Source organism: Glutamicibacter sp. 2E12 (assembly GCF_050030965.1).
In the GTDB taxonomy this organism is placed as follows: domain Bacteria; phylum Actinomycetota; class Actinomycetes; order Actinomycetales; family Micrococcaceae; genus Glutamicibacter.
In genome coordinates this window covers 2,500,677-2,614,073 of record NZ_CP188297.1, presented here as the reverse complement: position 1 = coordinate 2,614,073, position 113,397 = coordinate 2,500,677, and the positions used below count along the sequence as shown (strand labels likewise).

103 protein-coding genes, 1 tRNA gene and 2 riboswitches (2 of these 106 running past the window's edge) are annotated in these 113,397 nt (G+C 62.9%); of the genes, 41 read left to right on the top strand and 63 right to left on the bottom strand.

Going from position 1 to position 113,397, the window contains the following annotated elements:
* Both ACP3TE_RS12195 and ACP3TE_RS12190 read right to left on the bottom strand, forming a co-directional pair.
* A protein-coding gene (locus ACP3TE_RS12195; protein WP_133833560.1) for a DEAD/DEAH box helicase crosses the window boundary here: on the bottom strand, positions 1-931 show its 5' portion. It extends 611 nt beyond the left edge of the window; the window shows 931 of its 1,542 coding nt (coding positions 1-931); the start codon lies at positions 929-931; the stop codon falls past the left edge of the window.
* A gap of 305 nt (positions 932-1,236) precedes the next feature.
* Positions 1,237-3,378 carry an MMPL family transporter gene (locus ACP3TE_RS12190; RefSeq protein ID WP_133833559.1) on the bottom strand — a complete coding sequence of 714 codons (2,142 nt, stop codon included), beginning with the start codon at positions 3,376-3,378 and terminating at the stop codon, positions 1,237-1,239.
* 129 nt (positions 3,379-3,507) lie between these two features.
* Between ACP3TE_RS12190 and ACP3TE_RS12185 the strand changes: the two genes are divergently transcribed.
* From ACP3TE_RS12185 to ACP3TE_RS12170, 4 genes are all read left to right on the top strand, one after another.
* Complete coding sequence (locus ACP3TE_RS12185; protein WP_105657005.1) at positions 3,508-4,020, top strand: MarR family winged helix-turn-helix transcriptional regulator; 513 nt, start codon at positions 3,508-3,510, stop codon at positions 4,018-4,020.
* A complete protein-coding gene (locus ACP3TE_RS12180) occupies positions 4,017-4,640 on the top strand; it encodes a LysE family transporter (RefSeq protein ID WP_133833557.1) in 624 nt (207 codons plus the stop codon). The genes ACP3TE_RS12185 and ACP3TE_RS12180 overlap by 4 nt, the downstream gene beginning before the upstream one ends.
* A 139-nt stretch (positions 4,641-4,779) precedes the next feature.
* Positions 4,780-5,289, top strand: a complete 510-nt coding sequence (locus tag ACP3TE_RS12175) for a low molecular weight protein-tyrosine-phosphatase (RefSeq protein ID WP_105657007.1) — start codon at positions 4,780-4,782, stop codon at positions 5,287-5,289.
* Complete coding sequence (locus ACP3TE_RS12170) at positions 5,276-7,285, top strand: chorismate-binding protein (RefSeq protein WP_426733724.1); 2,010 nt, start codon at positions 5,276-5,278, stop codon at positions 7,283-7,285. Before ACP3TE_RS12175 ends, ACP3TE_RS12170 begins: the two co-directional genes overlap by 14 nt.
* A gap of 10 nt (positions 7,286-7,295) precedes the next feature.
* Here ACP3TE_RS12170 and cls read toward each other — a convergent pair whose 3' ends face one another.
* Entirely contained in the window at positions 7,296-8,792 is a 1,497-nt protein-coding gene (cls, locus tag ACP3TE_RS12165; protein ID WP_286134130.1) for a cardiolipin synthase, read from the bottom strand.
* A 166-nt stretch (positions 8,793-8,958) separates the two neighbouring features.
* On the opposite strand from cls, the gene ACP3TE_RS12160 reads away from it, so the two are divergent.
* Positions 8,959-9,834 (top strand): aminodeoxychorismate lyase, encoded by an 876-nt coding sequence (locus ACP3TE_RS12160; RefSeq protein WP_105657010.1) that lies wholly within the window; start codon positions 8,959-8,961, stop codon positions 9,832-9,834.
* Here the strand turns inward: ACP3TE_RS12160 and ACP3TE_RS12155 are convergent.
* Both ACP3TE_RS12155 and ACP3TE_RS12150 read right to left on the bottom strand, forming a co-directional pair.
* The gene (locus ACP3TE_RS12155) at positions 9,831-12,158 is read right to left on the bottom strand and encodes an ATP-binding cassette domain-containing protein (protein WP_332594641.1); all 2,328 of its coding nucleotides are present in this window, start codon (positions 12,156-12,158) and stop codon (positions 9,831-9,833) included. The genes ACP3TE_RS12160 and ACP3TE_RS12155 overlap by 4 nt on opposite strands.
* Positions 12,155-12,763 (bottom strand): ECF transporter S component, encoded by a 609-nt coding sequence (locus tag ACP3TE_RS12150; protein WP_402695829.1) that lies wholly within the window; start codon positions 12,761-12,763, stop codon positions 12,155-12,157. The genes ACP3TE_RS12155 and ACP3TE_RS12150 overlap by 4 nt, the downstream gene beginning before the upstream one ends.
* A gap of 65 nt (positions 12,764-12,828) precedes the next feature.
* Positions 12,829-12,950, bottom strand: a riboswitch (TPP riboswitch).
* A gap of 84 nt (positions 12,951-13,034) precedes the next feature.
* Between ACP3TE_RS12150 and ACP3TE_RS12145 the strand changes: the two genes are divergently transcribed.
* Positions 13,035-13,277, top strand: a complete 243-nt coding sequence (locus tag ACP3TE_RS12145) for a DUF4235 domain-containing protein (protein ID WP_105657090.1) — start codon at positions 13,035-13,037, stop codon at positions 13,275-13,277.
* 56 nt (positions 13,278-13,333) lie between these two features.
* Here the strand turns inward: ACP3TE_RS12145 and mnhG are convergent, their stop codons facing one another.
* Genes mnhG through ACP3TE_RS12115 form a run of 6 tightly spaced genes read right to left on the bottom strand, consistent with a single transcriptional unit; the run spans position 13,334 to position 19,657 of the window.
* Complete coding sequence (gene mnhG / locus ACP3TE_RS12140; protein WP_105657013.1) at positions 13,334-13,738, bottom strand: monovalent cation/H(+) antiporter subunit G; 405 nt, start codon at positions 13,736-13,738, stop codon at positions 13,334-13,336.
* A complete protein-coding gene (locus ACP3TE_RS12135) occupies positions 13,738-14,004 on the bottom strand; it encodes a monovalent cation/H+ antiporter complex subunit F (protein WP_105657014.1) in 267 nt (88 codons plus the stop codon). The genes mnhG and ACP3TE_RS12135 overlap by 1 nt, the downstream gene beginning before the upstream one ends.
* Before the next feature lies 1 nt (position 14,005).
* The gene (locus ACP3TE_RS12130) at positions 14,006-14,635 is read right to left on the bottom strand and encodes a Na+/H+ antiporter subunit E (RefSeq protein ID WP_105657015.1); all 630 of its coding nucleotides are present in this window, start codon (positions 14,633-14,635) and stop codon (positions 14,006-14,008) included.
* An 8-nt stretch (positions 14,636-14,643) separates the two neighbouring features.
* Positions 14,644-16,245, bottom strand: coding sequence for a Na+/H+ antiporter subunit D (locus tag ACP3TE_RS12125; RefSeq protein ID WP_133833554.1), 1,602 nt, complete (start codon positions 16,243-16,245; stop codon positions 14,644-14,646).
* On the bottom strand, positions 16,242-16,691 hold the full coding sequence (locus tag ACP3TE_RS12120) for a Na(+)/H(+) antiporter subunit C (RefSeq protein ID WP_105657017.1): 450 nt from the start codon (positions 16,689-16,691) through the stop codon (positions 16,242-16,244). The genes ACP3TE_RS12125 and ACP3TE_RS12120 overlap by 4 nt, the downstream gene beginning before the upstream one ends.
* Entirely contained in the window at positions 16,688-19,657 is a 2,970-nt protein-coding gene (locus ACP3TE_RS12115; protein ID WP_105657018.1) for a Na+/H+ antiporter subunit A, read from the bottom strand. Before ACP3TE_RS12115 ends, ACP3TE_RS12120 begins: the two co-directional genes overlap by 4 nt.
* A gap of 226 nt (positions 19,658-19,883) precedes the next feature.
* Here ACP3TE_RS12115 and ACP3TE_RS12110 point away from each other — a divergent pair, with 226 nt between their 5' ends.
* The gene (locus tag ACP3TE_RS12110) at positions 19,884-21,206 is read left to right on the top strand and encodes an MFS transporter (RefSeq protein ID WP_105657019.1); all 1,323 of its coding nucleotides are present in this window, start codon (positions 19,884-19,886) and stop codon (positions 21,204-21,206) included.
* 80 nt (positions 21,207-21,286) lie between these two features.
* Here the strand turns inward: ACP3TE_RS12110 and dcd are convergent, their stop codons facing one another.
* Positions 21,287-21,868 carry a dCTP deaminase gene (dcd, locus tag ACP3TE_RS12105; RefSeq protein ID WP_332728373.1) on the bottom strand — a complete coding sequence of 194 codons (582 nt, stop codon included), beginning with the start codon at positions 21,866-21,868 and terminating at the stop codon, positions 21,287-21,289.
* A 189-nt stretch (positions 21,869-22,057) separates the two neighbouring features.
* On the opposite strand from dcd, the gene ACP3TE_RS12100 reads away from it, so the two are divergent.
* Positions 22,058-22,918, top strand: a complete 861-nt coding sequence (locus ACP3TE_RS12100) for a M15 family metallopeptidase (protein WP_426733717.1) — start codon at positions 22,058-22,060, stop codon at positions 22,916-22,918.
* A 400-nt stretch (positions 22,919-23,318) separates the two neighbouring features.
* Here the strand turns inward: ACP3TE_RS12100 and ACP3TE_RS12095 are convergent, their stop codons facing one another.
* The gene (locus ACP3TE_RS12095) at positions 23,319-25,025 is read right to left on the bottom strand and encodes a fumarate hydratase (protein WP_426733715.1); all 1,707 of its coding nucleotides are present in this window, start codon (positions 25,023-25,025) and stop codon (positions 23,319-23,321) included.
* A 111-nt stretch (positions 25,026-25,136) separates the two neighbouring features.
* Between ACP3TE_RS12095 and ACP3TE_RS12090 the strand changes: the two genes are divergently transcribed.
* The 8 genes from ACP3TE_RS12090 (at position 25,137) to ACP3TE_RS12055 (ending at position 31,848) form a co-directional block, all read left to right on the top strand.
* The gene (locus ACP3TE_RS12090; RefSeq protein ID WP_105662527.1) at positions 25,137-25,622 is read left to right on the top strand and encodes an SseB family protein; all 486 of its coding nucleotides are present in this window, start codon (positions 25,137-25,139) and stop codon (positions 25,620-25,622) included.
* Between the two features lie 105 nt (positions 25,623-25,727).
* Positions 25,728-25,798, top strand: a tRNA-Gly gene (locus tag ACP3TE_RS12085).
* Positions 25,799-25,867: 69 nt separating this feature from the next.
* On the top strand, positions 25,868-26,797 hold the full coding sequence (locus tag ACP3TE_RS12080) for an AEC family transporter (protein ID WP_133833550.1): 930 nt from the start codon (positions 25,868-25,870) through the stop codon (positions 26,795-26,797).
* Positions 26,798-26,884: 87 nt separating this feature from the next.
* A complete protein-coding gene (locus tag ACP3TE_RS12075; protein WP_426733712.1) occupies positions 26,885-27,712 on the top strand; it encodes a transporter substrate-binding domain-containing protein in 828 nt (275 codons plus the stop codon).
* A gap of 73 nt (positions 27,713-27,785) precedes the next feature.
* Entirely contained in the window at positions 27,786-28,451 is a 666-nt protein-coding gene (locus tag ACP3TE_RS12070) for an amino acid ABC transporter permease (RefSeq protein ID WP_105657025.1), read from the top strand.
* The gene (locus tag ACP3TE_RS12065; protein ID WP_426733710.1) at positions 28,438-29,205 is read left to right on the top strand and encodes an amino acid ABC transporter ATP-binding protein; all 768 of its coding nucleotides are present in this window, start codon (positions 28,438-28,440) and stop codon (positions 29,203-29,205) included. Before ACP3TE_RS12070 ends, ACP3TE_RS12065 begins: the two co-directional genes overlap by 14 nt.
* 18 nt (positions 29,206-29,223) lie before the next feature.
* Positions 29,224-30,759 (top strand): helicase HerA-like domain-containing protein, encoded by a 1,536-nt coding sequence (locus ACP3TE_RS12060; RefSeq protein WP_332485897.1) that lies wholly within the window; start codon positions 29,224-29,226, stop codon positions 30,757-30,759.
* A 66-nt stretch (positions 30,760-30,825) separates the two neighbouring features.
* Entirely contained in the window at positions 30,826-31,848 is a 1,023-nt protein-coding gene (locus ACP3TE_RS12055) for a hypothetical protein (RefSeq protein ID WP_133833547.1), read from the top strand.
* Here the strand turns inward: ACP3TE_RS12055 and ACP3TE_RS12050 are convergent.
* The 11 genes from ACP3TE_RS12050 to ACP3TE_RS12000 form a co-directional block, all read right to left on the bottom strand.
* Positions 31,845-33,083: an MFS transporter gene (locus tag ACP3TE_RS12050; protein ID WP_105657029.1), complete on the bottom strand. Its 1,239-nt coding sequence runs from the start codon at positions 33,081-33,083 to the stop codon at positions 31,845-31,847. The genes ACP3TE_RS12055 and ACP3TE_RS12050 overlap by 4 nt on opposite strands.
* A 181-nt stretch (positions 33,084-33,264) precedes the next feature.
* A complete protein-coding gene (locus tag ACP3TE_RS12045; protein ID WP_426733707.1) occupies positions 33,265-35,172 on the bottom strand; it encodes an NHL domain-containing thioredoxin family protein in 1,908 nt (635 codons plus the stop codon).
* A 172-nt stretch (positions 35,173-35,344) separates the two neighbouring features.
* Positions 35,345-36,109 (bottom strand): hypothetical protein, encoded by a 765-nt coding sequence (locus ACP3TE_RS12040; protein ID WP_133833544.1) that lies wholly within the window; start codon positions 36,107-36,109, stop codon positions 35,345-35,347.
* Entirely contained in the window at positions 36,102-38,156 is a 2,055-nt protein-coding gene (locus ACP3TE_RS12035; protein WP_105657032.1) for a cytochrome c oxidase assembly protein, read from the bottom strand. Before ACP3TE_RS12035 ends, ACP3TE_RS12040 begins: the two co-directional genes overlap by 8 nt.
* Before the next feature lie 65 nt (positions 38,157-38,221).
* Positions 38,222-39,370, bottom strand: a complete 1,149-nt coding sequence (locus ACP3TE_RS12030) for a Dyp-type peroxidase (RefSeq protein WP_181148812.1) — start codon at positions 39,368-39,370, stop codon at positions 38,222-38,224.
* On the bottom strand, positions 39,357-39,893 hold the full coding sequence (locus ACP3TE_RS12025) for a copper chaperone PCu(A)C (RefSeq protein ID WP_426733704.1): 537 nt from the start codon (positions 39,891-39,893) through the stop codon (positions 39,357-39,359). Before ACP3TE_RS12025 ends, ACP3TE_RS12030 begins: the two co-directional genes overlap by 14 nt.
* Positions 39,894-39,969: 76 nt before the next feature.
* Positions 39,970-40,560, bottom strand: a complete 591-nt coding sequence (locus ACP3TE_RS12020; protein WP_426733702.1) for a copper resistance CopC family protein — start codon at positions 40,558-40,560, stop codon at positions 39,970-39,972.
* Positions 40,561-40,603: 43 nt separating this feature from the next.
* Positions 40,604-41,212 (bottom strand): hypothetical protein, encoded by a 609-nt coding sequence (locus tag ACP3TE_RS12015; protein ID WP_332485890.1) that lies wholly within the window; start codon positions 41,210-41,212, stop codon positions 40,604-40,606.
* Positions 41,213-41,370: 158 nt separating this feature from the next.
* Positions 41,371-41,655: an HU family DNA-binding protein gene (locus ACP3TE_RS12010; protein ID WP_013349906.1), complete on the bottom strand. Its 285-nt coding sequence runs from the start codon at positions 41,653-41,655 to the stop codon at positions 41,371-41,373.
* 275 nt (positions 41,656-41,930) lie between these two features.
* Complete coding sequence (locus tag ACP3TE_RS12005; protein ID WP_013349906.1) at positions 41,931-42,215, bottom strand: HU family DNA-binding protein; 285 nt, start codon at positions 42,213-42,215, stop codon at positions 41,931-41,933.
* Positions 42,216-42,389: 174 nt separating this feature from the next.
* A complete protein-coding gene (locus tag ACP3TE_RS12000) occupies positions 42,390-43,358 on the bottom strand; it encodes an SDR family NAD(P)-dependent oxidoreductase (RefSeq protein WP_105657037.1) in 969 nt (322 codons plus the stop codon).
* Positions 43,359-43,577: 219 nt separating this feature from the next.
* On the opposite strand from ACP3TE_RS12000, the gene ACP3TE_RS11995 reads away from it, so the two are divergent.
* Positions 43,578-44,159, top strand: a complete 582-nt coding sequence (locus ACP3TE_RS11995) for a DUF1992 domain-containing protein (protein ID WP_166650710.1) — start codon at positions 43,578-43,580, stop codon at positions 44,157-44,159.
* A 60-nt stretch (positions 44,160-44,219) separates the two neighbouring features.
* On the opposite strand, the gene rpsN is transcribed toward ACP3TE_RS11995, so the two are convergent.
* The 9 genes from rpsN to ACP3TE_RS11950 all read right to left on the bottom strand — a co-directional run bounded on the left by rpsN (position 44,220) and on the right by ACP3TE_RS11950 (position 50,376).
* A complete protein-coding gene (gene rpsN / locus ACP3TE_RS11990; protein ID WP_013349909.1) occupies positions 44,220-44,525 on the bottom strand; it encodes a 30S ribosomal protein S14 in 306 nt (101 codons plus the stop codon).
* A 3-nt stretch (positions 44,526-44,528) separates the two neighbouring features.
* Entirely contained in the window at positions 44,529-44,699 is a 171-nt protein-coding gene (rpmG, locus tag ACP3TE_RS11985; protein WP_013349910.1) for a 50S ribosomal protein L33, read from the bottom strand.
* A gap of 2 nt (positions 44,700-44,701) precedes the next feature.
* Entirely contained in the window at positions 44,702-44,938 is a 237-nt protein-coding gene (gene rpmB, locus ACP3TE_RS11980) for a 50S ribosomal protein L28 (RefSeq protein WP_013349911.1), read from the bottom strand.
* 327 nt (positions 44,939-45,265) lie between these two features.
* Entirely contained in the window at positions 45,266-45,766 is a 501-nt protein-coding gene (locus ACP3TE_RS11975; RefSeq protein ID WP_105657039.1) for a MarR family winged helix-turn-helix transcriptional regulator, read from the bottom strand.
* Between the two features lie 360 nt (positions 45,767-46,126).
* The gene (locus tag ACP3TE_RS11970) at positions 46,127-46,924 is read right to left on the bottom strand and encodes an ABC transporter permease (RefSeq protein ID WP_105657040.1); all 798 of its coding nucleotides are present in this window, start codon (positions 46,922-46,924) and stop codon (positions 46,127-46,129) included.
* Position 46,925: 1 nt separating this feature from the next.
* On the bottom strand, positions 46,926-47,849 hold the full coding sequence (locus ACP3TE_RS11965; RefSeq protein ID WP_332730597.1) for an ABC transporter permease: 924 nt from the start codon (positions 47,847-47,849) through the stop codon (positions 46,926-46,928).
* Complete coding sequence (locus ACP3TE_RS11960; protein ID WP_426733698.1) at positions 47,846-48,979, bottom strand: ABC transporter ATP-binding protein; 1,134 nt, start codon at positions 48,977-48,979, stop codon at positions 47,846-47,848. Before ACP3TE_RS11960 ends, ACP3TE_RS11965 begins: the two co-directional genes overlap by 4 nt.
* Positions 48,976-49,137, bottom strand: coding sequence for a hypothetical protein (locus ACP3TE_RS11955; RefSeq protein WP_332730595.1), 162 nt, complete (start codon positions 49,135-49,137; stop codon positions 48,976-48,978). Before ACP3TE_RS11955 ends, ACP3TE_RS11960 begins: the two co-directional genes overlap by 4 nt.
* A gap of 15 nt (positions 49,138-49,152) precedes the next feature.
* Positions 49,153-50,376, bottom strand: a complete 1,224-nt coding sequence (locus ACP3TE_RS11950; RefSeq protein WP_332485884.1) for an ABC transporter substrate-binding protein — start codon at positions 50,374-50,376, stop codon at positions 49,153-49,155.
* Positions 50,377-50,586: 210 nt separating this feature from the next.
* Between ACP3TE_RS11950 and ACP3TE_RS11945 the strand changes: the two genes are divergently transcribed.
* The 4 genes from ACP3TE_RS11945 to ACP3TE_RS11930 all read left to right on the top strand — a co-directional run bounded on the left by ACP3TE_RS11945 (position 50,587) and on the right by ACP3TE_RS11930 (position 55,647).
* The gene (locus ACP3TE_RS11945) at positions 50,587-51,054 is read left to right on the top strand and encodes an Lrp/AsnC family transcriptional regulator (protein ID WP_105657044.1); all 468 of its coding nucleotides are present in this window, start codon (positions 50,587-50,589) and stop codon (positions 51,052-51,054) included.
* On the top strand, positions 51,051-52,430 hold the full coding sequence (locus tag ACP3TE_RS11940) for an aspartate aminotransferase family protein (RefSeq protein WP_105657045.1): 1,380 nt from the start codon (positions 51,051-51,053) through the stop codon (positions 52,428-52,430). The genes ACP3TE_RS11945 and ACP3TE_RS11940 overlap by 4 nt, the downstream gene beginning before the upstream one ends.
* A gap of 156 nt (positions 52,431-52,586) precedes the next feature.
* Positions 52,587-53,645, top strand: coding sequence for an ImmA/IrrE family metallo-endopeptidase (locus tag ACP3TE_RS11935; RefSeq protein ID WP_426733695.1), 1,059 nt, complete (start codon positions 52,587-52,589; stop codon positions 53,643-53,645).
* A 79-nt stretch (positions 53,646-53,724) separates the two neighbouring features.
* Positions 53,725-55,647, top strand: a complete 1,923-nt coding sequence (locus ACP3TE_RS11930; RefSeq protein WP_426733693.1) for an acyl-CoA dehydrogenase family protein — start codon at positions 53,725-53,727, stop codon at positions 55,645-55,647.
* On the opposite strand, the gene ACP3TE_RS11925 is transcribed toward ACP3TE_RS11930, so the two are convergent.
* Both ACP3TE_RS11925 and ACP3TE_RS11920 read right to left on the bottom strand, forming a co-directional pair.
* Positions 55,644-57,377, bottom strand: coding sequence for an HNH endonuclease signature motif containing protein (locus tag ACP3TE_RS11925; RefSeq protein ID WP_426733691.1), 1,734 nt, complete (start codon positions 57,375-57,377; stop codon positions 55,644-55,646). The genes ACP3TE_RS11930 and ACP3TE_RS11925 overlap by 4 nt on opposite strands.
* A gap of 61 nt (positions 57,378-57,438) precedes the next feature.
* Entirely contained in the window at positions 57,439-58,965 is a 1,527-nt protein-coding gene (locus ACP3TE_RS11920; protein ID WP_332730592.1) for a PucR family transcriptional regulator, read from the bottom strand.
* A 111-nt stretch (positions 58,966-59,076) separates the two neighbouring features.
* Here ACP3TE_RS11920 and ACP3TE_RS11915 point away from each other — a divergent pair, with 111 nt between their 5' ends.
* From ACP3TE_RS11915 to ACP3TE_RS11890, 6 genes are all read left to right on the top strand, one after another.
* Positions 59,077-60,579: a CoA-acylating methylmalonate-semialdehyde dehydrogenase gene (locus ACP3TE_RS11915; protein WP_426733689.1), complete on the top strand. Its 1,503-nt coding sequence runs from the start codon at positions 59,077-59,079 to the stop codon at positions 60,577-60,579.
* A 5-nt stretch (positions 60,580-60,584) separates the two neighbouring features.
* Positions 60,585-61,964 carry an aspartate aminotransferase family protein gene (locus tag ACP3TE_RS11910; RefSeq protein ID WP_105657050.1) on the top strand — a complete coding sequence of 460 codons (1,380 nt, stop codon included), beginning with the start codon at positions 60,585-60,587 and terminating at the stop codon, positions 61,962-61,964.
* 59 nt (positions 61,965-62,023) lie between these two features.
* Positions 62,024-63,382 carry an FAD-binding oxidoreductase gene (locus tag ACP3TE_RS11905; RefSeq protein ID WP_426733687.1) on the top strand — a complete coding sequence of 453 codons (1,359 nt, stop codon included), beginning with the start codon at positions 62,024-62,026 and terminating at the stop codon, positions 63,380-63,382.
* Positions 63,383-63,420: 38 nt separating this feature from the next.
* On the top strand, positions 63,421-63,858 hold the full coding sequence (locus ACP3TE_RS11900; RefSeq protein WP_133833529.1) for a hypothetical protein: 438 nt from the start codon (positions 63,421-63,423) through the stop codon (positions 63,856-63,858).
* Positions 63,859-63,877: 19 nt separating this feature from the next.
* Complete coding sequence (locus ACP3TE_RS11895) at positions 63,878-64,426, top strand: HtaA domain-containing protein (RefSeq protein WP_105657053.1); 549 nt, start codon at positions 63,878-63,880, stop codon at positions 64,424-64,426.
* 112 nt (positions 64,427-64,538) lie between these two features.
* Positions 64,539-64,994, top strand: coding sequence for a hypothetical protein (locus ACP3TE_RS11890; protein WP_105657054.1), 456 nt, complete (start codon positions 64,539-64,541; stop codon positions 64,992-64,994).
* Between the two features lie 23 nt (positions 64,995-65,017).
* Here the strand turns inward: ACP3TE_RS11890 and ACP3TE_RS11885 are convergent, their stop codons facing one another.
* Positions 65,018-65,833 carry a shikimate 5-dehydrogenase gene (locus ACP3TE_RS11885; protein WP_332485875.1) on the bottom strand — a complete coding sequence of 272 codons (816 nt, stop codon included), beginning with the start codon at positions 65,831-65,833 and terminating at the stop codon, positions 65,018-65,020.
* A 102-nt stretch (positions 65,834-65,935) separates the two neighbouring features.
* Between ACP3TE_RS11885 and arr the strand changes: the two genes are divergently transcribed.
* Entirely contained in the window at positions 65,936-66,346 is a 411-nt protein-coding gene (gene arr, locus ACP3TE_RS11880) for an NAD(+)--rifampin ADP-ribosyltransferase (protein WP_426733684.1), read from the top strand.
* Between the two features lie 81 nt (positions 66,347-66,427).
* Here the strand turns inward: arr and ACP3TE_RS11875 are convergent, their stop codons facing one another.
* The 4 genes from ACP3TE_RS11875 to ACP3TE_RS11860 all read right to left on the bottom strand — a co-directional run bounded on the left by ACP3TE_RS11875 (position 66,428) and on the right by ACP3TE_RS11860 (position 71,031).
* Positions 66,428-67,840, bottom strand: a complete 1,413-nt coding sequence (locus ACP3TE_RS11875; RefSeq protein ID WP_426733682.1) for an aldehyde dehydrogenase family protein — start codon at positions 67,838-67,840, stop codon at positions 66,428-66,430.
* 25 nt (positions 67,841-67,865) lie between these two features.
* On the bottom strand, positions 67,866-69,296 hold the full coding sequence (locus ACP3TE_RS11870; RefSeq protein ID WP_426733680.1) for an APC family permease: 1,431 nt from the start codon (positions 69,294-69,296) through the stop codon (positions 67,866-67,868).
* Positions 69,297-69,409: 113 nt separating this feature from the next.
* Positions 69,410-70,333 (bottom strand): helix-turn-helix domain-containing protein, encoded by a 924-nt coding sequence (locus tag ACP3TE_RS11865; protein ID WP_388025191.1) that lies wholly within the window; start codon positions 70,331-70,333, stop codon positions 69,410-69,412.
* A 104-nt stretch (positions 70,334-70,437) separates the two neighbouring features.
* Complete coding sequence (locus ACP3TE_RS11860) at positions 70,438-71,031, bottom strand: TetR/AcrR family transcriptional regulator (protein WP_388025193.1); 594 nt, start codon at positions 71,029-71,031, stop codon at positions 70,438-70,440.
* 130 nt (positions 71,032-71,161) lie between these two features.
* Here ACP3TE_RS11860 and ACP3TE_RS11855 point away from each other — a divergent pair, with 130 nt between their 5' ends.
* The 5 genes from ACP3TE_RS11855 to ACP3TE_RS11835 all read left to right on the top strand — a co-directional run bounded on the left by ACP3TE_RS11855 (position 71,162) and on the right by ACP3TE_RS11835 (position 77,109).
* A complete protein-coding gene (locus tag ACP3TE_RS11855; RefSeq protein ID WP_388025195.1) occupies positions 71,162-73,084 on the top strand; it encodes a primary-amine oxidase in 1,923 nt (640 codons plus the stop codon).
* Entirely contained in the window at positions 73,068-73,508 is a 441-nt protein-coding gene (locus tag ACP3TE_RS11850) for a hypothetical protein (RefSeq protein WP_105657062.1), read from the top strand. Before ACP3TE_RS11855 ends, ACP3TE_RS11850 begins: the two co-directional genes overlap by 17 nt.
* A gap of 276 nt (positions 73,509-73,784) precedes the next feature.
* Positions 73,785-75,230, top strand: coding sequence for an NAD(P)/FAD-dependent oxidoreductase (locus ACP3TE_RS11845; protein ID WP_133833520.1), 1,446 nt, complete (start codon positions 73,785-73,787; stop codon positions 75,228-75,230).
* Positions 75,230-75,598, top strand: coding sequence for a cupin domain-containing protein (locus ACP3TE_RS11840; RefSeq protein WP_332504728.1), 369 nt, complete (start codon positions 75,230-75,232; stop codon positions 75,596-75,598). The genes ACP3TE_RS11845 and ACP3TE_RS11840 overlap by 1 nt, the downstream gene beginning before the upstream one ends.
* Positions 75,599-75,618: 20 nt before the next feature.
* The gene (locus tag ACP3TE_RS11835) at positions 75,619-77,109 is read left to right on the top strand and encodes a gamma-aminobutyraldehyde dehydrogenase (protein ID WP_426733676.1); all 1,491 of its coding nucleotides are present in this window, start codon (positions 75,619-75,621) and stop codon (positions 77,107-77,109) included.
* 10 nt (positions 77,110-77,119) lie between these two features.
* Here the strand turns inward: ACP3TE_RS11835 and ACP3TE_RS11830 are convergent, their stop codons facing one another.
* The 3 genes from ACP3TE_RS11830 to ACP3TE_RS11820 all read right to left on the bottom strand — a co-directional run bounded on the left by ACP3TE_RS11830 (position 77,120) and on the right by ACP3TE_RS11820 (position 80,686).
* Entirely contained in the window at positions 77,120-78,238 is a 1,119-nt protein-coding gene (locus tag ACP3TE_RS11830) for a CDP-glycerol glycerophosphotransferase family protein (RefSeq protein WP_146112246.1), read from the bottom strand.
* 19 nt (positions 78,239-78,257) lie between these two features.
* On the bottom strand, positions 78,258-79,364 hold the full coding sequence (locus ACP3TE_RS11825) for a metal ABC transporter solute-binding protein, Zn/Mn family (protein ID WP_388025205.1): 1,107 nt from the start codon (positions 79,362-79,364) through the stop codon (positions 78,258-78,260).
* Between the two features lie 68 nt (positions 79,365-79,432).
* On the bottom strand, positions 79,433-80,686 hold the full coding sequence (locus ACP3TE_RS11820) for a YibE/F family protein (RefSeq protein ID WP_105657068.1): 1,254 nt from the start codon (positions 80,684-80,686) through the stop codon (positions 79,433-79,435).
* A 259-nt stretch (positions 80,687-80,945) separates the two neighbouring features.
* On the opposite strand from ACP3TE_RS11820, the gene ACP3TE_RS11815 reads away from it, so the two are divergent.
* Positions 80,946-82,013 carry a CPBP family intramembrane glutamic endopeptidase gene (locus ACP3TE_RS11815; protein WP_426733674.1) on the top strand — a complete coding sequence of 356 codons (1,068 nt, stop codon included), beginning with the start codon at positions 80,946-80,948 and terminating at the stop codon, positions 82,011-82,013.
* Positions 82,014-82,087: 74 nt separating this feature from the next.
* On the opposite strand, the gene ACP3TE_RS11810 is transcribed toward ACP3TE_RS11815, so the two are convergent.
* From ACP3TE_RS11810 to ACP3TE_RS11765, 10 genes are all read right to left on the bottom strand, one after another.
* The gene (locus ACP3TE_RS11810; protein ID WP_426733672.1) at positions 82,088-83,218 is read right to left on the bottom strand and encodes a hypothetical protein; all 1,131 of its coding nucleotides are present in this window, start codon (positions 83,216-83,218) and stop codon (positions 82,088-82,090) included.
* Between the two features lie 140 nt (positions 83,219-83,358).
* Positions 83,359-84,468, bottom strand: coding sequence for an NADH:flavin oxidoreductase/NADH oxidase (locus tag ACP3TE_RS11805; protein ID WP_332485866.1), 1,110 nt, complete (start codon positions 84,466-84,468; stop codon positions 83,359-83,361).
* A gap of 58 nt (positions 84,469-84,526) precedes the next feature.
* Entirely contained in the window at positions 84,527-85,882 is a 1,356-nt protein-coding gene (gene mgtE / locus ACP3TE_RS11800) for a magnesium transporter (RefSeq protein ID WP_426733670.1), read from the bottom strand.
* A 416-nt stretch (positions 85,883-86,298) separates the two neighbouring features.
* The gene (locus ACP3TE_RS11795) at positions 86,299-87,708 is read right to left on the bottom strand and encodes an L-serine ammonia-lyase (protein ID WP_105657073.1); all 1,410 of its coding nucleotides are present in this window, start codon (positions 87,706-87,708) and stop codon (positions 86,299-86,301) included.
* 185 nt (positions 87,709-87,893) lie between these two features.
* A complete protein-coding gene (glyA, locus tag ACP3TE_RS11790) occupies positions 87,894-89,216 on the bottom strand; it encodes a serine hydroxymethyltransferase (RefSeq protein ID WP_426733667.1) in 1,323 nt (440 codons plus the stop codon).
* A complete protein-coding gene (gcvH, locus tag ACP3TE_RS11785) occupies positions 89,216-89,596 on the bottom strand; it encodes a glycine cleavage system protein GcvH (protein WP_105659073.1) in 381 nt (126 codons plus the stop codon). The genes glyA and gcvH overlap by 1 nt, the downstream gene beginning before the upstream one ends.
* A 60-nt stretch (positions 89,597-89,656) precedes the next feature.
* The gene (gene gcvT / locus ACP3TE_RS11780) at positions 89,657-90,784 is read right to left on the bottom strand and encodes a glycine cleavage system aminomethyltransferase GcvT (protein ID WP_426733665.1); all 1,128 of its coding nucleotides are present in this window, start codon (positions 90,782-90,784) and stop codon (positions 89,657-89,659) included.
* A 13-nt stretch (positions 90,785-90,797) separates the two neighbouring features.
* Positions 90,798-93,644, bottom strand: coding sequence for an aminomethyl-transferring glycine dehydrogenase (gcvP, locus tag ACP3TE_RS11775; RefSeq protein WP_133834845.1), 2,847 nt, complete (start codon positions 93,642-93,644; stop codon positions 90,798-90,800).
* Between the two features lie 164 nt (positions 93,645-93,808).
* Positions 93,809-93,906, bottom strand: a riboswitch (glycine riboswitch).
* A 102-nt stretch (positions 93,907-94,008) separates the two neighbouring features.
* Complete coding sequence (locus ACP3TE_RS11770) at positions 94,009-94,785, bottom strand: SGNH/GDSL hydrolase family protein (RefSeq protein WP_426736227.1); 777 nt, start codon at positions 94,783-94,785, stop codon at positions 94,009-94,011.
* Between the two features lie 47 nt (positions 94,786-94,832).
* On the bottom strand, positions 94,833-95,996 hold the full coding sequence (locus ACP3TE_RS11765) for a serine hydrolase domain-containing protein (RefSeq protein ID WP_426733663.1): 1,164 nt from the start codon (positions 95,994-95,996) through the stop codon (positions 94,833-94,835).
* A 274-nt stretch (positions 95,997-96,270) separates the two neighbouring features.
* Here ACP3TE_RS11765 and ACP3TE_RS11760 point away from each other — a divergent pair, with 274 nt between their 5' ends.
* Positions 96,271-97,719, top strand: a complete 1,449-nt coding sequence (locus ACP3TE_RS11760) for an APC family permease (protein ID WP_402695774.1) — start codon at positions 96,271-96,273, stop codon at positions 97,717-97,719.
* Between the two features lie 63 nt (positions 97,720-97,782).
* Here ACP3TE_RS11760 and ACP3TE_RS11755 read toward each other — a convergent pair whose 3' ends face one another.
* A complete protein-coding gene (locus tag ACP3TE_RS11755; RefSeq protein WP_426733661.1) occupies positions 97,783-98,694 on the bottom strand; it encodes an RNase H family protein in 912 nt (303 codons plus the stop codon).
* Positions 98,695-98,811: 117 nt separating this feature from the next.
* Between ACP3TE_RS11755 and ACP3TE_RS11750 the strand changes: the two genes are divergently transcribed.
* Positions 98,812-99,120, top strand: coding sequence for a hypothetical protein (locus tag ACP3TE_RS11750; RefSeq protein WP_388025222.1), 309 nt, complete (start codon positions 98,812-98,814; stop codon positions 99,118-99,120).
* A gap of 69 nt (positions 99,121-99,189) precedes the next feature.
* On the opposite strand, the gene ACP3TE_RS11745 is transcribed toward ACP3TE_RS11750, so the two are convergent.
* A complete protein-coding gene (locus ACP3TE_RS11745) occupies positions 99,190-100,299 on the bottom strand; it encodes a glutathione S-transferase family protein (RefSeq protein ID WP_332595049.1) in 1,110 nt (369 codons plus the stop codon).
* A 124-nt stretch (positions 100,300-100,423) separates the two neighbouring features.
* The gene (locus ACP3TE_RS11740) at positions 100,424-100,999 is read right to left on the bottom strand and encodes an NADPH-dependent FMN reductase (protein WP_332489107.1); all 576 of its coding nucleotides are present in this window, start codon (positions 100,997-100,999) and stop codon (positions 100,424-100,426) included.
* 141 nt (positions 101,000-101,140) lie between these two features.
* Here ACP3TE_RS11740 and ACP3TE_RS11735 point away from each other — a divergent pair, with 141 nt between their 5' ends.
* Entirely contained in the window at positions 101,141-101,626 is a 486-nt protein-coding gene (locus tag ACP3TE_RS11735) for a MarR family winged helix-turn-helix transcriptional regulator (RefSeq protein ID WP_105659082.1), read from the top strand.
* Here ACP3TE_RS11735 and ACP3TE_RS11730 read toward each other — a convergent pair.
* Entirely contained in the window at positions 101,623-103,467 is a 1,845-nt protein-coding gene (locus ACP3TE_RS11730) for an ABC transporter ATP-binding protein (RefSeq protein WP_402695770.1), read from the bottom strand. The genes ACP3TE_RS11735 and ACP3TE_RS11730 overlap by 4 nt on opposite strands.
* Positions 103,468-103,658: 191 nt before the next feature.
* Here ACP3TE_RS11730 and ACP3TE_RS11725 point away from each other — a divergent pair, with 191 nt between their 5' ends.
* Entirely contained in the window at positions 103,659-104,051 is a 393-nt protein-coding gene (locus ACP3TE_RS11725) for a MarR family winged helix-turn-helix transcriptional regulator (RefSeq protein WP_332498785.1), read from the top strand.
* 75 nt (positions 104,052-104,126) lie between these two features.
* Here ACP3TE_RS11725 and ACP3TE_RS11720 read toward each other — a convergent pair whose 3' ends face one another.
* The 3 genes from ACP3TE_RS11720 to ACP3TE_RS11710 are packed head-to-tail and all read right to left on the bottom strand — an operon-like array spanning position 104,127 to position 108,190.
* Positions 104,127-106,034, bottom strand: a complete 1,908-nt coding sequence (locus ACP3TE_RS11720) for an SIP domain-containing protein (RefSeq protein WP_105659085.1) — start codon at positions 106,032-106,034, stop codon at positions 104,127-104,129.
* 3 nt (positions 106,035-106,037) lie between these two features.
* Positions 106,038-107,144 (bottom strand): FecCD family ABC transporter permease, encoded by a 1,107-nt coding sequence (locus ACP3TE_RS11715; RefSeq protein ID WP_286172314.1) that lies wholly within the window; start codon positions 107,142-107,144, stop codon positions 106,038-106,040.
* Positions 107,141-108,190 carry a FecCD family ABC transporter permease gene (locus tag ACP3TE_RS11710; protein ID WP_133834853.1) on the bottom strand — a complete coding sequence of 350 codons (1,050 nt, stop codon included), beginning with the start codon at positions 108,188-108,190 and terminating at the stop codon, positions 107,141-107,143. The genes ACP3TE_RS11715 and ACP3TE_RS11710 overlap by 4 nt, the downstream gene beginning before the upstream one ends.
* A 20-nt stretch (positions 108,191-108,210) precedes the next feature.
* Here ACP3TE_RS11710 and ACP3TE_RS11705 point away from each other — a divergent pair, with 20 nt between their 5' ends.
* Positions 108,211-109,011: an MBL fold metallo-hydrolase gene (locus ACP3TE_RS11705; protein ID WP_133834854.1), complete on the top strand. Its 801-nt coding sequence runs from the start codon at positions 108,211-108,213 to the stop codon at positions 109,009-109,011.
* A 6-nt stretch (positions 109,012-109,017) separates the two neighbouring features.
* Here the strand turns inward: ACP3TE_RS11705 and ACP3TE_RS11700 are convergent, their stop codons facing one another.
* The 3 genes from ACP3TE_RS11700 to ACP3TE_RS11690 form a co-directional block, all read right to left on the bottom strand.
* Positions 109,018-110,076, bottom strand: coding sequence for an ABC transporter substrate-binding protein (locus ACP3TE_RS11700; RefSeq protein ID WP_133834855.1), 1,059 nt, complete (start codon positions 110,074-110,076; stop codon positions 109,018-109,020).
* A gap of 190 nt (positions 110,077-110,266) precedes the next feature.
* Positions 110,267-111,592 carry an FtsX-like permease family protein gene (locus tag ACP3TE_RS11695; protein ID WP_426733657.1) on the bottom strand — a complete coding sequence of 442 codons (1,326 nt, stop codon included), beginning with the start codon at positions 111,590-111,592 and terminating at the stop codon, positions 110,267-110,269.
* Positions 111,589-112,332, bottom strand: coding sequence for an ABC transporter ATP-binding protein (locus ACP3TE_RS11690; protein WP_332489111.1), 744 nt, complete (start codon positions 112,330-112,332; stop codon positions 111,589-111,591). Before ACP3TE_RS11690 ends, ACP3TE_RS11695 begins: the two co-directional genes overlap by 4 nt.
* Positions 112,333-112,464: 132 nt before the next feature.
* Between ACP3TE_RS11690 and ACP3TE_RS11685 the strand changes: the two genes are divergently transcribed.
* The gene (locus ACP3TE_RS11685) at positions 112,465-112,725 is read left to right on the top strand and encodes a glutaredoxin family protein (protein WP_133834858.1); all 261 of its coding nucleotides are present in this window, start codon (positions 112,465-112,467) and stop codon (positions 112,723-112,725) included.
* A 64-nt stretch (positions 112,726-112,789) separates the two neighbouring features.
* Positions 112,790-113,397 carry the 5' portion of a YqaJ viral recombinase family protein gene (locus tag ACP3TE_RS11680; RefSeq protein ID WP_286134416.1) on the top strand. The gene runs 37 nt beyond the window's last position, so 608 of the gene's 645 nt are visible here — the first part of the coding sequence; it begins with the start codon at positions 112,790-112,792; its stop codon lies beyond the right edge, outside the window.

Sequence of the window (113,397 nt, the reverse complement as noted above, 5' to 3'; positions counted from 1 at the left end):
CAACGTGCACGCCACGAGCGGCTACGTCGGTGGCGACAAGAACCTTCGCCTCGCCTGAAGCAAAAGCAGCAAGGTTGCGGTCACGGGCATTCTGCGAGAGGTTACCGTGCAGGTCTACCGCCGGAACGCCAGCCTTGGACAGGGTGAGCGCCATCTTCTTGGCGTGGTGCTTGGTGCGCATGAACATGATGCGACGGGCAGTGCCCTGGGCCAGAACGCGGATCAGGTCCTTCTTATCATCGTTGCCGATGACGAAGACGTGGTGCTCCATGGTGTTCACAGCGGCCTTGGGTGCATCCACCGAGTGAATGGTCGGGTTGCTCAGGTAGCGCTTGACCACCTTGTCCACACCGTTGTCCAAGGTAGCGGAGAACAGCATGTGCTGGATGCCGGTTGGCATGCGGTCCATGATGCGGCGAACTACAGGCAGGAAGCCCATGTCGGCCATGTGGTCGGCTTCATCCAGCACGGAGATTTCCAGCTGGGACAGGTCCACGACCTTCTGCTTGATCAGGTCATCCAGGCGGCCCGGGCAGGCGATGACAATGTCCACGCCCTCGTTCATGGCCTTTTCCTGGCGGCTCTGGGCCACGCCACCGTAGATCACGGTGGTACGCAGGCCTGCGGCCTTTGCCAAGGGGTCAACGGTCTTGGCAATCTGGGTCGCCAGTTCACGGGTTGGAGCCATGATCAGCGCGCGTGGGAAACGGGCCTTGCGGCGCTGTGGGCGATCTGCCAGCCGGGCTACCAGGGGCAGCGAGAAGGCCAAAGTCTTGCCGGAGCCGGTCTGGCCGCGGCCCAGGACGTCGCCGCCGGCCAAGGTCGAAGGCAAGGTGGCTTCCTGGATCGGGAAAGCGGCTTCGATTCCGCTGGCAGCAAGGACCTTCGACAGGTATTCGGGCACGCCGAGGGCGCTAAAAGTTACGGACATATTCAAACTTTCTCTCTGATTCGCACGCCTGCTTCAGGCGTTGGGTTTCGCCGAGCCAGGAGGAAGTCCGCAACATGCAAGGCCAAGGAAGGCCTGCTGCCAAAAGTGGACCGGCGGAGGTTTTCCGGGCGATTCACAGGAGGGAAATCTAAACTGTCGACGCATGCGCCACAGAATTTTCCGGTGACGCACAAGTATCCATACTACAGTGCGAAAGCGGGGCCCGTCTGTGAGCGGCCCCGCTTTGCACTGCTGCCCCGGGAGACGTTCACCACTAGGGCTCCCGGGACAGGCCGCCGCGCTGCCTAATTCAGCTCGAATTCCTTCTTCGCCAATTTCGAGGGCCACCAGACCTTTGGTCCGATTTCTTCGACCAGCGCCGGCACCAGCAGGCTTCGCACGACGAAGGTATCCAAGAGCACCCCGAAGGCCACGATGAAGCCCAACTGGCCCAGGAACATGATTGGCACCACACCCAGTGCGGCGAAGGTAGCGGCAAGCACCACGCCGGCGGAGGTAATCACGCCGCCGGTGACCTTCAAGCCCACCCGCATGCCCTCACGGGTTCCGCGCTTCAAGGATTCCTCGCGCACACGGGTCATCAAGAAGATGTTGTAGTCAACGCCCAGCGCCACCAGGAAGACAAAGCCGAACAGCGGTACGGATGGATCGGCACCCACGTAGCCGAAGACATTGTTGAAGACCAGCGCACTGACACCCATCGCCGTGCCGTAGGACAGTACGGTGGTCAGGATCAGCAGCACCGGAGCCAGAATGGAACGCAGCAGCAACATCAAGATCAGCAAGATGGCCAGGAGGGTAATCGGAATGATCTTGAACAGATCCGCTATGGCCGTCTCATTGGTATCGAGCTGGGTCGCAGTGGTGCCGCCGACCAGCGCGTCGGCGTCGACCGCATGCAGCTGCTCGCGCAGCTCGACCACGGTCTGCTTGGCGGCATCCGAGTCGGCCGCATCGGCCAGCGTCACCGACATCAGGTTGCGGCCTTCGACGCTCATTGGCTCGGCCCCGCGGGCGGCCATGGCCGGTCCGCCGTCTTCAGCCTGCAAGTAGGCCGAATCCACGCCGGTGACATCAAGGGCCTTTTCCAGGGCCGTCTGCGCTTCGGCTTCATCGACAATCACCGTGGCCGGGGATCCCGAGCCGCCAGGGAAGTGCTCGCCCAGGGCGATCTGCCCGTCACGCGACTCCGAACCGCCTACCACCAGCTCGCTCTGCGGCACGCCATGGGCCTTGAGCTGGGTCATGCCCAGCGCTCCCACGGCGAGCACCAGAGCGGTGATGATCCAGATCGGGCGCGGATGGCTGGCAACGAACCGCGCAATGCGGCCCCACAGGCCTTCCTTCTCCTGGCCTTGGGCGTCCACGGCCACCGGCTTGGGCGGGAAGGGCCAGTAAGCGGCCCGTCCCAGCAAGCCGAGCACCGCCGGCAGGAACGTCAACGCGGCAACGATCGAGAAGATGATGCCCGAGGCGCCAATGGGTCCCAGTGCCTTATTGGAGTTCAGATCGGAGAACAGCAGGCACAGCAGGCCCACCGTCACGGTGCCGCCCGAAGCGACAATCGGTTCCAGCGAGCCTTTCCATGCGGAAGCCACGGCCTGCCACTTGTCCTGGCCGGCCATGAGCGCTTCCTTGTGCCTGGCCACGAACAGCAGCGAGTAGTCGGTAGCCGCACCGATGACCAGGATGGACAAGATGCCCTGGGCCTGGCCGTCGAGCCGGATCCAGCCTTCGGATGCCATGAAGTACACCGCGACAATTGCCGCGCACAGCGCGACGACCGAGGTGAGCAGCACCGTGAAGGGAAGCAGGATCGAACGGTAGACCAGCAGCAGGATCACCAGCACAGCTACCAGGGCCACGCCCAGCAGCACGCCGTCGATGCCGCCGAAGGCCTCGACCAGGTCGGCGCTGAAGCCTGCCGGCCCGGTGACATAGGCGGTGGTGCCCTCGGGCTTCTCGGCAGCCAGGAGCGCCCGCAGCTCTTCGACTCCGGTATCGGCCTCCACCTCGCCGGAGACCGGAACGATGAATTCAGCGGCCTTGCCGTCTTCGGAGAGGAAGGGCCCGGTGATCTGCCCGTCCAGATGCGTGAAGTCCTTCAGCGCCTCGCCGATCCCTCCAGCAGTTTCCTTGCTGACCTCGCCATCGCTGGTGAGCAGGACCACCGCTGGGATTGCTTCGGTGGAGCGGAATTTGTTCTGCCATTCCAGGGCTTCGGTTGCTTCGGCGGTGGCCGGGAGGAAGGAGGTCTGGTCGTTGGTCTGGACCTCGGAAAGCTTGCCGAAGGTCGGGCCGCCGATTCCGGCTACACCCAGCCAGAGGATGATCAGCAGGGCGTAGATTCCTGCCCTGATGCCGATACCCTTCTTGTCCAATCGCTTCTTGCCCGATGGCTGGTCGGTTTTCGCTACATGCGCCACTGATCCGTCCTCACTCGTGATTGCTGGCGGTGGATCAAAGGGCGATCCGAATGCCATACTACAAGACTTACTTCCATCGTAGAAATACTTCCCAGGCTATTAAATGCTTTTCCGACTAGGATTGCGCCTATGAGCGCAAGAGAACAGCACAATTTGGTCATGCTCCTGCAGGAATTCGGCCAAGCCTCGGACCGCTACGTTGAGTCCACCGGAGCACTTTACGCAACGCACCGCACGGATATGAATGCGCTGTCAATCATCATGAAATACGAGCAGCGCAGCCTTCTGCCTTCCCCGCGCGACCTGAGCCGCGACCTGCAACTGAGTTCTCCGGCTACCACCGCCATGCTCGACCGCCTGGAAAAACTGGGAATGATCGAGCGCCAGCGCTCGGACCGGGATCGCCGTGTCATCCGCATCGCCATGACACCCAAAGCCCGCGGCAAGGGCATGGAAATGTTCATGCCGCTAGGTGCCAAAATGCGGGAAGTGATCAGCCACTACGACGAACAGCAGCTGCAGGTCATAGCCCGCTTCATGGCAGAAGCCGTCGCCGGCGTGGACAGCGCGCGCGAAGAAGTCGTAACACAGCGGGCAACGAAACCAGCCAAGAGCGCGACGGACACTAGCCTTAAGCAGTGACCCTTTCACTCTGGATATCCCTTCTCAGCGCCTGCATCGTCATCAGCTTCACCCCCGGCGCCGGAGCCATCAACACGATGAGCAATTCGATGCGCCAAGGCTGGCGTGCTTCCATTTGGGGCGTGCTCGGGCAGCAGATCGCCTTGCTGATCCATGTGGTGATCGTTGCCGCCGGAGTCGGTTTGCTCGTGGCCAGCTCGCCGTTGCTGTTCGCCATCATCCGCTACGCAGGCGCTGCCTATCTGGTGTATCTCGGTATCCGCATGCTGCTCTCCAAGCCGGAGGTCGCCTCCGATGGAACCAGCACCGGGCACCGCCTGACCCGCTGGTCCATGCTCAACCGGGGCATCCTGGTCAACCTGCTCAATCCGAAGGCCATCGTCTTCTTCTTGGCTTTCACCCCGCAGTTCATCCGCACCGATCAGCCGCTCCTGGCCCAATACGCCATCTTCATCGGCACGGTCATCGTGGTGGACATCGCGGTGATGTTCTTCTTCTTTGCCGGCACGGCCCGCACCTTCCAGCGCTTCACCGCGACCTACCGCGGCGCCAAGCTGCTGAACATCCTCTTCGGCGTACTGTTCATCCTGGTCGCCGCGCTCCTGCTGCTCATGCACTAGCATTTTCGCCCCGCTCTTGCCGCAGAACTCCTAGCCGTGAACCGATTCCCGGGCCAATTTCCGAATCGTTGCCGATTTGTTGCCGGGAAACGGGCGCGTAGCTATCGATCGAATCGCCTTGTGCCCATAGACTGATGCCATGTTCCGGATAATGATCGTGTGCACGGGAAATATTTGCCGTTCGCCTATGGCCGAGTACATGCTCAAGAATGCGCTCAAGGATGCCGAGGTCTCGCAGGTCGAGGTCATATCGCGAGCCATCACCGATGGTGAAGTCGGCAAGCGCATCGATGAGCGTGCTGCCAGTACTCTGCGCAGCCATGGACTTGATGCATCTGAGCACATTGCCGCCCAGATCGACTCGGACGAAATCGCCAAGATGGATCTCGTACTGGCGATGGACACCGACCACTTCGAGGAACTCGTTCCCGAATTGGCCGAAATCGATCCGAGCGAACGTCCGCAACTGCGGATGTTCCGTTCCTTTGATCCGGGAACCGCGAGCTCCCCGCACGACCAGCAGGGCATCTATGACCCCTGGTACGGTGATGCCGGAGACTTCCGCGAGACCTGGAAACTCATTTCTGCTTCCCTGCCTGCCCTTGTAGATTACGTGCGGAGTAACATCGCCTCTCGTGGAAACCGCTAGACCAACGCTGATTGCCATTGACGGGCGTTCCGGATCCGGCAAAAGCACCTTTGCAACAGACCTAGCGAAATACCTGGAAGCCACCGCCTCCGTAGCTATTTTGCGCCTTGAAGAGCTCTACCACGGTTGGGACGGGCTGCACCGGTCCTTCGATCTCTACCACCGGATCCTGCCTCAGCTCGCAGCAGGCAACACGATCACCTACCCCACCTGGGATTGGGCCGCGGGTGCCCTTGGCGCATCCAAGAACTTCACTCCGGCCGAGGTAGTGATCATCGAAGGCGTAGGAGCGATCCATTCCGACGCCCGAGAATTCCTCGATATCGGGATCTGGCTGGAAGCACCCGAAAGCTTCCGCCGCGATCGGGCGCTGGCACGCGATGGACAGGCCTACCGTCCGTACTGGCAGATGTGGGCCGAACAAGAGGAACGGTACCTGCTGGCCCATCAGCCGCACGCCGCAGCAACCCTGATCATTGATGCCGCTGGCGACCACGACCCCATCGAGATCTGGGCGCGTTCCTGCCGCTACCTGCCGGCCATGATGCGCCAGCTTTGCCTCCGCTCCAACCAGTCCCCCACTGCCCCAACCTTCCGCCAGAGCTACGAGGCGCCAGCCGATACGGCGTCACTCTTCGAGGAACTGGCCCGGTCCCTTCCGCATGCCGCACTACTGGAATCAACAAGCCATAAGCTTAGCGACCCGTTGGGACGCAACCGCTATTCGTTGATCGCGCTTTCGGCGGCAGAACAGCCCCCGGTACTGAGCGCCACCAGCCACGGCACCACCGTCAGCTTGCCCGGAGCGCAAGTACGGCTGGGCGAGGATTTCTTCCGCGCGCTGGCAGGCCTCTGGCCTGCCGGAACCACCGCTAAAGTCGGCTACCCGCTGCCGGCATGGGTGGGGTACCTCGGTTATGAGCTCAAGCGCGAGCTCGGCGCCGCGGATCTGCAGGCAGTGGTTGAACCCGGGCGGGTGCGCCCCGATGCCCAGTTCTTTGCGCCGGATACCGTGGTGGTCATTGACCATCAAGAAGGCCAGATGCATCTGCACAGCATTAGCGAACCGGCAGCAGCGCTGAGCATCCGGTTGGGCAATCCTCCAGAACTGCGCGCCCACCACCCGTTGCCTATCCCGCAGTTCAGCTGCGCGGATACCGAAGCCGGCTACAAGCAGAAGATACGCCAGGCCCAACGCGAGATCTATGAAGGCAACACCTACGAAGTTTGCCTGACTACCGAACTGACGGCCCATGCCGAACTGTTCGATCCGTTCGAGGCCTACTGCCGGATGCGCCGCTCCAGCCCTGCACCGTTTGCCCACTACCTGCGTTTCACTGATCTCCAAATCGCCAGCATTTCACCGGAACGGTTCCTCGCGCTGTCCAAGGACGGGCAGTTGCGGGCCGAGCCGATCAAGGGCACCCGGCCGCGTGGCGAAAATGAAGAATCAGATCTCGCGTTGAAGCATGATCTGGCCACCCATCCCAAGGACCGGGCCGAGAACATCATGATCGTTGACCTGTTGCGCAACGACCTTTCGCACCATGCGGTTCCCGGGTCGGTGAAGGTTGCCCGGCTGTGCGCGGTGGAAACCTACGCGACAGTGCACCAGATGGTCTCCACCATCGACGCCACGCTATCCGCCCCGCAGCTGGCCGCCGAAGCCCTGCGCGAAGCTTTCCCGCCGGGCTCCATGACCGGTGCACCGAAGCTGTCCACGATGAGCATCTTGGATGAGCTCGAAGAGCACCGTGCCCGCGGCCTGTACTCCGGGGCCGTGGGGTATCTGGGTGCTGATGGTGCCGCCGATTTCTCCGTGGTGATCCGAACCCTGGTGTGCGACCGGCTAGCTGACCAGTCATGGCGGTTGAGCCTGGGCCTTGGCGGGGCAATCACCGCTGATTCGGTGCCCGCTGAAGAGTGGGACGAGGTCATCACCAAATCCCGCGGCGTGCTTCAAGCACTGGGCGCCAGTTTCCCGCAAGACACTTAAGCCAACTGAATTATTGCAAGGTGGCCGTCAAGCGAGCCACATTGTCGATCCAGCGTTGCATGCGAGGACGGCGGCGCCACTGCGAGAGGGTGATTTCCGAGGAAATCCCGCGGTAGTGGTTCTGCACCTGGTTAACCGCATCGACCATTTCCTTGCCCAGCAGCATCACGGAAATTTCCATGTTCAGGCTGAATGAGCGCATGTCCATATTCGAGGATCCCACCACGGCCACGTCGTTATCCACGGTGAAGCACTTGGTATGCAGCACCATCGGTGCCGGGTAGCGGTGAATGCGCACGCCGGCTTCCAGCAGCTGCTGGTAGTAGGACTGCTGCGCGTGGTGCACCAGGAACTGGTCGCCCTCTTCGCAAACATACAATTCCACTTCTACTCCGCGCTGGGCGGCAGTGGTGATGGCATAGAGCAGCGAATCGTCGGGAACGAAGTAGGGGCTGGTGATTTCCAGGCGTTCGGAGGCAGAATAGATCAGCGTATTGAACAGCCTGAGGTTGTTCTCGGTACCGTATCCGGGGCCGCTGGGCAGCAGCTGCGCCAGGGTGGAACCGGGACGTTCCTCATAGGCCAGCGGGTGGCGGGCCTCGGCCATGTCCATCAGCACTTCCTGGTCGTCGTCCTCCTGCCACCAGTCGGTAGCGAAAGTGACGTCGAGGCTGCGCACCAGCGGACCTTCGACCCGGAGCATCATTTCAACCCATTCGCGGCCCACCTTATGCGAGGACTCGCGCTTGTAGCCGGGTTCAATCAGGTTCTGGCTTCCGGTGAAGGCCACCTCGCCATCAACAACGAGGATCTTGCGGTGGTTGCGCAGATCCGGGCGGCGCCAACGACGGCCAATCAGGTCGATGGGCAGCATCGGGCGCCAGTTGATACCGGATTTCTTCAGCCGCTTCTTGAAATCCTTGTAGCCCTTGACGCGCAAGGTTCCCAGGTGGTCGAAGAGCAACCGGACGTGCACGCCGCGCTCCGCGGCCGCTTCCAGCGCATCGAGTACCGGTCCAACATAATCCGGGTCATCGCCCATGATGTAGAACTGGATGTGCACATAGCGGGTGGCGTTATCGATTTCCTTGCGCATGGCATCGAGCGAAGCCCGGTAATCGGAAATGACCTCTACCTGGTTGCCACCTTCCAGCGGCATGGCACCAAGATTGCGGTTGAGCATGACTGCCGATTCGACCCATTCCTCCTGGGAATGGAATTCTTCGGGCAGCTGCATGTGGCTCGTGGCCTTCATGATTTCATCGTGCGCACGCCGCTGCTTTTCCAAGCGGCGGCGCGACAGGTGCGGATTGGCGAAAAGCCAGTATGCGACAAGTCCCACAACGGGCAGGAAGAAGATAGCCAATAGCCATGCCATGGCGGTGGTGGGGCGCCGGTTGCCCGGAACGATGCCGATCATGAAGTAGCGAACCGCTAGCTCTATTGCGACCAGCACGCTCCAGAGAACGCCGCCAATCTGCAAGAAGACTTCATTACTTGGCCACACTCGGGCACCCCCTTGGCTACACCCCGCGAATTCGGCATTATCGGCCTCTGATCTGCGATGTACAGGCCAAAATCCTTCGCTTAGCTTATCGAACATTGCCGGACTTGTCTGAATCTCCGCCTGCAGAAATCGCGCAGAAGACGCTGGGGTTCGATAATCTGTCTTTATGAGCTCACTTGTATTCTTGGATCCGGCCTATCCGGCTGGTCGTCTTGCAGACATCACTGCACCGCAACTTCTGGTCACAGCACAGGGAGTCACGCGAGGTGATGGCATCTTTGAATCGATGCTCTACACCAACCAGGCCGTACGCAAATTCGAAGCGCACCTGGCACGCTTGGCGACCTCGGCTGAAGTTGCCGACTTGGCCATTCCCGATGCGCGCAGCTGGTTTGCCGCGGTAGATACCGCTGTGGCCGATTTCGATGCCACCGGCGGCGCTGAAGAAGCGGTGGTCAAGCTGGTCGCCGCGCGCGGCGAGCACGACAATGATCCTGCCATTTGCTGGGTCACCGTGACCCCTGCCCCGGCCTTGGGCAGGGAACAGCGTGAAACCGGTGTGGATGTCCTGATGCTGGATCGCGGCTACGACTCGAAGCTGGCCGAACGTGCGCCATGGCTCATGATGGGCGCCAAGACCCTTTCCTATTCGATCAACATGGCCGCCCTGCGCTACGCGCACAAGCACGGCGCCCATGATGTCATTTTCACCTCCGCCGACGGGATCATCCTGGAAGCTCCGACCTCGACCGTGCTGGTAGCCCAGCGCGATGGCGAGACCAAGCGGCTGCTGACCCCGATGCTTGAAACCGGCATCCTGCCAGGCACCACGCAAAGCGCCATTTTCGACGCCGCGGCCCAGGATGGCTGGGAGCTGGGCTACGGCCCGTTGCGCCCGGAAGACCTGTACCAGGCCGATGGCGTGTGGCTGGTTTCCTCCATCCGCCTGCTGACCCCGGTGCGCACCATCGATGCCAAGCCGTTGCGCCTGGACGCTGAGCTCCATGAAGAGCTCAGCGCCCTGAGCGAAGCAATCCGCTAGGACCACACCAAGTTGTAGGTCCCTGCCAGCACGGCCGCAGCCATTGCGGCCGTGCCAAACAGGATCCCCGTGGCCAGCACCATGCCATCACGCCAGGTGAAGGTGGCCGTGCGAATCCATGTACGCTTGGCCGTGCCAAACCCCTTGGCCTCCATCGTGGTGGCCAACCGTCCGGCGCGGCGAATCGCTTGCACCAGCAAGGCCAGCACCTGGCCGAGGGTTGCCTTGATGCGTTGGCCCACGGTGCCGAAGTTCCCGACACCGCGAGCGCGCCGGGCCAGCGTGAGCGTGGTGAATTCTTCCACCATCAACCCGAGTAGGCGCATGCCGGCCAAGGCCCCGAGCACAAACCGGTGGGGTACCTTCAGCTGCTGAGACAGCGCCCCGCCCAAATCGCTTGGATTCGTGGTGGCCAGCAGCAAGATGCACGGGATGGCCAGCGCGAAAGCGCGCAGTCCGGTGGCAATGCCCCCGGCCACCGATCCCTCGGTGATGCTGAAGGCGCCGAATTGGGCGTAGACCATGCCGCTATCCTGGCCCACCAAGGCGATGCCCCACGCCGCAAGGATTCCGGCAATCAGCAGTGGCCACGCGCGCTTGAGGAATTTCAGCGGGCTCAGCCCTGCCAGGGGGAAGAACACCACGGTCGCCACGATCACCACCAGCGCCGAAACCCAATCCAAGGTGGTGATCAACGGCAGTGTTGCCGCAGCCACCGCACCGAGCTTGGCCAGCGGATTGATCTTCGCCAACCAGCTATGCCCTACCGGCGCATCAAGCACCGGCCCCTGTCGCGGGGTACCAGCTTCCGGGGTGCCGGCAGTGAGCACCAGGTCCCTTGCTTTGAGCACCGAGGCAAAGTGATCGTCGTGGGTCACAGCAATGATCGCGGTGCCCTGCTGCAATTCCTCAACCAGCAGCCCGGCCAGTTCCCTCCACGTATTCGCATCCTGCCCGAAGGTCGGTTCGTCGAGGATCAGCACCTGGGGGGATGCGGCCAGAACAGTGGCCACGGACAAGCGCCGCTTCTCGCCCCCGGAGAGAGTGAACGGGTTCGCGTCTGCCAAATGCGCCAGGCCCAAGCGTTCCAGCAACGCGTCCACGCGCGCTTGGACCTGGGCCGGCTCGTATTTCGGCGCATCGGCGCTGCTGGCCTGCGCGCGGCTGGGAGCGAAAGCCAGCTCTTCCCGAACGCTCTGGGTCACGAATTGGTGTTCGGGTTCCTGGAACACCGAACCGATCCGCCCAATCAATGCACCGGCCTTCCAGGCAAACGGGGAGTTGCCCAGGCCGTCGGCCAGTTGCGCGGTGGCCGCCAACCCGCCGTCGGCCGGGACGAGCAATCCGCCCAAGGTCAAGGCCAGCGTCGACTTTCCAGCGCCATTCTCACCGCGAATCACCGTCGCGGTGCCCGCTTGCACATTCACGTCCACCGCTTGGGTGCGCGGTGCCGTGGCGGTGCGGGCGGATACCAGCTGCTGCGCTTCCAGCAGCGTGGCACCGGCACCGTTCGTTGCCCGAGCCACCTGCGGGAAGTAGCCTGGAATCCACAGCCCGGCAGCAGCCAGCTCCTCGCGCACCGTTTCATCGGTGTACAGCTGCTGCGGGTCCAGATCGTGCGCGACTCCCCCACCGGGCTGCAGCACGATAACCCGGTCCACATGCTGCGCCCAGGCTTCAATCCGGTGTTCCACGACGACCAGCGTGGCACCGGAAAGCCGGGCGGCGTTCAGCACCGCATCGCGCAAGAGCTCAATGCTCTGCGGGTCCACATTGGCAGTCGGTTCATCGAGCAGCATGACGCTGGGTTCCATGGCCAGAATGCCGGCCAAGGCCAACCGCTGTTTCTGTCCGCCGGAAAGTTGCTGGGTGCGGTGCTCGAAGGACAGCGCACCCAGACCCACAGCGTCCAGCACTTCGGGGATCCGCTGGCGGATCAGTTCGGGATCCATTCCGAGATTCTCGGCGCCAAAGGCCACGTCATCGGCGACCCTGCTTTGCACTACCTGGGTTTCCGGGTCTTGCTGCATCAAGCCCACCGGGTGGCTCCGGATGAAGGCATCGCTGCCATCTATGAGCAGCCGGCCAGCGACCTGATCGTCCTCATCCGCTTCCAGCAACCCGGCCATCGCGTGCAGCAAGGTTGACTTGCCGGCGCCCGATGGACCGACCAGCAGCACCTTCTCACCGGCGTGGATCACAAGGTCCAGTCCCGAGATGGCAGGATTCTTCCTCTCGGAGTGCTGCCAGCCGAACCCCGTTGCGGTGATGGCGGCACCGCGCTGGGTCAGCGAGGCTGCGCCGGAATTGGCAAAGGAACTCATTTTGCGCTTTCCAGGTGAGCACGCCGGCTCGGCAGGGCGCTCAATGCACCGGTCTTCGCCAGTCCACACGTGGCCAACCAGGACAGCAGCCCTGCGATGACTACGCCGGAAATGCCGGTGGCGATCACGTGGAAGATCTTCATTCCGGCGGTGTACTCAACATAGTAGGCCAGGATGTAGGCCTCGGAAATGCCGGCGAACAAGCCGGCGAACAAGCCTGCCAGCAGCGCCACGCCCAGGTTCCACTTGCGGTAGCGGAATGCTGCGAAGACCAGCTCTGCACCCAGGCCCTGGACCAGGCCGGAGATCAGTACGGTCAAGCCGTAGTGCGAGCCGAGCAGCGCTTCAACCACAGCGGCCAGCAGCTCGCAGTAGATTGCGGCGCCTGGCTTGCGGATGATCAGTGCGCCGAGCACCGCCGGGAAGAGCCACATGCCGGTGAGCAACGCGGTGGCTGGCGGGAAAGCCGCAAAGGCGAGCGAGAACAGGCCATAGCCGGCACTCCACGCCCAGAAAATGACCCCTGAAGCGACGGCGATCACCGAGGCGACGACGATATCAACTACACGCCAGCCGGTACGCTGCTTCGAAACTGTTTCGTTCATTGCTGGTCCTCCTGTGGAAAGGAGGGGAGATGGACGGAATGAGGGCATACTGCCGCGCCTATCCGCATCCGAGATGCTCGACTTCCTTCGCCGGTACTAGCCGGGGCAGGTTCGAGGGTCTGCGATCTATCGCACTCTCAGCGTCTTGCGACTTTTTTAAAAGTCTGACGCTCCCCTGTCGGAATAATTACTGCTCCCCCACCATACCGCAGGTATGCTGGGCAGAGGAACGATATGTCAAGAGCTTGATCGCGAGGAAAAAATGGATAAAGTGCAGAAACTTGCCACTACCGGTATCACCGTTGGCGCTGGCATGCTCGGCGGCAAGCTGGTTGATTTCCTTTGGTTGAAGGCAACCGGCAGCAAAGCACCACGCAAGGGCACTGAGGAAGCAGCGGAAGCTTCTTTCCGCCGTGCCTTGGGCTTCGCAGTCGTTTCGGCCCTGGTCGCAGCAATCCTGCAGACCGTGGCTGACCGCAGCGCCAACAAGGTTGTTGCCAAGTTCACCAAGTAAGCTTCGGCGTTGAGCCAAAAGCGGGAGCCGCCCAGAGGGGCGGCTCCCGCTTTTTCTCAATCTTGTTCGTCTGGCGATCCGGTCTTGGAAACCGGGGTGGTTCCGGTCGGCGGTGTTCCGTTGACCTTGTTGACCACGTGGCTCAGCTCATCGGAGAACAGGGTTTCCTTGGCAGCGTGCTTGGTCCGGTAGCCGGAACGGCCAATCATGTGGGCCGAAACCGGTGCGGTCAATAGCTGCATTCCCCAGGCCAGCACGAGTACCGGGACCACAGCCCAGCTGCGCAGGTAAATGGCCAGTCCAGCGAAAATCAGCAGGAAGCCGAGTACCTGCGGTTTGGTCGCTGCATGCATGCGGGTGAGCATGTCCGGGAAGGTCAGCAAGCCGATACCTGCGATCAATGACATCAGGCAGCCAAGGATCAGCAGGACGGCAACGAGGACATCGAGGAAGATTTCCATTAGGCGTTCCTCTGATCCGAAACGAAGCGCGAGACGGTCACCGAACCGATGAACCCGAGCATGCAGGCGGCCACGACGAACAGCAAGTAGTCGGTGTGCTTGTGCAGCACCATTTCCAGGCACAGCGCGGCGGAGATGATCAGCAGCATCACGTCCAGGGCCAGCACCCGGTCAAGGATTGACGGCCCCTTGGCAACACGGACCAGGCAGGCGACAGCACCGAGCCCGAGCATGATGCCGCAGATCCAAATGACGATATCCAGCATGTTACCCCTTCCTCGCATCAAAGTTCGGTCCGCATTCGCTCTTGATCGCTTCGTACTCGTCTCGGCTGCCAATAGCCATGATCAGCCGGCGTTCGATGTCCCGGATGCCGGCACGCGCCTTCTCCACGTCCGCAGGCGACTCGATGTCGATGTAGTGCAGGTACAGCGTCGACGAGCTGCGGTCCACGTCGATCACGAAGGAGCCCGGGATCAGCGTGAGCACGTGTCCCACGGTCATCACGATCAGGTCCGAGTCGGTGCGCAGCGGGACCGCAATGACCGCGCTGCGGGTGCGCTTCCCGCGGACCAGCGCCAGCCAGGCCACATGGACGCTGGCGGCGAAGACCTGTCCGAGGAACCAGATGAACAGCTTCAGGCAGTACCAGGCATTGATCCGGCCCGAAAGGACCACCGGCGGCAGCGGGAACAGGTTCACGATCAGCAGCGCGATGATCACGCCGAAGACCATGTTCCCCAGGGAGAAGTCCTGCCAGAGAGCACCCCAGACAAAGAGCAGCAGCAGAAGCAGCGGCCATTCCTGCTTGAGTGTCGCGCGGTGGCGCACACCGGAGGTATCCAGCGCATCGTCAATGCGCTGGTCACGCGGTTCAAAGTTCTTGTTCGGCATCATCCCTCCAATCAGAATGGCAAGATCGAGCTGATATACGGTTCGCGGGCGATCAGTTCCGCAGCCACCCGCTGGCAGAATTCGAAGATCGGCCCGGCAAAGACGGTCAGGGCGATGCCCGCAAGCACCAGCGAACCGGTGGCGTAGCGCATGCCCCACGGCAAGGAGTCGGCTTCCAGCTGCTTGGCCAGTTTCAACCCCAAGCGGGGGTTCTGCGCGCCGCCGGCCAACGTCTCGTCGGCGACCTGCGTCGCTTCGGCCACCAGGTCCTGGTTGGGCACCTCGGCATCAGCGGCACGGCGCCAGAACACACGGGCCCACACGCGGATGATCGCCATCAAGGTCAGCAGGCTGGTCAGCAATCCGGCGCCGATCACGACCCAGGTCAGCGGATCGGCATCCTGCGCGGCCGCATGCAATAGCCCGAATTTGCCCAGGAATCCGGAGAACGGCGGGATGCCGCCCAGATTGATGGCCGGGATGAAGAAGAGCAGGGCCAATGCCGGGGAGAGCTTGGCCAGCGAGCCGAGCCGGGTGACATTCGAGCTACCGGCACGGCGTTCGATCAGTCCCGCCACCATGAACAGCGAAGTCTGCACGATGATGTGGTGGCCCACGTAGTAGATGGTCGCGGCGATGGCCAGCGGCCCGCCCACGGCCACGCCGAAGATCAGGTAGCCGATGTGGCTGGTGAGCGTGAAGGAAAGCATGCGCTTGAAGTCCGTCTGCGCCAGCGCACCGAGGATACCGATGACCATGGTCAGCGCGGCCACCACCAGCAGTCCGGCGTTGACCGAGCCGCCCGGGAAGAGCAGGGTTTCGGTGCGGACGATCGCGTAGACGCCCACCTTGGTCAGCAACCCGGCGAACACGGCGGTCACCGGGGCCGGTGCGGTCGGGTAGGAGTCCGGCAGCCACAGGGACAGCGGGAAGACCGCGGCCTTGATGCCGAAAGCGATCAGCAGCAGCACATGCAAGATCAGCTGCGGGCCCTGGCCCAGCTCGGGCAGCTTCACCGCAAGGTCAGCCATGTTCACCGTGCCGGTGGCCGCATAGGTCATCGCGATGGCCATCAGGAAGATCACCGAGGAAACCACGGAAACCACCACATAGGTGGTACCGGCGCGGATGCGCTCGGCGGTACCGCCCAAGGTCAGCAGCACGTAGCTGGCGGTGAGCAGGATTTCGAATCCGACGTACAAGTTGAAAAGGTCAGCGGCCAGGAAGGCGTTGGACACTCCGGCCAGCAGGATCAGGTACGCCGGGTGGAATATCGACACCGGTCCGGGCTCGTCCCCGTCGGCCAGGCCCTGGCTGGTGGCGAAGAGCAGCACAGCCAGCGAGACGACGGTGGAGACCAGCAGCATGAAGGCGCTGAACCCGTCGACCATCAGGGCGATGCCGAAGGGCGACTCCCAGCCGCCAATATGGATGGCATAGCTTTCCCCGCCCCATACGGCGGCGAGCATTCCCGCTTCGAGCACCAGGGTCAGGCACAGGATGCCGATGGTGATCAGGCGCTGCAGGCGGACCTGGCGGCGGACCAGGAAGGCTGCCCCGGCGCCGAAGATCGGCAGCACCACGGCCAAGGGGGCTAGATCCAGGAAATTCACTCTTCCCCCTCGCGCACTGGGCGTCCTTCTTCATCAACGAATTCGGTCGTATCCTCGGCCACTGGCGAGTCTTCTTCCTCGTCGTAGGCGGTCTTCTGGGACACCTTGATATCTTCGGTGTCATCGGTGAGCTCATCAGCGCTGGTCAGGGTCCAGGACCGGTAGATCATCGCCAGCAGGAAGGCGGTCACCGCGAAGGTGATCACAATGGCGGTGAGGATCAGCGCCTGCGGCAGCGGGTCCGAGTACGAGTCGGCCGCCGCATCCGGCTTGAACAACGGCGCCGCGCCCTTGCGCCCGCCGCTGGTGAGGATCAGCAGGTTGATGCCGTTGCCCAGCAGCATGATGCCCAGCAGCACCCGGGTCAGGGTGCGTTCGAGCACCAGGTAGAAGCCGGCCGCCAGCAGCACGCCGGTGACTACGAGGAAAGTGATGTTCACGCTCATCGGCCAACTCCAGTCCGGGAGGCCTGGATCTCGTCGTGGCGCTCCACCGGGCTGCGGCCTTCGGAGAGCGAATCAATCTCACTGCCCAAAGAACGCAGCACGTCCTGCACGAGGCCAAGGACCACCAGATACACTCCAATGTCGAAAATCGTTGAGGAAACGAACTTGTGCTCGCCGAAGAACCAGAATTCCAGGGCGTAGGTGGTGAAGATGCCATCACCCAGCAGCAGCGGCACGATGCCCGCCAATCCGGCTAGCGCTATGCCGCCGCCGATCAGCATGCCCGGAGCGATGCGCATCGACTCGGAAAGTTCCACGCGGCCGCCGGCCAGGTAGCGGATGGTCAGCGCCAAGCCGGCGATCAGCCCGCCAGCGAAGCCGCCGCCCGGGGTATTGTGCCCGGTCAGCAGCGTGTACACCGACATGATCAGCACCGTGTGGAAAATCAGCCGGGTGACCACTTCAAAGATGATCGAGCGGCGCTCGGCGACCAGGGTGCTGCCAGCCATCAACCAGTCCTGGTTGGAGCTGGAGGCAAAGCGGCGGGCAATGCGCAGCTCGGTTTCCTTGGAGTCCTTGCTGCCCATGGCTTCGGAACCCGCGTCGATGCTGCCCGGTGCCACCTGGTGGGCCCGCACCCGGTTGCCGAAGCTGCGCCCGGCGAAGATCAGCGAAGCCACACCGGTGGCAGCCGCCGCCAGCACGGTGATCTCGCCGAAGGTATCCCACACGCGCAGGTCCACCAGGGCCACGTTGACGATGTTCTTGCCGTAGCCCTCGTAGTAGGCCAGATCCGGCCAAGCCAGGGAAATGCGGGCCTCGTTGCGGGCGGCCATCATCGCGATAGCAATGTAGACGACCATCACGGCCAGGGCGATGGACAGGATGGCCCGGCCCCACTTGATCCGGGTCAGGCCCACCCACAGTCGCTTGGGCAGGGCGCGCAAGGCGAGCACGAAGGAAACCAGCACGATGGTTTCCACCAGCAGCTGGGTCAGCGCCAGGTCCGGGGCACCTTGCAGGGCGAAGATCGCGACCATGCCGTAGCCGGTCACCGAAACCATCAGCACCGCCATGAAACGCTTCGGCGCGGTAATGGAGACCACCGCACCGGCGATGATCACCGCACCGATCAGCAGCTGGGCCGGGTGGTCGGCGATGATCCAGTTCGTTGGCCACGGGGTGTAGACGGTCAGCGCGATGGCCAGCGGGATCACCAGCACCACGACCAGGATGACGCCCAGGTAGAAGGAGAGCGAACCACGCTGGGTGCGACCGGTGATCCAGATGGCCACCTTGTCCAGCACGTTCACCGACATGCGGTAGATTTCCTCGGCCGAGGTGACCATGCGGCGCAGCGGTGCGCCGGTGTCGGTGCGGTGACGCAGCCAGAAGAAGCACAGGCCCAGGCCCACCGATATGGCGCTCAGCCCCAGTGCCGCGTTGAAGCCGGCAAATGGCAGCAGGTGCATTTTGCCCGGTCCGCCCTGCGCGGCCGACCAGTGGATGGCCAGCGGCTCCACCAGCTGCGGGTACAGGCCCAGGAACAGCGTCGCCGCCGAAAGAACCAGCAAGGGCGCCAGGAAGATCAGTGTCGGGGCCTTGCACTGCAATGCAGGCAACTTCTTTTTCTTCACGCCGAAAGCCCCGAAGAAGAAGCGCAGCGAGTAGGCCATGGTCAGCGCCGCACCCATCAGGATGCCGACGAGCGCGGCCATCCCCCACCCGGTTTCCAGGTGCAGGGCCGATTCGTAGACCGCTTCCTTGGCAACGAAGCCGAACAGCAGCGGCACGCCGGCCATGGACGCCGCGGCGATGCCGGTGGTCGTGGCCAGGATCGGCATGGCACGGCGCAAGCCGCTGAGCTTGCGGATATCGCGGGTACCGGTGTTGTGGTCGATGATGCCCACGCTCAGGAACAGCGTCGCCTTGAACAGTCCGTGGGCCAGCGTCATGGCCAGTGCGGCAAAAGCCGCTTCGGGGGTGCCGAAGCCGAAGACCGCGATGATGAAGCCCAGCTGCGAGACCGTGCCGAAGGCCAGGATCAGCTTCAGGTCGTATTGCTTGAGCGCCCGGTAACCGCCGATGAGCATGGTGAGAATACCTATGCCTACGGTCATGGGGACCCACAGGGTGGTCTCGGCGAAGCCCGGGGCCAGGCGGGCGATCAGGTAGACGCCGGCCTTGACCATGGCTGCCGCGTGCAGGTACGCGGACACCGGAGTCGGAGCGGCCATCGCACCGGGCAGCCAGAAGTGGAAAGGCACCAGGGCCGATTTGGAGATCGCCCCGACAATAATCAGCGCCACCGCAACATCGGTGAAGGCCCCCAAGGCCACCAGTTCATCGGCCGATGCCATGATCTCCGAGAGCTGGTAGCTGCCGGCCGCCGCGCCGAGCATCAAGATGCCGGCGAGCATCACCAGTCCGCCAAGGGTCGTGATGATCAGGGCGTTCATGGCTGAACGGCGCGCGGTGATCAGGGCCTGGCTGAAACCGATGAGCAGGTAGGAAAGCACGCTGGTGATTTCCCAGAAGATGAACATGATGATGATGTCATCGGCCGTGACCAAGCCGGTCATGGCTCCGGCGAAAGCGACCATCTTCGCCGCGAAGCTGCCGATCTGCGGATCATCATTCTTGAAATAGCGGGCGCAATAGAACAGCACCAGCGCGCCCACGCCGAGGATCAGCAGCAAGATTGTCGCGGCCAAAGAATCCATGCGGAAATTCAGGGCGATATTCAGCCCGGGAATCCATTCCATTTGAACCGATGGCGGCGCATTTGGCGCACCATTGGCCAGGGAATTATCGGCAGAAAGCACCGCCGGCATGCGGGTCAGCAACCAGATGAATCCCACTGCGGGCACGGCCGCCACAACGTAAAAACCGTTTCGTTTCAAGGCCCGGAATATTAATGGGCATAAAACAGCGGTGGCAAACAGCGCAGTGAGAATTATTAGCACGCTTTTCCTCTGTCGGCTGGTGGTGGGCAGAGTATCCAGAGCACTTCGAAAAGCGCCTGCATCTGTAATTTTATCAGCCGTGGCCTGCCTGCAATCGCACGAATGTGCCCTTTAAGGAATATTCCCTGCGTTTTCCGCGACCAGCTGATTTTCCAAGCTAGCCGCTATTCTCCAAAAGGTCGTTCCTATTCATCGCCTGATTACCTGTTGCAGGTACGATGCCAGCATGGGAATCAATCAGGTCGAACCGTCGGCGATTCGTGAAAAGTGGCTTAATAAGTACACCTGGGCGTGGGCCAGCTGGGATTGGGGACAAGCCGCGATCAACGCTGTCATGATCACTTTCGTGTTCACCGTCTATCTCACCAGCGAGCTATTCGGCGACACCGACCATGCGTCGCTGGTCCTCTCGCAGGCACTGGCCATCGGCGGACTGGCCATCGCCCTGCTGGTGCCCGTCACCGGGCTTCGCGCCGATGTTGCCGGGCGGCGCAAGCTGTGGATCGTGGTCAACACCCTGGTTCTCGTCGCCATCTGCGCGGCCTGCTTCTTCGTCTACCCCGACCCTTCCTACCTCTGGTTCGGCGCGATCCTCGTCGCGGCCATGTCGGTCTTCGGCGAATTCGCCGGCGTGAACTACAACGCGGTGCTGAACCAGATTTCCACCAAGGCAACGGTCGGCAAGGTTTCCGGTTTCGGCTGGGGCATGGGCTACGTCGGCGGAATCCTCGCCCTCGCCCTGGTGCTCTTCCTGTTCGTGCAGCCAATCGTGGACTGGCCAGGTGCCAGCACCGAAGAATCGTTGAACTTGCGCTGGGTGGCAGTGTTCTCTGCCGCTTGGTGCTTGCTCTTCGCGCTGCCGCTGTTCTTCGTGATCCCCGAAGCGCCACCGAGCACCTCGAAGAAAATCCCGCTGATGCTTACCTACAAGGTCCTGTTCAACAACATCAGGGAACTGTGGCGCAGCGACCGCAACCTGCTCTTCTTCCTCTGCTCCTCCGCCGTCTTCCGCGACGGGCTGGCCGCCATCTTCACCTTCGGCGGCGTCATTGCCGCGGGCACCTTCGGTTTCGAACTGACCGAAGTGATCATCTTCGCGATCGTCGGCAACGTCGTTGCGGCCCTTGGCGCGGTGCTTGGCGGCCGCATCGATGACGTGGCAGGCCCGAAGGCGGTCATTGTCGGTTCGCTGATCGGCCTGCTGGTTGCCGGCGCCGGAGTCTTCTTCTCCCCCGAAGCCGCGGGCTTCTGGATCTTCGGCCTGCTGCTGTGCTTGTTCGTCGGACCGGCACAGGCAGCTTCCCGCTCCTACCTCTCGCGCTTGATTCCCGAAGGACGCGAAGGAGAGCTCTTCGGGTTGTACGCGACCACCGGTCGCGCCGTGTCCTTCCTGGCACCGGCGTTGTTTGCCGGAGCCATCGCCATCGCTACCCCGCTGGTGGCATCCGGCCAAGCCCAGCGTTACGGCATCCTGGGCATCCTGGTGGTCTTGGCGCTCGGCCTGCTCCTGCTCCTGCCAATCCGGTCGCCCAAGAAGGTCACCGCGTAGCTTCCAGCCGCAAACGGCGCTGGCCCCCAACAAATGTTGGGGGCCAGCGCCGTTTGCGGGATCCTGAGCGGTACTGCCGCTTAGTTCTCGATGATGGTCCGGTGGAAGTTCAGGTGGCTGCGCGAAGCCGTGGGGCCACGCTGGCCCTGGTAGCGGTTGCCGTAGGGTCCCGAACCGTATGGATGCTCGGTGTCCGACGTCAGCTTGAAGAAGCACAGCTGGCCGATCTTCGATCCCGGCCACAGCTTAATGGGCAAGGTGGCCATGTTGGACAGTTCCAAGGTCACGTGGCCGGAGAACCCCGGATCGATGAACCCTGCGGTGGAGTGGGTCAGCAGGCCAAGGCGGCCCAAGGAGCTCTTGCCTTCCAGCCGCGCGGCCACGCCGTGGCCCAAGGTCACCACTTCGTAGGTCGAGCCGAGCACGAATTCGCCCGGGTGCAGGATGAATGGCTCATCGGGGTCGACCTCGACCAGGCGCGTCAGTTCATCTTGCTCCGCCGAAGGATCGATGTGCGCATACTTGTGGTTATCGAAAAGCCGGAAGAACCGGTCAAGTCGAACATCCACGGATGCGGGCTGGACCATCTGCGGGTCAAAGGGCTCTAGCCCAATCTCACCGGACGCTATTTCTCGACGAATGTCACCATCTGAATACAACACGCGTATAAATTTATCCTGACTTTCCCCGGCAGCCGAACTATTAGGCCAATTATGTACAGTGAGTCGAGATCACTGGCCGCCTCCTGTTCACCAGCTGGTCGCAGATTTCCCACCAATTACCCAGCGTTTCCAGCTATCGTTAAGGTGGGATTTCCCATCATCGCTCCGCAACTCAAGGGTTTATTCAACATGCGCCTAGCCTCCGCGCTGACTGGCACCGTACTCGCATCGGCATTGCTGCTCTCCGGCACCGCCGCACTCGCTGCGCCGGCCGAGGATCTGCCTGCTGTCGAGAGCTCGCAGCTGTCGAAGGCATCGAGCCCCTTGGCCTTGATCAACCCCACCACGAAGCTTTCGCCGGAGGACTACGTTCCCGGCAAGCTCGTTGGTGTTGCCGGCAGCTCCATGACCCTGCGTCCTGAGGCGGCAGAGGCCATTGAAGCGTTCATTGCTGATGCGCGCGCTGCCGGCCATTCGATCAAGCTGCTGAGCGCATACCGTTCGTACCAGCGCCAGGCGGTCTTGTTCAACCAGTACCAAGCCAAGTACGGCACCGCTTATGCCGAACGGATTTCTGCGCGCCCCGGAACCAGCGAGCACCAGCTTGGTTTGGCCGCAGACCTGGGCTACACCGATAGCCGCGCCGAATTGAAAGCCGAATTCGGCCAGACCCCGGCCGGCCTGTGGATTGCCGAGCACGCGGCGGAATACGGTCTGATCATCCGCTACCCCCAGGGCAAGGAAGAGATCACCGGCTACAAGTACGAGCCGTGGCATGTGCGCTATGTCGGCGTCGAGCATGCCGAAGCGATGCTTGATTCCGGAGCGGAAACGTTCGAAGAGTACCACCAGATGCTGGCCGCCTCGATAGCGGATGCCGAGCAAAGCGAAGCAAAGGCAACGGTCGAGAAAGAACCCGCGAAAGCCAAAGACGAAGAGCCGCACGAAAAATCCAAGAAGGCCGGCGAAGATGTTGTCGTGGACGAGGACTTGATGGTCCTGCGTTTCCTTCCGCCGTACCGCGACTGGGGCTTCGGCTTCACCCAGTAGCCCGGTCTGGAACAGGCCGCTGCCAGGTCCACCAGAACCGCCGGAACCACGAAAATTGCCGCTGCGAGTCGCCATTTCGCGGCTCTGCCCGCAATCCGCTGGGCGTTGGGCAGTGCCCGAATCATGGTGCAGCGGGGCATCCAGTACTAGCGTCCAATATTAACTAGTGCCCGGGACGCGAAGCAGCAAGTTCACGCAAAGTAGCTTCGTCAGCACCCTGCCCCTCTGCGGGAGCATCCTGGAATCTGCCCTCCGCACCGGCATGCAATCCCGGGAACGGTTTTCCAGGTTGCGTGCCGCCGGACGGCATGAAAATGCTCCCCAAAAGTTGCTGGCTTCTACAGTCCAACTTTTGGGGAGCAGTTCATGGCAGGTGGTTCCTGCCCAGAGCGCTGGAAAATTACTTCGCGCGCACCGGAATGCCGGTGAAGGTCGGCTTCAAGGTCTCAGCGAAGAAGTCCTCGCCCTTGTCATCGACAACGATGAAGGCCGGGAAGTCCTCGACCTCGATCTTCCAGATCGCTTCCATGCCCAGTTCCTCGTATTCGAGCACCTCGACCTTCTTGATGCAATCCTGGGCCAGACGTGCCGCCGGGCCGCCGATGGAGCCCAGGTAGAAGCCGCCGTGGGTGTTGCATGCCTCGGTGACCTGCTTGGAGCGGTTGCCCTTGGCCAGCATGACCATCGAGCCGCCGGCAGCCTGGAACTGGTCCACGTAGGAGTCCATGCGGCCTGCGGTGGTTGGGCCGAAGGAACCCGAAGGCATGCCTTCTGGGGTCTTGGCAGGACCTGCGTAGTAGACCGGGTGGTCCTTGAGGTATTGCGGCATTTCCTCGCCAGCATCCAGGCGTTCCTTGACCTTGGCGTGTGCGATATCGCGGGCCACAACCAATGGACCGGACAGCGACAAGCGCGTCTTGACCGGGAACTTGGTCAGCTCGGCCAGGATTTCGCTCATCGGCTTGTTCAGGTCGATCTTGACCACCGAAGAGCCACCGGTGCCGGTGACGCCATCGGTCTCGTCGTCGTGCGCGGCCAGGGCCGGGTGGTCCTCCGCCGGCATGAAGCGGGCTGGATCGGTTTCCAGCTGCTCGACGAACAGTCCCTCTTCGGTGACCTTGGCCAGCATCTGGCGGTCAGCCGAGCAGGATACTGCGATGGCCACCGGCAGCGAGGCGCCGTGGCGAGGCAGGCGCACCACGCGCACATCGTGGCAGAAGTACTTGCCGCCGAACTGCGCGCCAATGCCGAAGTGGCGGGTCAGCTCAAGGACCTTGTCTTCCAGCTCGGTGTCGCGGAAGCCGCGGCCGGTCATCGCGCCTTCGGTCGGCAGCGAATCCAGGTACTTGGCCGAACCGTACTTCGCGGTCTTCAACGCCATCTCGGCCGAGGTGCCGCCGATGACGATGGACAGGTGGTACGGAGGGCACGCGGCGGTGCCCAGCGAACGCAGCTTCTCATCGAGGAACTTCAGCATCGAGTTCTCGTTGAGGATCGCCTTGGTCTCCTGGTACAGGAAGGACTTGTTGGCCGATCCGCCGCCCTTGGCCATGAACAGGAACTTGTAGCTGGTGTCAGCGCCGTCCTTGGTGTTCGCGTAGAGGTCGATCTGCGCCGGGAGGTTGTTGCCGGTGGCCTTCTCTTCCCAGGTGGTGATCGGAGCCAGCTGCGAGTAGCGCAGGTTCAGGCGGGTGTAGGCATTGTAGATGCCGCGCGAGAGCGAGATCTCGTCCTGCTCTTCGGTCAGCACGCGCTGGCCGCGCTTGCCCATGACGATCGCGGTACCGGTGTCCTGGCACATCGGCAGGATGCCGCCGGCGGCGATGTTGGCGTTCTTCAGCAGGTCCAGGGCGACGAACTTGTCGTTCGGGCTGGCATCCTCGTCGTCGAGGATATTGCGCAGCTGCTGCAGGTGGGCCGGGCGAAGGTAGTGCGAGATGTCGTGCAGCGCGGTCTCGGCCAGCTGCTCCAGTGCCTGCGGCGCGACCTTCAGGAAGTTCTTTCCATCCGGGCCGGCGACAACTTCGACACCTTCGGAGGAAATCTTGCGGTACGGGGTGGTATCTTCGCCAATTGGCAGAAGATCCTCGTAACGGAATTCAGGCATGCTCAGTCCTTGATTCAATCGTGTGTGCTCATCTGCCATTTTAGGCCTTTACCCCGAATTAACCGCATTCGGCGTTTGCACCTGGGGGTTTATCGCGACATGCTGTAGTACATGAGCAACGAGAACACCTCCGCCGCCGCTGAAGGCCAAGAACCAGACCAGGTCCCGGATGCGATCATCGAAACGCCAATGGACAAGCAGCGGGCACAGCCCAAGACGCATTTCGAAATGATGCTGCAGGCCGGGCTCAACAAACCTGAGCTGTCCGGCTCGGTCATCGGCGCTTTCATGAGCGCCGAGGTGTATTTCCTCTCCCGTGAAGAGGTCACCGGCGAGAACAAGAATGCCCAGCCGATGATGCTGACCAACCCTTCCGGCGAGGCCGTGGTTGCGGTCTTCACCACCCTGGAGCGCATCCCCTCCTCGTACATCGACATGGCGCCCTACGGCGTGAAGGTCCAGGGCGCCACCGTGGTGCGCGCATTGGAGAACACCGGCTTCGTGGTGAACCCCGGCGACGAGCTCAGCTTCGAGGTCCCGGCCGATGGGGTGGCGATCCTGCGCGAGCAGCTGCTCAACGAGAAGCCCTCCGAATAGGCATTGCGTAACTTTGGCCACGATTTTCCGTGCCGTTTTCCGGTGCGCGGGATTCGTGGGATATGCTTTTGATGCCCGGGCCGTCAATAGGCCGCTCGGTGCACTGCGGGCGTAGCTCAATGGTAGAGCGCTAGCTTCCCAAGCTCGATACGCGGGTTCGATTCCCGTCGCCCGCTCAAGCGAACGCCGGGGCACCAATGGTGCTCCGGCGTTGTTGGTCTTCTGATAGCCAGCGAAGGAGCACGATGACCGGAGTCCTCGAAGGCTTCTCCATCATTTGGGTTGTCATTCTCGTCGGCTACTTGGTGGGCCGCACCGGGGTGCTGGGCGAGCAAGGCCGCCATGTGCTCAGCCGGGTCACCTTCTTCGTGGCCAGCCCCGCCCTGCTGTTCACCACCTTGGCCGAGTCCGATCCGGTTTCCGTGCTCGGGCCGCTGCTCTGGGTTGCCGCCCTGTCCGCGGCGCTGACCGCGGTGCTCTACTACCTGGCGACGGCCCGGATGCTCAAGCGCCCGGCCTCGGAAAGCATCATCGCGGCAATGTCCGCCTCCACGGTGAACTCCGCCAACTTGGGCCTGCCCATCGCGTTGTACGTGCTCGGCGACATGTCCTACGCGGCACCGATCATCCTCTTCCAGTTGGCCCTCTACCAGCCGATCAATCTGGCGATGCTGGATGCCACCACCTCGCGGCACCGCACCACCCCGATCGCTTTGCTGCTGGCCACCGCGAAGAACCCGATGATCATCGGGTCGCTGCTCGGCTTGGCCGTCGCGCTGACCGGCATCGAATTGCCCTCCATCGTGCTCGAACCGATCGACCTGATCGCCGGCGCTTCGATCCCCGCCATGCTCATGGCTTTCGGCATCTCCCTGGTGGGTTCCAAGCCGCTGGAAAAGAAGTCGGGCCGCCGCGCCGATGTGCTGATCGCCGCCGGGGCCAAGCTGCTGCTCCACCCGTTCCTGGCCTGGGCACTGGCCTACTGGGTATTCAATCTGCGTGGCGAGCTGCTGGTGGCGTCGGTCATCATGGCCGGCCTGCCAACTGCGCAGAACATTTTCGTGACGGCCATGCGCTATGACCACGGGGTGGTAATCGCGAAGGACACGGTCCTGGTCACCACCATCTGCGCGATCCCGCTGATGATGCTGCTGGCGATCGTCCTCGGAATTTAGCGTAACTTCCACCTGCAGGAATAAGCGATCATCACTAGAGTGTTCAGTAGGACAACAGCTTTTATCCACTCCCCTAGCGAGGTCACCATGAAGCGCACCGCACCACTGCTGGCTACTGCCGCAATTATCGCCCTGTCACTGAGCGCCTGCGGCTCGGCAGGCCCATCGACCTCCGCAAGCGAATCCGGTGGCGCCAAGTCCTCGGCGGACACCGGAGCCACCTTGAAGAAGGTCCAGGATTCGGGCGTGCTGACCGTGGGCACCGAAGGCACCTACCGCCCGTTCTCCTACCACGAGGGCAACGAGCTGACCGGCTACGACGTCGAGGTCATCGAAGCCGTCGGCGAGAAGATGGGCGTCGAGGTCAAGTTCCAGGAAACCCAGTGGGACGCGATCTTCGCCGGACTGGATGCCGGGCGTTTTGATGCCATCGCCAACCAGGTCTCGATCAACCCGGAACGCGAAGAGAAGTACCTGTTCACCGAGCCTTACACCGTCTCCACCGGCGTGGTGGTGACCAAGAGCGATAACAGCGAGATCGCCTCTTTCGAGACGTTGGAAGGCAAGACCACCGCGCAGTCGCTGACCAGCAACTTCTACGAGACCGCCAAGGCCGCCGGCGCGAACGTCGAGCCGGTGGAAGGCTGGGCCCAGTCGATCACCCTGCTCAAGCAGGGCCGTGTCGATGCCACCGTGAACGACAAGCTGACGTTCCTGGATGCGCAGAAGACCAACCCGGATGACAGCATCAAGATCGCTGCCGAATCCGAGGAGAAGAGCGAATCCGCTGTAGCCCTGCGCAAGGATTCCACTGAACTGGCCCAGGCCATTGACACCGCGCTCGAGGAGCTGCGCGCCGAGGGGGAACTGGCAAAGATCTCCGAGAAGTACTTCGGCGAAGACGTCAGCAAGTAGCAAACACTATAAGTAGACTGGCTCCACACGTAAGAACGCGTGGAGCCAGTCTCATTTGCGCAAAAGGTAGCCCATGGATTCGAAATGGCAGTTATTCCTCGACTCGCTCGGGCCGTTAGCCCTCGGGGCGATCACGGCAACCATTCCGCTGGCCCTGATCAGCATGGCCTTGGGCCTGGTCATCGCCTTGCTGATGGCGCTGATGCGGATCAGCAAGAACCGGGTCATCTCCTCGATTGCCCGGATCTACATCTCCATCATTCGCGGCACGCCGCTGCTGGTGCAGCTGTTCGTCATCTTCTACGGCATGCCTTCGGTGGGCCTGACCATCGACCCGTGGCCCAGTGCCATCATCGCCTTCAGCCTGAACATCGGCGGTTACGCCGCTGAAATCATTCGTGCCGCGATCCTCTCGGTCCCCCAGGGCCAATGGGAAGCCGGCTACACCCTGGGCATGTCGCGCACGCGCACCCTGTACCGGCTGATCTTGCCGCAGGCCACCCGGGTGGCTGTGCCGCCGCTGTCGAACTCCTTCATTTCCCTGGTCAAGGACACCTCGCTGGCCTCCACCATCCTGGTCACCGAAATGTTCCGCAAGGCCCAGGAAATCACGGCCTCCACCTACGAGTTCCTGCTGCTCTATTGCGAGGCCGCAGCCATCTACTGGGTCATCTGCCTGGTGCTCTCGGCTCTGCAAAACTCTGTTGAAGGAAGGCTTGAAAAGTATGTCGCCAAGTAATTCCGCCCTGCTCTCCGTCACCGCCCTGCATAAGGCCTTCGGCGAGAACCAGGTGCTCCAGGGCATCGACTTCACCGTGCATTCCGGTGAAGTGCTGGCACTGATTGGCCCGTCGGGCTCTGGCAAGACCACTGCCCTGCGTTGCCTGAACGGCCTGGAAATCGCCGATGCCGGCACCGTCGGATTCGCCGGCGGGCCGGAAGTTTCCTTCAGCGCCGGGATGAAACCCAAGGCCGCACAGATCCTGCGCAAGCGTTCGGCGATGGTGTTCCAGGGACATCACCTGTTCCCCCATCTGACGGTGCTGCAGAACGTGAGCATCGGGCCGATCGAGGTGCAAAAGCGTCCCAAGGACCAGGTCGTGGCGCAGGCGAAGAAGCTGCTGGCCCGCGTGGGCCTTGAAGCCAAGGCCGACGCCTACCCGAACTCCCTGTCCGGCGGCCAGCAGCAGCGCGTGGGCATTGTCCGCGCGCTGATGCAGCAGCCGGATCTGCTGCTCTTCGACGAACCCACCAGCGCACTGGATCCGGAGCTGGTCGGCGAGGTGCTCACGGTCATCAAGGAATTGGCCCAGGAGGGCTGGTCCATGGTGCTGGTGACCCACGAGCTGGCCTTCGCCCGGGATGTGGCCGACACCGTGGTGTTCATGGATGGCGGGGTGGTCGTGGAGACCGGTCCGGCGGCCAAGGTGCTCGGCACGCCTGCCAACCCCCGCACCCAAACTTTCGTCCAGCGTCTGTTGCACCCGTTCTAAAAGCAATAGAGTGAAGCCATGACCCAGGAAACGAATACTTTGCTGACCAGCCTCGTTGAAGGCTACAACTTCGAATCCGATTGCTTGGAGCTCGGGGCTGCACTGATCGGCGGCAAGGCCGAGCCAACCGCGCAGGTCCGCCTGCCGTTGAAAATGCTCAACCGCCACGGCCTGATCGCTGGTGCCACCGGCACCGGCAAGACCGTCACCTTGCAGACCATGGCAGAACAGCTCTCTGTGGCCGGGGTTCCGGTTTTCCTCGCCGATGTCAAAGGCGATCTGAGCGGCCTGGCGCAGCCTGCCGAACCGTCGGAGAAGCTCAGTGCCCGACTGGCCGAGCTCGGCCACGAATTCGTTGCGCGCACCAACCCGGTCGAGTTCCTCAGCCTGGGTGGCAATGGGCAGGGCGTCCCGGTACGCGCCAGCGTGGACGCCTTCGGCCCGATTTTGCTGGCCCGTGTCCTGGAACTGAACGAAACCCAGGAAGAATGCCTGCAGCTGATCTTCCATTACGCCGATTCCAATAAGCTGCCGCTGGATGACCTCAGCGACCTGAAAGCTGTCATCAGCTTCCTGCTCAGCGACGACGGCGCCCCGGCGCTGGCCGCCCTGGGCGGCGTCTCCTCATCCACCGCATCGGTGATCCTGCGCGGCATCACGATCATGCAGACCCAGGGACTGGACCAGTTCTTCGGGCAGCCGGAGTTCGATACCGCGGACTTCTTGCAGGTGCGCGACGGCGCGGGCGTCATCAACATCCTGGAACTGCCCTCGGTCAGCTCCCAGCCAATGCTTTTCTCCACGTTCCTCATGTGGCTCCTGGCCGACATGTTCGAGGACCTGCCAGAAGCCGGGGACCTGGAGAAGCCCAAGCTGGTGTTCTTCCTCGACGAGGCCCACCTGCTCTTCAAGGATGCGACCAAGGCGTTCACCGATGCGATCATCAACACCGTGCGCCTGATACGCTCCAAGGGCGTGGGCCTGTTCTTCATCACCCAGTCCCCGACCGACCTGCCCGATGAGGTGCTCGGCCAGCTGGGTAACCGCATCCAGCATGCGGTGCGCGTGTTCACCGCCAAGGACCAGAGCGCGCTCAAGCAGATCATCAAGACCTTCCCAACCGGTGAGCTGGACCTGCAGGAAGCACTGACCCAGGCCGGTGTCGGCGAGGCTGTGGTCACCGTGCTGGGCGAGAAAGGTGCACCGACCCCGGTAGCGTGGACCAAGATGTCCTCGCCGGGGTCCAACATCGGCCCGGCCTCACCTGAGGTGATGGCCCAGGTCCGTGGCACTTCGACGCTGGCTGCGCAGTACAGCGCCGCAGTGGATCGTGATTCTGCCCGCGAAATGCTCGAGGCCAAAACCCGGGCCGCGGCGCCGGCGCCAGCGACTGCTCCCGAGCCGGCGAAGGAGCCACGACGGGAAAGCGCCCCACGCCAGAGCCAACCGCGCCAAGAAGAGAACCCGATGATGGACATGGCCATGGGCGCCGCCAAGGTGCTTGGCCGCGAGCTGATCCGCGGCTTCTTCGGCAACCGCAAGCGCCGCCGTTAGTAATACCTGGCTCTTCCAGCACGCCGTTTTCGGTCTGGGCCCGGAAACCAGATAGCCTAGCTACTGATGAACACTCGTAATTCCACGCCGATCTCCGCTGCCCGCCTGGCTCTTCGCTGGGCATTGGCTGCAGCGGCTGTCGTCGTTCTGGTCATTGCCGGAACGATCGCCGCCAACCGTACGCTCTTCTCCCCCCAGCACCAGGTGCAGGCACTGCAGCAGCATCTGGCCAGGGGCGAAGGCGCCGAAGCCCTGGGCCTGATGCAGGCCCAGGTCCCGCAGGGCGATGCTGTTGCCCTGGATGGGGACGTGCTCAAGCGCACCCAGGCCGGAATTACGGATTTCTCCACCGACAAGGCCCAGGCGGTAGAGGGCGATGAGCAGTTGCGCACCGTCACCGCGCATTACAAGGCCCACGGCGTGGACAAGGAATCGACCTACACGCTGCGCCATGCCGGCAAATCCTGGCTGCTGTTCGACAAGTGGGCCTTCGAGCCAAGCACGCTGCCCAGCGTGAAGATCAAGGCCAACACCGTCAACGAGGTCACGGTCAACGAGCAGAAGATCCCGTTATCGGCTGGCGTGAGCACCCTTCCGGTGTTCTACCCCTCGATCCTCGACGCGAGCTTCAGCACCAAGAACTTTGCGGCCGACACCCGCGGGATGGTGGTCACCAAGCCTGCCAAGGAGCCGGTGGAGATCGCGCTGAAGACCGAGCCGACCAAGGAATTCATCGCTGCCATCAATGCCAAGGTGAAGAACTACCTCAACGAGTGCGCCAGCGAGCAGGTGCTGATGCCTGCCGGATGCCCGTTCGCCTACAGCACCTCGGCGCGCGTGGACCCGGCGACCATCGACTGGTCCATCGCGAAGTACCCCACCATTGAAGTGAACTACTACAACGGCGCCTGGGTGCTGTCCCCGCTGAAGGCCACCGCCACCTTGACCCTGACCGAGCAGGATTTGCGCACCGGCGCCAAGGCCAAGAAGACCGTCAAGGATGACTACTCCTTCACCGCGCAGCTGACCACCAGCACCACCGAAGTTTCCGTGGTTCCGGTGGCCGGCGGCGAACAGGTGGCCGGCTAGCGTCCGAGCAGTTCGCGGAACTGGCTGCGCAGCGGCACCGCATTGGTCTTGAACTTCTGCCAGACCACCAGCGCTGCCAAGCTGGCGGCCAGCGACAACCCGGCGCCAATGGTCACGGCGATCTGGATCCCGAACAGTTCAGCGAACCAGCCGATCAGCGGCGAGCCGATGGGCGTACCGCCCATCACCACCATCAGGTACAGCGCCAGCACGCGCGCCCGGTACTCCGGGGGCACCGAGGTCTGCACCATGGTGTTGCAGCTGTTCAAGAAGGTCAGCGACCCCAGTCCCACCGGGATCAGCACCAGCGCGAATGCGATGTAGTTGGGCATCCACGCACTGGCAATCCCGGCGATGCCGAAGAACACGCCGCCGCCGATCAGGAAGCGCCAGCGCGGAGCCGAACGCCGGGCGGCGAACAGCGCCCCGCCAAAGGTGCCCACGGCCATGATCGAGCCCAGGATCCCGTACTCCCCTGCTCCTACCCCGTAGACCTCGGTGGCCATCAGCGCGTTGGTCATCTGGAAGTTCAGCCCGAAGGTGCCGATCACGCCGGCCAGGAAGAAGATCAGCACCAGGTCCTTGCGGTTCTTCACGTAGGCCAAGCCCTCGCGCACCTGCCCCTTGGCGCGCGCGACCGGTTTGGAAGGGTTCAGTGCGTCCTTGCGCATGAACGCCAGCGAGAAAATCACCGCGAGGAATGAGGCGCCGTTGAGCAGGAACGCCGGTCCGGTGCCCACCAGCGCGATGACCGCACCGGCCACGCCGGGCCCGGCCAGCCGGGCCAGGTTGAAGTTGGCGCTGTTCAACGCCACCGCGTTGGCCAGGTGGGTGCCGGGAACCACCTCGGAGACGAACGCCTGGCGTGCCGGGGCGTCGAAGGAGGCGCCGATGCCCAGCATCGTGGCCAGCACGTAGACATGCCACAGCTGCGCCGTGCCGGTAACCACCAGCAGGCCCAGGACCAGGGCGCAGACTCCCATGAAGCTCTGCGTGAGGATCAGCAGCCGGCGCTTGTCGAAGCGGTCGGCGATCAGTCCGGCATAGGGGCCCAGCAGCAGCACGGGCAGGAACTGCAGGCCGGTGGTGATGCCGGTGGCCACTGCATCGTGGTCGGTGAGCTCGGTGAGCACCAGCCAGTCCTGGGCCACACGCTGCATCCAGGTTCCGATATTGGAGACCAGCGCACCGATCACCCACAACCGGTAATTTGGTACTTCCAGTGCACGGAACATTTTCGACGCCATAGCTACCGCCAGATCCCTCCGGCTCCTCCCGCCCTCCAGTCTAGCCACCCGGGCAGGAAAATGCTGAGGTTTCCTCAGATTCTTGCTGCGGCGCTGCCCGGGCGTTCGGCGCCGGGCGCGCAAAAGGCGCACCATCGCTGGTGCGCCTGATGCATGCTTCGGGCCGGGGCTAGTTCACGCCACGCAGGTCAAGGAGCAGTTCATCCTCGCCCTCTGCGTCCAGCACCACCGGGATGCCCCAGTCCTGCTGGTACAGGTGGCAGGCCGCGTGATCGGGAATCTCGCCGCCCGGTTCGCCATCGCAGGCCGCCGCGCGGGCGGTAATGTGCAGCACGCCCTCGGCCACCTCCGGGTTCAGTTCCAGGGTGCGGGACAGGCCCACCGAGGTGCCGGCGCCGTCGAGGATCAGTTCCTCAGGGCTGGCCGAGATCTTCAGCTGGGTCGGATCGCCCCAGCGGTCATCGAGCTTCTGCCCCTTGGGTGCGGCGAAGCGGACCAGGATCCCGTGCTTGCCGGCCTGCACCCGGGTCTTGGGGCGCTGGGTCTGGCTGGCGCCCTGGTCGACCACCAGTGCTTCGGCAGGGATCGGGATGCGCACCAGCTGGTGGGAGTTGGTCTCCACGACCAGCAGCACCGGATCGCCGTCCACGGTGGTGTCCACCAGCACGTCGGCCGGTTCCCTCAGGCCCTTGGCCAGGGTGGAGACAGTCTTGGTGGCCGGATCGAAGCGGCGCACCGCGCCATTGTAGGAGTCGGCGATGGCAATCGAGTGGTCCGGCAGCACGGCCACGCCCAGCGGGTGCTGCAGGCGCGCCTGCTGCGCATCGCCATCGCGGAAGCCGAAGTCGAACAGGCCGGTGCCCACCGCGGTGTTCACGCTCTTGGCCTTGCCTTCTTCAACCTCGATCCAGCGCAGGGCGCTGGTTTCCGAGTCGGCGATCCACACGTTCTCGCCATCCAGCGCCAGGCCCGAGGACTGGGCGAACCAGGCCTCATCCGGCGCGCCATCGGTTAGGCCTTCCAGCCCGGTGCCGGCGAAGACCGACACGGCGCCGGTGCGCGGATCGAAGGCGAAGATCTGGTGGGTTCCGGCCATCGCGACGATGACCTGCCCCGATGGGTGGTAGAGCACATCCCATGGGGACGAGAGCGAAATATTCAGCGCATCGGTGCCCAGCTCGGTGGGCTGGACTTCTTGGCGGGCGTTCTCCGAATCCAGCAGGCGCTGCACGCCGTTGCCGGCCAGGGTGCCCACGGCGCCGGTGGCCAGGTTCACCGAGCGCAGGCGGTGGTTGACGGTGTCGGCGACGATCACGTCGTAGCCGACTTCGGCGGCCAGTTCCGCCGGCAAGGCGGCCAGCCCCTGCAGTTCGTTGAACTGCGCGGTGGCAGCGTCCCCGTCGGCATAGCCCTTGACCCCGGCGCCGATGGTGCGCACCACGGTGGACAGGTCGCCGGCCAGTTCGACCAGGCGGTGGTGGCCCGAATCGCCCACCAGGAAGTTGCCGTTGGCCAGGGCGATCGCCTTGCCCGGGAAGCGCAGGTCGCCCTCGCGGGCTGCCGGTGCCACGTAAGGACCGTTGCCGCGGTGCAGCGTGCCCTTGGCTTCGTGCTCGGCTACCAGTTCCTCGACCAGCGAGCCCAGGCCCTGGGCGTGGCCCTCGCCGGACAGATGCGCGACGATGTAGCCTTCGGGATCCAATACCACCAGGGTAGGCCAGGCGCGGGCACCGTAGGCCTGCCAGGTGACCAATTCCGGGTCGTCGAGCACCGGGTGGTGGATTTCGTAGCGCTCCACGGCGGCGGCCAGCGCATCCGGATCCGCTTCGTGCTCGAACTTCGGGGAGTGCACGCCGACGGTGACCAGCACGTCCTTGTACTGCTCCTCCAGCGGGCGCAGCTCGTCGAGCACGTGCAGGCAGTTGATGCAGCAGAAGGTCCAGAAGTCCAGGAGCACGATCTTGCCGCGCAATGCGTCCAGATCCAGTTGCTTGCCGCCGGTATTCAGCCAGTTGCGGCCCAGCAGTTCGCTGGCGCGCACCTTGTAATTGGCGCGGACGGATTCGGAAGTGCTCATGGTGATCCTTTCGCTGTCGCCGCGGCTGCGGCAATTCGAACCTCAATTATCTGCCACCGCGGCCCGCTGGGGCTAACGGTGTTAAGCAACATTGAGAAAAGTGTGAAACTCGCTCACGGTCTGCTGGTGTAACCGCAGGCCCAGGGCTTCTATTCCCTGCCGGGGCGGCGAGCTAGGGCAGCTGCGCGAGCACGGTGTCCATGATGCCGGTGGCCACCTGGTTGAAGGCGGCATCCTGCAGCGAGGTCGCCGAGAGGAAGGAGACCATCACCGCATACTCCCCGGTGCTCTTGATCAGCACCAGCGAATCCTGCGCATACTGCCCATCACGGCTGTAGTACAGGGCCGAATCGGCATCCTGCACGCCCGGATCGGAGAATGCCAGGGTCTCGCGGTAGTCCAGCCCGTTGAGCTTCACGCTCTTGCATTCCTCCAGGATGGTGGCCACGTTCGCATTGTGCGCCGCCACCTTCGCCGCCCCGTCGCCGAGCTTGGCCACCTCCACCGACCCGGTGATCGACTGGTTCTCGTTGGTGAAGTCGGTGCGCGCCGCCTCGGTGCCCAGCTGCACCGGCGACCAGTTCAAGTCCTCGATCGGAGCCGAGCATTGGGACGGCAGGACCACCAGGTCCTTGAGCGTATCGGTGGGCGGCGTGGCCAGGGATTCGAGGTCCTCGCCCTGGATCTTGGCGCTGGAGGGGAAGCCGAGCTCGGCGGCCATCACTGCGCCGGCCGTGGTGGCCACCTGCGCGGTGGTCATTTCTTCCGGCTGGGCAGGCTCTTGCGGCTCTTGCGATGCGCTGGGCGTCGCGGTGCCCTGCACGGCGATCTTGTGCGTTTCGTCCTGCGGCATTTCGGATTGCGCGGAGCAGGCGCTTGCGGCCAGCAGCGCGCACACCGCCAGGGAGGCGGCGAGGATTTTCTTGGTGCTAGGCACGTGGGTCCCTTCGGTCGGCTTGCTTGAAGCGGGCGAACATTTCGTTGTAGGCAGCCAGCTCGGCGTCGTTGTCGCGCTCGGCCTGGCGGTCGTAGCGCTTGGTGTCCTTCTTGTCCTGGCGCAGCCACGAGATGACCACGAAAATGGCCAGGACCAGGGTCGGCACTTCGCCGATCGCCCACATCGCCCCGGCACCCACCACCTGGTCTTCCAGTGCGGTGCCGCCCCAGGTGCGACCCATGTTCCCGAAGTAGTCCGGGGCCAGCAGGGTTTCGGTGCTCATCAGCGCCACCCCGAAGAAAGCGTGGAAGGCGACGGTGGCCAGCAGCACCACCAGGCGCATCGGGTACGGGTAGCGCTTGGGGACCGGGTCGGCGTCCACCAGCGACAGCGCGAACAGGTATCCGGTGAGCAGGAAGTGCAGGTTCATCAGCTCGTGGCCCGCGTGGTAGCGCATGGCCGGTTCCAGCAACGGGGTGAAGTAGAAGACGACGATCGAGCCGGCGAAGTTCACCGCGGCGAAAATCGGGTGGGTGATGACCTTCGAGTAGCGCGAGTGCACCAGGTAGAGGATCCATTCGCGCGGGCCGCGGGTGCCGTCGACGCGCGATCCCAGCACCTTGAGCAGCAGCGTGACCGGGGTGCCCAGGACCAGGAAGATCGGCACGATCATGGTCAGCGACATGTGATCGACCATGTGGGTGGAGAACTGGATCTTGCCGTACACGGCCACCGCGCCGCTGGTCACGTAGAACAGCGCGAAAAGGCCCACGATCCAGCTGGCCAGGCGCAGCACGCTGGGCTTGTCGCCGCGGCGGGCCAGCTTGATGAAGGCCCACAGGTACACGGCCAGGCCGAACAGGCACACGGCCACCCAGATCCAGTCCATGCGCCAGGTGGTGAACCACGCGGCGGTATCCGGGGCCGGCGGCAGGTCGTAGCCGGTGAGCAGGCGGGCCGGGGTCGCTTGCACCGGAGGCTCATCGGAAGTCGGCGGAGCGGTGCGCGCCAGCACGGTGGCCACCGACATCACCGCAGCCATCAGGATGACCTCGCCGGCCACGACCTGCCAGGCCGCGCGCAGCGCCGTGAATTTGCCCTCCAGCAGCCGCGGGATCACCATGCGCCGATGCCACAGGCCCAGTGCGCCCAGCCCCAGGGTGATCAGGATCTTCACGATCACCAGGATGCCGTACGGGGTCAGCCACTGGTCCCAGCCGGTAATGCGGATCACCGCCGAAGCCAGGCCCGAGCCGATCATCAGGAACACCGCGAAGGTGGCCAGCGCGGAATAGCGCTTGAGCACCACCCCGGCCAGCACCTGCCCGCGTTTGCGTCCCGGCGCTTCGCCGGCCAGCGTCGGAGCGAGCAGGGCCAGCACCATGATGCCGCCAAACCAGAGCACCACGGCCAGCAGGTGCAGGCCGATGGAGTTCACCGCGGCGAAGTGGTCGTCTCCCCCGGCCGCGTGGCCGATGAAGGCCAGCGGCAGGATGCCGAACAGCGAGAAGAATGCGCTGAGCCCCACCGTGGTCCTGGAGCGCGCGGCCAGGGCCAGCGAACTGGTGATCGCTGCGATCACCACCATCCAGGCCCAGGCCCGCCCGCTGGTGATCGACAGGATGTAGTCCAGGATCGCGGCCGAATACTGCGGATCCAGGCTCATCGGGATGCCGGCCAAATCCCAGAAGGTCAGCAGCATGACGGTGGCCGCGGACAGGGTCCACACCACCGCGGCCCCGGCGGCGATATTCATCGTGCGGGCGAACGCCGGATGGGCCTGGCCTTCGGCATCGCCGGTCACCTTGGCGGCCCGCGGGATGATCGCCGCACCGAAAACCAGCGCGGCGATGCTCAGCGACATCGAGGCATGGTGGATGGCCCGGGAGATGGGCAGCGACCAGCGCACGAAAGCCCCGGGATCGGCCAAATCCGCCGGCCGGGCGATCCCGGTGAACAACACCGCCGCCAGGAAGGCCACCGCCGCAGCGAGGATTCCGGGCAGGATGAAGCGGGTGACTGAAACCGTGCGCTGTGCTGTATCCATAACCTTCTCATCATCTCATTTTTCGCCCGGCCGGTCACCGCGCGGCAGCCCGCTTTGGGCGCATCTCACACCTGGCCCAGCAACGCCTCCCCCAGGTAGCCGCCTTCGCGCACCCCGGGAAGGATCGCGTACAGGCCCGATCCCACCGGCTTCAGCCAGGTGTTCAGCGCATCTGCGGCCGCCAGCCGGTGCTGCACCGGGATGAAGCTGGTGGCCGGGTCGCGCTGGTAGCTGGCGAACAGCAACCCGGAAGCCGCTCCGTCGAAGTTGTAGCCCCGCCGGTGCATGGTTTCGTCCGCGCTGGCCGGCTTGGCCAGCGCCACGTGGGCGTTGGCCGCGATCGCCGGCAGCCCCAGCTCATTGGCCGCGGCCAGGTCCACCGGATCATCCACGCTGGCGCCCGACAGCGGCGCGCCGTCGGACTGCCGGCGGCCCAGTGCATGGTCCCGTCCGGCGCCGTCCACCTCGTCCCAGCCGTCCAGATCCATCTCGAACCTGCGCAGCGCCAGGGTGGTCCCGTTCTCGATCCAGCCCGGCTGGCCGAACACCGCGCTCTCGCGCAGTTCTCCGCCGGGGTTGTTGATCCCGTCGAGCTGGCCGAACAGGTTGCGGAACCCGCGCCCGCCGGGGTTGATGAACCCGGTCTGGGCGAAGCGCCTGGCGCCCAGCCCGCGCAGGTTCTTGGACACCGCCCGCACCGCATGGTGCAGCACGGTCTGCTCCTGCGCGCAGAACTGGATCAGCAGATCGCACTGCCCGTACTGCTCATCGAGCTGGTCCCCGGCGAAGCGCGGCAGCGTGCCGATCTGCCCGCGCCCGGCCACATCCAGCAGGCTCTGGCCCAGCCCCACGGTCAGCGTCAGCTCGCCTCCGGGCTGCGCCATTTCCGGTTCGGTGTCGGCCAGCACTCCGCGGCCGCTGGCCAGCCGGGCCGCATCATCGGTGATCATCTGCAGCACCGCGCGCAGCTGCTCCTTCTTGGAGCCCTCGCGCCAGTGCAGATCCCACCCGGCGAAGACCGCGTGGGCCTGCTGGCCGTCGAGGATCCCCGACTGGTACTTCCCGTAGAACGGGCGGTACCCCTGCGGGTTGGCGGTGGCCGCTGGGGCTGGAGCGCTCAGCTTTCCGGTGCCGAACCCGGTGAGCATTCCGCCCAGCGCAGCGGCCGCGGTGGTACCCAGCAGCAGCCGGCGGTCGACGCTAGTGCCCGGCATGCGCATCCCCGGCATGCTCGTCGTAGCTTTCGTTGGCCCCGTCGAAGTTGCGGATCGGGAAGTCCACCTCGGTGCTCGACCCGTCGGCGAATTCCAGCTTCAGCCTCGCCGTCTGGGCCGCCACCAGCGGTTCCTGCAGGTCCATGAACATCAGGTGGTGGCCGCCCGGTGCCAGCACCGCGTCCTTGCCGGGTTCGATCACCAGATCCCCTTCGAGCTGCGCCATCGTCATCCCGTCGCCGGTGCCGCGCATTTCGTGGATCTGGATCTGATCGCCCTGGGCATTGCTGATCTTGCGCAACGCAATCGGGGTGCCAGAATTATTGTGCAGGATGCCGAAGGCCGCGCTCATGCCCGACTCGGCGGCCTTGGCCCAGGTTTCGCTGGTGGCCAGCGCTTCGGCTTGCCCGGCGGTTTCCTGTTCGGCGGCCGGTGCGGGCTGCTGCCCGTCGGCGCTCTGCGCGCAGCCGGTGAGCAGCAGTCCAAGGCCCAGGGCCAGTGCAGTGGTTTTGCGGAAATTCATGTTCTCAAGCTTTCGGGTTCGGTGTGCAGGCGCGCCAAAGGCAGCGGTGGCCTCGGGCGCACCGGAAGGGTGGGGGCTACTTGGACTGGCGCATGAACTTGGCCAGCACGCCCAGCGCGCCGCCAAGGATGACCACGCCGATGATGACCCAGACCACCGGGCTCATCGAGCTGCCCAGGTCCTGGACCGGATTGGTGCCTGGATCCAGGTCGGCGGACCCTGCGGAGTCGCTAGGCGCTGCTGGCGCGCTCGAGCTGACCAGGGTTGGGGCGGCCTGCGGCGCGTCGACGCTGAAGCCGATCTTGTTCTCGATCGGGTGGCCGTCAGACGAGACCACGCGGTAGGCCAGCTGGTACTCGCCGTTGCCCAGCTCCTTGGCCGGGGTGACGGTGACCTTGGTGCCCTTGGTCTTGGCCTCGGTGTCGATCTTTTCCCCATCGAGGGTCAGCGAGACCACCGTGGAGTCCACGCCGGATAGGCTCTGGAGCACGCCGGAGAATTCGAGGGTGATGTCCTCGGGCACTTCCTGGATGGTGGCCCCGGCCTCCGGGGTGGAGCCGATCAACTGGTCGTGCGCGTTGGCGGCACCGATCGAGCCGGCGAAAGCCAGCAAGGAGAATGCCAGTACTGCGACTAGTCGGGTGATGTTCTTGGTTACTACGCTCATGATGTTCCTTCCAAGCCCCTTGCGGGGCGCTTCGATTCTTTACTCAGGCAGCAAGAATGAAGCAGGGCGGACCGCGGCGCTCCGGCAGTCTTCCCAATTGCGCCAGCTTGAGTTGGAAACGCAAGGGGAAGTAGGCACGAAGCGGCCGGGCAGCAGGTACCTGCACGCGAATGCGCGAGAGGATCCGCCGGGCCGTTGAAAGGGTGAGCCAGCCGGCCATGGCCTTGAGCAGGCGTTCACCGCCGTAGAGCACCAGTACGCTGGCGATCGCGGCCAGCACGTGGGCGTAGAGCATCGATTCGGTATGCACGTTGGCGTACTGCGCGGTGATGTCCTGCGCCAGCGCTGGATTGCGCCCCGCATGGTGCGCGTGTTCCAGTCCGGAAAGATCGCCGCCCTGGTGGCTCATCACCGACAAGCTCAGGTGGTAGAGTCCCTGGCTGAGCAGCACGACCAGGCTGGTCGCCCACAGGGAGAACTTCCGGCCCACCAGCACGACGCCGATAGCCGCAGAGACGCAGGTAATGAGCACCATTGCCACCACCGATAGCGCTGTAGGCGCACTGTGGGCGTGCGCGGCAAAGGCTGTCCAGGTGCACACGCTTGCCGCCAACCAGCCGCGGATAACGCGGGTTGCGGGTTTCTGTGACACGATGGGCAGCCATTCTTCGCGGAGTTCTACGATCGAAGCTGATTCTACGCGAAGTAGAAGAGCGCCTCAAACGGTGCTCCGATAAAGCAGAAGGCCCGACCCTGCCTCCTGGATTTCTCCGGAGCGGGTCAGGCCTTGCGCAAAGCTCTAGCGGAAGCTTACTTCTTGGCTACAGCAGCCTTCAGCTTCGACCCAGCGGTCAGCTTGACCGAGTGGCCAGCAGGAATCTGGATTGCTTCACCGGTCTGTGGGTTGCGGCCGGTGCGAGCTGCACGATCGGTGCGCTCTACAGCCAACCAACCTGGGATCGACACCTTCTCACCCTTGGAAATCTGGTCGACGAAAACCTCGAAGACTGCATCCAGAACACCATTAACGGCAACCTGGGAGTTTTCGGTCTTCGCTGCAACAGCAGCAACAAGTTCGCTACGGTTCATAGCCAATGTATGGTCCTCCTGGACTAGTGATCCAAAGCCCTCTTCCGGGCCCCGAACGCCGCACGGTCGCACGGTCTTACCAGTGAGAACATATCAAACGTTTCGCCCCAGAACTGCGGAAAACAGGCGGAAAACCGGGATTTTTTCAACTAATTGCAGATTTCTTGGCTCAACGGCAGCATTTTTGGGTTCAATGAAGGCTTTTGCAACGTTCCTTAACGCCGCAAGGCCCGCCAATCCGGGAACGGACAGCGGGCCTTGCGCAAAGCTCTAGCGGAAGCTTACTTCTTGGCTACAGCAGCCTTCAGCTTCGACCCAGCGGTCAGCTTGACCGAGTGGCCAGCAGGAATCTGGATTGCTTCACCGGTCTGTGGGTTGCGGCCGGTGCGAGCTGCACGATCGGTGCGCTCTACAGCCAACCAACCTGGGATCGACACCTTCTCACCCTTGGAAATCTGGTCGACGAAAACCTCGAAGACTGCATCCAGAACACCATTAACGGCAACCTGGGAGTTTTCGGTCTTCGCTGCAACAGCAGCAACAAGTTCGCTACGGTTCATAGCCAATGTATGGTCCTCCTGGACTAGTGATCCAAAGCCCTCTTCCGGGCCCCGAACGCCGCACGGTCGCACGGACTTATCAAGAGTTGAACTTACCAGCTGAAAGCGACAAAAAGTGCATCATCTTGCGGATTCTGCTGAATTTTCGCCAAATCAAGGGTGTGAAAGTTCACCCGGGACCTACAGCGCGAACGGATCGAGGCCTTCGTTTGCCTCCACGAAAAGTTCCCAGGCTTTGCTTTGCAGCTCCTTGCCGCGGGTCGCTTTCGCCGGGCTGGCCAGTGCCGTTGGACCCTTCGTGAGGTATTTCGGCCCCAAGTAGCTGCCTCGGGGCGCGTCTTCGAGTTCCGGCGCCAATGCCGCTTCGACCAATGCCACCGCACCTTCATGTTTGCCCTGCGCGAAACTGGACTGCAATTGGCCAATCAGCCGCTTGGCAAAGTCCGGTTCGTTGATGTTGGGCACCTGCGGGGTCAGCCCGGAAAGCGAATACCCCGGGTGGATGGCCAGCGCGCGAGCCGGCAGTTCCAGCTGGCGCAGCCGGTGGTCCAGGGCCAAGGTGAAGGCTTGCACTGCCGCCTTGGACTGCGCATAGGCACGGTATGGATGGTAGTCGCGGGTCAAGGCCAGGTTTTGCGGATCGGTAGCCAGCATCCGGGTGGACATCGATCCCAGCCCGATGAACCGCAGCGGCTGGGCGAAGCGTTCGGCCAGCTCGCCGACTAGCCGCGCATGCCCGATGAAATTCGTGCTCATGGTCAGCTCATGGCCCAGCAGGCCCTCGACGCGGCTCTGCGGCGCCCGGATGACCCCTGCATTGGCGATCAGCGCATCCAATGGCCGATTGCGCAGTTCAGCTGCCAGTCCCATTGCGGATTCCATGCGCGAGGAGTCGAACTGCATGAATTCCACGCTAGCCGCCGGTACGCGCAGCCGGATCTGCTCCATGGCATGCTCCGCACGGCTCTGGTTGCGGCAGGCCAGGATGACTTGCGCACCGGCTCGCGCCAAGCCGAGGCTCGCGAAGAAGCCAAGGCCGCTATTCGCGCCGGTCACCACAACGGTCTTGCCTTGGCCCAGCGGCGCCCACCGCTGCCGGTTCGCGTAGATGTCAGTTGCGGGTCTCGGATAGCGCGTCGCTGGCTTCATGGAATACACGCTACTACAGGGATAATGCTCGATTGCGGGTGGGACATGGCCGCTTATAGCGATCTCCAGCCACCTCGCAGCCGCTTGCTGGGCACTGAATCCTTGGCGAGGCGCCCGAACCCGAAGGGAATGATTTTATCTTCCCAGCTCCCCCATCAATTGCTTCGGAAAGTCCCAGTGCCGTTGCCGGGCTCAGGCGCACGGTGGGATCATTGGAAGATGGAGCACAGCGAGGATGCCGCACTGAATGCGGCCCGGTACAAGATGAAGCAGGACAGCGAGCCGTTGCCGGTGGACGAGTATGCGCAGGCCACCGGGATGGCTCCCGTCGAGAAGCAGAAGACGCCGCTGCAGCTGCATGCCGAGGACGAGGCATGGGAAGTGGCCAACTCCGTGCTCGATGAGGCTTTCGCCCGCGGGGACTTCGACAATCTTGCCCTCTCGGGCCAGAAGATCGACCATATCACCAGCAATGACGATCCCGACTGGTGGCTGAAGTCCATGATGCGCCGCGAGCAGCTTACCGGGCTGGGCCCACCAGCGCTGACCTTGCGGGTGGAAGATGAGCAGATGGAGCAGACCTTGGACCGCTTGCCCTCCGAGCGGGCCGTGCGTGAGCATATCGAGGATTTCAATGCCCGCATTATCGAGGCGCGGCGGCAGCTGCTTGGCGGCCCGCCGGTGATCACCGCTTTGCGCGATTCCACCGCAGAGGTGCTTGGTTGGCAGGAACGCCGGGCGGCAGAACCTGCACCGGTGGCAGAGAAAGCACCGGTGAAACGCCGGTGGTGGCGGCGTTAAAAGGCGAAGCCGCCTTCCCGAAAGGGAAGGCGGCTTGCTAAGTCAAAAGACTTGCAGGTCTTACCAGGAAGACTTGGTGATGCCCGGAAGCTCACCACGGTGCGCCATGTCGCGGAAGCGAACACGGGAGATACCGAACTTCTGGAAGGTGCCGCGTGGGCGACCGTCGATTGCGTCGCGGTTGCGAACGCGAATCGGGGAAGCATCGCGTGGAAGCTTCTGCAGGCCTACGCGTGCAGCTTCGCGAGCTTCGTCGGTTGCGTTTGGATCAACCAGGGTCTTCTTCAATTCGAGACGCTTTGCAGCGTAACGCTCGACAATGACCTTGCGCTGTTCGTTCTTTGCGATCTTGGACTTCTTGGCCATGTCTTAGCGCTCCTCTCGGAATTCAACGTGCTTACGGACGACTGGGTCGTACTTCTTCATGACCATGCGGTCAGGGTTGTTACGACGGTTCTTACGGGTTACGTAAGTGAAACCGGTTCCAGCGGTGGACTTCAGCTTGATGATCGGACGTACGTCCTTATCCTTCTTTGCCATTTTTAGAGCTTCACACCCTTCGCAATCAGGTCAGCAATTACAGCGTCGATACCGCGAGCATCGATGACCTTGATGCCCTTGACCGACAGGGTCAGGGTCACCTTACGGCGCAGGGAAGGCACGTAGTAGGTCTTCTTCTGGATGTTCGGATCGAAACGACGCTTGTTGCGACGGTGCGAGTGGGAGATGCTATGTCCGAAGGCCGGAGTAGTACCGGTTACCTGGCAAACAGCTGCCATGATCACTCCTCAGTTAGTTAGTAGTAAAATTCGGCGGTACTCGCGCACAGTGCCCATACCAAAATATCGACACCGCTTCTGCGTTATGAGTCCCGCCAACCAGTGAAACACCGTTAATACTGCACACTAGGAAGGTAACCAGGCTGGGTGAGAACCAACCGAAGAGCCTTAAAGTATGTAAGTCGGTGAACTTCGCAACCGGTCGAGCAATTTCCCCGTACTCAGTCGGCCACGATATTCGGTATTACGGGCAACGCGCAGTTGTTCTGCTGTTAGACGGCATAACAACACACGCGATTAACGCCTGATTAGCTTATCGAGAATTCCTCAGTGTTCCAAATCGAGGTTTTCCGAATTCAGGATCCAATGATCCGCATCAAGCGAAGTTGTAATTTTGCGTGCGATCCGCGTGAGATCGTTAACGTCCTTGTCATCAAGGGTATCGAAGAGAAGACCACGCACCGAGGCAACGTGGTGAGGCGCCATCTGCTGCACGGCTTCCCATCCGGCCTGCGTTAATGAGGCGATTTTCACACGGGCATCTTCTGCGGACTGCTCGCGGGTGACCCAGCCGCGCTTCTCCAGCTTCTTGACCACATGCGACAGTCGCGAAAGCGAAGCACTGGTGTGCGAAGCCAGCGTCGTCATGGTCAGCTGATGGTCCTTGGCCTCGGAGAGCATGGCGAGCATGTGATAGTCGAAAAGCGTGATGCCTTCCAGGCCCTGCAGATCGGAATCCAAGGCCGCCGGAAGCAAAGTCATGACAGCATGCAGTCCAAGCCAGGCGTCGCGTTCAGGCCCGGAGAGCCAAACTGGCTTATCGCTCATGAAGTTTCCAATCGTTCATAGACCTGCACCTACAGGCCAGCAAGGTATCAACCTGTAGACCATATATTGTAAAGCTAAGTATTTACTATATGTCAGATGCCCGCATTTCGGCTCTCTGCCAATATTTCGTTCCGCCAGCCACCCTAATGGCCTTTGGACTCGGCTGCATCCTGCAGGCAATGGTCCTGCAAATCACCGCAAGAGCAGCAAGCGGCCGGAGGCCTAGCGCCAGTCCAACAACGTGCAGGTCCCAGAGGGTGCAAGGAGCCAGCTGGGTACCGCTCACGCTAGTGACGATCCCTGCTTTTTGACCAGCTGGCAAGCCAAAGGCCCGCGCTGAAGAGCGCGGGCCTTTGGAACCTAGGAATTCTCCAGCTGTTTCTTCTTCCGGTAGCTGATCACCTGTCCGATGACCACCACGAGCAGGGCAAGGATGAACATCGCCGAACCAATGACATTCGCCTGGGCCGGGATGCCGCGGGTAGCTGCCACATAGATGAACTTCGGGAAGGTCTGGAAGGTGCCGGAGTTGAAATTCGTGATGATGAAATCATCAAAACTCATCGCGAAGGACAACAGCGCGGCGGCCACAATGCCTGGCAGCAGCAGCGGGAACGTCACCTTCCAGAAGGCCGCACGCGGCGAGGCGTAGAGATCGGCGGCCGCTTCTTCCAATCGCGGATCCAGCGAGGAGACACGAGCCCTGACGGTGACGATCACGAAGGACATGCAGAACACGATGTGGGCGATCACGATGGTGGCGTAGCCCAGTTCCCAACCGAGGTTCAGGAACTGTGCCAGCAGCGAAGCACCGAGCACGACCTCCGGCGTAGCCAACGGCAAAATGATCAGCACATCGGTGAGCTTGCGGAACCGGAACTTGTAGCGGACCAGGCCGATGGCGATCAGCGTGCCCAAGGCGGTGGCGGCAATCGTGGCCACCGTGCCGACCTGCAGCGAGTGCGCCAGCGATTCGCAGACCGCCGGAGCGCCGCAGGGGTTCTGCCAGTTCTCCAGGGTGAAGCCGCGCCAGTCCAGGTTGGTGCGGCCGGCATCGTTGAAGGAGAACACGAAGATGTACGCGATCGGGACCAGGAGGTAGATGAAAGCCAGCCCGCCGACAGCGGGGATGAACCAGCGTCCGATTTTCTGCTTCATGCTACATCAGCTCCTTGGTCCCGAAGCGGCGGATATAGATCGTGACCAGGATCAGGATCGAGACCATCAGCACGAAGCTCAACGCCGAGGCGCCCGGGTAATCGATGACCTTGAAGAATCTGGAATCGATGATCTGGCCGATCATCGTAGTATTGCGGTTATTGCCCAGCAGGGCCGCGTTCACGTAGTCGCCGGCGGCCGGGATGAACGTCAGCAGGGTGCCGGCGAAGACGCCCGGGGCGCTCATCGGCAGCGTCACCTTGAAGAAGGAGGTCACCGGGCTGGCATACAGATCCCCCGAGGCCTCGAGCAGGCGGGTGTCCAGCCGGCCCAGGTTAGCGTAGATCGGCAGCACCATGAACGGCAGGAAGTTATAGGTCAGGCCCGCGACGACCGCGAACGGCGTGGCAGTCAGGTGCCCGTCGGCTGGCAGGATCGCCAGGAATTTCAGCGTTTGGGCGATGAACCCCTCATCGGCCAGTATCTGCTTCCAGGCCTGGGTGCGCAGAATGAAGCTGGAGAAGAACGGGGCGATCAGCAGCACCAGCAAGATGCCCTGCAGCAGCGTCTTCTCGCGCAAGCGGACTGCCACCAGGTAGGCCATCGGGAAGCCGATGAGCAAGGCCAGGACGGTGGCGATCAGCGCGAACCCGAAGGAGCGCAGCAGCTCGGGCCAGTAGGCGGCGAGCACCGTGGCGTAGTTGCCGATTTCGAAACCCGGCACGAATTCGCCGATTTCCCCGCCCTCGGGTTTCACGTACAGGCTCATTGCCAGCAGGACTACCACCGGAAGCGCGAAGAACAGGGCGAGCACCAGCATGCCCGGGGCGATCAGGTAGACGCCGGTGCGGCCCTTGCGCCGCTCCGCCCGGATCTCCTCGGGGCTGCGCAGGTCGACGATGCCCTTCTTGGTCATGACCGTCATGGCTGGTCAACTCCGGCATCCTCGTGCTCGGCACCGGCCAGTCCGAAGGAATGCTGCGCTTCCCAGGACAGGTACACGGTGTCGCCTTCGGCAGCAGGCTGCTGGCCGCGATTCTGCGCGAAGGTCCCGAGCGTGCCGATCCCGTCCACCTCGACCAGGTACTCGGTGGTGGTGCCGGTGAAGGACACGTCGACCACGGTGCCGGACAAGCGGTTCTCTCCCGCATAGCCATCGCGCGAGATCGTGATCTTCTCCGGGCGCACCCCGACGACCACCTCCCCTGAGGCCTGCACGGCGCGGTCGGCCGGCAGCAAGATGGCTTGGCCGTTGACCATGACGCTGAGCATGCCGGCGTCATTGCCGGTGACCGTGCCGCGCATCAGGTTCGACTTGCCCAGGAAGTTCGCGACGAACGCGGTCTTGGGCAATTCGTAGAGTTCGCGCGGCGGGCCCATCTGCTCGATCCGTCCGCCGTTCATCACGGCGACCACGTCGGCCATGGTCATGGCCTCTTCCTGGTCGTGGGTGACGTGGATGAAGGTCAGGCCGACTTCGGTCTGGATGTTCTTCAGCTCCAGCTGCATTTGGCGGCGCAGCTTCATGTCAAGTGCCCCGAGGGGCTCATCGAGCAGCAGCACCTGCGGGCGATTGACCAGCGCCCGGGCCAGGGCCACGCGCTGCTGCTGCCCGCCGGAGAGCTGGATCGGCTTGCGATTGGCAAGGTGCCCGAGCTCCACCAGGTCCAGCCCGGCCCTGGCTTTCTCCATCGCCTGCTTGTCCTTCTTGCGCTTGAGCCCGAAGGCCACGTTTTCCAGCACGCTCATGTGCGGGAACAGCGCATAGGACTGGAACACGGTGTTCACCGGACGCTGGTGGCTGGCCAGCGCGGTCACGTCCTGGCCGCCGATCGAGATGCTGCCCTCACTGGGGGCCTCAAGGCCCGCGATCATGCGCAGGGTGGTCGACTTGCCGCAACCGGAGGGTCCGAGCAGGGCGAAGAAGGTGCCCGAAGGGACCACCAAATCCAGGTCCTTGACCGCCACGAAGCTGGAAAAGCGCTTGGTGATGCCCAAGAGGTGCAGATCCGCGCCGGTGGCAGTGGTTTCGGTACGCGTTGCCAAGGTTGTCATGCCCCTATCACTTCCTGGAACTGGTTGTGGAAATCGGTTTCTGCTGCCGGTACAGCACGTGCGGAGGTTGCCCGGTTGACGACGTCCCTGGCGCGGGCCGGGCCCGGACCGCGGCCTTTGGGCAGGCGCTGGCAGTTGATGGCTCGTTGGCGAGTCATGGTGTTCCCCGCTTTCTAGGCGCCGATTGCACTCTGGAATTCAGAGTTCAACGCGGTCTCTTCATCCGCTTCCAGCGAGCGGAAGACATGTGCCTTGGCCAGATCCTCATCGGTCGGGAAGATCAGCGGGTTGCCGACCAGGTCCGGGTCGATCTTTTCCATTTCTTCCTGGGCGCCGACCACCGGGCAGATGAAGTTCACGTAGGCTGCGACCTGCGCGGCCACGGCCGGGTCGTAGTAGAAGTCCATGAGCTTCTCGGAGTTGGCCTTGCGTGGCGAGGCCACCGGGACCATCAGGTTGTCGCTCCACAGGGTGCCGCCGGCCTCGGGGATCACGAACTCCCACTGGTCATCGTTCTCGAAGTTCATCTGCACGATATCGCCGGACCAGACGATGCCGGCGATCGCATCGCCCGAGACGAAGTCCTCCTTGTAGGAGTTGCCCTTGACCTGGCGGATCTGGCCATTGCCGATGTTCTCGCGCAGCACGTCGGCAGCGGCGCCGAATTCGCTTTCGCCCCATTGGCCGGCGATGTCCACGCCGTTGTGCAGCATCAGCAGGCCGATGGTGTCGCGCATTTCATCGAGCACGGTGATACGGCCCTTGAGCTTTGGATCCCAGAGGTCCTCGACGGATTTCAGGCCCTTGGGGAATGCCTTCTTATTCCAGGCGATGCCGGCGTAGCCGGACTGCCAGGTCAGCGAGTGCTTGCGTCCCGGGTCGAAGTCCACGTCCTTCAGGTTGGGAAGCAGGTTGGCCGAGTTGGGGATGTTCGCCAGGTCCAGCTCCTGGGCGTAGCCCTGGCGGATCATGCGGCCGGCCATCCAGTCGGTCATCGTGATGACGTCCTGGCCGATGTCCTGGCCTGCCTTGAGCTGGCCCTGCACCTTGCCGTAGTAGGTGTCGTTGCCGTCGATATCCTCGCGGTAGTTCACCTTGATGCCGGTCTGCTTGGTGAACGCATCCAGTGTCGGGTAGGTCTTCTTCTCGTCGTCGTAATCCAGGTACAGGGTCCAGTTGGCCCAGTTCACGGTGGGGTCGTTTGCGGAAATGTCCTCGATCGACGGTGCGGCTTTGGTGCTGCTTCCTCCGGTGCCGCAGGCTGCGAGCAGCCCGGTCAGGCCCAATGCGCCGGCCGTGGAAAGCACGCCGCGGCGGGAGTAGCTGCGCTGGCTCATGGCCTGGACCAGTGCGCGGACTTGGGGGTCTTGCGGAAGTCGGCGTTGCGAGTGCGACATGGCTGGAATCCTAACGACGAATGTGATCGGCCACACATGAAAGTGTTGTCGTTCATCCTGCCAGCAATGCACAAGTCCAACAAGACCCGAACGCAAGTTTCCTTGTAAAAATTACGTTACGAAAACTGAAAACTTTCAAAAATACCCCTTTCGCAACTGAATCAGTGACGGTAGGGTCTGTGGAAAGTCCCTTAGACCTAGGAGGTCGATATGACGCTGCCCTCGCATACGGCACAGGCCATTGATGAAATTTCCAAGGAGATCATCGAGCAGCTGCAGGAAGATGGCCGGCGCTCCTATGCCGCCATCGGCAAGGCAGTGGGCCTGAGCGAAGCGGCTGTGCGCCAGCGCGTGCAGAAGCTGGTCGAGAGCCGCGTCGTGCAAATCGTCGCAGTCACCAACCCGCTGGAATTGGGATTCACCCGCCAGGCCATGATCGGCGTCGTCGCCGCCAGCGACATCAGCGGCACCGCCGACCGGATCGCCGAACTTCCGGAAGTCGACTACTGCGTGGTCACCGCCGGCAGCTCGGACATCCTCGCGGAGGTCATCTGCTCGAACGATGAGGACCTGCTGCGCGTGATCGGAACGATCCGCGGGCTCGAAGGCGTGGTCAGCACCAATACGTACACCTACCTTTCACTCAAAAAACAGGAATACAACTGGGGAACACGATGAACACACCACGTGGTACCGATCGCCAGCAAGCCGCTCGCGATCACCTTTGGATGCACATGGCCCGGCACTCCGGAATTTCCAACGGCGCGCATGTTCCGATCATCTCGCGCGGCGAGGGGCACAAGATCTACGACGATGCCGGGCGCGAATACATCGACGGCTTGGCCGGGCTGTTCGTGGTCAACGCGGGGCACGGGCGCGCCGAATTGGCCGAAGCCATGGCCAAGCAGGCCGAGAAGCTGGCCTTCATGCCGCTGTGGTCCTACGCCCACGAACCGGCGATCGACCTGGCTGAGCGCCTGGCCAGCTATGCACCGGGCGACTTGAACCGCGTCTTCTTCACCACCGGCGGCGGCGAGGCGGTCGAATCCGCCTTCAAGCTGGCCAAGCAGCATTTCAAGATGAAGGGCAAGCCGGGCAAAACCAAGGTCATTTCGCGCGCCCTGGCCTACCACGGCACCCCTCAGGGAGCCTTGGCCATCACCTCGCTGCCGGATATGAAGACCCCGTTCGAGCCCTTGGTCCCCGGCACCTTCCGCGTGCCGAACACCAACTTCTACCGCGCACCGCAGATGTTCGCGGACAACGAGAAGGACTTCGGGCTGTGGGCCGCGGAGCGCATCCGCGAAGCCATCGAATTCGAAGGCGCCGACACCGTGGCGGCGGTCTTCCTGGAACCGGTGCAGAACTCCGGCGGCTGCTTCCCGCCACCACCGGGGTACTTCGACCGGGTCCGCGAGATCTGTGACGAATACGATGTGCTGCTGGTTTCCGACGAAACCATCTGCGCGTTCGGCCGCATCGGCTCGATGTTCGCCTGCAACGACTTCGGCTACGTTCCGGACATCATCACCTCGGCAAAGGCGCTGACCAGTGGCTATGTCCCGCTGGGCGTGATGGTCGTTTCCGACAAGCTGTTCGAGCCTTTCACCAAGGGCGATACCACCTTCTACCACGGCTATACCTTTGGCGGGCATCCGGTGGCAGCCGCGGTGGCGATGGCGAACCTGGACATCTTCGAGCGGGAAGGATTGAACGAGAACGTCAAGAACAACGCCGACGCGTTCAAATCCACGCTGTCCAAGCTCACCGATCTGGACATCGTTGGCGACGTGCGCGGCGCCGGCTACTTCTACGGGATCGAGCTGGTCAAGGACAAGGCGACCAAGGAGACCTTCAGCGACGCGGAGTCCGAACGCCTGCTGCGCGGGTACCTCTCCCCGGCCCTGTGGGAGGCGGGACTGTATTGCCGCGCCGACGATCGCGGCGACCCGGTCATCCAGCTGGCTCCGCCCATCACGATCGGGCAGCCGGAGTTCGACCAGATCGAATCCATCCTGCGCACCGTGCTGAAGGAAGCGGCCAGCAAGATCTAGCGCCACGAAGGCTCGCAGGCATCGCCTGCGAGCCTTTTTGCAAGTCAGAGCGTGTTACTTCACGAAGCTGCACGCAATTGGTGCTTTGTGGCATAGGCCACTAGTCTGAGGTCATTAGACGATCAAGATCGCCTTTTGGAAGATTGCAGGAACCTCATGACTTTGGAACCGACCAGAATCAGGTTGGCACGCGAACGTGCAGCGCTGAGCCGGTCCGCCTTGGCCGCCTCGCTGGGTATTTGCGAGCGCGAACTCGCCCATGCTCCCGAGGATCTTTCCCTTGCGCTGGCCGATGCGCTGGGCTGCGCGCCGCAGTTCTTCCGGCTTCCCGCGGCCCAGGGCATCGACACCGAACGGATCTTCTTCCGCTCCCCGCGCCGCACCAGCACCGCGCAAAAAGTCGCCGCAGCCGCGCTGGGTCGCAACGGCGTAGAACTCTACAACCTGATCACGCGCAACTTCCGGCTCCCGCCCACCGGGATCCCCGAGCTGTGCGGCTTCACCCCGGAAGATGCCGCCGCGCATCTGCGCACCGAATGGGATCTGGGATGCGGCGCGCTGCCCGATCTGCTGCATCTGCTCGAAGCCCGCGGGGTGCGGGTGCTGAGCCTGCCGGCCTCGCTCGAAGCGGTCAAGACCTTCAGCTTCTGGGAAGACGGGCAGGCCTTCATCTTCCTGGCCGCCGGCAGCCGCAATGCACAGCGCCTGGCGATGGCCCACGAGCTGGGGCATCTGCTGATGCACTCCTCGCTGGGCGAGAACCGCGAGCAGGTGGCCGCCGCGGAACGCGAAGCCGACGAATTCGCGGCACGCTTGCTCCTGCCCTCCCTGTCCCTGCAGGTGCGGGTCTCCGATTCCCTGCAGATCCCGCAGCTGCTGGCACTCGAAGAGCAGTTCGGTACGCCGGCCCAGGTGATCCTCGCGCATTCGCGTGCCCGCGGCTTGCTGGGCGAAGGCGCCTACCAGTGGTTGTCCCAAGAGCTGGCGCTGGAACCGGCCCAGGAACACCAGCAGCTGGTCTCCCGGGTCTTCTCCCTGGTCTTCCCCTCCCTGCAGCGCGACCATCGGGCCAGCACCGCACGGATCGCCCGCGAATTAGGGCAAACCGCATCGCAGATCCATGAGCTGACCTTCGGGCAGGCGTTCGTGCTGCTCGAAGGAGAGAACCTGCACGACGCCGGCCAGGCGACCCGCGGCCACCTGCACGCGCTCTAGCAACCCCGGGGTTTGGCAGCTACGCTGGTGCCACCAGGCGATGGAGCCGCGGCCGATCGCCGAGCCAAAGGGGATCGCCATGCAAATCAACGCCGACAAATCCAGGCAAGTCGCCGAGGAGTCCCGCGAGCAGTTCGACCGGCCCAGCTTCGCCAAGGGCCTGTACATGGGGGCCGTGGACTTCTCCCTGATCGAACCATTGCCCAGCGCCCTGCATCCAGAACGCGGACAGGAATTCCTGCCGCAGCTCGAAGCGGTCCTCGATGGCATCGACCCGGAGCGCATCGAAGCCCAGGCGCGCATCCCCGGCGAATATATTGCCCAGCTTCGCCGCATCGGCGCCTTCGGCATGAAGATCCCGGTCGAATACGGCGGACTGGGGCTGAGCCTGCTGGACTACGGCCGGGCGCTGATGCGCGTCGGCGTGGTTTCCCCGGCCATCGGCGCGCTGCTCTCGGCCCACCAGTCCATCGGCGTCCCCGAACCGGTGAAGTCCTTCGGCACCGAGGAGCAAAAACGCGAGTACCTGCCGCGCTGCGCGGCAGGAGCCATCAGCGCCTTCCTGCTAACCGAGAACGATGTCGGTTCCGACCCTGCACGGTTGGGCACCGAAGCCCGGCTCAGTCACGACGGCAGCCACTACATCCTGGATGGCGCGAAGCTGTGGACCACCAACGGGGTGGTCGCCGAGCTGCTCGTGGTGATGGCCGCGGTGCAGCCGCATGAGGCCCTCGGCCAAGAGCCTGCAGGTCGCGGCGGAATCACCGCCTTCATCGTCGAGGCCGATACCGCGGGCATCACCGTCGAGAACCGCAACCAGTTCATGGGCCTGCGCGGAATCGAGAACGGGGTGACCCGGTTCCGCTCGGTGCGCGTGCCGGCGGCCAACCGCCTGGGCAAGGAAGGCTCGGGGCTGAAGATCGCGCTGAGCACCCTGAACACCGGGCGCTTGTCCATCCCGGCCATGTGCGCCGGGGCCGGCAAATGGTCCACGAAGATCGCCCGTGAATGGTCCGCGGCCCGCGTGCAGTGGGGCCACCCGGTCGGCAAGCACCAAGCCGTCGCCGGCAAGCTCGCCTGCATCGCGGCCAGCAGCTATGCGCTGGAAGCGGTGTTCGAGGTGTCCGCCCGGCTGGCCGATGCCGGCATGAAGGATATTCGCATCGAGGCGGCGCTGGCCAAGCTCTGGGCTTCGGAGACCGCCTGCACGATCGCCGATGAGCTGCTGCAGATCCGCGGCGGGCGCGGATTCGAGACCGCGCAGTCGCAGGCAGCGCGCGGCGAGCGGGCGGTGCCGGTCGAACAGATGCTGCGCGACCTGCGGATCAACCGCATCTTCGAAGGCTCCACCGAAATCATGCACCTGCTGATTGCCCGCGAGGCCGTGGATGCGCACCTGCAGGCGGCCGGGGACCTGGCGCGTGCCGGGTCGAGCATCCAGGACAAGGCCCGGGCGGCGGTGGATGCCTCGGGGTTCTATGCCCGGTGGCTGCCCAAACTTGCGATGGGCGCAGGCTCGCTTCCGAATTCCTATGCGGAGCACGGCCCATTGGCCAAGCACCTGCGCTATGTGGAGCGGACGTCGCGGCGGTTGGCACGCCAGACGTTCGCCGGGATGGCGCGCTGGCAGGCCGGCCTGGAAAAGCAGCAGGTCTTCCTGGGCCATATCGTGGATATCGGCGCGGAGCTGTTCGCCATGTCCGCGGTGATCGCCAAGACCACTGCGCTGCCGCAGTCCCCGGCCGGCCAGCGCGACTCTGCGCAGGATCTTGCCCTGGCCTTCTGCGAACAGGCCGCGCAACGCTGCGAGGAGCATTTCGACAGGCTATGGAAGAACACCACCCGTACCGATGGGCGGCTCGCCGCGGACCTGCTGGACGGGAAGTTCCAGTGGCTGGAGGCAGGGGTCCGCGATGTTTCCGAAGGCACCGGAGAGTGGATCGCCCAGTGGTCCGATGGAGTTCGCAAAGATGTGCGGTGGCCCTACCCGGATGATGCCTAGGGCTCCACGATCTCGATGTCCAGTTCCCCGGCACGCCACTTCGCGGTCATGCGCTCGGCGAGGGCATCGGCCGCCAGGGCTTCCTGCGGGGTCATCCAGTAGGTGTTCACCCGGAGTTTCTGCTGCGGGTCGAGTTCCTTGGACAGCAGGGCCATCGGCCGGCATCCAGGGATCTTCACCGCGTGGAACAACCCGCAATGCCTGCCGATATGGTGGATCATGCATCCCAAGGCCGCGGACTCGATGTCCGTGTTGCCGCCCTTTTCCCACGCGTCGAGATGATCCAGTTCGCATCGTTCGGCGGGCATGCTGCATCCCGGATACAGGCACCCTCGATAGGCCGCCCGGATGGCGCGGCCCTGCGCCTTGCTATACAGCCGCTGGGTGCGGCCCAGATCCAGGGGCAGGCTCTGGCCGTTCAGCACCAGCGGATAGATTCCGGCCGTGCACAATGCCGCTCTGGTTTCGCCCGGGGATAGCTGGATCCCGGTGGAAGTGACCGCGAATTCCTTGCCGTCGCGTCTCATCTTCTCGTAATCCAGGATGATGCTCACCTGCGGTACCGCCAACCCGGGTTGTTTCCCTGGCGAACCGCTCTGGTTGCGGTCGGTCATCAGCAAGGCCAGGAATCCTACGAGCCGGCGTCGTTCTGGCCTGAGCTCCTCGAACTGGGTGGCGGCCGGGCCGGCAGGTTCCTCGGGCTCTTCAGGTTCTTCGGGTTCGTCAGGTTCCTCGGGTTCTCCAGGTTCGTCAGGTTTGTCAGGTTCTTCGGGTTCTTCAGGTTCGGCGGATCCCTCGGGTGCCGATCCGGCAGGTTCCCCGTCTTTGGCCCAGTCGGGCATCGATTCCTCGTCATCCCAGCCGCTGTCCTGGGCACCGGTGAACTGCGCCTCGGCGTGCGCCAGGGCTTCGCGGTTCCCGGCCACGGTGGCCGGGTTGTCCAGCGCGTTGAAATACGCTTCGATCATCGCCGCATGGGCGGGCAGGACGCGCAGGACGTATTCGACCAGGCCCTGGCGCATGCCCTTCTTGAAGATCCCGATCCCATCCAGCAGGGCCTGCAACGGGCGCTGGCCGGACTTCACCTGCGCCACCAGTGCGTTGATGTGCCTGCGGGCGGCCTTGGGTTCGCTGCGGATGAAGGCGGCCGATTCGGCTTGCAGCTGGTCCTTCTTGGCCTGCCCGGCCTGGCCTTCGCCGAAGTCCTTGCGGGCCGAATGCAGTTTCAGCGCGGCCGAGGACACCAGCCGGGGATCCACGTCGGGGTCGGCGAATTGCCCGGCCAGTTCCGGCAACCAGGCGGGCAGCGGTTGCCCTGCCTCGTCGACACCGCCCAGCAAGCAATCCACCAGGGCCAGCCGGGAGCGGACCGTGCTGCGCGGGATGTCCAGCCAGCCGTGCAGCAGCCCGGCCGTGTTCTTGAAATGCGTGCGGGCAGTGGTGGTGCGCCCGGCGGCCACCTGGAATGCGGCGCGGCTCGGGTGCTCGCCTGCCTCGGTGACGGCCTGGAAGGATTCCTGGTCGAGCTTGTGGGCACCGGTGCGGCGCAGCGCATGGGCGGCGTGCAACTGGGTGCGGCTCTGGCGGCGGGCGAGCTTGTCAGCAAGCTGCGCAAAGCAGGCCGCGTGGCCGGGGCTCAATGGCCCGCCGGCAAGGACCGCGGTGGCCGATGCGATGAGTTCTTCCGCGTCGGCCAGGTCCTTCAGCGCCTGTGCCTGTTCTGTGCTCATGCCCCCATGATGCCTGCGGCGTCCTGCGGGGTTTTCGGACCGGGAGCCAAGTGTGGATAGCTCAGCCGTGCATGCGGTACCAGAGCAGCGCCACCTGCAGCGAGGCGCGGGACTCGGCGGAGTCCAGCTGCACCCCGAGCTTGGCTTCGAGCTTGGCCAGCCGGGAGTAGAGGGTGGGCCGCGAGAGGTAGCCGGCCTTGGCCAGCGCGGTTTTGTTCCCGCCGTGGGCCAGGTAGAGATCGAGCAGGTCAAGGGCGGCCAGGTCGAGCGGGTTGAGCAGGCCGGAGAGCTCGGCCAGCGCGAAGGTGCGCAGCTTCGGGTCGCTGCCCATGGCCGAGAGCACCCCGCGCAGGCGCAGGTCGGCGAAGCGGTAGTAGGGCTGGGCGCGGGTGGGCAGGTGCGGGACGATCTGCGCGACCTGCGCGGCTTCCTCCAGCCCGGCGATGCTGGTGGCCAGGGTGCCTTCGGGCCCCACTCCGATGGCCACCGGCGCGGTGAGCTGCTCGGCCAGCCGGCGGGTGAAGCCCTGCAGGGTGGAGTCCAGCAGTTCGCGGGCGCGCAGCGGCAGGATCAGCCCCAGGTACCCGGGCTTGAGCGAGCCGGCCAGGATGCCCAGGTGCAGGGTTTCGGCCAGCTGGTCGAGCACTTCGAGCAGGGCGCGGTCGGCCAGCTGGGTTTCGGTCGGCGTGCCGGAACCGGCCAGGGAGATGACCACCGGGACATAGTAGGGGGCGGCGGCCAGGCCCAGGGCCTGGGTGCGGATGGCGATGTCCTTGTCGCTGTAGCTGTGCCCGGCCTGCAGTTCGTGCAGCGTGGAGGTGCGCGCCTGGTAGAGCAGCTCGCGCTGGTCGCGCCCGGACAGGCGGGCGATGGTCAGCGCCTGGCCGGCCCGTTCCAGCACCAGGGCCGCGCGGTCGTCGTCCTCCAGGACGGCCGGGACGATCAGCCGCCCCCAGCGGCTGCGGACCGCGCCGACCGGGGTCTGCAGCCAGTTCTCGGTGCCGGTGGCGCGTCCAGTGTGCTCCAGGAACCCGACGAAGCGCGAACGGGTGATCCAGTGTTCCAGTTGCGCGCCGGACTGGGCGAGCACGTGGTGGCGGACATCTTCCAGGACCACGGGGGCCGAGAGCAGCTGCGCGGTGCGGTCCACGATCTGCGCTTCGTCGGCCTCGGTCAGCGAGAGCCCGGTGTAGATTTCGTGCACCGTGCGGGAGAACTGGACGGCCTCGAGCTGCTCGGCAACGAGTTTCTGGTGGATGACCTCGGTGATGGACACGAAGCGGGTGGTGGTGCGCAGGGCGATGACCGGCAGGCCCAGGTCGGCGACGTCCAGCGGTGCGCCGGAAAGGTCCTCGATGATGACCCCGACGGCCCCGGCCTCGCGCAGCGCGGTGATGAAGGCGCGCACGTCGCTCACGTTGCGCAGGGTCGTGAGGATCAGCTCGCGGCCCAGCAGCAGGTCGATGTTCTCGGTGGATTCGGTCACGTGCACCCAGCGAAGCGGCGCGTCCATCCCTGTTCCGCAGAGCACCTGGGGGTCGGCGGCTTGGACCACCGGCAGGTGCAGTACCTCGTCTACCGTCAGCATTTTTTACACTCCGTCAGCACTAGTGCTTAAATCATGACACAGTGATGGTGTCGTCCCTCATATCCATGACCCATGATGAAGGCAGGCACCCAACTTCGAAAGGCCGATACGATGACCGCAACGCTGACCGGCACCCTGCAGCACTGGATCAACAACGCCAATTACTCCGCCGATGACCGCACCGGCAAGATCTACAACCCCGCCACCGGCGAGGTCACCCGCCAGGTTGCGCTGGCCTCCAAGGCCACCACCGAGCAAGCGATCGCCGCAGCCGCCGAGGCTTTCCCCAAGTGGCGCGACACCTCGCTGGCCCGCCGCACCGCGATCATGTTCAACTTCCGCCAGCTGCTGGCCGAGCGCAAGGGCGAGCTGGCCGCGATCATCACCGCCGAGCACGGCAAGGTGCTGGACGACGCGCTGGGCGAAGTGGCCCGCGGCCTGGAAGTCGTCGAGCTGTGCTGCAACGCCCCCTACCTGCTCAAGGGCGAGTTCTCGCAGAACGCCTCCACCGGCATCGACGTGCAGTCCATGCGCCAGCCGGTCGGCGTCTCGGCCATCATCTCCCCCTTCAACTTCCCGGCCATGGTGCCGCTGTGGTTCTTCCCGGTAGCGATCGCCGCCGGCAACGCGGTGGTGCTCAAGCCATCGGAGAAGGACCCGTCGGCCGCCAACTGGCTGGCCGAGCTGTTCACCGAGGCCGGCCTGCCCGAGGGCGTGCTGAACGTGGTGCACGGCGACAAGGAGGCGGTGGACTCCCTGCTGACCGATCCGCGCGTGAACTCCGTGTCCTTCGTGGGTTCCACCCCGATCGCACAGTACGTCTACTCCACCGGCACCGCGCACAACAAGCGGGTGCAGGCCTTTGGCGGCGCGAAGAACCACATGCTGGTGCTTCCGGATGCCGACCTGGACCTGGCCGCCGACATGGCGGTCAACGCAGGCTTCGGCGCGGCCGGCGAGCGCTGCATGGCGATCTCCGTAGTCGTCGCGATCGACACCATTGCCGATGAGCTGGTGGCCAAGATCGCCGAACGTGCCAAGACGCTGCGCGTGGGCGATGGCACCCGCGGCTGCGACATGGGCCCGCTGATCACCGGCGAGCACAAGGCGAAGGTGGCCGGATACATCGAGGCCGGCATCTCCGCCGGCGCGGACCTGGTGCTCGATGGCCGCACCGGCACCGTGGATGCTGATGGCGAGGGCTTCTTCCTGCATCCGACGATGTTCGACCATGTCGGCACGGACATGTCCATCTACACCGAGGAAATCTTCGGTCCGGTGCTCTCGGTGGTGCGCGTGGAGAGCTTCAACGAGGGCATCGAGCTGATCAACTCTTCGCCGTACGGCAATGGCACCGCGATCTTCACCAACGACGGCGGCGCGGCCCGCCGCTTCGAGGACGAGATCCAGGTGGGCATGGTCGGGGTCAACGTGCCGATCCCGGTACCGGTGGGCTACCACTCCTTCGGCGGCTGGAAGGCCTCGCTGTTCGGCGACCAGCACGCCTACGGCCCGGAGGGCTTCAAGTTCTTCACCCGCAACAAGGTGATCACCAAGCGCTGGCTCGACCCGAGCCACGGCGGCATCAACCTCGGCTTCCCGCAGAATGACTGATACCCATGACTGAACCACTGGCACAGCCACTGACGCAGGGCGTTTCCGCAGCGGATATCGCCGCTGGCCAGCACGCCTACGAGCTGGACCGCAAGCACGTCTTCCACTCCTGGCAGGCCCAGGGGCCGTTCGCCCCGATGGCCATCCTGAAGGCCGAAGGCTCCTGGGTATGGGACGGCGAGGGCAACGCGCTGATCGACCTCTCCAGCCAGCTGGTGAACACGAACATCGGGCACCAGCACCCGAAGGTGATCGCCGCGATCCAGGAGCAGGCCGGCAAGCTGGCCACCATCGCCCCGCAGCATGTGAATGACGCGCGCTCTGAGGCGGCCCGGCTGATCGCCAAGCACACCCCCGGGCAGCTGGACAAGATCTTCTTCACCAATGGCGGTGCCGATGCGGTGGAGCATGCGGTGCGCATGGCGCGGCTGCATACCGGCAAGCACAAGGTGCTCTCCGCGTACCGCTCCTACCACGGCGGCACCCACCTGGCGGTGAACCTCACCGGGGATCCGCGGCGCTTCGCCTCGGATCACGGAACCGATGGGGTGGTGCGCTTCTTCCCGGCCTACCCGTACCGCTCCTACTTCAATTCGAGCACTCCCGAAGAGGAAACGCAGCGGGCGCTGAAGCACCTGGAAGACACGATCCTGCTCGAAGGCCCCGGCACCATTGCCGCGATCATCCTGGAGAGCATTCCGGGTACCGCCGGCATCTACCTGCCGCCTCCGGGGTACCTGCAGGGCGTGCGCGAGCTGACTAAGAAGCACGGCATCGTGTACATCGCCGATGAAGTGATGGCCGGATTCGGGCGCAGCGGGCAATGGTTCGCAGTGGACCATGCCGCGGTGGTGCCGGACCTGCTGACCTTCGCCAAGGGCGTGAATTCCGGCTACGTGCCGCTGGGCGGGGTGGCGATCAGCCCGGAAATCTTCGAGACCTTCCGCGAGCGGGTCTACCCGGGCGGGTTGACCTATTCGGGCCACCCGCTGGCCTGCGCGGCGGCGGTAGCCACCATCACCGCGATGGAGGACGAGGCCATGGTGGAGAACGCCCAGCGCTTGGGCGAGGAAATCATCGGGCCGCGCCTGGCGCAGTTCGCGGCCGAGCACCCGAGCGTGGGCGAGGTGCGCGGAACCGGCGTGTTCTGGGCGATCGAGCTGGTGAAGAACCGGGAAACCCGCGAGCCGCTGGCCGCCTATGGAGGCAGCAGCCCGGAGATGAACCAAGTGGTTGCCGCCGCGAAGGCCGCAGGGCTGCTGCCCTTCGCGAACTTCAACCGGCTGCATGTGGTGCCGGCGATGAACATCGAGGATGAGGTGCTCATTCAGGCGCTGGATCGCCTCGAGCAGGCCTTGGCCGTCGCCGACACGTTCGTTCAATAGCACCGATCTGGCAGGACAGCTCAGCTGTCCTGCCAGTTCTGCATTCAAAGGAGATCGAGATGACTACCGTGGCGACCAGTCCAGTGCTATGCGCCCATCCCCGGGCCTCGCTCGATGAGCAGGACCGCAAGCAGGCCAGCGTGGACCGCTCCGGCTATGCGCCCGAAACCTTTGCCGACGGGGTGATCTTCGCGCAGGACATCGATGATGTGGTGCTGGCGATGCAGTTGGCCCACAAGCATGGCGCCACGATCGTCCCGCGCGGGGCCGGCACCGGGCTGGCGGCAGGGGCCAGCGCCGAGGCCGGGCAGATCGTGCTCGACTTGTCCCGGATGGACAAGATCCTGGAAATCGATCCGGTGGAAGCCACCGCGGTGGTGCAGCCCGGCGTGCTCAATGCGGCGGTGAACCAGGCCGCCGGCGAGCACGGGCTGTTCTACGCCCCGGATCCTGCCAGTACCGCGATCTGCTCGATCGGCGGCAATATTGCGACGAATGCCGGCGGCATGTGGTGCGCCAAGTACGGGGTGACCCGCGAGTCGGTGCTCAGCTTGCTGGTGGTGCTGCCCGACGGGCAGCTGCTGCGTACCGGGCGGCGGACCATCAAGGGCGTGGCCGGCTATGACATGAATGCGCTGATGATCGGTTCGGAAGGCACCTTGGGCATTGTGGTTGAAGCACTGCTGCGCCTGCGCCCGAAGCCCAAGCACACCTCCACCTTGGTCGCCTACTTCCCCGATGAGGATACCGCGGCAAAGGCCGCCTCGGCGGTGATCGCCGAACGGCTGGCCCCCTCGGTGCTGGAGCTGATGTGCGGCAAGACCCTGAAGGCAGTGGATGCGGCGCTCGGAACGGATCACGAAGCGCGCGGCGGCGCGTTGCTGCTCGCGCAGACCGACGGCTACGGCGCGCAGCTGGAAATGCAGGCCCTGCAGGATGCGATCGCCCCGCTGGCCGCGCACATCGAGATCGCCACGGACCAGGAGCAAGCACAGGCGCTGATCGAAGCCCGGCGCCAGGCGATCCCGAGCATGGAGCTGCTGGGCACGGCCTCGATCTGCGATATCGGCGTGCCGCGCAATCGCTTGGCCGAAGCCTTCGCCGGCCTGCAGCGCATCGAGGATGAACGCGGAGTATCGATCTTCACTATCGCCCATGCCGCCGATGGCAACCTGCATCCGATCATCGTGGTGCCTGAAGGCCAATCCATCACCAGCGGCGCACCGAAGGCCGCGCTGGGAGACATGTTCCACCTCGCCAAGTCCCTGGGCGGCACGCTCACCGGCGAGCACGGCATCGGTTTGCTCAAGCAGGATTGGCTGGCCCAAGAGCTGGGCGAAACCTCGCTTGCGCTGCAGCGACGGGTGCGCGCGGTGTTCGATCCACAGGGCATCTTGAACCCGGGCAAGGCGATTTAACCCTAGAAGTCATCCGCTGACATGGGTAGGGTAAATACATGGATGAGTATCTACCGGTGGAATTCAGTCTTCCTCTCGTGTCGCTGGCGGCTTCTGTGATCTTCTTGCTGATCGGGTTGCCCTTGATCATCCACGCCCTGATCCGACGCAAGGGCTTCACGCGCCTGCGTGACGGGGAGCAGACTTATGCGCGACGCGCATCCATCCGCACCGAGTTCATTTCTGCCGGAATTGCTGTGGTGGCAACGGCCATCTGCCTGGTCATGGGCATCACCGGCTACAACACCGCGATGAGCAACCTCGTGGCGAACGTCCAGAAGGAATATTCGCCGACCGAGTTGGAGATCAAGTACTGGAACGGGTCGTGGGCAACAGCAGATATCGCCTTTGCCGATGGCACCAGCTACGTGGATGCCCAGATCTCAATGCAGTCTGCCTACCGTCCACTAGTTGAACCGAAGATGACGCAGGATTAGCTGGCAGAGAACTGTCGCCATGATCCAACTCCAGTATGAAATACTGGCCACAGCATATTTTCACGCCGATATCCTGTGGAGGGAAAAGACAATGACCGGAAGTGGTGCGCCAGCAGGCGATCCGTTCCAGCCGCATCTTGAATGGGGTCTGAAAACCTCGTTCGTGAGCTATATTTCTTCCCTCGCCGACGGACGCATTGAAGCTGCCAACGGGGTATGGCAGGCAGGCAACGCGTTGGCGTTCCCCGTCTCCCCCGCTGCAGAGGTACCGGAAAACGAAATCTGGTTCAACGGGCGTGTGTCCTTCTCCGGGCACGGCGGCATGATGAAGCTGGATCTCTTTGAACCGCGCATCGTGAACCATGACGAGAACATCAGCCTCACGATCGACGAAGCCGGCGAACGCGTTGCCATTGCCGAGCTCACCGAAACCAGCGTTTCGAACGCTTTCGGCCTGGTCAAGACCCGCTTCTCGGCGGTGCTCACCGAGGCAGGTTCGAAGCTGTTCAACGGCCAGTACCCTGCCGGCCAGCAGATGGAAGAAGTCGAGGTCGTGCTGCGCGGTTAGCAGCTCACCAGCAACAGGGCCCGGCACGAAAGTGCCGGGCCCTTGGCATATCTATCACCCGTGTTCAGTTGCCGGGGCTGATTTTCTCCCTTTAGCAAGGTAGGTTCGGTTCATGTCTAGAACTTTCCTGTCGAAGATCAGAATCCTGACTGCGCTGAGTATTGCGATGATGGCTTTGTCTTTCGTCATGGCTCATTCGTGGTTATTGCAGATCCTCACGCTGGGTCTAGGCGCTTCGGCACTAATATCGGTCTTCGCCCGTATATGCCAAATAAGGCGCACAAGTGCCGACAACCAGTCACTTCTGCTTCCCTCGCTCGCCATCACCGCGGCAGGTGCATTCATCTTCCGGTTCTTCATCTTGTGGGCGACATCCAGGCCTGCAAGGTACGCCGACTACATGCCCGAGAACGGTGTACCGATCACGAATGGAATTGCATTGAACACGCAATTCTTCCAGTTGCTATCCATGGGATTGATCGTGCTCTTACCGATCTCGTTCTTCGTCCTGCTGATGGTATTTTTTCGTGGAAAGAACATCATAAGCCAAGTGAGTACCGCCAACTAGGGCGCGTACTGATATTCGGGGCTTCAGGATTCCCGGGAGAATTCTGAGGCACGCAATACCTGCTCTTCACTTAGTGCCTGGCCGGTGTACTTCTGAAACTGCGCCGCGGCTTGCAGGGCGATGACTTCTGCCCCGGTAATCACCTGCTTGCCAGCAGTTCGTGTTGCGCGGATCAATGGTGTTTCACTTGGGAAAGCCACCACGTCGAAGACGGTTCGTGCGGCTTCAATCTGCTGAGTGCTAAATGCGTGCTCCTCAGACTGGGCTCCGTCCATGCCCAGCGGCGTTACGTTCACAAGAATCTCGTGTCCTGGAGCCGGGTCAGCACTGGTAAATCGGTAACCGTATTTGTCAGCTAAGGCTTGGCCGGAAACTTCGTTACGTGCCAGCACCGTCAGGTCGTTGAATCCGGCTTCGCGGAAGGCGGCCACGACGGCCTTGGCCATTCCTCCGGAGCCTCGGACAAGCACGGAACTTTCAGGATCCAGCTGATGGCGTTTGATGAGCGTCGCGATCGCCTCGAAGTCGGTATTTGAAGCAACCAGTCGCCCGTTGGTATTCACGATGGTGTTCACCGAGTCGATTGCCTTGGCCGAAGGCTCAATCTCATCGACCATGTTCATCACGTCTTCCTTGAACGGCATGGATACCGAACAGCCACGAATGCCCAAGGCCCGGACACCAGCGATGGCACCAGCGAGGTCTTCGGTCGAGAAGGCCTTGTAGATGAAGTTCAGCCCGAGTTCTTCATACAGGTAATTATGGAACCGGGTGCCGATATTAGATGGTCGACCAGATAACGAAATGCATAGGGTCATGTCCTTGTTCAAAATAGGCACGCGTTACTCTCCAAATACTGTCGTCGGTTCACTTCCCAATATACGTGGCGATACGCGGCCGATCCTTTCATGAACCGGCAATGGCGACTATCGTCTTGGCCTATGAGCAACGAACTTGATGACGGCCCGTTCTTCCACGGCACGAAAGCCGAACTGCAGCCAGGAGAAGTCTTGACTGCCGGATTCCCGTCGAATTATCGTCCGGAAATCATCATGAACCACATCTACTTCACCGCATTTGCCGATGGCGCGGGGTTGGCCGCCGAAATTGCGGCCCTGGAGGGGACCGCCCATGTCTATGAAGTGGAACCGACCGGGGCGTATGAAAATGACCCGAATGTCACCGACAAGAAATTCCCGGGCAACCCCACACGCTCCTACCGCAGTGCGCACCCCGTACGGGTGATCCGTGAAGTCCACGATTGGACCCGGCTGTCGCCCGAAGCCTTGCAAAGCTGGCGTGTACGCATCGCAAGGATCGCCGATGACCCCACTGCCGAGATCATCAACTAGCCTTCGCACGCAAATAGGCGGTGCCCGATGCCTGGATAGGCACCGGGCACCGCCGGGGAATGCTGGAGAACGCAGTCTCCGTCAGCCCTTGATGATCTGCGGCTGGGCCAGGGACTTCAAGCCGTCAATACCGAATTCCAGGCCGTAACCGGACTGCTTGGCGCCGCCAAATGGAATGCGCGGGTCGATGGTGCCGTGCGAGTTGATCCACACGGTGCCTGCCTGGATCTGCGCCGCGACTTCCAGTGCCTTCTCCCGGTTGCTGCTCCATACCGAGGCTCCGAGCCCGACTTCCAGGGCATTGGCGTGCTTGATCGCTTCGGCCGTGTCCTTGACCTTGATGATCGGCAGGGCCGGGCCGAATTGCTCCTCGACCACCAGCGGGTTGCCCGGGTCGATGTCGGCAATGAGCGTGGTCGGGTAGAAGTAGCCGGCCGCGTTTTCATCGGGGTTGGCACCGAGCAGCACCTTGGCACCGGAATCCACGGCATCCTTGACCAGGGAAGCGACAATGTCGTACTGGGCCTTGTTCTGCAGCGGGCCGAGCACGTTGTTCTCGTCGAGGCCGACACCCATGGGCATCTGCGCGGCGACGCCGGCCAGTGCATCGCACACCGCGTCGTAGATCGATTCGGGCACGTACAGGCGCTTGAGCGCGGCACAGGTCTGGCCGGTGTTGATGAAGGCACCCCAGAACAGGTCTTCGGCGATGGCCTGCGGATCGGCGTCTCCGAGCACGATGCCGGCGTCGTTGCCGCCCAGTTCCATGGTCAGGCGCTTCACGGTATCGGCCGAGGAGCGGATGATGGCCTTGCCGGTGCGGGTGGAGCCGGTGAACATGATCTTGGCGATATCCGGATGGCCCGAGAGCCTCTCGCCGACCTCGCGTCCGCCAGCCACGATCTTCAGCACGTCTGCTGGCAGCACTTCGTTGAGCACGTGGACCAGGGCCAGGACCGAGAGCGGGGTGTATTCGCTGGGCTTCATCACCACCGTGTTGCCCATGCGCAAGCTCGGGGCCAGCTGCCAGATGGAGATCATCATTGGCCAGTTCCACGGGCCGATGGCGCCCACTACGCCCAGTGCGCGGAAGTGCTTGGCGGCATAGGTTTCGCCGTCGTCCACGACCACTTCCGGTTCGATTTCATAAGCGGTGGCGGCGCGCAGCCAGGCGGCTGCTCCCCCGACCTCGAAGCGCGCATTCGGCCCGTTCAGCGGCTTGCCCTGCTCACGGGAGAGCAGCTCGGCGAGCGCTTCCGCGTTGGCTTCGATATTGTCCGCGGCCGCATTAAGCACGCGCTTGCGCTCGTCGTGGCCCAAGGCATCCCAGGCCGGCTGGGCGGACTTTGCGGCGGCAACGGCCGCGTCGAGATCGGCGGCACTCTGCTCGGCAACACGGCCAACCAGTTCACCGGTTGCCGGGTCCAGGATTTCGGTGCCACCGGTTGCTGGCTGGATCGCATCCAGCAGTTCTTGGGCGTTTGCGTAAGCCATCTTTGAGCTCCTTGGTAATGAGTTGTTAGGTGACGGGAAGTTTTTCGGCCATCGGTGCACGCCGTTTGGACGAGCGGATGACCAGTGCCAGCACCCATGCGATGAGGCCAGGCAGGATCACGATGCCTTGCAGCACATAACCGAGCATTCCCGGTTCTGCCATGCCAAGCAAGATTTCGAAGTTGATGACGATTTGGGCGAAGACATAGACCAGGGCGATGCCCGAGACCAGCGGAGCGATCACCCGGGTTATCAGGGATTCTCCGCTGCGGTTCGCCTTGAAGTATCCGATGACAGCAAAAGAGGTCAGTGCCATGAGCAGCACCAGCCCGTAGGCCGCCGAGTTGGTCATCCAGGTGAACATCGTGAACACGACATACATCGGATCCTTGCCATGCGAGATCACCGCGAAGACGGCGATAACCGCCAGTCCGAGGGTGGACTGCGCCAGCGAGCCTGCAACGGGGGCGTGGGTGGTGCGCGAAGTTGCGGCAAGGAACTTCGGCAGCGCCCCGCCGCGGCCCATGGAGTAGAAGTAGCGGGCAATGACGTTGTGGAAGGCCAGCAGCGCGGCGAACAGGCTGGTGATGAACAGGATGTTGGCCAGATCGACGAACCAGGCTGGCGCGTTGGCGCCGAAGAACGCGAAAATCAGGTCGGGGCCGAATTCTGCCGAAGCGCCGATGACGTTCGAGGCGCCTTCGCCGACGGCTACGGCGAATGCCGAAAACGCGTAGAAGCAGGCGATGATGACTACCGCGATCATCGTGGCACGCCGGGCGGTGCGTGCTGGATCCTTCACCTCTTCGTTGTAGATGGTTCCGGATTCGAAGCCCATGAAAGCGGCGATGGTGAAGGCCATGACGGCGCCCATGCCCGGTGCCAGAGCGTCAGCCATGTTGAAGGATGCGCCCGGCTGCGGCGCTTCGGGAGCGAGCGCGAAGGCCATGATGTTGTAGATGATGACCACGAGGAATTCTGCGGCCACGACGATGCCCAGGATCTTGACGGAGAAGTCGACCCGGTTCATGCCCAGGAAGCCGACAACTGCCCACGCGGCCAGGGCCATGGCCCACCATGGGATGGCGGTGCCGAAGGAGGCATTGGCAAAGGATGCCGCGGCGAATCCGAACATGCCGTAGATGCCGATCTGCATGAGGTTGTAGCTGACCAGGGCGACCATTGCCGCTCCCACGCCCAATGCCCGTCCCAGCCCCTGGGCAATGTAGGCGTAGAAGGCGCCGGCGTTCGGGATGTAGCGGCTCATCGCGGTGTAGCCGATGCTGAAAACCAGCAGGATGGCACCGACCATGAGGAAGGACAACGGCACGGATTCCATGCCGGTCACCGCGTAGTTGGTAGTCACGCCGCCAGCCACGGCGGTTAGCGGTGCGCTGGCGGCAATGATCATCACGACCAGAGCCGGCACCGTCAGTGTGCGTTGTTCGAGTCCCATTCGATCCCCCATTTGCCGAGTGCTTGGATATCAGCATCGCCCAAGTGCTCGGGCTTGTCCTTGGCATTGAGTGCAGGACCATTGGCTCCGCGTGCACAAGAGTGTCCTGCGCCTCAGCCGGCGCAGCGGTATTTGCCCGGGGTGGAACCGAATTCCTTGGAGAACATGCGGCTGAATCCGGCCGCATCGGCAATCCCGACCCGGGACCCGATGGCTTGGACGGGCAGTTCGGCCAGCAGCGGGTCGCGCAGCAGGCGCGCGGCCTCGCGCATCCGCAGATGGCGGATCAATGCGGCAACACTGAGCGGCTGGTTCTCGAAAAGCGCGTGCAGGCTGCGCACGGACATGAAGTGGGCGGCAGCGATGCGTGCAGGTCCCAGGTCGGGATCATCCAGGTGCGCGGCGATGTAGCTGGTGGCCAATTCGCGCTGCCGCTCCTTGGCATCGCCATGGCACTCGGCTCCAAGCGCCCCGCCCAGGGCAGTTGCCAGCAGGTCCACGGTATTGCGCGCCAGCTGGTAGCCGCCGAATTCATCCCATTGGGACAGATTGGCGCCAAGATGGCGCAGCAGCGGGGCGACGGTTCCCGACAGCGGGTGTGTTTGCCTCAGGGCGACGGCGGTGAGCTGGCCGACCTGCTGCTGGGACAGGCGGAACAGACCATGGGGAACCAATGCGACGAGCACCGACGCCGGCTTTTCAAAGGCCAGGGTGTAGGGACGCTGCGTGTCATAGATCGCCAGGTCCCCTGGGGCCAGCAGGGTCTCGCGACCGTCTTGGATCAGCAGCCCGTAGCCATCGAGCTGGTAGGAGACCTTGTAGAAATCCCCGTCGCCGCTGGAGGTGAGGTTCTCGGTTCGTTGCACTGCGTGGGGTTTGGCATGTATGCGCATCAAACCGATATCGCCGAGCATATTGGCACCCAGCGTGGCGGTGAAATGGCCGCTGGAAATCTGCTCGCTTTGCAGCCTGACGAAGGCGTCGGAAATGAGCCGCGACCACGCGGTGAACGAATCGACGTGCTGAAGTTGGTACATGCTTGCCTCCCCATTGAAGCCCATCAACTGTGTCGGGCATCACGAATGAGAGTACGCCGAGCGAAGCGAAAAGTCACTATTTTCTTCGCGCGGAGAATATCCGCCTAGCTCTGGGGGTGCAGGCGGCGCAACGCATCCAGGCGGTATTGCAGCTGCGCTTCGAGCGACTCGGCGGTGTTGACAGCTTCATCGAGCACGCTGCTGGCCTGAGCACCCATCAGGAAATTGATCATCGAGTCGCGGGCAACACGCGCCGCGGGATGCTCCGGACCCAGCAGCTGCCCAAGCCACTGGTCGATGAGCTCGCGCCACCGGTCCATGGTTTGCGCGTTGACCGCAGCCAGCGCACGGTCCCCGAGGGCCAGATGCCAGAAGTGCACAGCAATGCGGGCTTCATTGCGCCGCAGCTCATCAAGCGGGAGCACTTCGCGCGAGAATGCCTCCAGCGCGCCCAGCCCGGCTTGCCCCTGGCACATGCGGGCGATGCGCCGGTCAGTAGCCTCGGCCACGTAGCGGAACGTGGCAACCAGCAGCGAATCGCGCGTCGGGAAGTAGGGCTTGAAGGCGCCATTTGAATAGCCGGCCGCGGCCGCCAAATCACGCAGATTCAGCTTCTCGACGCCTTCGCGGGCAATGAATCGCCAAGTAACTTCGACAATCTCCCGGCGACGCTGATCATGGTCCACGATTTTCGGCATGGTTCAAGATTAGCGAAAAACAATTTATTTCAGGCAAGGGCTTGCGTCACATTGACCCCGTCCGTATTCTCTACAACTAGAGAATAATAAATGCTGCAGATCACACTTCAGTGCCGAAGGAGCCAATCCCATGCCAATCACCACCACCACGGATTTCACCCTGCTCAGCGAAGCAGAGATTGCCACCGCCAAGGAATTGCTGGTCAGCCACCAGCTTTTCACCGAGAACACCCGCATCGCCTACATGGGCCTGGAGGATCCACGCGCTGACCGCCCCGGACGTTTTGTCCGTGTCATGCTCATGGACAAGCTGGCCAACTCACCCAAGGACGTCGTCCTGGACTTGGGCGCGCAGGCCGTGCACTCCCGCATCGACCTGGATCCGGCCAAGGTGGGGCAGATGCCCGTGCTGCTGGAGGAATTCGAAATGGTGGAGGCCATCCTGGTTGCCGATCCGCAGTGGGCGGCCGCTCTGGCCAAGCGCAACCTGACGCCAGAACAGGTGCGCGTTGCCCCGCTCTCCGCAGGAGTCTACGAGGACGAGTACCCGCAAGAAGCCGGGCGCCGCATCCTGCGCGGCCTGGCCTTCCGCCAGGATTTCGCCGAAGACTCCGCCTGGGCCCATCCCGTTGATGGACTGGTGGTTTACATCGACACCATCGCCGGAAAGATCGACCAGCTGCTGGACCTGGAAGTCATCCCGGTACCCGAAACCCACGGCAACTACACGGATCCGGAACTCACTGGCCCGGTGCGCACCACCCAGAAGCCCATCGAGATCACCCAGCCTGAGGGCGCCAGCTTCACGGTCAGCGCAGGCAACCACGTCGAGTGGGAGAAATGGTCGCTGGATATCGGTTTCGACATGCGCGAAGGGCTGGTGCTCTACAACATCGCCTTCAACGATCGGGGCACCGAACGCCGCATCCTGGATCGTGCGTCCATTGCGGAAATGGTAGTCCCCTACGGGGACCCTTCCCCGGTGCGCAGCTGGCAGAACTACTTCGACACCGGCGAGTACCTGATCGGGCGCCTGGCCAACTCGCTGGAGCTGGGCTGCGACTGCCTGGGCGAAATCCACTACATCTCCCCTGTGGTCACCGACGCCGATGGCAATGCGCAGAAGATCACCAACGGCATCTGCATGCACGAGGAAGACGCCTCGATCCTCTCCAAGCACGCCGATGACTGGTCAGGCGTGAAGTACACGCGCCGCAACCGCCGCCTGGTGATCAGCTTCTTCACTACCGTGGGCAACTACGACTACGGCTTCTACTGGTACCTGTACCTCGACGGCACCATCGAATTCGAGGCCAAGGCCACCGGCATCGTGTTCACCTCGGCCATGCTCGACGAGCGCTACTCCTCGGAAATGGCGCCTGGCCTGGGCGCGCCCTTCCACCAGCACATCTTCGGCGCCCGGCTGGACTTCGCCCTGGACGGCGGACCCAGCCGCGTCATCGAAGAAGAAGCCGTGCGCCTGCCCATCAGCAAGGAGAACCCCCGGGGCAACGCCTTCACCCGCAGCCACACGGTGCTGGCTACCGAGAAGCAGGCGGTACGCGATAGCGATCCGACCGCCGGCCGCACTTGGGTGGTGACCAACCCGGATTCGAAGAACTACCTCGGCAAGCCGGTGGGCTACAAGCTGATGTCCCAGGGACTGCCGACCCTGCTGGCCGCCGAAGGATCCTCCATCCATCGTCGCGCAGAATTCGCCTCCAAGGCCCTGTGGGTGACCAAGCGGGAGGACGGCCACCGCTATCCAACCGGTGACTTCGTGAACCAGAACCCGGGCGTTGACGGCATTGGCTCGTGGATCGAGGACGACAAGAACATCGACGGCGAGCAGATCAGCCTGTGGCACACCTTCGCGTTGACCCACTTCCCGCGGACTGAGGACTGGCCGATGATGCCTGTGGACACCGTTGGCTTCACCATCCGTCCCGAGGGCTTCTTCGACCGCTCCCCTGTCCTTGATGTTCCAGCCCCGGTCCAGCACGGCTGCTGCGCCACCAAGGAATCAGACGGTTGCTGTGGCAGCGGCGACTAGCCACGCGGCCAGGGTGCCGGCCGGACACATTGCCCTGGGAGCCGCTTCGCTGGGCCTGGCCGCAACCCACCTGCTGGTTCTGGCACTGATGCCGCACTCCTTGTGGTGGAACCTGGCATTGCTTGCCATGACCTTGTGGTGCATCAAATGCTCCTGGTGCGTGCTGCGCGGCGGTTCTCCCCTGCGCCTGCTGGTGATGAGCGCGCTCATGGGCACCTCCCATGTGGCGATGGTGATCGGCATGCCGTGGTTTGGCGGCCATCACGCGTCCCACGCTGCGCACGGCGCCCAGCATGCACCGGTGATGCTGGGAGTTGCGGCCGCCGAATTCCTCCTGATGTTCGGCGCGGCTTGGCTCAGCCGCCATTTCCCGGGACGGGCGCATCAATTCACTAGCGGCAAACCGGTCGCGGTTCCCGCATGACCAGGCCCGGTCTTCGAAGCAGTGCTTTGCTGTTTCGAAGGCCGGGTTTCGGCTTGGCTTCGGGACCTTGACAACCCCGAGCGGCGCAGGCTTAGATGAGTAATGAATCACATTCAATTTGTATTCATCTTTCCGAGAAGAGGGATAGCCTTGGCCGCCGATTGGCACTCAACTGGCATCCCCGGTGCCCAGCAGACGGCAAAGCCGCACGGACCACTGGTCGTTCCCCTGCCTCGATAGCGCCTGCCGAACCCGCTACCTTCGAGGAAAGAACCAATGAACAGCACCAATGACCTGACTTTTGACAGGCATGAAGCCGAAGTCTCCCCCACCCTGATCTCCCGAGCATTGGCCGGCGCCAAGCGCACCAGCTACTGGCTGGATCATGAGCACCGCCCCGCACCCCACCCGGCGCTGCATGGCTCACTCACCACCGACTTGCTGATTATCGGCGGCGGCTACACCGGATTGTGGACCGCGCTCCAAGCCAAGGAGCAGAACCCCGGCCGAAGGGTCGTACTGATCGAGGGCCAGCGCTTGGGCTGGGCTGCTTCCGGGCGCAATGGCGGCTTCTGCGAAGCCTCCCTGGTCCATGGCGAGGCCAACGGAGAAAACCATCTGCCCAAGGAAAATGCGCTGCTTGCGGAGCTCGGCAGGAAGAACCTCGACGAGTTCGAAGCGACGGTGCGCCGCTATGCAATGGACGTGGACTTCGTCCGCGAGGGCGCGCTCAGCGTGGCCACCGAACAGCATCAGATTGCGTGGGTGGCCGAGGAAGCTGAGGCACCGGGTGTCGACTACCTCGATGCCGGCGCGGTAAGGCAACTGATCAATTCGCCAGACTTCTTGGCCGGCGCCCGTGACCATGACTCAACCGCGCTGGTCCACCCCGCCAAGCTGGTCTGGGAACTTGCCCGCGTCTGCAGCGAGCTAGGCGTCGAGTTCTACGAGCATACCCACGCCGTGGAGATGAACAATGCCGGCACGCAGGTCCAGGTGCTGACCGCCGACGGGCAGATCACCGCCAAGCATGTGGCCCTGGCAACCAATGTTTTCCCGTCTCTGCTCAAGCGCCACCGCTCCCGAATTGTGCCGGTATACGACTACGCGCTGATGACTGAGCCGCTCACTGCGCAGCAGCGCGCGGCCATCGGCTGGGAGAACATGGTGGGCTTGGCCGACCTGAACAACCGGTTCCACTATGCCCGCCCAACCATCGACGCCGAAGGGAACTTCCGCATTCTCTACGGCGGCTACGACGCGGTCTACCACTTCGGGGGCAAGGTCCGCTCCAGCTACGACACCAACCAGCAGACCTTCGAGAAGCTCGCCGCGCATTTCTTCGGCAGCTTCCCGGACCTCTCACAGGTGAAGTTCTCTCATGCGTGGGGTGGCGCCATTGATACCTGCTCCCGCTTCTTCTCCTTCTTCGATCTGGCCTACGGCGGCAAGGTCGCCTACTGTGCAGGCTTCACCGGCCTCGGTGTCGGCGCTACCCGTTTCGGTGCAAGGGTCATGCTGGATCTGCTCTCGGGCCAGAAGACCGAGCTGACCGAATTGGAGCTGGTGCGTACCAAGCCGATCCCATTCCCGCCGGAACCTGCCGCATGGGTGGGCGTGAACCTGATGACAAGCCAGCTGGTCAAGGCCGATCGCAATCGAGGCGAGCGCTCGGCCTTCTTGAAGCTGATGGATAAGATCGGAATGGGGTTCGATTCCTGATGCCTGGAAGAATACTTCAAGCCGGCATCGTCCAGGCCGATGCCCTTGAGGTCAAGCATGTTGCCATCGGCGACGAGCAGGTGGTCGCCGGTCAGGCATCCGCAACCGCAGGCTGCCGCGAGCTGGGCACCCTCGGGGATGCAGAAATCGGCGTCTGGGAGATGTCCCGCGGCGCCATGCAGGATATTGAAGCGGACGAGTACTTCGTGGTGCTTGCCGGGTGCGCGACGGTGCAGATTCTGGAAACCGAAGGTTTCGGTGCCCAAGAACTGGTGCTGGTTCCAGGCAGCGTTGTCCGGCTCCATGCGGGCATGAGAACCCGTTGGATCGTCACCGAAACCCTGCGCAAGATCTATTTCACCCTCTGAATCCCCCTAGGAGAATTCACATGGCCTACTACGATAGTTCCCTTGGACACCAGTTCATCAATGGACAGCAGGTCCGCGGGCACGGCCCGGTGCTGGAGCGCGCGAATCCAGCCACCGGAAAGAAGCTGCTGGACGTGGATACCGCGACCGGCGAGCAGGTTGACCAGGCGGTGCAGGCGGCCGCCGGCGCCTTCAAGACCTGGTCCCGGCTGACCCCGGGCGAACGGGCCGACCACCTGCTGGCATTCGCTCGCGAACTGGAAAAGCATGCCGATGAAATCGCCGCCCTGGAAACCGCTCAGACCGGCAAGAGCATCCGCATGTCGACCCAATTCGATGTGCCCGGTTCCATCGACAACGTGAATTTCTTTGCTGGCGCTGCACGCAATTTGCAGGGATTGGCCGCCGGGGACTACGCGGGCAACACCACCTCGATGGTTCGCCGTGAAGCTATCGGCGTGATCGGTTCGATCAGCCCGTGGAACTACCCGCTGCAGATGGCTTCGTGGAAGGTCCTGCCAGCGATTGCCGCCGGCAATACGATTGTGCTCAAGCCCAGCGAGCTGACCCCGGGCACCTCGGTGCTCTTTGCCCGGGCCGCCAAGGATGCCGGGTTGCCGGACGGCGTGATCAACATTGTCGTTGGCGACGGGCCCAGCGTTGGCTCGCCCTTGGTGCGCCACAAGCTGGTGAAGATGACTTCGTTCACCGGCTCTACCGCCGTGGGCCTGAAGATCATGTCCATGGCGGCCGAGACCGGTACCCGGGTTCATCTTGAACTCGGCGGCAAGGCGCCGATGGTGGTCTTCGATGATGCCGATATCGAAGCTGCCGCACATGGTGCGGTGGCCGGCTCGACGATCAATTCCGGACAGGATTGCACCGCCGCCACGCGCGCGTACGTGCATTCCTCGGTCTTCGAGAAGTTCACCAGCAAGGTGGCCGAACTGATGGAGGCCATGGTGGTGGGAGATCCTACCGATCCCGATACCGACATGGGTTCGATGATCAGCGAAGCCCACCTGCAGAAGGTTTCCTCGATGGTTGAGCGTGCCAAGGATGCCGGAGCAACGGTGCTTGCCGGTGGCAAGCAGCTTCCGGGCGATGGCTGGTTCTACCGTCCTACCCTGGTGGTGGGAGCTGCGCAGGATTCAGAGATCGTGCAGCAGGAAGTCTTCGGCCCGGTCCTGGTGGCGTTGGCGTTCGATACCGATGACGAAGCCATCGAATTGGCCAACGACACCCCGTATGGCCTGGCGGCGAGCGCATGGACCAAGAACGTTGACCGCGCGATGCGTGCCAGCGCCGAAATCCAGGCCGGTTGCGTGTGGATCAACGAGCATATCCTGATCGTTTCCGATATGCCGCATGGAGGCTACAAGGCTTCGGGGATGGGCAAGGACATGAGCCAGTATTCCTTCGATGAGTACACCAATGTCAAGCATGTGATGATCTCCCATGATCCCGCGGCCCATCGCGAATGGCAGGATACGGTCTTCAAGCAGCGCTAGGCCCAGAAGGCTAGAGGCTCGAAAGCAGCTGGCTCAGCTTCTTCGTTGCCACCCCGGGTTCTGTGGTGGCAAAGAAGTACTGTGCCAGCTGTTTTTGCGCCCCGGCAACCGAGGATGCGGCAAGATCCGCAACCCGCTGCGCCAGTCCGTTGGCGTTGCCCAGCCGCTGGTCCAATGGCAACCCTGAATGGAGCTTGCTTTGGGGGTCTCCGGCCAGCAGCAGCGGGATGTTGAGCGCTACCGCGTCATAGGCCATCGCCGAGGTGTCGCAGATGGCCACATCCGCCCACACCAAGGACTGCGCCGCGTCGCTGAGCGCATCCACGGTGGCAGCGTAGTTGCTTTTCAGGCTTACCACGGCCTTTTTTGCCTCTGCGGACACATCACCGGTCTTCGGATGAGGACGGAAACGTACTTCGAAACGCTCATCGTTGCTCAGCTGGGCTAGAATTCTCTCGCCCAAAGTAGCCACCGAGGAGTACGCCATGGCTTGCGAGTCGCCCTCCCAAGTCGGTGCGTAGAGAACCCGGATCTTCTCCGAAGGGCCGGGCAATTCCAGTTCATCGAGCTGCGGGCGTCCGATCTGCACCAGATGCGATGGGTCGAAACGGGAGATGTTCTCGGTGATGCGCTCTACCGCGGCAGCACCAGCCACGCAGGCGAAATCGTAGGCTTTGAGCTGGTTGGAGACCATGGAGGCCTTTTCGCTCTCACCGTGGTTCAAGTGAATATGCGCCGGTCCGTTGAAGCGCAGCATCGTGAAGTTCCGCTGGGCGTTGTTCACGTAGTTGATGGATTTGGTATTCCACTCGCTCAGCTTATTCTCGATCTGCTCCATGGAACGCGAGAACAATATCGGCAGGTTCGACTCTGCCAGCGCGTGTCGTGCGCTTAGTGCGTCCATGAGCACCACGCCGACGTTGAGACCCTGGGCAGCCAGTCGCTCGAAGGTACCCAGCCAGACTCCGAGCTGGTAGAACTGCCCGGGCCCCTCGGCGAAGAAAAGCACATGGTCGGCTTGCTCGATTCCCCGGTCCGAGTGAGCGATCTCCGCTCGAACAGACCGCTCCGCAATGAGGGAGCGTGCTTTACCTGTCGCTTGCGTTATCTGGGAAGAGAACAATGCCATGCATTTAGTTTACGTAGGTTTAGCCGTTGATTGCGGAAGCCAAGTCGGAAATGTTGGATTCCATCCATTCGAGGTAGCTGGAATCATCCTGAATGGTTTCTGCAAAGTCGACTACAGGTACCTGTCCCCGCTCAGCGTTCTTCTTCAGCGCCTTGGTTTCGCTGCCTTCGGTCTGCACGTTGTAGGCAAGCATGTCAGCGTCGCCAGCAACGAGCTTGTCTTCAGCCTTCTTCATGGTCATCGGCGCAATGCCCTCGCCCTCTTCGATGGCTTCGCTCAGCCCTTCAGGAGTGGTGTTCTCCATGCCGGCTGCTTCCAGCAAGTGGAATGGAACCGGCTCGGTCATCATGAAGCTCTTGCCATCCAGCTTGGCGGTTTCGAGCTGGGCTTCGAGTTTCACGATCCCTTCGTTGAAGGCTGCTGCGTTCTGCTTGTACTGATCCGCGTTGGCGGTATCGGCCTTGGCGAAGGACTCGGCCAGTGCATCAGCAAGTTCACCCATGGAATCCAGGTCGTACCAGATGTGCTCGTTGTAGCCCGCGTGGTCGTGGCCCTCATGGCCGCCCTCTTCAGCGTGCTGCGCATGCTCCTCGGCGCTTTCGCCCTCATGGCCGCCCTCATCAGCGTGCTGCGCATGCTCCTCGGCGCTTTCGCCCTCATGGCCGCCCTCATCAGCGTGCTGTGCATGCTCCTCGGCACTTTCGCCCTCATGCCCGGCCTCTTCGGATTCCGCAGCTACCGGCGAGGAGTCCACAGCGTGCATGAGCGTGATCTCTCCAGACTTGCCTTCCGGTAGCGAAGAAACGAGAGAGTCCATGAATTGGTCATATCCGCCGCCATTGGCAAGGACCAGGTCCGCGCTGGAGATCGCAAGCTTGTCGCGTGCGGTTGGCTCATAGGAGTGCGGATCCTGTGCGGCCGAAGTGATGATCTCGCTGACCTCCACGCTATCTCCGCCAATGGCACGGGCGATCTGTCCGTAGACGTTCGTCGTGGCCACTACGCTGATCTCTGCAGATTCCGCTTCCTTCGATTCGCTTCCTGTGGCGCTACCGCATCCGGCAAGGATCAGTCCGGCAGCGGGCAGGGCGACGGCAGCTGCGAGCAGCGAGCGGTAGTTCTTCATGGTGGTCTCCATCTAAGTCGGATCGCTATTGAGAACTATTCTACATTACATATGAGAATGGTTCGCACCTAGGAGTCGGAGGTTACACTCTGCAAAGCCCGCTTGCCGTGGGCACCGCCGGTGCCGGTAGCTTTCACCACCATCACTGCAATGGCGGTGGTTACCGGGATCGCCAATACCAATCCGATGGAACCAATCAGGATTCGGATGACCTCTTCAGCCATGGCGCCGGAGCCGAGGGTGACCCCGAAACTCTGGTTGCTCAGCGCCGCAATGGCCAGCACCGGCAGGGCCGCACCGGCGTAGGCGAAAGCGATGGTGTAGACGGTCGAAGCGATATGGTCCCGGCCGATGCGCATGCCGCGGAAGAACAGTTCCCTGGCCGAGGCCTTGGGCGTGCTCTCTGCCAGTTCCCAGACGGTGGCCGACTGGGTAATTGTCACGTCATTGAGCACACCCATGCCGCCAACCAGCACGCCGCAGATCAGCAAGCCGGGCAGGGAAATTTGCGGGGCCACCGTCGATAGGGTGATAGCCGATTCATCGTTGGCTCCAGTCAAAGCGGCAGCATCGGTCAACCAAAGCACCATCGCCGCGGTCACCGCTAGGCCAAAGAGCGTTCCCAGCAGCGCTGTGGATGTTTTCGCGTTCAGCCCATGGGCGAAATACAACGCGACAAACATGATGGCGGTAGAACCAGTGAGTCCCACCAGGACCGGATTGCCGCCTTCAAGCAAGGCCGGAACCATGAAGATGATCATGAAGGCGATGCCACCGACCAGGCCGATCATCGCCCGCGTGCCGCGCCATCCGGCGACCAGCACCACGACCACGCCATAGGCGATGGCCAGCAGTGCCATGGGCAAAGTGCGCACGAAGTCAACGAATACGTACGGGCTGCCGCTGGTGGTGTCCACCGCGGAGAGATCAAGGTATCGAATGCTGTCGCCCGCGCGCGCATCACGTGATTGCAGCATTTCCGGTGGGATTTCCAATTGGATTTCCGCGCCACCGGATTCGGGCATCACGTAGGTTACTTGGCATTCGAGAACCTTGCCACCAACTTCTTCCAACCCTTGGGAAGACGGGCAGTCCTGGACAGTGCTGCGCGTGACAGTGCCCACTTCCATCGTTGCGCCACCGGTAGTGTCCATGGCTCCGTTCAGGGCAAACTTGTCGTAGTTGCCTTGCGGCCACAACAAGATGACCATGACCAGGGCCAGGGCGCCGATAGGCGCAAGCAGCGCCCATAAGATGATCGAGGCACGCCGCCGGCGCCGGGGATCCTGCAAAATCGGTTCGTCATGGTGATGATGGCCCACGTGGTGCTGCTCCAAATCAAAGAAGGCGAATCGTTCTTTCCAAGTGTAAGAGCTAGCCCCTTGGAGTTTGCCTTGGATGCCGACCGCGTTGCGAAGAGCTGGTCCTGGATATTCAAAAGGATGACCCGATAAATCCTCCGTAAGGTTCATACCTTCAAACACTGCGGAACGGGAGAATTGAGCCATGAGCTTGCCAATGAACCAGCCACCCTTGCCGCAAGGCGCCGAGGGTGAGATGAACTATTCGTTCCATCGCCTAATGAGACGCAGTGAGAACTACCGCTGGTGGAGGCCGCTGGCGTTCACCGGCATCGGCATTGGCTTCTACGGCGCGGCATTGCTCATCGCCATACTGGCGATGTTCATCGCATTGATCATGAACCCGCTGACGTGGGCTGCGGAGAATCCAGATGACGCTCCCGATCAGTTCCTCATGGATCCAACCCTGAACATGGCCACGGCGACGGACTTCTCGATGACCATGGTCTCCCTGATCATCATGATCCCGGCGGTCTACCTCGCCTACTTGCTCATCGGGCCCAAGCCTGTCGGCTTGCTGATATCGGTCGCCGGCAAATTGCGCTGGCGCTGGTTCGGCCTGGTGTTGGGTGCCAGCGCCATCTTGTTCGCAGTGTATTTCGGGCTGAGTTTCGGGTTGGGCGCCTTGGGCATTGGCGAGTCCGAACCCGTGCCGGCGAGCAGCCTGCCGGCCGATCCGCTGTTCTATGCCCTGCTGGTGATCCTCTTGACGCCCTTCCAGTGCGCAGCTGAAGAGCTTGTTTTCCGTGGCGCGTTCATGCAGGTCATCGGCAGCTGGCTGAAGCATCCATTGTTCGCCATCCTGCTTCCAGTTCCCTTCTTCACCATCGGCCATCTCTACGATGTCTGGGGGCTTCTCGATGTGGCGGCGTTCGCTATCGCGGCAGGCTTCCTGACCTGGCGCACCGGTGGCCTTGAAGCAGCGATGGCGATGCACATCATCAACAACACCTTCTTGTTCCTGCTCGGTGCAATGGGCGCAGTTGATCTGAACGCCACGGAATCCAACCCGGTTTCGCTGGTCTTCTCGGTGTGCTTCATGGCCCTATTGACCTTCGTGCTGGTGAAGCTGGCAGACAGGCAAGGCATTGCGCGTACGGCAGGCCCGATTCCAGCAGCAGAGCGCCGTCCGATGCTGCAGCCTTGGCAGATGAGCCAGCCACCGGTTCACCCTAGCCAGGCCTACTGGGCTCCTCCGGCCTATCAGCCTGGGCAGCAGCAGAACTCCGATCACGGTTCAGATGTTTCCCCACCGGCTCCCCCGGCAGCCGGCCCGTCAGATCGCTAGGCACCAGATAGCTGGAACGCAAAAAACGATCCGCGCAGGATTTCCCGTGCGGATCGTTTCTTCTAGTGAACTGTTCAGGATTTGGCCCAGCGCAGCAAGGCTGCGATTCCCGCACCGTCAGGAATCACCGAATCCGGTACATAGCGAATGCTGGCATCGGTTAGCGCGGTGGCGCGCAGGAGCACTTCTGGCGCCGGCCATTCCCCGACGACCAACTCTGCATGGTCATCTCCATCCTGATGGGCAATCCATGGTTCGGCGCTCAAGGCGCGAAGGGTATGCTCGCTTTGGTACTGTCCAACCAGCACCATTTCGGCTTGCGCCGATTGGAGCGCAGTGACAACTTCATCGAGTCCGACAGCAAGCTGCGCCTTGCCGTTGCCGGACTGCGCAGCGATCTTCGATTCCAATTCAGCCAGGGATTTGGCTTTCACTTCCTCTACAAGCTTGGTGATTTGGGCATCGACTTGCTTGGTGTCCGCACCCCCGGTGCGCGTATGCGAGTCGATGACTTCTACATAGTCCTTGAGCGCCACGGGTACTGCCCCGAGCACTAGTTCACGAGCCTTGATGTCGCCCGAAAGAATGATCAGGCGGACGTAGTTCTCGTTGGACATTTCACTGATCAGCTCGGCAACTTCGTCAGCGTTTCGACGAGCCATCTCATCGGCGGCGGCCTGCGCCTTGGGCTGGTCGTATTCCCCGGGCACCTTGCGTGCATGGTGGATTTCCTCGGGCAACCCGACGATGCCACGGCTGCCCAGGCGTTCAGGTGACGCCGTATTGTAGAGGTGCACCTCGCCTCCGTCCTTGCTGACTTCAGCTACGAGGTAGGAGAACGATCCGCCACGGGCGCGGGCCAGCGCCGTGAAGTTCGGGAACGGACCCACATCAACCGATGAAGTTTGGACCTTGAGGCCTGGGATGATTTCGTTCAGGACGATTTCACCGTCATGAACAGCTACGAACCGTGCTACCGGTGCTCGCAGTCCCTGGGCTGGCTCCAGTGCGCCGATCAGTACTTGGACATCGCTGGGCTGCGCCTGCTGGCTCTTGAGCAGCTTGGCTACCTCGTCCGGAAGCCGATCTGCTGCTTCCTGGGCGGCAGTGGTTCCCAACGATGCATCCACGAGAGCTGTGCTCCACGAGCCGTTTCTCCGGTAGAGCGAAGCGTCGATTCCATTAGAATCCGCGCGTAGTGCCATGCTGACTCCCTTCCGCACGCGACCCTTGGCCGCGGTGCGACTAGATCCGTGGCACTAACCTAACATCACTATTCAGTGGCTGGAAGAGGTAACCAGAAACTATGTCGTTGTTTGGATGAAATCAGCATGGCAACTTGCGTTTACCAGCGGCCGCGCCAGTATTGGGCGGGGAATGCCATCGGTGCACCCAATTCCTGCGCCGAACGGTTAGCCCACTGCGGATCGCCCAGTGCAGCGCGCCCAACGCAGACGCCGTCCGCTTGCCCGGTCACGACGATCTGCTCTGCCTGCATCGGCTCGGTGATGACGCCGACCGCGGTAACGAAGGCATCCTGGGGCAGCGCTTCCTTCACTGCCTGAGCCAACGGCACTTGGTAGCCCGGACCAGACGGTCCGTTGAACTTGCCAATTCCTGCACTGGAGAGGTCGAAGTGGCGCACACCGTAGCCGTAGAGTTCCTTGGCGATCCGAACGGTGTCAGCAATGCTCCATCCATCGTCCACCCAGTCTTCTCCGGAGAAGCGAATGCCCAGGGCCTTGTTTTCCGGCCACACGGCAGCCACTGCCTCGATGACTTCACGCAGGTATCGAGTGCGGTTCTCGAAGCTGCCACCGTATTCGTCGGTGCGCTTATTGGTCAGCGGCGACAGGAATTGGTGCACCAGGTAGCCGTGCGCGGCATGGATCTGGATCAGGTCGAATCCGGCCGCGTCGGCACGCTTGGCCGCATCAGCCCAGTCCTGCACCGATGCCTGGATCTGTTCCACGCTCATCGCGGTAGCTGGCTTCAGCCCGTAGAGCTCGCTGGGCGAGGAAGTGAAGGTTTCCCAGCCGCCATCGTCCGCGCTGATGCTGCCGGATTTTCCAGCGTCTTCAAGATCCTTGAGCCAGCCATAGGTCGATGCCTTGGCTCCGGCGTGCGCCAGCTGCACGCCGGCGGCTGCCCCATGGGAGCGGATATATTGGGCAATCGGTTTCCAAGCTTCGGCCTGCTCGTCATTCCACAGGCCGGTATCGCGATCCGAGATCCTGCCTTCAGCTGCCACCGCAGTTGCTTCGGCGATCACCAAGGAGTATCCGCCATGGGCCATGGAACCCAGATGAGCCAAGTGCCAGGTCGTTGGAACGCCGTCGCGTTTTTCCACGGAATACTGGCACATCGGCGGAAGCACGACGCGGTTGCGAAGCTTCAGGCCTTCTCCGCTTCTGGCTGGGACGGTAAATTCAGTAAAGAGCTTGCTATGAGGCATACCTGTTACGACACTGGGGTGCGCGAATTTATTCCGCGCACCCCAGTGCAGCTGCAGGCTATCCAAGAATCAGCACGGCCACCGACAGGTAGACGATCAGCCCGGCGGCATCCACGAAGGTTGAAATGAAGGGGTTGGAAAATACCGCAGGATCAACCTTGAAGTATTTACCGATGATCGGCATCACCCCTCCGACAGCGGCAGCAATGCTGCACAGCGCCACCAGGCTGATGCCTATCACCAATCCGATGCGCAGTTCGAAAATGCTCCCGGCCACCACCAGCGCTATGGCGCCCAGGCACAGTCCCAGGACCGCTCCGATTCGCACCTCGCGCATCAGCACCCGCCAGAAGTCGCTTCCCCGCACGTCCCCCATGGCCAGCGCACGGGTGACAGTGGTCGCCGCCTGGTTGCCGGTGTTCCCGCCAATGCCCACGATCAAGGGGATGAACAAGCTGAGCACCACCATCGACTCCAGTGTCTGCTCGAAACTGGACAGCACCTTGACCGTCAAGGTGGCGCCGATAGCCAGGACCAGCAGCCAGATGACGCGCGCCTTTACCAGGTGGCGCAATGGCGTCCCCAGGTAAGGGCGGAAGAGCGGATCCGTTCCGGAGCCGTACGCGGAGCGGCGCTCTTCGGCATCCTCCAGGATCCCGATCGCCATGGGCAAGGTCAGCACTCCCAGCAGGCGATCTTCCCGATCAAGCACCGGGAGCATCCCTGCCTTCCGATCCACCACCACGCGTGCCGCGCTCGTCTCCGGCTCGCAGGCTTGGACGACCGGGCTCTGGGTGCACAGTTCTCCGATCGTTGACCCGGCCGGCTCGGTGAGCAGCTCGCTGAGCTTGATGGTGCCAAGCAGCCGGCGTTCATCATCGATCACCAGGATGTGCTGCGCGTTCTCGCAGTTCCCGAGACGTGCGCTGATGCGTTCCAGGGTTTCGGCCACAGACAGCTGCGGGTGGGTGGAGATGAAATCCGGGGACATCGCCCTGCCGGTGCTTGATTCCGGATATCCCAGCAGGATTCCGGTTTCCTGGCGCTTGGCCTTCGGCAGCCCTGCCAGCAGTTTCGTGGCCACGATCGCTGGCAGTTCATCGAGCAGCGCTACCCGTCCCGCGGCGGGGAGTTGGGCGAAGGCATCGATGACGGTCTGCGACTGCAGCGCCCGTACCAGGTCGGCTTGCACCGGGGCGTCGAGTTCCTGGAAGACCAGTACCGCGGCCTGCTTGTCCAGCAGCCGGTAGGCCAGGGCAGCCTCGGTGGCATCCAGTGCTTCGAGGTGCTCAATGGTCTCGGCGATGTGCAGACTGCCCAGCAGCCCTGCCGCGAGCTGGAATTCTGCGTGATTGAGATGGGAGCGCAAGGCTCGCGAAATAGTAGAGAAGTCTACCTTTTCTGGAGAAAACATGATTTTGGTCCAAATGGTTCATTTGGCGCGTGAATGCAAGCCTGCCAGCAACTTCTCACCGCTTGATCACCCCATGAATACAGGGAGATAAATCAGTCAGTATTTGCGTGCAGGACCAGGCGCCGGTGACATGTACAAGAGTCACGAACTCGTTGGGATCCCATGGCAGGATGCTGCCAGATTCGGCTGATTCGGCTACGAGCGTCCGGGTGAGTTCGTGTGCATAGATCGACTAGAACTGTCTTCCACGACACTCACCTCCTCGAAACTGGTTTGCGCTAGCGCGCATTGGGCCTAGTCCCAGTTCTATCAGCTATGGCTGGGAATTGCCGGACTTGGGGGCCAAGATCACATTTAAAAAGTTCGGGAGACCCGCAGTGCAGGCCTCCCGAACTGGGTCATGCGTTACTGGGAAATCAGCATTCCACCACGTTGACGGCCAGGCCGCCCATCGCAGTTTCCTTGTACTTGTCGCTCATGTCCTTGCCGGTTTCGCGCATGGTGATAATGACTTCATCCAAGGTGACGTGGTGTTCGCCGTCGCCCATCAGCGCCATCTTCGCCGCGTTCACTGCCTTGGAAGCAGCGATGGCGTTGCGTTCGATGCAAGGGATCTGGACCAGTCCGCCGATCGGGTCGCAGGTCAGGCCAAGGTTGTGTTCCATGGCGATTTCCGCTGCGTTCTCTACCTGCGCTGGGGTGCCGCCAAGAATTTCGGCCAGGCCGCCAGCAGCCATCGATGATGCCGAACCGACTTCGCCCTGGCAGCCGACTTCGGCGCCGGAGATCGATGCCTGCTCCTTGTACAGCACGCCGACGGCACCAGCGGTGAGCAGGAAGCGTACGACAGCGTCGTGTTTTTCCTCCTCATTCCAGTACTTTGCGCCCGGTGCGTAGTGGGTGGCGTAGAACAGCACGGCTGGGATGATGCCCGCTGCGCCGTTGGTCGGAGCGGTGACCACGCGTCCGCCGGAGGCGTTCTCCTCATTGACGGCCAGCGCAACGAGGTTGATCCATTCCTGCCAGTAGACCGGATCCCGGTCCTTGTCTTCCTTGCGCAGGCGTTCATGCCATTCCGGCGCACGGCGGCGAACTTTCAAGCCGCCGGGCAGCACGCCGGTGCGTTCCAGCGCGGAATCCTTGCAGTCTTCCATCACTTCGTAGATGTGGACCAGGCCGTTGCGGATCTCGTCGCGGGACCGGTAAGCCATTTCGTTGGCCATCATGATGTCGGCAATGGACAGGCCGGTTTCCTTCACATGTTCCAGCAGCTTGGCTGCCGTGGTGAAGGGATAGGGCTGCTTGTTCAGCTTCTCTTCGAGGTTCTTCTCGATGCGGTCTTCGGCGCCTTCGCGCACGATGAAGCCGCCGCCTACGGAGAAGAAGGTCTCGTTGGCGATTTCGTTGCCGTCAGCGTCGAGGGCAATGAACTTCACGCCGTTGGTGTGGCGTGGCAGTACGGTGAGCGGATGCTGGATCATGTCTTCGACCTTGTAGTTCAGGTCCTTGCGCTGATCAAGCTGTTCGGCCAGGTGGAGGATTCCAGTGGCTTCCATGTCCGCCAGACGGTCATCGACCTGTGATGGCAGCACGGTTTCAGGTTCGAAGCCTTCAAGCCCCAGCATGATGGCAGTGAAGGTGCCGTGGCCGCGTCCGGTAGCGGCCAGGGATCCGTAGACATCAACACGGATATTTTCCAGTGCGTCCAGTTGGCCTTCTCGGATTACTTGGGCAATGAATGCGTGTGCTGCACGCATTGGTCCCACGGTATGGCTGGAAGACGGTCCGATGCCAACCGAGAAAAGATCGAATACGCTAACCGCCATAGCGGGTCACATCCTTAGAACTTGGGTAATCCGAGAGCTTCTGCCCCGGATCTGTGGAGTGTGGTTCCAGAGGCTTGCGGCCACCGCACGTACCGTGCAGCGCCTGGACCTCTGGATGTTGAAAGACCGCGGGCCCGAAAAGCGAGTATTTCCACCTTCCGGGCCCACATCCTAATCAGATGATGCTACTCGGAAACCTTAGCCAGTTCCGGGTACAGCGGGTGGGCCGCGGCAAGCTTCAGAACACGATCCTTCAGCTCCGGCAACACCGCCGTATTACCCTCAGCACCAGCAATCAACGTCTGTGCAATGATCTCCGCAACCTCAGCGAACGCAGCCTCCGAGAAACCACGGGTAGCCAACGCCGGAGTACCAATACGCAACCCCGAAGTCACCATCGGCGGACGAGGATCAAACGGCACCGAATTGCGGTTCACCGTGATCTCCACCTGAGCCAAAAGATCCTCACCCTGCTGCCCATCCAACTCGCTATTACGCAAGTCAACGAGCACCATGTGAACATCCGTGCCACCAGTCAAAACGCTGATGCCCTTGGCCACAACATCTTCCTGGGTCAAGCGCTCAGCCAAGATGCGGGCACCAGCCAAGGTCCGCTCCTGGCGCTCCTTGAACTCCGGCGAAGCAGCAATCTTGAACGCCACCGCCTTGCCAGCAATCACATGCTCCAACGGACCACCCTGCTGGCCAGGGAACACCGCCGAGTTCAACTTCTTCGCAATCTCCGCATCATTCGACAGAATGATGCCGCCACGAGGACCAGCCAACGTCTTATGCGTCGTGGAAGTCACCACATGAGCATGCGGCACCGGCGAAGGATGCAACCCAGCGGCCACCAGGCCAGCAAAGTGCGCCATATCCACGAACAAGTACGCGCCAACCTTGTCAGCAATCTCGCGGAAACGCTGGAAATCCAGCTGGCGCGGGTACGCCGACCAGCCAGCAACAATCATCTTCGGCTGATGCTCAACCGCAAGGCGCTCCACCTCGTCCATGTCCACCTCATAGGTTTCCTCATCCACACCGTAAGGCACGATGTTGAACAGGCGGCCCGAGAAGTTCAGCTTCATGCCGTGGGTCAGGTGGCCACCGTGGTTCAGGTTCAGCCCCAGCACGGTATCGCCCGGACGCACCAGCGCGTGGTACACCGACGCGTTAGCCTGCGCACCCGAGTGCGGCTGCACGTTGGCGAACTTCGCCCCGAACAGCTCCTTGAGCCGCTCAATAGCCAACGTCTCGATGACATCAACTTCCTCGCAACCGCCATAGTAGCGGCGGCCCGGGTAGCCCTCGGCATACTTGTTGGTCAGTACCGAACCCTGCGCCTGCATGATTGCCTGCGCAGTGTGGTTCTCCGAAGCGATCATTTCCAGGCCGCGCTGCTGGCGAGCCAGCTCAGCGTCAATACGCTGCGCGATCTCCGGGTCCAGCGAAGCCAGCGACTGGGTCAACGTTGCAGCGGCAACGGATTCAAAAGTCTGGTTGCTCATTACTCGACGTTTCCACCGTTCGCGCTTGCGTAGTCAGCTGCCGAAAGCAGCGGACCCTCTTCGGCGACCTCAACGGTGAACAGCCAGCCGGCACCGTATGGGTCTTCGTTCAGGATGCCTGGGTTGTCCACTGCCTCGTCGTTGATGGCAACGATGGTGCCGGTCACTGGCGAGTACAGGTCGGAAACCGACTTGGTGGACTCGACTTCGCCACAGGTCTCGCCTGCGGTAACGGAGTCGCCGACCTCTGGCAGGTCGACGTAGACCACGTCGCCCAGGGCGTCGGCGGCAACCTGGGTGATGCCGATCTTTGCTGGGGACGATGCATCGATCCACTCGTGTTCGGCCGAGTAGCGCAATGACGAAAGAACTTTACTCACGGTATTTCCTCTCCCAAGGGAATTAGCGGGCGATTTGCTTAGCCCTACTGATGTTTAACGTTACTTGGCTCGGGTGTAGAACGGCAGTTCGACTACGACAAAAGGCAAAGTCTTACCACGCAGGTCTACCTCCAGCTCGGTTCCCACTGCACCGAATTCGGCGTCGACATAACCCAGTGCAACCGGGTAGCCCAGGGTTGGCGAAGGCTGGCCGGAGGTGATTTCACCGATGGTTGCGCCGTCCTTGACGATGGCGTAGCCGCCGCGGCCGGCGCGCTTGCCCAGGCCCTTGAGGCCGACGAGCTTGCGTGGCGGGGTCGCACCGCGCAACGCTTCCAGGGCTTCGCGGCCCACGAAGTCCTCTTCCTTCTTGAAGGAGACCACCGGGCCGAATCCGGCATCGAACGGGGTGCGTTCCAGGGACAGCTCGTTGCCGTACAGCGGCATGCCGGCTTCAAGGCGCAGCGAGTCGCGGGCAGCCAGGCCGCAAGGAACCAGCTCGTGGTCCTTGCCGGCGTCAACGCTCTTTTCCCAGAGGGCTGCCGCATCCTCGTTTTCGATGATCAGCTCGAAGCCGTCTTCGCCGGTGTAGCCGGTGCGGGCCAGCAGCACGTCGATGCCGCCGAGCACCACCTTCACCGCAGCGTAGTACTTCAGCTCGGTGACAGCCTGGGCGGTTGCTTCGTCGGCGGCCAGCTTGCGCACAATCGCCTCGGCGTTCGGTCCCTGGACGGCGATCAGCGACTGGCGGTCCGAAGCGTCGTCCACGACGACGTCGAAGCCGGCGGCGCGGGCAGCCAGCTCGGCGGCAACCACCGGGGCGTTGCCGGCGTTGGGCACGACGAGGAACTTCTCCTCTTCCAGGCGGTAGACGATCAGGTCATCGATGATCTTGCCCTCGGCGTCAAGGATCAGCGAGTACTTCGCCTTGCCGACCTTCATGATGCTCAGGTTCCCTGCCAGGGCGGTGTTCAGCGCCTTGCCGGCTTCCGGGCCGGAGAGGTAGACCTCGCCCATGTGGGACAGGTCGAACAGGCCAGCGGTGGAGCGCACGGCCTTGTGCTCTGCCAGTTCCGATCCGTACTTCAACGGCATGTCCCAGCCGCCGAAGTCGGTGAAGTTGGCGCCGAGAGCTTCGTGCTGCGCGTGCAGCGCGGTGTGCTTGAGTGCTTGGGTAGTCTCAGTCATCTCTAACTCTTCCTTAGTCTTCGAAGGCTTCGGGAGCCGGGCAGGAGCAGATCAGGTTGCGGTCGCCACCGGCGCCGTCGATGCGGCCCACGGTTGGGAAGTACTTGTCGAACTTCAGCGCCGGGACCGGGAAGGCCGCCTGCTCGACCGAGTACTTGCGGTCCCACTTGCTGTTGACCACAGCGGAGACCGTGTGCGGAGCGTTGCGCAATGGGGACTCCTCGATGCTGTAGGCACCGGAGAGGACCTCGTCCATTTCCTGGCGGATGGTGATCATCGCTTCAATGAAGCGCTCGATCTCGGCCAGGTCCTCGGATTCGGTGGGCTCCACCATCAGGGTGCCTGCCACAGGGAAGGACAGGGTCGGCGCGTGGAAACCGAAGTCGATCAGGCGCTTGGCCACGTCCTCGGCGGTGACCCCGGTCTTGGCGGTCAGTTCACGCAGGTCCAGAATGCACTCGTGGGCAACCAGGTCCTTGTTGCCGGTGAACAGTACCGGGAAGTGCTCGTTCAGGCGCTTGGCAATGTAGTTCGCGTTCAGGATCGCGTGCTTGGTGGCTTCGGTCAAGCCGTCCCCGCCCATCATCGCGATGTAGGCCCAGGAGATCGGCAGGACGCCGGCCGAGCCGAAAGCGGTCGCCACCACCGGCACGCCATCACGCTCGGAGTAGGTGCCCGAAGCATCGCCTGGCAGGAATGGCAGCAGGTGCTCGCCAACGCCGATTGGGCCTACGCCTGGACCGCCACCGCCGTGCGGGATGCAGAAGGTCTTGTGCAGGTTCAGGTGCGACACGTCGCCGCCGAACTTGCCTGGCTGGGCCAGGCCAACCATGGCGTTCATGTTCGCGCCATCGATGTACACCTGGCCGCCGGCGGCGTGGACCTTGTCGCAGACCTCGCGCACGTCGGAGTCGTAGACGCCGTGGGTGGATGGGTAGGTGATCATGATGGCTGCAAGGACGTCCTTGTTGGCCTCGATCTTGGCATCCAGGTCATTCGCGTCGATGGTGCCATCGGCTGCGGTCTTCACGACCACCACGCGCATCCCGGCCAGCACTGCCGACGCGGCATTGGTGCCGTGGGCCGAAGCCGGAATCAGGCACAGATCGCGCTGGCCTTCGCCGCGCGAACGGTGGTAGTCCGAGATGGCCAGCAGGCCCGCGTATTCGCCCTGCGAGCCGGCGTTGGGCTGGATCGAAACGCCAGCGTAGCCGGTGATTGCGGTCAGGCGCCCTTCCAGGTCGGTGATCAGCTCGCGCCAGCCCTCGGTCTGCGCTGCAGGCGCGTAGGGGTGGATCGAGGCGAATTCCGGCCAGGTGATGGATTCCATTTCGGCGGCCGAGTTCAGCTTCATGGTGCACGAACCCAGCGGGATCATGGTGCGGTCCAGGGCCAGGTCGCGGTCCGAGAGCCGGCGCAGGTAGCGCATCATCTGGGTTTCGGAGGAGATGGTGTTGAAGATCGGGTGGGTCATGAAGTCGCTGGTGCGCACCTGCCCTGCCGGGATCTCGAAGCCTTCCGGAGCCGAGAGCTCTGCGCCGAAGACCTCAAGCAGGGTCTTGACTACGCCCGAGGTGGTGGCCTCGTCGGTGGAGATGCCCACCTGGGTCTCGCCCACCTTGCGCAGGTTGATGCCTGCTTCGATGGCCTTGGCAATGATGGCATCGGCGTTCTCGACGTTCACCACAACGGTGTCGAAGAAGGAGTCCGAAGCCAGGGTGTAGCCGCCGGAAACCAGCGAGCTGGCGATCACCCGGGCGTGGTTGTTGGCGCGCGAGGCGATCTGCTTCAGTCCGGCTGGGCCGTGGTAGACCGCGTACATCGAAGCGCAGATGGCCAGCAGGGCCTGTGCGGTGCAGATGTTGGAGGTGGCCTTTTCGCGGCGGATGTGCTGCTCGCGAGTCTGCAGGGCCAAGCGGTAGGCAGGGACTCCGGCGTCATCGGCCGAAACGCCCACCAGGCGTCCTGGCATGGAACGGGTCAGGCCATCGGCCACGGCCATGTAGGCAGCGTGCGGTCCGCCGAAGAACAGCGGCACGCCGAATCGCTGGGTGTTGCCCACGGCGATATCGGCACCCTGCTCGCCCGGAGGGGTGATCATGGTCAGGGCCAGCAGGTCGGCAATCACGGTAACCATGGCGCCGGCTTCCTTGGCGGCGGCGATGATCGAAGCGTGGTCCGCGATCGAGCCGTCGTTGCCAGGCTGCTGCAGGACAATGCCGGAGATCTCGCCCTCTGGCAAGCCTGCGGAAAGGTCGGCAATCTCGACTTCGAAGCCCAGCGCGTCAGCGCGGCCCTGCACGACCTTGAGGGTCTGCGGGAAGATGTTGGAGTCCAGCACGGTCTTGCCCTTGGACTTCTTCTTGTTGGCGCGGCGCATCATCAGCACGGCTTCGGCGGCGGCAGAGGATTCATCCAGCAGCGACGCGTTGGCGATGGGCAGGCCGGTCAGGTCCATGACCATGGTCTGGAAGTTCAGCAGGGCTTCGAGGCGGCCCTGGGAGATTTCCGGCTGGTACGGGGTGTAAGCGGTATACCAGGCTGGGTTTTCCACGATGTTGCGGCGGATCACGGCTGGGGTGATGGTGTCGTAGAAGCCCTGGCCGATCATCTGGGTCTTCATGACGTTCTTCGAGGCAAGCGCACGCAGGTGGGCTAGGGCTTCGGTTTCGCTCAGGGCGTCTGGGATATCCAGTGCGGAGTCCTGGCGGATGTCTGCCGGAACGGCGGTGTCGATCAGTTCTTCCAGGCTGTCGTAGCCCAGGGTCTGAAGCATGGTGGTGACGTCGGAAGGACGTGGGCCGATATGGCGTGAAACGAATTCAGTATTCGCTCGTGCCGAAGTCTGCGTGATGGTCATGGTGCTGGTATCTCCATGGGATCTGTCTTGGCGCATGCCAAAGGAAGGTCTTTTTACCTCCCCATCCCTGTTGCATAACCTGAGAGTTTTACGCATCCAGCAAACCAAGCCGGGCACTTGCACCTTCGGTGAACCGGAACGGGCCGGTTTCTTTCCAGAGTTGCCTCATGATGGCGGTACGGGTGCCTGAGAGTTTCCTGGGGAGGAATTGCTCCTACGGCGCCCGTCCATGGTGTGAACGGGACTCTCCCGCCATCCGTCTATGGCGCGCGCTGCCGGCCGGAGACCTGCAGCACACCACCATGTTACCTGCCCCGCCCCCAAGGTCAAACAGGAGCGGGGTCCGGAAAAGTCATAAATGCGTTCAGTTGGCGTCGGCAGTTAAACGGATGTAATCAGGATATTTCGCTGACAAGGAATCACCCGACGAGGTGCCGGTGATCCGGCGCTTGACCCACGGAGCCAAATGCTCTCTGGCCCAGCCCAATTCCTGCTTCAGCTTTTCGCCGCGCGAGTTCACGGCCAGTTCCGGCAGGGACGGCTGCTGGATCCTGGAGGACCAGTTTCCCTCGGTGATCCGATGGGTGCCGAGCACGTCAAGGACCTTCGAAGCCATCAGCGTGTGGCCCAGCTCGTTCATGTGCAGCCGATCCACCGCCCAGTAGCGCAGATCGGAGAATTCTCGCCACCGCCAGTAATCGGCGATCACCGCACCGTACTCGTCCGCGATTTCGCGAACCTTCTCGTTGTAAATGGCCGTGCGCGGACGGGTCTTGGAGAACAACGGTGATTCCACGGTGTCGAAACCGGTGAACAGCACGACCGCGCTTCCGGCTTCGGCAAAGCGGCTCACCATGCCTTCATAGCCGCGCATCAGCGCATCCAGGTCCGCCTTCGGGCGCAGGATGTCATTGCCGCCGGCATAGATGGTGACCAGGTCCGGGGCCAGTGCGAGCGCCTGGTCCAGCTGCTGGTTGATCACCTGCCCGATCTTCTTGCCGCGCACCGCCAGGTTGGCGTATTCCCATTCGCCTTCGGCCCAGAGCACTTCCGAAACCCGGTCCGCCCAGCCGCGGACCTGGTTGGGCCGGGTCGGATCCACATCGCCAACGCCTTCGGTGAACGAGTCACCTAGTGCCACAAACTTCTTCACTTCGCTCCTGCTTCGTTCCATTCCCGATGGGTTTACTACGCGTTGCTGCCGGCAGCCTGGGCCGACATGTTCTTCTGCATGATCAGCTGGCGGGCCAGCTGGCTGAGCTTGACTCCGGCGGAAATCTCCTTGACGCCTTCATTGCGCGAGGGGATGAATCCGAAGCCCAGCTGGTGGGCTGGATCAGCAAAGGCCAGCGAGGAGTTCGCACCGTCATGGCCGTAGGCGAAAATCGATCCGTAGTTGTTGCGCGCGGTGGCCTTCATGAACCCCAGGGCGAAGGCCTGCAGCAGTCCATTGGTCCGGTCATGGCCGTAGACCAGTTCGGTGGAAACCTGGGACCAGGTGTCGGCGGTGAGGAATCCGCGGGTGGCGCCCAGTGCCGGCACGGCACCGAATGAGGCGGCATAGATTGCGGCCAGTCCTTGGGCATTGGCGACCGCGCCCATGGATGCGGGGCCCAGTTCGCGCACCTGAGGCGCGTTGGCCAGTTCGTGCCAGTTGTAAACCGGGCCGTTTTCCAGCGCGAAACCGGAGGCCGAGTTCACCGAAAGCCCGGCCGGGGAGAACGGATCGAAGAATTCCGGTGCGGCGTCAGCGCCCGGCAGCACATCGCGGTAGCGCGATTCCAGCGCGGGGTCCTGGCCGATGTAGGCTTCGGCTCCCAGCGGCTTGCGGATGCGCTCCTCGAAGACTTCTTTCAGTTCCTTGCCGGTGACCCGGCGTACCAGTTCTTCCATGAGCACGCCCATGGTGATCGCGTGGTAGCCGACAATGTTCTGGCCAAGCGGCCAGACGCTTGGCATGGAAGCGAGCACCTTGGCGTATTCGGCGGAGTTCAAGAGGATCTCGCTGGGCACGCCCCCGGGCACACCGAGCACTCCCGCTTGGTGGCTGAGCACCTCGCCGACGGTGAGCTGGGATTTCCCGTTGTCCCCGAATTCCGGCCAGTAGGTGGCCATTGGCGCGTTCGGATCAATCAGCCCATCTTGCACGAGCAGTGCCACGACCAGCGCGCCTAGGCCCTTGGTGCAGGAGAAGACACAGGTCAGCGCGTCACCAGAGAGGTGCTCGCCGACGCTGTGGCTGAGCACCAATTCGCCGCGGTGGTACAGGGCCAGCTGCGCCGAATAGCCTTCTTCCTCAGCGGCTCGCGCCTCTAGTGCTTCCGCCAAGGGCGCGAAATCTTCAGTGATCACCGATTGCATCTAAATCCTTTAAAGTGCTTGTCTCTCATCAACTAACCCTAACCGCTTCGGCCCCACGACCCGGTGGTTCCACACGCTGACCCGACACCTAGCATATAGGTACGTCAGCTCACAGCATTGGCTTGTTTTAGCCACTAATCGACATTTCACTACCGCTGGACCCCAACTTCTGTGAGCCAGCCTTGAAGCCGGTTTGCCCACTTCATGCGCTGACCCTAAAGTTGTAATGTTTGCCTACAAAATTGAAGGAGATGATCTCGATCGCATGACTGTGAACAGTGACACGGCCGTTACCGACGGCAAAGAAACAGAACTCCGCAGGGTGATTGGCCCGAAGCTGCTGCTATTCCTCATCATGGGCGATATCATCGGCGCCGGAATTTTCGCCATCACCGGCAAAGTTGCCGGCCAGGTGGGCGGAGCCGCCTGGCTGCCGTTCCTGATCGCTTTCACGATCGCGACCCTCACCGCCTTCAGCTACCTCGAACTGGTGACCAAATACCCGCACGCGGCCGGTGCCGCCTTGTACATCCACAAGGCATTCGGCATCCACTTCGTCACCTTCCTGGTGGCGTTCACCGTGGCTTGCTCGGGCATCACCAGTGCCGCCACCTCGGCCACCTTGGTGGGGCGCAACCTGCTCATTGGCATTGGCCAGTTTGTCGAGGGTGTTCCCAACACCCCGGAAGCGGGCATGTGGGCAGCTATTGCGATCATCGTGATCCTCGCAGTGATCAACTTCCGCGGCGTGGGCGAGAGCGTGAAGTTCAACCTCGTGCTGACCATAGTTTCGCTGGCCATCATGGCCGCGATCATCGGCATCGGCTTCGCGGTGATCGCCTCGGGCCAGGGTGACATTTCCCGCCTGGTGGTCTTCGAGACCCCCACCGACCGCAGCGTCTTCGCCGCCGTGACCATGGGTACTGCCATTGCGTTCTTCGCGATGGTGGGCTTCGAGGATTCGGTGAACCTGGTTGAGGAAACCAAGAATCCCAAGAAGACCTTCCCGAAGATCATGCTCATCGGCCTGGGCATCTGCGCCTTGATCTACATGCTGGTGGCCGTCACGGTCATCATGGTGATCCCGACCGGCGATCTGCTGAACCCGAAGAACCCGGATGCCGGCATCCTGCTGGATGTTGTGCGCATCGGCCTGCCGAACCTGCCAGTTGACGCGATCTTCCCGTTCTTGACCGTCTTCGCGGTGGTCAACACCGCGCTGATGAACATGCTGATGGCTAGCCGCCTGCTCTACGGCATGGCCCGCCAAGGCGTGCTGCCGCAGTTCCTGGGCAAGGTGCATTCGACCCGACGCTCGCCATGGGCTGCGATCCTGTTCAGCACCGTGCTGGCCATCGCCTTGGTGGTCTACGTGAACTTGAGCAACGGAAGCAGCATTGTCGGCTCGCTGGGCGGCACGACCGCGCTGCTGTTGTTGTGCGTGTTCGCCGTAGTCAACGTAGCCCTGCTGGTGCTGCGCCGCGACAAGCCGGAACCCGATGCGTTCCGCGCTCCAACGATCATCCCGATCCTCGGCGTGTTCTTCTGCCTGTTCCTTGCCGGCCCATGGGCTCGTTCGCGTGAAGACTGGGTCCAGTACGAGATTGCCGGCCTGCTGCTGGTCATCGGCGTGCTGCTGTGGGCCGTGACCTGGTTGGTCAACCGGATCAACTACAAGAAGGGCGTCATCGAAACCCGCCCGGGACAGTACTGATCCCAAACCGTTAAAGCAGTGATGCCCGCCATTTGGCGGGCATCACTGCTTTAAGCGTGTTTTCTATGCGGTCTGCTCGACCGTTTCCTGGCGGAACCGAAGCTTCAGGCCGCCTTCGGTGCTCTGCCACCAGGAAGATACGACAAGCACCGGGCCCTCTGCAGGCTTCATGCGGTACGCGAGCAGCACCATCTGGGCATCCACTTCCCGGGCCGCAAGGACCTGCACCGCACCGGTACTGGGCAGGCTCGCCCCGGATTCCAGCATGGCCCGGACCGTGGCCACATCCAGCAGGCCGCCATGGCGAGTCACTTCCTGGTAGCCCGGATGCAGGAAGTCGTTGAGTTCCGCGAAACTGGTGCGGATCTGCGGGTCGAGGAAACCTTGTTCCAGTTCGAAGACGGTGGCCGCGATGTCCACGCCGGGTTCCGGTGCGGCGGCGGGTTGCCCGCCGGGTGCCAGCACGGCATCTTCAGCCGCTGGAGCTTTGGAAGCCGCTGGGCCGCCGACTGCGGTGTAGCCCGGTCCGGCCTCTACTACAGAGCCCTGCTGGTGCGCGGTCGCAGCCGCACGCGCATGGCCGTCAGCAGCTTCATTCAGCTCATGTCCGGCATGGCCCTTGACCCACTCGAAGGTGTACTTGCGCCCGGCAATGGCCCGGTCAAGTTCCTTGAGGATGTCCTGGTTCAAGACCGGTTTGCCGTCGGCCTTTTTCCAGCCCTTCTTCTTCCAACCCGGCATCCACTTGCTGATGCAGTTGATCGCATACTGCGAATCGCACAGGATCCTGAGTTCTTCTTCTGGCAGGTGCTCGGTGGCCCGGAAGAGTTCGAGCACCGCTTGGAGCTCCCCCATGTTGTTGGTTCCGTGGTCCCAACCGCCAGCGGCCCAGTTGTCCTGGTCCACGTACCAGGCCCAACCTGCCGGTCCGGGGTTTCCTAGGGCTGATCCATCCGCAGCTGCAATGATCGTCATGCTTTAATCCTGCCACGTTGACGCCCGCACTCGGTTCCATGCATTGGGCCATGTCGCCAGCGAATACTTGCACAATGGATCACAGCATCCAGCCAGGTCCATGCCTAGGATTGGGATGTGAAGAAAATCCTGCCTGTACTGGCCACCCTGGTTCTGGTCCTGTCCGCATGCGCTGGCCCCTCGGTTGACGAGCTGCGCCAACTCGATCCCCAGGGCCATACCGCCTGCGTGCATTTTGGCGGGGGCTTGGTTGACCCCGAGGGCATCGGCGCAACGAATATGCAGAAAGCCGCTGATCATGGGGCGAAGGCCTCCACCGAACAGATCAGCGCTGCGGTGGCCGCCGATGAATCCGGGGATCCCCAAATTACTGACTTGTCCGCTTTCCAGGAAGCTTGCGAGGGGCAAGGCTTCGATTTCGAATAGGACAGATCGGCCCAGGACCCCTCGAAATAGCGGGCTCCTGAGCCGATCCGCGGCGGATCGCCAGCGCTCCTAGGCGGGGTACAACGGGTTGTGCCCGGCTTGGACCCGCTCGTCAGCCCGGACTTCGCCCGGTGCTGTACCGTTCAGGAACGGACCGCTCTCGGCCAGCTCATCTCGGCCCGGCGCTTCGAGCCAGTTCGCCAACTCCGGCCCCTTCGGGATGATCCTGGTCGGGTTGATGTCCTCATGCACCACGTAGTAGTGCGCCTTGATCTGCTCGAAGTCGATGGTGTCGCCGAAACCCGGGGTCTGGAACAAGTCCCGCGCATAGCCCCAGAGGTTCGGCATGTCGATGAGCTTGTTCCGGTTGGCCTTGAAGTGGCCATGATAGACCGGGTCGAATCGCACCAGCGTGGTGAACAGCCGGACATCGGCCTCGGTGATGTGATCACCCATCAGGAAGCGGCGGGTGCCCAGCCGATCTTCGAGGTAGTCCAAGGTGGCGAATAACCGGTCGTAGGCATCGTTGTAGGCCTGCTGGTCCCCGGCGAACCCGGCACGGTAGACGCCGTTGTTGACCTCGGTGAAAATCCGCTTGATCAGCGGAAGCATCTCATCGAGCTGGTCCTGCGCAATGAGGTCCGGGGCGCCTTCCCGGTGGAACTCCTTCCACTGCGTGGACATGTCCCAGGTGATCTGCGGGTAGTCATTGGTGACAACCGCACCGGTGGGGATATCGACGATTGCCGGCACAGTGATGCCGCGTGGATAGTCGGCAAAGCGCTTGAAGTAGTTCTCCTGGACCCGCTCGGTACCCAGGACAGGGTCCTTGCCCCCGGGGTCCAGGTCAAAGGTCCAGCTGCGTGCGTCGTGGGTTGGGCCGGGCAGTCCGACGGACAGCGCGTCTTCCAAGCCCAGCAGGCGGCGAACGATCAGGGTGCGGTTGGCCCAGGGGCACGCGCGGGCTGCGACCAGATGGTAGCGGCCAGCTTCCACCGGCCAAAGCCGGGCCCCGTCCGAAAGCCCCGCGTTGGGATGCCCGATCTTGCTGTGGCTGTTTCCCTCGCCATAGTGCTCGGCGCTGGCATCAGCGACGATGCGGTCCTGGATGTAGTTGGTGTCCCGGGTGAATTCTCCGCCGGTGACGTAGGCGCCCTTGGTCGAATATTCCTCGCTCATCGCATTCCTTCCAAAGAATTTTGAAGTCCCGTGCATAAACCATTCACCTCGAGACTATGGCAGTTGGGCAGGTATGGAAATGGCGCAATGCACTTTTCCATTCCCCCGCCGATTTCTACCCGGTCTAGGCGTTGACCGTGGCGCCTTCACGTACGGTGCGCATCGCCTTGCTCCAGGCGAGCACCTGTTCAAGCATGGGCTGCACGCTATTGGCCGACCGTTCGGTCGGAGCGAAAGCCGAGAAGTTCTCGAAGTCGGAGAATAGCGAGAACATGCCGGTCTTCTGCACGTGGGCGATCTGCAGTTCCGAGAGGATCCCGCGCAGGTGCTCCACGGCACGCGAGCCCATGGCGGAGCCGTATCCGACCATGCCGGCGGCCTTGTTGTTCAGTTCTGCATTCAGGTAGCTCAGTGCGTTGGCCAATGCAGGCTGGACGGAGTGGTTGTACTCGCCAACAATGAAAATGTATCCATCGAATTCGCTCATCTTGGCGGCGAAGGCCTTGGTGTGCCCGTTCTGGTAGTTCTGGTAGGCGGCCGGGAACGGCTCGTCGAGCATCGGCAGGTTGAACTCGACGATGTCCACCAGCTCGTAGTCGGCACCACCGAATTCCTGGGCCCTGGCCAGCACCCATTGGGCGACGCCCTGGTTGACACGTCCTGGACGGGTGGAACCGGTAACGATAGCGATCTTCGACAAGTTGCTCTCCTTGGAGTTCTCCGGCCAACAATTTAGTTGACACGTCATCTTCTCTTGCTAAATTCCACTATACAGGAGATGATTGATGCGTCAACAATATTTTGAATGTCCCCCATGGGGACAACATGGTTAGGAAAGAGAATGAAGAGCGAAGAGACCCGCTGGCTCACCGACAGCGAGCAGGACCTCTGGCGCACCATACGCGAGTTCCTCTGGCAGTTCCCCAGTGGCATGGATCGCCAGCTGCTGCGCGATTCGAACATGCTCTCCGGTGAATACTCGGTGCTGGCTGTGCTTTCGGAAACAACCGAACCAAGTCTACGCCCGGCCGACGTGGCGACCGCATTGCGCTGGGACCGCTCGCGACTCTCCCACCTGCTGCGCCGCATGGAAGCCAAGGGCCTGGTCAGCCGCTGCTCAGATGAGACCGACCGCCGCGGGCACCAGATTACGCTCACCGCCCAGGGGCGCAAGACCATTGAGGAAGCCGCGCCAACCCACGTGAGCTTCGTGCGTGAAACCATTTTCGATTCCCTGAGCCCCTCCGAACGCACGGCATTGGAATCGGCGCTGCCGAAGATCCTGGCCTCGCTGGAAAAGCAGGGACTGAAAGATGGCCAGTGCTAGCTGGCCCTTTCGGCCAGTTCGCTCTTGGCTACCAGCTGGGCGAATTGCCCGCCAAGCTGGACCAGCTCGTCAAAAGTTCCCGCTTCGGCAATCCGGCCAGCTTCTAGCACGACGATGCGGTCCGCTCGCATCACGGTGCTCAACCGGTGCGCGATCAGCAAGGTAGTTCGCCCCAGTGCGAGCTCGTCCAGCGCCCGCTGCACCAAAGCCTCGGTGACCGTATCCAGGGCACTGGTCGCCTCGTCGAGCACCAGGACCTTGGGCTTGCGCAGCATGGTGCGGGCAATAGCCAGTCGCTGCTGCTCGCCACCGGAGAAACGGTGGCCGCGCTGCCCCACCTGGGTTTCCAGGCCCTGCGGCAGGCTGCGGACCAGCTGCGCAATCTGCGCGGCTTCCAGCGCCTGCCAGAGCTCTTCCTCGGTGGCCTGGGGCGCTGCCCACAGGAGGTTCTCCCGAATCGAAGCATGCAGCAGGTAGCTTTCCTGGGCAACGACGGAGACCGCCTGGGCGATGCCTTCAGGATCGAATTCCTTCAGGTCAATGCCGTCGAGCAATACCTGGCCCTCGGTAGGGTCAAGCAGCCGGGGCAGCAAGGACCCCAGGGTGGACTTTCCCGAACCGGTGGAACCGACAACCGCGGTCATTGTTCCCGCCTCCAGGGTCAAATCCAGCTGTTCCAGGGTGGCGCGGTCAGCCTCGGGGTAGCGGAAGCTGACATTGCGCAATTGCACTTCGCCACGCAGCTTCCCGGGTTCGACCGCTCGCGGCCGCTGGGGTACCGGCAGCGCCTGGTCCGTATCCAGGTATTCGAAGACGCGGCTGAACAAGGCCAAGGCCGAGACCCACTGGACCGAAATCTGCATCATGCCCATGACCGGACGGAAGATTCCGGCCTGCAGCCCGGTAAAGGCCACCAAGGTGCCGATGCTCATTCCCTGCCCGGTGGCGGGCAGCCCCGCCACGATGTACAGCACCGCGGGGATGGCCGCGAAAATGATGCTCATCGTGGCCATGCGCCAACGCCCGGCCAAAGCGCTTTTCATTTCCAGGTCGATGAGCTTGTGGCTGGACTCTCCGAAGGCCGCCGCATCAGCGGCTCCGGTGCCCATGATCTTGGCCAGGCGGACCCCGGAGATGCTCAGGCGCTCGTCGATCAGCGAAGCCAGGTTCGACATCTCGCGCTGGCGCTTTCCTGTCACGGCGCGGCGCAGTTTCGCGGTTTGCTTGGCAAGCAGCACCGCTGGCGGCAGCACGACCAATGAGATCAGGCTCAGTTTCCACGAGATCGCCACCATCGCGCAGGCGGTGGCCACAACGGTGGTCAGGTTCGAGGCAATGCTCGTGGCCGAATTGGTAATCACCGATTGCATCTGCCCCACGTCGTTGACCAGGCGCGACTGCACGTCCCCGGAGCGCGAGTTGGTGAAGAATCCCAGGGATTGCTTCTGCAGGTGCGTGAACAGCCCGGTCCGCAGGCCATGCATGACGCGTTGGCCCATCAGGGTTGCCCGCCAGGTCTGGACGACTTCCAGAATCGCGGTAGCCAGGGAGATCAGCACCAGTCCCACGGCACCCAAGAGCAGCAATCGGATATTGCTGTTGGGAATCGCGTCATCAATGAGTTCGCGGATGATGAACGGCTGGGCCAGGCCGATGACCGACGCTGCCACGATCAGCACCATGACCGCAATCACCGATCCCAGATGGGGCCGGAAGAGCGCGGCGATGCGCGCCAGGGACACCGGATGCTCGGTGAGCCGCTGCTTGTCCCGGGCGGCGTTGCCGGACCGCCCTTGCCCGCCACCGCCCGGATGCGGCCCCGGCATTCCCATTGCACTCATGGACTCCCCCTCTACCTCTGAATTTCTCAAGTCCAGAATAACAGAGGGAACCTCACTATGTGGTTGCATCTTGAAATTGTACCCAGAAACACACTATCCTTGAACATATGCAGAACGAAGAGCCCAAGCCTGACTTGGCAGATCTTTTCCTCCACGCTTCACGCATGCTTCGCGGCAGATGGAGGGACAGCTTGACTCCCCTGGGCATCACTCCGCACCAATCGAGGGTGCTGACCTTGCTGTCCCGGGCCGATAGGATCGGGCTGCGCAACTCGCAGCTCGCAGAACAGCTGCACATCGCCGCGCGCTCGACCACCGAGGTAGTCGACCAGCTGGAAGCCAAGGAGCTTGTCGTGCGCACCCCCGATCCGGCCGATCGCCGCGCCACGTTGATTGCGCTCAGTGCCACGGGCCGCGCCCAGCTCGGCGAGCTCGCCGAATTGCGCCGTTCGAGCATGGACGGCTATTTCGACAAGCTCGGCGACGAGGACCGCGCCGAGCTCACCCGGCTGCTGGCAATCCTGGACCGCGAGAACCCGCGGCCGGTGCGCAGCGCTTGCAAGAACCCGGCGAAAGAGAACTAGCTGCCAGCTAGCGGATAGAACCCGAGGCCCCAGCATATGCGTGCCGGGGCCTCGGGCGCTGGTTGCCGCTGCCCGCTAGTTCTCGGTCTTCCCGCGGCGCCAGTAGCCCATGAAGGCTACCTGCTTGCGGTCCACGCCGGCATCGCGCACCAGATAACGGCGCATTTCCTTGACCGTGCCGGCTTCACCGGCAATCCAGGCGTAGAACGGTGCGGAATTTTCCTGGCCTGTCTCCCACAGGATGTCCGCATCAACATCGATATCTTCCGGCTCGGCGTTGGTATGCACCACGCCGGCTGCTGGAATCGCGACTACCTGGCGCAAGGCCGACTGCAGCAATTCACCATGCTCATGGCTGCCACGGGTCAGCCACTGCACCGAGACGCCGGAGCGGGTGGAGGCACCGAGGATATCCGTGGTCTCCGGGACCTCGATCAGCGCATGGCCGGTGACGTTGGAGGGCAAGGCTTCGAGGATGGCGCAAATCGCCGGGGCGGCGGTTTCGTCACCGGCCAGCACCACGCGGGTTGCCTCGCCGCGGCGGAACTCGATGCCGCCGTAGCTGGAGTCGTTCAGGGTCTTGTTCGGGCCCAGCAGCAACAGCTGGTCGCCCACCTTGGCCCGGTCGCCGAACTCCGTAGCCGGCCCGCCCTGGAGCTGGCCGTCAACCATGTGCCCGTGCATCACGAAGTCGATATCCAGCTCGGCCGTGGCCCCGATATTGTCCCGGTGCCCGGCTTCGCGGAAGGCCCGCACGGTATAGGTGCGCATGTGGCCGCGGGTATCGGGATCAATCGACAACCAGCGCTTGTACCAGCCCTGCTGCTCGGCAGGACTGGTCATCGCGCCAGGGCGCATCGAGGCGATCTCGTCGGTCAGCGCAGTACCGCCAGCCGGTGGCAGCAAGAGCTTGATGCGCATATCCAGCGGGTGGCTGTTGGTGCCGAAGTACTCCAGGTCCTCGCCGCTGACGGTCACCCGGCGGAAGGATGGCGCGAGCTGCTGGCTATTGACCACAGTGGTGTCAAAGGCCAACGTCGGCACATGCTCATGGGCCGGGCGTTCTGATTGCGGATCAAGGGCGGCGGCTGCTTGGGCAGCTTGCTTCACATTTGCCGCCTGCTTCACCGCAGTTTTCTTTGCCGAAGCTTCGGTACGGAAAATGCCCTGGGAAGCGAGCACCTGCTCGGTGCGCAGCACCCGGTGGCGGCCAATGGGAAGCACCAGCGGAGTGCCGCCCACCGGGTCGGGGATCACGCGGCTGGGCATGCCGAAAACATCCTTGACGGTCTTTTCGGTGACCACATCGTTGGGATGGCCGGCAGCGTAGATCTTGCCGTGGCGCAGCGCCACCAGGTAGTCGGCGTAGCGGGCGGCCAGGTTCAAATCGTGCAGCACGATCACGACCGTGATCCCGCGGCTGCGGTTCAGCTCGCTGACCACATCCAGGACTTCGAGCTGGTGCGCCACGTCCAGGAAGGTGGTCGGCTCGTCGAGCAGCAGCAGGTCGGTCTCCTGCGCCAGGGCCATGGCGATCCAGACGCGCTGGCGCTGACCGCCGGAGAGCTCGTCCACCGAGCGGTCGGCCAGCTCGGTGGTGCCGGTCAGCTCCATGGCGCGATTAACCGCTGCCTCGTCCTCGGCAGAGAAGCGCTTGAACAGGCCCTGGTGCGGGTAGCGGCCGCGGCTGATCAGCTCGCGGGCGGTGATGCCGTCCGGAGCGGTGGGCGATTGCGGCAGCAAGCCCAGGGTCTTGGCGACTTCCTTGGCCGGCTTGGAGTGGATGTCCGCGCCGTCCAGGAGCACCTGGCCCCCGGCTGGCTTGAGCAGCCGCGACAATGCGCGCAGCAGGGTGGACTTGCCGCAACCGTTGGCCCCGACGACGATGCTCACCTGCCCGGCAGGGATATCCAGCGACAGCTCGTCGACGATGGTGACCTTGTCATAGGCCAGGGTCAGATCGCTTGCCTGCAAAGTGGCCATGGGTTATGCCCCGCTTCCAGTTGAGTTTGCGCGCACCAGAATCCAAATCAGGAAGGGTGCACCGAATGCGCCGGTGATAACGCCCACCGGCAGCGAAAGATCCGCGAACAGGTTCGCGGCAAAGAAATTGGCGACAGTCACCAGCGTTGCCCCGGTCAAACCGGAAAGCAGGATGTTGATCGGGCCGCGGTTCAGCGCGGCAGTAATCGGGCCGGCCAGGAAGGCAACGAACGCCATCGGCCCGGTGACGGCAATCGGCAAGGCGCCCATGGCCACAGCAACAAAGACCAAGATCGCCCGGGCCCAGCCCACGTGCAGCCCCAGGGCCGCCGCGGTGTCCTCGCCCAGCTCCAGCATTTTCAGTTGGCGAAGCACCAGGGGCAGCAACAGGATGCCGATGGCGCCAAGGGACGCCAAAAGCAGCATTGCATTCTCCCAGTTGCTCGAGGCCAGCGAGCCGGTCAGCCAGTGCATCACATCGCTGGCCGTATTCACCTGCGCCTGGGTCAGCAGGTACTGGATCAGCGCCTGGAGCATCGCGCCGATGGCCAGGCCCGCCAGGATCAGCCGGGGACCGGTCCGCGTGCCCGAGGCCGAGAGCCAGTAGATCAATGCAGCGACCAGCAGCCCGCCGGCCAGGGCGAAGGCGTTGAGCTTCCAGTCGGTATAGCCAAGGGTGATCATCGCGAAAACCGCGGCCGCCGATGCGCCGTAGCCCACGCCGATCACGTCGGGACTGGCCAGCGGGTTGCCCAGCCAGCGCTGGAACAAGGCACCGGAAATGCCCAAGCCGGCACCGGCCAGGGCACCCACCGCAATGCGCGGCAGGCGGTCGGACATGATGATGAAACTGGTGCCCGGCACCTTTTCACCGCTGAGCACCTGGAAGACTTCGGCAGCTGGGAGGCGGTCCCGCCCCCAGAACAGGTAGGCCGCCACGGCGAGCGCCAGGGCCAAACACATCCACAAGGCGGTGCGGCGCACCCGGGATCTGCGGCGGGCTGCCAGCGCCGGTGCGGCTTTCGAGGCCGGGGCCGTCGCCGGTCCGGCCGTTTCCGTGGTGCTGCGGGGCTGGGTCATGTTGGCTGCTGCCATTTCGCTCGTGCTCACAGGCTCACCGACTTCATGCCGCTGCGCATCATGATGATGAAGATCGGTCCACCCAGCATGGCGCACATGACGCCTACCTGGATCTCGCTGGGCGGGGCGATGATTCGTCCCACCGTATCAGCCAGCAAGAGCAGGATCGGCCCGGCGATCAGGCTCGCTGGCATCAGCCAGCGGTAGTCGGAACCGACCAGCAAGCGCACGGCATGCGGGATCATCAGGCCGACGAAGGCGATGGGCCCGGCCACTGCGGTGGCTGTGCCAGCGAGAATGACCACCCCGATGGAGCCGATCAGCCGGGCGCGGTTCAAGTTGAAGCCCAAGGCGATCGCGGTGTCATCGCCCATGGACACGGCATTGGATACCTTGGCGGTGGACAGCACGATCAGTGCCCCGGCGGCCACCACGGGAATGGCCCCGAGGAAGGTGTCGATGCCGCTGCTGGATAACGTGCCGATCTGCCACATGCGGAAACGGTCCATGGTGGCATCGGAAATCATCAGGATCGCATTGGTAATCGCGCCCACGCCCACAGCCATGGCGGCACCGCCCAGCGCAAGCTTAATGGGCGTGGCGCCTTCACGGCCCACGTTGGCCACGAGATAAACCAAGGCCATCACCCCAGCAGCGCCGAGGAAGGCGGCCACCATGATTCCGGCCAGGGAGCTGACGCCAAGGAACGCGATCGCCAGCACCACGGCCATGGAGGATCCGGCGTTCAAGCCCAGGATCCCGGTATCGGCCAGCGGGTTGCGGGTCAGCCCCTGCAATCCGGCGCCAGCCAAACCCAGGGCAGCGCCAACCACGATGGCTCCGACAGTGCGGGCGAAGCGGGACGCAACCACGCCCTGGTCGCCATTGGACGGGTCGAAATTCCAGATGGCATCGAACACGGTGCCCATCGAGACGTTTCGCGCGCCCAGCAGCAGCGAAGCGAACAGCGCCAGCCCGAGCAACAGGGCAAGGAGCAGCAAGGCGCCGAGCTTCCGGCCAGCTTTTGGCGACTTGGCCCCCGGTGCTTGGCGCGTAATACTTTCAGTCGCGGTCATTGGTTCCTACACTCATTGCTATGGCTCTTCTTCCCTTGCCCACTATTATCACTCCAGGCATCGGCCTGCTTCGCGCGCAGAACCCTTCTGAAATGACGTTGGACGGGACTAATTCCTATCTGCTGTTCGACCCTGCAGTGGATGAACTTCTTCCTGGAACTCCGGTCGTCCTGATTGATCCGGGCCCTGAGCTCGAAGACCATCTGCAGGCGCTGGCGGCCTTCGACATCCAACTGGTGCTCATTACCCATCGGCATGCCGATCACACGGGAGGCATCGATGCGCTCTACCGGATGACCAGTGCGCCGGTGCGTGCCATGCTGGAGCAGTACTGCCGGGATGCCCCGGTGCTCGCCGATGGCGAAACGATCAGCGCCGCCGGCGCCATCATCCAGGTGGTCTTCACCCCTGGCCACACCTCGGACTCGGTGTGCTTCATCCGCCAGGGCGGGGGTGCCCACTTGTTCACTGGGGATACCGTGCTGGGCCGGGGCACCACCATCTTGGAACACCCGGACGGCACACTGGCCGACTACCTGGATTCCTTGCATCGGTTGCTCGCGCTGCCCGATATGGCTTTGCATCCGGCGCACGGCGAGCAGCATGATTCCTCGCATCCGCTGCTGCAGATGTACATCAAGCATCGGCATGCGCGGCTGGACCAGGTGCGTGCGGCTTTGCAGAAACTCGGCAAGGCCGGGGTCCACACGCAGCCAGCTGAATTGCTGGAGCATGTCTACCCCGACCTCGATGCGCGCTTGGTGGGCGCAGCTACCCATTCCCTGGAAGCCCAATTGCACTATCTGTCAGTGAATCCCTAGCCGGAGCTACTTCGCGGCAGCTGCGTTGTCAGCAGCCTTGACGATGCCTGGAACTACGTTATCCAGTGCCCATTCGATGGACAGCGGCGAAGCCGCGGAGATCGCCAGGGTTGCTTCATCGGTGCCTGGCAGTGCCACGGCATCGTTCTTCGCGGCAGGGATCTGGCCGTAGAGCGGCTGGCCCTTGACGACATCTTCCATGGTGTTGCCCGCAACAGCCGAAGCGAAGACGATGTCCGAATCCCACTCGTTGACCTTTTCCGGCGACACGGTGAAGAAGAAGGTGTCCTTGGCGGCGTTCTTCTGCACGTACTCGGCCTGGGTCATGCCCAGTGCGCTCAGGAAGCGCGGGCGGGTGTCGCCTTCGGAGTAGATGTAGGCGGTATCCGGCGCCGAGAGGTCAGCGGCGATGAAGGTGGTGTCCTTCAGCGCTGGGTTGTCTTCGCCGACCTTGGCCAGCTTGCCTTCGATCTCTTCGATCAGGGCGTCGGCTTCTTCTTCCTTGCCCAGCATCTGGCCGGCAACTTCGGTGACCTGTTCCCAGCTGGTCAGGTAGTTAGGCTCGATGGGGCCAACGACCGGAGCGATTTCCTGCAGCTTCTCGTACTGCTCCTTCTTCAACCCCGAGTATGGAGCGAAGATGACTTGGGGCTTGCTGGCGGCGATGCCGGTGTAGTCGATGTCATCGCCCACCTTGTACTGCACGGGCGCCTTCTCGGAGCCGATGGAAGCGCCCTGCTCTTCCAGAGCGGCGTCCTTCCATGCGGTGGAGTTGTTCTCGTTCATGCCGTAGGTGTCGGTGTCCATGCCGACCGGCACGGTATCCAGAGCCAGCAGGGTATCTGCGTTGACCCACGAGATGGTCGCAATGCGTTCCGGGACTTTTTCGATCGTGGTTTCACCATAGATGTTCTCGATGGTGACCGGAGTGAAGTCTTCTGCGGCCTTGGCTGAAGTGTCAGCCGACGGATCCGCTGAGTTGCTCGACGCGCCGCAGGCGGTCAGGCCCAAGGCGAGGATGGCAGTTGAAGCGGCGAAAATTCCGGCGCGACGTGAATTTTTCATGGGTCGGTGATTCCAGACTATGCGAGGTTCTGTCAACGTTTTGTTTAGCTAGGTTAGGCATGCCTATCCGGGCCGTATGCCACGATACGCGTTTCTCTGCGCATTACGCAACACGAAACGTCCCTAATCACCGACCCTGAAGTGACCCTAACCAAATCGGGCGGTTTTTTCGGTGGGCTGACCAGAGACTTTATTCTCTAGTTGCTAGCAGCTTCCGCGGATCAGCCACCAAAATTGCTCCCCGCACCAGCAGCAAGCCGAGTAACACGGAGACAATTACCGTGATGACCGTCAGCGGCTTGAGCAGGATGGCGGCCCCGGCCAGGGGCAGCACGAGCACCGTGGAGGCGATGGCGAAACCGATCGAGGCAGCCAGCGCCGGGATCATGATCGACTTGGTGCGCGCGGCGTTCATCGTTTCGTAGGGCATGCCCAACCGGTTCAGCCCGCGATACAGCTCAGCGCGATCCAGGGTACTGGCGCTTTGGGAGATCGCCGCCGAAGCGGCCACGCAGATGAAGCTGATCGCCAAGGTCACCAGCACGCCGGTGGTGACATCGGCCGGCACATGCTCCAGCCAGGTGCCCTGATCGAGTTCGCTTCCGGTCAGCTCCATCAAGGCGGCCCCGCTGCCGCCCACCACCGCGACGAACGAAGCCATGGCAACCCCGGATACCTGGCGCCAGGATTCGGCAGGGCTTTCCAGGATCATGCGGGCTGCCAGCAGCTCTTGCGGAGTTCTGGCCTTGCGCAGCTTGGCCTTGCCCACCTTCGCCACCAGATACGGACCGACCAGGTTCATCACCAGCAGGCCGAAGCCGAAACCGCCAACCACCACTGCGATGATCGCGGCGATGGACTGCACGAACTGGCCCATGTTGGAGAACACCATGTACAGCACCAGAATGCCGGCAAGGGTGATCACCGCGCGCAGCCAGCTGGGGGTGGGCACCGTGCTGCGGGTTGCCACCGCCAACGGGGTGATCACCAATTTGCGCAAGCCGGCAGATGCACTGCCTGCCGAGAGGAGCACGACAGCGACTACTGCTATCGCCAGCACCCACAGCGGCAAATAGATGGCCGAACCGATCGGCGCACCTTGGAACGGAATCAGCGAAGCCAATGGTGCGGCCAGGAGGTAGAGCACGATTCCGGCGAGTGCGCCGGCCAACGCCGTGCCGGCGGCTTGCAGCACGGCCACGAGGCCGATCTGCGCCCCGGTCGCGCCGAGCAAGCGCAAGGACGACAGGGCGCGGTCATTGGACCGCGCGGAGAGCCGGGCAGCGGCCGATCCCAGCACCAGCAATGGGACTACCAGAAGCACCACGGCGAAGGCTGCCAATGGCAGGTACATCCCCTGGGCCGCGGATTCGAAACTGGTAAAGGAGTAGGCGCCTCCCAGCACGATCAGCAGGATCGCGCTGACCATGGCGTAGGCGCTGGCGGTCAGGATCAGTGGTGCCAGCCGGGACTTCGCCGGCCGGCCAAGCATCCATGACAGGTGCAGGATATTCACTTCTGGGCACCGCCATCCACGGTGGCCGATGGGTGCAGACTGTCGCTGATCAGCTGGCCGTCCTGCAGCTGCACTACACGGTCGCAGCGCGCGGCGACATTGGGATCATGGGTCACCATCACCAGGGATTTTCCGGCACCGACGGTGCATTGCAGCAAGATCTCCAGCACTTCGAAGCCCGTGGTTGAATCCAGCGCGCCGGTAGGTTCATCGGCAAAGACCACCATCGCCCCGGTGACCTGCGCGCGGGCAATGGCTACTCGTTGCTGCTGCCCGCCGGAGAGCTGGCCGATGCGGCGTTGCTCCATTCCTGCCAGGCCCAGTTCCGCCAGGGCCGCCCCGGCACTGGAAATGGCGGCGTTGCGTGGCACGCCGTTGATCATCAAGGCCATGGCCACATTCTCTTCGGCAGTGAGCTCGGGAATCAGCAGTCCGGATTGGAAGACGAAGCCGAAGGATTCACGGCGCAGCCTGGTGCGCGCCTTATCCTTGAGCCCCTGGATATCCACCGGTGCACGGCCCGGGAAGTTCAGCATGATGCTGCCGGCGTCGGGAAGTTCAATACCGGCCAGTGCGTGCAGCAGCGTGGATTTTCCGGAACCCGAGGGGCCCATGATGGCAAGGGACTGGCCCAGTGAAATCTGCAGATCGACGCCGTTCAGTGCAGTGGTGGAACCGAAGCTGCGGTAGAGTCCGTGAGCGGCGAGTACGGGAGGATGGCCAAGGGAATTTTCAAGCATGACCCAATGTTTTCAACAAATGGTACCCGCGCGCATCAGCGCAGGGTTCCAAGTAGCCTCCGGCCAGGCTCATCCCCCGGTAGGAGCAGCCGGCAGCTAGTTCACGACGACAGCAGGAGCAGTAGGCAACAGATGAAGCTGGAACTGTATACGCAACCATTCTGCGCACCGTGCGTGCGCACGCGGCTGGCTGTCGCCCGCGTGCAGGAACTGCTGCCCGCGTTGGAGGTCGAAGAGATCAATGTCGTGGAGCAGGTGGAGCGCGGCGAGGAAATGGGAATCACCAGCACCCCGGTCATTCGGCTATTGCAGGAAGGCACGGAGAAATTCCGTGCCAGCCAGACACCGACTATCAATCAGCTGTTGACCGCTATCGCTGAAGCCAGCGACTAGTCTCACGCCAGCTCGAAGCCCAAGGTGCACGGTTCTTGCCCATTCATGGGGAAGAATAGGTCAAGTGATTACTGTGCCCGGCGTCCAACATGAATGCTTCGAACGTGTTCTAGCCGACTCTTCCAACCGCATTGAGTGGCTCCGCGCACGGGCCCAGGGCATCACCGCAACGGACGTGGCCAAGTTGTCCACCGAGAAGTCCATCAAGAACGCCGCATGGGACAAGCTCTACGGCAATGGCTTCTCCGGCAATCCCTACACCGATCACGGGCGCAAGCGCGAACCGGTCATCGCTGCCTGGGTCCAAGAGAATTTCAATATTTTCCCCTCCTCCCAGCTCTTCCACTCGCAGCATTCGAGACTCCATCTGGCGACTCCCGATGGCTTGGGTTTCGATGCATCGGGAGTTCCGGTTTTGGCTGAAATCAAGACCACCAACAAGCCCTTCAAGAAGATCCCCAAGAGCTACCTGCGCCAGGTGCTCTGGCAGCAGCATGTGATCGGGGCCGAACGCACGTTGTTCGTTTGGGAAGAGCACGATAATTTCGTGCCGGTGCGCGCGGTTCCCGAATACCTTTGGGTGGAACGCGACGATGATTTGATCCAGGATCTCATTGGCAAGGCCGAGTCGCTCATCTCCGCATTGCGCGAAGCGACGGCCCGCCAGGAGCG

Bases quoted from the DNA above. Each gene is read 5' to 3' on its own strand.
- ACP3TE_RS11835 (WP_426733676.1), top strand. From the start codon at position 75,619: ATGGCCTACTACGATAGTTCCCTTGGACACCAGTTCATCAATGGACAG.
- ACP3TE_RS11760 (WP_402695774.1), top strand. From the start codon at position 96,271: ATGACTGTGAACAGTGACACGGCCGTTACCGACGGCAAAGAAACAGAA.
- ACP3TE_RS11975 (WP_105657039.1), bottom strand. From the start codon at position 45,766: ATGAGCGATAAGCCAGTTTGGCTCTCCGGGCCTGAACGCGACGCCTGG.
- ACP3TE_RS11925 (WP_426733691.1), bottom strand. From the start codon at position 57,377: ATGAGCACAGAACAGGCACAGGCGCTGAAGGACCTGGCCGACGCGGAA.
- ACP3TE_RS11730 (WP_402695770.1), bottom strand. From the start codon at position 103,467: ATGAGTGCAATGGGAATGCCGGGGCCGCATCCGGGCGGTGGCGGGCAA.
- ACP3TE_RS11955 (WP_332730595.1), bottom strand. From the start codon at position 49,137: ATGACTCGCCAACGAGCCATCAACTGCCAGCGCCTGCCCAAAGGCCGC.
- ACP3TE_RS11845 (WP_133833520.1), top strand. From the start codon at position 73,785: ATGAACAGCACCAATGACCTGACTTTTGACAGGCATGAAGCCGAAGTC.
- ACP3TE_RS12050 (WP_105657029.1), bottom strand. From the start codon at position 33,083: ATGTTCCGTGCACTGGAAGTACCAAATTACCGGTTGTGGGTGATCGGT.
- rpsN (WP_013349909.1), bottom strand. From the start codon at position 44,525: ATGGCCAAGAAGTCCAAGATCGCAAAGAACGAACAGCGCAAGGTCATT.
- ACP3TE_RS11895 (WP_105657053.1), top strand. From the start codon at position 63,878: ATGATCCAACTCCAGTATGAAATACTGGCCACAGCATATTTTCACGCC.
- ACP3TE_RS12045 (WP_426733707.1), bottom strand. From the start codon at position 35,172: ATGAGCACTTCCGAATCCGTCCGCGCCAATTACAAGGTGCGCGCCAGC.
- rpmB (WP_013349911.1), bottom strand. From the start codon at position 44,938: ATGGCAGCTGTTTGCCAGGTAACCGGTACTACTCCGGCCTTCGGACAT.
- ACP3TE_RS11915 (WP_426733689.1), top strand. From the start codon at position 59,077: ATGACCGCAACGCTGACCGGCACCCTGCAGCACTGGATCAACAACGCC.
- ACP3TE_RS12020 (WP_426733702.1), bottom strand. From the start codon at position 40,560: ATGAGCGTAGTAACCAAGAACATCACCCGACTAGTCGCAGTACTGGCA.
- gcvP (WP_133834845.1), bottom strand. From the start codon at position 93,644: ATGACCATCACGCAGACTTCGGCACGAGCGAATACTGAATTCGTTTCA.
- ACP3TE_RS11935 (WP_426733695.1), top strand. From the start codon at position 52,587: ATGACTTTGGAACCGACCAGAATCAGGTTGGCACGCGAACGTGCAGCG.
- gcvT (WP_426733665.1), bottom strand. From the start codon at position 90,784: ATGACTGAGACTACCCAAGCACTCAAGCACACCGCGCTGCACGCGCAG.
- ACP3TE_RS11945 (WP_105657044.1), top strand. From the start codon at position 50,587: ATGACGCTGCCCTCGCATACGGCACAGGCCATTGATGAAATTTCCAAG.
- ACP3TE_RS11700 (WP_133834855.1), bottom strand. From the start codon at position 110,076: ATGAAAAATTCACGTCGCGCCGGAATTTTCGCCGCTTCAACTGCCATC.
- ACP3TE_RS11795 (WP_105657073.1), bottom strand. From the start codon at position 87,708: ATGGCGGTTAGCGTATTCGATCTTTTCTCGGTTGGCATCGGACCGTCT.
- ACP3TE_RS11810 (WP_426733672.1), bottom strand. From the start codon at position 83,218: ATGGCACTACGCGCGGATTCTAATGGAATCGACGCTTCGCTCTACCGG.
- ACP3TE_RS12160 (WP_105657010.1), top strand. From the start codon at position 8,959: ATGAGCTCACTTGTATTCTTGGATCCGGCCTATCCGGCTGGTCGTCTT.
- ACP3TE_RS11755 (WP_426733661.1), bottom strand. From the start codon at position 98,694: ATGACGATCATTGCAGCTGCGGATGGATCAGCCCTAGGAAACCCCGGA.
- ACP3TE_RS12025 (WP_426733704.1), bottom strand. From the start codon at position 39,893: ATGAATTTCCGCAAAACCACTGCACTGGCCCTGGGCCTTGGACTGCTG.
- ACP3TE_RS12065 (WP_426733710.1), top strand. From the start codon at position 28,438: ATGTCGCCAAGTAATTCCGCCCTGCTCTCCGTCACCGCCCTGCATAAG.
- ACP3TE_RS12000 (WP_105657037.1), bottom strand. From the start codon at position 43,358: ATGAAGCCAGCGACGCGCTATCCGAGACCCGCAACTGACATCTACGCG.
- ACP3TE_RS12130 (WP_105657015.1), bottom strand. From the start codon at position 14,635: ATGATGCCGAACAAGAACTTTGAACCGCGTGACCAGCGCATTGACGAT.
- mnhG (WP_105657013.1), bottom strand. From the start codon at position 13,738: ATGGAAATCTTCCTCGATGTCCTCGTTGCCGTCCTGCTGATCCTTGGC.
- glyA (WP_426733667.1), bottom strand. From the start codon at position 89,216: ATGAGCAACCAGACTTTTGAATCCGTTGCCGCTGCAACGTTGACCCAG.
- ACP3TE_RS11685 (WP_133834858.1), top strand. From the start codon at position 112,465: ATGAAGCTGGAACTGTATACGCAACCATTCTGCGCACCGTGCGTGCGC.
- ACP3TE_RS11890 (WP_105657054.1), top strand. From the start codon at position 64,539: ATGTCTAGAACTTTCCTGTCGAAGATCAGAATCCTGACTGCGCTGAGT.
- ACP3TE_RS12075 (WP_426733712.1), top strand. From the start codon at position 26,885: ATGAAGCGCACCGCACCACTGCTGGCTACTGCCGCAATTATCGCCCTG.
- ACP3TE_RS11745 (WP_332595049.1), bottom strand. From the start codon at position 100,299: ATGAGCGAGGAATATTCGACCAAGGGCGCCTACGTCACCGGCGGAGAA.
- ACP3TE_RS12150 (WP_402695829.1), bottom strand. From the start codon at position 12,763: ATGAACGAAACAGTTTCGAAGCAGCGTACCGGCTGGCGTGTAGTTGAT.
- ACP3TE_RS11870 (WP_426733680.1), bottom strand. From the start codon at position 69,296: ATGGGACTCGAACAACGCACACTGACGGTGCCGGCTCTGGTCGTGATG.
- ACP3TE_RS11720 (WP_105659085.1), bottom strand. From the start codon at position 106,034: ATGGCCACTTTGCAGGCAAGCGATCTGACCCTGGCCTATGACAAGGTC.
- ACP3TE_RS11840 (WP_332504728.1), top strand. From the start codon at position 75,230: ATGCCTGGAAGAATACTTCAAGCCGGCATCGTCCAGGCCGATGCCCTT.
- mgtE (WP_426733670.1), bottom strand. From the start codon at position 85,882: ATGTTTTCTCCAGAAAAGGTAGACTTCTCTACTATTTCGCGAGCCTTG.
- ACP3TE_RS11710 (WP_133834853.1), bottom strand. From the start codon at position 108,190: ATGACCGCGACTGAAAGTATTACGCGCCAAGCACCGGGGGCCAAGTCG.
- ACP3TE_RS12035 (WP_105657032.1), bottom strand. From the start codon at position 38,156: ATGGATACAGCACAGCGCACGGTTTCAGTCACCCGCTTCATCCTGCCC.
- ACP3TE_RS12030 (WP_181148812.1), bottom strand. From the start codon at position 39,370: ATGCCGGGCACTAGCGTCGACCGCCGGCTGCTGCTGGGTACCACCGCG.
- ACP3TE_RS11705 (WP_133834854.1), top strand. From the start codon at position 108,211: ATGGCTCTTCTTCCCTTGCCCACTATTATCACTCCAGGCATCGGCCTG.
- ACP3TE_RS12155 (WP_332594641.1), bottom strand. From the start codon at position 12,158: ATGAGTTCCTTTGCCAATTCCGGCGCAGCCTCGCTGACCCAGCGCGGT.
- ACP3TE_RS11950 (WP_332485884.1), bottom strand. From the start codon at position 50,376: ATGTCGCACTCGCAACGCCGACTTCCGCAAGACCCCCAAGTCCGCGCA.
- ACP3TE_RS12080 (WP_133833550.1), top strand. From the start codon at position 25,868: ATGACCGGAGTCCTCGAAGGCTTCTCCATCATTTGGGTTGTCATTCTC.
- ACP3TE_RS11855 (WP_388025195.1), top strand. From the start codon at position 71,162: ATGCCAATCACCACCACCACGGATTTCACCCTGCTCAGCGAAGCAGAG.
- ACP3TE_RS12185 (WP_105657005.1), top strand. From the start codon at position 3,508: ATGAGCGCAAGAGAACAGCACAATTTGGTCATGCTCCTGCAGGAATTC.
- rpmG (WP_013349910.1), bottom strand. From the start codon at position 44,699: ATGGCAAAGAAGGATAAGGACGTACGTCCGATCATCAAGCTGAAGTCC.
- ACP3TE_RS12135 (WP_105657014.1), bottom strand. From the start codon at position 14,004: ATGCTGGATATCGTCATTTGGATCTGCGGCATCATGCTCGGGCTCGGT.
- ACP3TE_RS12175 (WP_105657007.1), top strand. From the start codon at position 4,780: ATGTTCCGGATAATGATCGTGTGCACGGGAAATATTTGCCGTTCGCCT.
- ACP3TE_RS11825 (WP_388025205.1), bottom strand. From the start codon at position 79,364: ATGAAGAACTACCGCTCGCTGCTCGCAGCTGCCGTCGCCCTGCCCGCT.
- ACP3TE_RS11930 (WP_426733693.1), top strand. From the start codon at position 53,725: ATGCAAATCAACGCCGACAAATCCAGGCAAGTCGCCGAGGAGTCCCGC.
- ACP3TE_RS11905 (WP_426733687.1), top strand. From the start codon at position 62,024: ATGACTACCGTGGCGACCAGTCCAGTGCTATGCGCCCATCCCCGGGCC.
- ACP3TE_RS12120 (WP_105657017.1), bottom strand. From the start codon at position 16,691: ATGAGCGTGAACATCACTTTCCTCGTAGTCACCGGCGTGCTGCTGGCG.
- ACP3TE_RS11995 (WP_166650710.1), top strand. From the start codon at position 43,578: ATGGAGCACAGCGAGGATGCCGCACTGAATGCGGCCCGGTACAAGATG.
- ACP3TE_RS12055 (WP_133833547.1), top strand. From the start codon at position 30,826: ATGAACACTCGTAATTCCACGCCGATCTCCGCTGCCCGCCTGGCTCTT.
- ACP3TE_RS11940 (WP_105657045.1), top strand. From the start codon at position 51,051: ATGAACACACCACGTGGTACCGATCGCCAGCAAGCCGCTCGCGATCAC.
- ACP3TE_RS11900 (WP_133833529.1), top strand. From the start codon at position 63,421: ATGGATGAGTATCTACCGGTGGAATTCAGTCTTCCTCTCGTGTCGCTG.
- ACP3TE_RS12095 (WP_426733715.1), bottom strand. From the start codon at position 25,025: ATGCCTGAATTCCGTTACGAGGATCTTCTGCCAATTGGCGAAGATACC.
- ACP3TE_RS12070 (WP_105657025.1), top strand. From the start codon at position 27,786: ATGGATTCGAAATGGCAGTTATTCCTCGACTCGCTCGGGCCGTTAGCC.
- ACP3TE_RS11735 (WP_105659082.1), top strand. From the start codon at position 101,141: ATGAAGAGCGAAGAGACCCGCTGGCTCACCGACAGCGAGCAGGACCTC.
- ACP3TE_RS11875 (WP_426733682.1), bottom strand. From the start codon at position 67,840: ATGGCTTACGCAAACGCCCAAGAACTGCTGGATGCGATCCAGCCAGCA.
- arr (WP_426733684.1), top strand. From the start codon at position 65,936: ATGAGCAACGAACTTGATGACGGCCCGTTCTTCCACGGCACGAAAGCC.
- ACP3TE_RS12090 (WP_105662527.1), top strand. From the start codon at position 25,137: ATGAGCAACGAGAACACCTCCGCCGCCGCTGAAGGCCAAGAACCAGAC.
- ACP3TE_RS11960 (WP_426733698.1), bottom strand. From the start codon at position 48,979: ATGACAACCTTGGCAACGCGTACCGAAACCACTGCCACCGGCGCGGAT.
- ACP3TE_RS11910 (WP_105657050.1), top strand. From the start codon at position 60,585: ATGACTGAACCACTGGCACAGCCACTGACGCAGGGCGTTTCCGCAGCG.
- ACP3TE_RS11865 (WP_388025191.1), bottom strand. From the start codon at position 70,333: ATGTACCAACTTCAGCACGTCGATTCGTTCACCGCGTGGTCGCGGCTC.
- ACP3TE_RS11805 (WP_332485866.1), bottom strand. From the start codon at position 84,468: ATGCCTCATAGCAAGCTCTTTACTGAATTTACCGTCCCAGCCAGAAGC.
- ACP3TE_RS11920 (WP_332730592.1), bottom strand. From the start codon at position 58,965: ATGCTGACGGTAGACGAGGTACTGCACCTGCCGGTGGTCCAAGCCGCC.
- ACP3TE_RS11965 (WP_332730597.1), bottom strand. From the start codon at position 47,849: ATGACGGTCATGACCAAGAAGGGCATCGTCGACCTGCGCAGCCCCGAG.
- ACP3TE_RS11815 (WP_426733674.1), top strand. From the start codon at position 80,946: ATGAGACGCAGTGAGAACTACCGCTGGTGGAGGCCGCTGGCGTTCACC.
- ACP3TE_RS11970 (WP_105657040.1), bottom strand. From the start codon at position 46,924: ATGAAGCAGAAAATCGGACGCTGGTTCATCCCCGCTGTCGGCGGGCTG.
- ACP3TE_RS11830 (WP_146112246.1), bottom strand. From the start codon at position 78,238: ATGGCATTGTTCTCTTCCCAGATAACGCAAGCGACAGGTAAAGCACGC.
- ACP3TE_RS12110 (WP_105657019.1), top strand. From the start codon at position 19,884: ATGGGAATCAATCAGGTCGAACCGTCGGCGATTCGTGAAAAGTGGCTT.
- ACP3TE_RS11690 (WP_332489111.1), bottom strand. From the start codon at position 112,332: ATGCTTGAAAATTCCCTTGGCCATCCTCCCGTACTCGCCGCTCACGGA.
- ACP3TE_RS11860 (WP_388025193.1), bottom strand. From the start codon at position 71,031: ATGCCGAAAATCGTGGACCATGATCAGCGTCGCCGGGAGATTGTCGAA.
- ACP3TE_RS12060 (WP_332485897.1), top strand. From the start codon at position 29,224: ATGACCCAGGAAACGAATACTTTGCTGACCAGCCTCGTTGAAGGCTAC.
- ACP3TE_RS12100 (WP_426733717.1), top strand. From the start codon at position 22,058: ATGCGCCTAGCCTCCGCGCTGACTGGCACCGTACTCGCATCGGCATTG.